Source organism: Kluyvera sp. NPDC087067, assembly GCF_044745165.1.
GTDB lineage: Bacteria > Pseudomonadota > Gammaproteobacteria > Enterobacterales > Enterobacteriaceae > Kluyvera.
The window spans coordinates 403701-519043 of record NZ_JBIUZS010000002.1 but is presented as its reverse complement, the minus strand read 5'-3'; the positions used below and the strand labels follow the sequence as shown (position 1 = coordinate 519043).

Sequence of the window (115343 nt, the reverse complement as noted above, 5' to 3'; positions counted from 1 at the left end):
GAGCGCCTTGCGCTACATGAATTCACGGAAAACGCCTACTTAAACTATTCCATGTACGTCATCATGGACAGGGCGTTGCCGTTTATTGGCGATGGTTTAAAGCCGGTACAGCGCCGCATCGTGTATGCGATGTCAGAGCTGGGGCTGAACGCCAGTGCTAAATTTAAAAAATCCGCCCGTACCGTCGGCGACGTATTGGGTAAGTACCACCCGCACGGCGATAGCGCCTGTTATGAAGCGATGGTACTGATGGCGCAGCCGTTCTCCTACCGTTATCCACTGGTGGATGGCCAGGGGAACTGGGGGGCGCCGGACGATCCGAAGTCATTCGCCGCAATGCGTTATACCGAATCGCGTCTGTCAAAGTACGCTGAACTGCTGTTAAGCGAATTGGGTCAGGGCACCGCCGATTGGGCGCCAAACTTCGATGGTACGCTGCAGGAGCCGAAGATGCTGCCTGCGCGTCTGCCGAACATCCTGCTGAACGGCACCACCGGGATTGCCGTAGGTATGGCGACGGACATTCCGCCACACAACCTGCGCGAAGTGGCGAAAGCGGCAATTACGCTGATTGAAAAACCGCAGACGACTCTCGATGACCTGTTGGATATCGTGCAGGGGCCGGACTACCCGACCGAAGCGGAAATCATCACTCCTCGCGCGGAAATCCGCAAAATTTACCAGAACGGCCGCGGCTCCGTGCGTATGCGCGCGGTGTGGCATAAAGAAGACGGCGCGGTGGTGATTACCGCGCTGCCGCATCAGGTTTCCGGTGCCAAGGTGCTGGAACAGATTGCGGCGCAGATGCGCAATAAAAAGCTGCCGATGGTTGACGACCTGCGCGACGAGTCGGACCACGAGAACCCGACGCGTCTGGTGATCGTGCCGCGTTCTAATCGAGTGGATATGGAACCGGTGATGAACCACCTGTTCGTCACCACCGACTTAGAAAAAAGCTATCGCATTAACCTGAACATGATCGGTCTTGATGGTCGTCCGGCGGTGAAAAATCTGCTGGAGATCCTCACTGAATGGCTGGCATTCCGCCGTGACACGGTGCGTCGTCGCCTGAACTACCGTCTGGAAAAAGTGCTCAAACGCCTGCATATCCTCGAAGGTTTGCTGGTGGCGTTCCTCAACATTGATGAAGTGATTGAGATAATCCGCAGCGAAGATGAGCCGAAGCCCGCGCTGATGTCGCGTTTTGGTATCAGCGAAACGCAGGCGGAAGCAATCCTTGAGCTGAAATTACGCCACCTCGCCAAGCTCGAAGAAGTGAAGATCCGCGGTGAGCAGGATGAGTTAGCCAAAGAGCGCGATCGCCTGCAAGCGATCCTCGCCTCTGAACGCAAAATGAGTAACCTGCTGAAGAAAGAGCTGCAGGCTGATTCTGATGCGTTCGGCGATGATCGTCGTTCGCCGCTGCGTGAGCGTGAAGAAGCGAAAGCCATGAGCGATCACGACATGCTGCCGTCTGAGCCGGTGACTATAGTGCTGTCGCAGATGGGCTGGGTGCGTAGCGCGAAAGGCCATGATATTGACGCCCAGGGCTTAAGCTACAAATCGGGCGATAGCTGGAAGGCGTCGGTGAAAGGCAAGAGCAATCAGCCGGTGGTGTTTGTCGACACAACCGGACGCAGCTATGCCATCGACCCAATTACGTTGCCTTCCGCACGCGGGCAGGGCGAGCCGTTAACCGGCAAGCTGACGCTGCCGCCGGGTGCGACGGTTGAGCATATGCTGATGGAAAGCGACGACCAGAAATTGCTGCTGGCCTCCGATGCGGGTTACGGTTTCCTGTGTACCTTCAACGATTTGGTCGCGCGCAACCGTGCGGGCAAGGCGCTGATTTCGCTACCTGAGAATGCCAACGTGATGCCGCCGCTGGTGGTTGAAGACGAATCTGATATGCTGCTGGCGATAACCCAGGCGGGTCGGATGTTGATGTTCCCGCTGAGTGATTTACCGCAGCTGTCGAAAGGCAAAGGGAATAAGATTATCAACATTCCATCGGCGGAAGCCGCAAGCGGTGTTGATAGCCTGGCGCACCTCTATATTCTCCCGCCACAAAGCACGCTAACCTTCCACGTCGGTAAACGTAAGATTAAACTGCGTCCGGAAGAGTTGCAGAAAGTGACGGGTGAGCGGGGTCGCCGCGGTACGCTGATGCGCGGTCTGCAAAAAATTGACCGCGTTGAGATTGATTCGCCGAAGCGCGCCCACACGGGCGACAGCGAAGAGTAATCTTTCGCCCCCGCCGTCAGGCGGGGGAAATAAATGGAGTCGATAAAACCGTTGTTAATTCGGCGATTGCGATTAACAATACCCTTTTGCAGGGGTCTGCAAGTAACAAAGCCCTATCCGGTCTCTATATGCCCCGTTTGTCGTCTATGGTAAGGATGCGTATCGCGCGTTCGTCATCGCCATCGCAACGGGTACAATTCTAAGCGGTACAGGGTTCAGAGGACGCTATGCTATCAATTTTACGTATAATCATTGTTGTCATTTATTGCATTCTGGTATGCATTTTTGGCTGTATCTATTGCCTGTTCAGCCCGCGCAATCCAAAACATGTTTCTACCTTTGGCCGTATGTTTGGCCGGATGGCACCCATTTTTGGCCTAAAGGTCGAAACCCGCAAGCCGGCGGATGCCGAAAGCTACGGCAATGCCATCTACATTGCGAACCACCAGAATAACTACGACATGGTGACCGCTGCCAATATCGTGCAGCCGCCAACGGTCACGGTCGGTAAAAAGAGCCTGGTGTGGATCCCATTCTTCGGTCAGATTTACTGGCTAACCGGCAACCTGCTTATTGACCGTAACAACCGAGCGGCCGCCCATAGCACTATCGCCCAGGTCGTTAAATCGTTTAAGACTCGCAAGATCTCATTCTGGATGTTCCCGGAAGGGACGCGAAGCCGCGGTCGTGGGCTACTGCCGTTTAAAACCGGTGCGTTTCATGCGGCCATTGCGGCGGGCGTGCCGATTATTCCGGTCTGTGTTTCAAACACCTCGAATAAGATCAAACTCAACCGCTGGAATAACGGTCTGGTGATTGTAGAAATGCTGCCACCGATTGATACCAGCGCCTGGAGCAAAGATCAGGTCCGTGATTTAGCGAAGCACTGTCGTGAAGTCATGAAGGATAAAATCGCCGAACTGGATCAGGAAGTGGCCCAGCGAGAGTCTGCCGGTAAAGTGTAAAAACGCCCCGCGACGTGGGCTGTACCTGCGTCGTATGCTGTTTTGCTGTTGGGAAAGTGATTTCCCCTTTTGATTTGTCAGTTTTGATGGAGCTTATATGTCACTCAGTCGGCGTCAGTTTATTCAGGCTTCGGGCGTTGCGCTTTGCGCAGGTTCTGTGCCGCTGAGCGCTCGGGCCGCCGGCAAACAGCCCGTGCTGCCGGTGCCTCCGCTGCTGGAGTCTCGCCGTGGACAGCCGCTTTTCTTGACGATGCAGCGGGCGCACTGGTCCTTTACAGAAGGTACCCGCGCGAACGTCTGGGGTATCAACGGCCGCTATCTGGGGCCGACTATCCGCGTCTGGAAAGGTGATGACGTTAAGCTCATCTACAGCAATCGACTGACTGAAAATGTCGCCATGACCATACGCGGCTTGCAGGTGCCTGGCCCACTGATTGGGGGCGCGGCGCGCATGATGTCGCCGAACGCCGACTGGGCGCCGGTGTTACCGATTCGCCAGAGCGCCTCAACGCTTTGGTATCAGGCCAATACGCCAAACCATATGGCGCAGCAGGTTTATAACGGCCTGGCGGGCATGTGGTTAATTGAAGATGAAGTAAGTAAGTCCTTACCCTTCCCAAATCATTACGGCGTCGATGACTTCCCGGTGATTATCCAGGATAAGCGTCTGGATAACTTCGGCACGCCGGTATACGACGAACCGGGCAGCGGCGGTTTTGTTGGCGACACGCTGCTGGTCAACGGCGTTCAGGGGCCATATGTCGAAGTCTCGCGCGGTTGGGTGCGCTTGCGTCTGCTCAATGCCTCCAACTCGCGGCGGTATTTACTGCAAATGAGTGATGGGCGCGCGCTGCACGTTATCTCAAGCGATCAGGGTTTACTGCCAGCGCCCGTTTCGGCCACGCAGATCTCACTGGCGCCGGGCGAGCGCCGGGAAGTGCTGGTGGATATGACCAACGGCGATGAGGTGTCGATAACCTGCGGGGAGTCGGCAAGCATCATGGAACGTATACGTGGATTCTTCGAGCCCTCAAGTATTCTTATCTCGACGCTGGTGCTGACACTGCGTCCGACGGGGCTGCTGCCGCTGGTGACCGATAACTTACCGATGCGCATATTGCCGGCTGAAATTCTCGGCGGCACGCCAATTCGCAGCCGCGATATCATGCTGGGCGACGACCCGGGCATTAACGGTCAGCTGTGGGATCCGCAGCGTATTGATATCACCGCCCAGCAGGGAACCTGGGAGCGCTGGACGGTTCGTGCCGATGCGCCGCAGTCATTCCACATTGAAGGGGTGATGTTCCAGGTTCGCAACGTGAATGGCGCAACGCCAATGCCGGAAGACCGGGGCTGGAAAGATACGGTGTGGGTAGACGGTCAGGTCGAGCTGCTGGTGTATTACGCTCAGCCATCCTGGCCACACTTCCCGTTCCAGTACTCCAGCCAGACGCTGGAGCTGGCCGACCGGGGTTCTATCGGGCAGATTCTGGTGAACCCCGCGCCGTAATTGATAACTTCCCGGCGTCGCTACGCTTGGCCGGGGTACGAATATAACGGTAGCCCGGCCAAGCGCAGCGACGCCGGGACTCACTCCGCGTTAAAAATTCCCACTTCATTAGTCAGGCGAACGGGCTTATAATCCCCGACCTTTGATTATTTTTTTACCATTTTTTTGGAAGCATAATGAGCGCTATCTCCCTGATCCAACCGGATCGCGACCTTTTCTCCTGGCCGCAATATTGGGCCGCCTGCTTTGGGCCGGCACCGTTTTTGCCGATGTCACGCGAAGAGATGGATCAACTTGGCTGGGATAGCTGCGATATTATTCTGGTGACGGGCGACGCCTACGTCGACCACCCAAGTTTTGGCATGGCGATTTGTGGTCGTATGCTGGAAGCGCAGGGCTTCCGCGTGGGGATCATCGCGCAGCCTGACTGGAACAGCAAAGATGATTTTATGCGTCTGGGCAAACCGAATCTGTTCTTCGGCGTCACCGCTGGCAACATGGACTCGATGATTAACCGTTATACCGCAGACCGCAAGCTGCGCCATGACGATGCTTACACCCCGGATAACGTCGCGGGCAAACGCCCGGATCGCGCCACGCTGGTTTACACCCAACGCTGTAAAGAGGCATGGAAAGATGTGCCGGTTATTCTCGGCGGTATTGAAGCCAGTCTGCGCCGTACCGCGCACTACGACTACTGGTCTGATACCGTGCGCCGCTCGGTACTGGTGGACTCCAAGGCTGATATGCTGATGTTCGGTAACGGCGAGCGTCCGCTTGTCGAGGTCGCCCACCGTCTGGCTGCCGGTGAACCTATCGGCCACATCCGCGACGTGCGTAACACCGCCATCATGGTGAAAGAAGCGCTGCCGGGCTGGAGCGGGGTGGATTCCACCCGCCTCGATACACCGGGCAAAATCGACCCCATTCCGCATCCTTACGGCGACGATCTGCCGTGCGCCGATAACAAAACCGTTGCGCCGCCAAAACAAGAAGCCAAGCGCGTGACCGTCCAGCCAGCGCGTCCGAAGCCGTGGGAAAAAACCTACGTCCTGCTGCCGTCTTTTGAGAAAGTCAAAGGCGACAAAGTCCTTTATGCCCATGCGTCGCGTATTCTGCACCATGAAACCAACCCAGGCTGTGCGCGTGCGCTGATGCAAAAACACGGTGAGCGCTATATCTGGGTCAATCCACCGGCTATTCCGCTGTCGACCGAAGAGATGGATAGCGTGTTCGCTCTGCCGTACAAGCGTATTCCGCATCCATCCTACGGCAATGCCCGCATCCCGGCTTACGAGATGATCCGCTTCTCGATTAACATCATGCGCGGCTGCTTTGGCGGGTGTTCTTTCTGTTCGATTACCGAGCATGAAGGACGCATTATTCAGAGTCGTTCAGAAGATTCGATCGTCAATGAAATCGAAGCGATTCGCGACACGGTTCCCGGCTTTACCGGCATTATCTCCGATCTTGGCGGCCCAACCGCCAACATGTATATGCTGCGCTGTAAGTCTCCGCGCGCGGAGCAAACCTGTCGTCGTCTGTCCTGTGTCTATCCGAGTATTTGCGAGCATATGGACACCAACCACGAACCGACGATCAATCTCTATCGCCGCGCTCGTGACCTGAAAGGGATTAAAAAGATCCTTATCGCTTCCGGCGTACGTTATGACATTGCCGTAGAAGATCCGCGCTATATCAAAGAGCTGGCGACGCACCACGTCGGCGGCTATCTGAAGATCGCCCCGGAACATACCGAGGCTGGGCCATTGTCGAAGATGATGAAGCCGGGAATGGGCAGCTATGATCGCTTCAAAGAACTGTTTGATACCTACTCAAAGCAGGCGGGTAAAGAGCAGTATCTGATCCCGTACTTTATCTCGGCTCACCCGGGGACGCGTGATGAAGATATGGTGAATCTGGCGCTGTGGCTGAAACAGCGTCGTTTCCGCCTGGATCAGGTGCAGAACTTCTATCCGTCGCCGCTGGCGAACTCAACCACCATGTATTACACCGGCAAGAACCCGCTGAGTAAGATTAGCTATAAGAGTGAAGATGTGGTGATCCCGAAAGGTGATAAGCAGCGTCGTCTGCACAAAGCGTTGCTGCGCTACCACGATCCGGCTAACTGGCCGCTGATTCGCCAGGCGCTGGAAAACATGGGTAAAAAGCACTTGATCGGCAGCCGTCGCGATTGTCTGGTCCCGGCACCGACGATTGAGGAAATGCGTGAAGCGCGTCGCCAGAATCGTCATACGCGTCCGGCGCTGACCAAGCACACGCCGGTAGAACATCAGCGCCAGACGCCGAAAGCTCCGGCGAAAAAACGCGTGAAAACCGCGTCACACTAATCGGCTCGTTGCTGAAAAAAGGGAGTGGAGCCTGAGCGGCTGCCGCTCCTTTTTTATTTCTGAGATAGCCACATCCCCACTGGGTTAGAGGCTACACCAGCAATCCAGATACTCATTCACATCAAGACGATAGTTGGCGCGGTTGGCGTCCGCTTTCGCCTTTTGAACTTCCGGCTGCAGAACCCTGAGGTCTTGTCGTAGCCGCTCGGCCCTTATTTTTAGCGCGCTGATATCGGCTGAAAGTTTATCGATTTGCTGCTTCTCGAGTGAATTATTGTTTGCGCAGCCTGCGAGCAGTGTCAGCATCGCAAGACTCATGATTAGCCGTTTCTTCATTTGTTTCCTTTCTCCATTTTTGCCGTTGTAGCACGCATCTGCGCGAGCAGGCTGCCACTGGGCAAACGAATAATGTCAGCGACCATCCAGTCGCCGTCGACGCGCTGTAGCTTAATCTCCTGGGCGAGTGACGCCTCTTTCGCGTCCTCTCCGAGTGTGAGCTGAACATGAATCCGTGCGCTATTGGGTGTGCTTGCAATTAAACGCAGTTCGTCAAGCCTGACAAATTGCGTTTCAGTACAGTTGCACAGAGGATTGGCATAGAGGAAAAGCCCGTCATGGCTTCTGTCCGCGCCCATTTGTGAAACCGCTTGTTTGTAGCCCTCAATGGCCTGGCGATAGTCGGGGGCAAGCACCCATGTCCATGGCCAGGTGTTATCGCTAAGGTGCTCAAACAGCGCGCGGACGTAATCTTGCGGCAACTCTCTTTGTAATGCGGCAAGCGTGGCGAGCTTTTGCTGGTTATCGCCATTGAGCATTTGGTACAGACTGTTCCGTCCGTTGAGAATGTCGTCAATGACCCAGTGATTATCCTCAACAATCAGATTGAGCGTCTGAGTGACGCTATCGCTGTTGGCTTTAAACGGCCGAAAACGGACGGTGGCGTCGACGTGCTCGGCGTCTTTTGGCGTGAGGGTGATTTTTTCCAGCACCAGATTGTCAAAGTCCTGACAGTTGCAGATAGGATCGTAATCCAGCGACCCCACATCGCCCGGGAGAGCGAGCTGTTCATCGAGCTTAATGGCCTGATTCATCCGAGCAGAGACCTGAGTACCGCCAAACATGACGGGGGTGCTGCGATCGCTATAGGGCTGATAAATCTGCCTGATGGTCTGTTCGGGTGAGAGCGGCGGCGTGCCTGCTTGAGCCGCCGTCGCGGTCAGAAGAGCGAAAATAAGCAGCAACGGCCATGTCGCCAGTGATTTCATAGGGGCATCCCTGATGGTGAAAAGTCAGCCAGCAGGTTAGCAACGGCGAGCGCAGGAAGGGTATTGATGATTTCTGAAAAAGCCCGGCAAGTGCCGGGCTTATGGGATTAACCGCCGAATTGATCCGGATCCGGGCCTAAACGTTTGCCCTTGTCGAGGGCGGTGAGGTCAGCCAACTCGTCTTTATCCAGACGGAAGTTCCAGACATCAAAGTTTTCGGCAATACGCGATGGCGTGACCGATTTTGGAATCACCACCAGACCGTTGTCGAGGTGCCAGCGAATAACAATCTGCGCCGGGGTTTTACCGTATTTTTCCGCCAGTTTATGAATAATCTTCTGGTCGAAAACGCCTTCGCCGCCCTGTGCCAGCGGACTCCAGGATTCGGTCTGAATCTTGTGCGTGGCGTTCCAGGCATGCAACTGACGTTGCTGCATCAGCGGATGAAGCTCAATCTGGTTAATCACCGGCGCGACGCCAGTCTCATCAATCAGCCGCTGCAGATGCGGTATCTGGAAGTTACACACGCCGATGCTCTTCACCAGCCCCTGCTTTTGCAGCTCGATAAGCCCTTTCCAGGCTTCGACATAATGATCGATTGCCGGGACGGGCCAATGGATTAAATAGAGATCAAGATAGTCGAGCTTAAGCTGTTCCAGACTCTCCTGAAGCGCCTCGGCAGGGCGCAGATGCGCATCATTCCAGAGCTTGGAGGTGATGAACAGATCTTCACGGGGGATGCCCGCGGTGCTGATAGCTTGACCGACTCCCGACTCGTTTTTGTATGCGGCGGCGGTATCAATAGACCGGTAGCCCACCTCGACAGCCTTATGGACTGCGGTGATGACCTCTTCGTTGCTAGCCTGCCATACGCCCAGGCCTAACTGCGGCATTACATTGCCATCGTGCAGCTTAATCACGGTTGGATGTGTCATGCATTTCTCCTTTTCACGAGCTTCCCGGCGCTGGCGCCGGGAAGGTTTGTCGGATCAAGTTTGGTCCAAATATGCAAAAACGAAAAGTTTAGCGGATAAGGATTAACGTGCTGCTTCGTAAATACGACGGCTGACGTCGAGGGTAATATCCTGATTTTCACCCAGTTTAGTCATACCGTGTTCTTCGAGTTTTTTCAGCAGTGCCGGGATTGAGCTGCCGTCCAGACCGTAGTCAGACAAGCGAGTCGGTACGCCCATTTTTTCGAAGAAGCTGCGGGTTGCGGCGATAGCAGCATCGATACGCGCATCGTCAGAACCTTCGGTAATGTTCCACACGCGTTCGGCGTATTGCAGTAGCTTAGCGCGCTTGGTATCACGTTTTTCATTCCACAGAGAAGGCAGAACGATAGCCAGCGTTTGGGCGTGATCCAGACCGTGCATCGCGGTCAGTTCGTGGCCCAGCATATGGGTCGCCCAGTCTTGCGGAACGCCTGCGCCAATCAGACCGTTCAGCGCTTGAGTGGCTGCCCACATGATGTTAGCGCGCACGGCGTAGTTTTCGGGCTCCTGCAGCGCTTTCGGGCCGTCTTCAATCAGCGTCAGCAGAATGCCTTCCGCAAAGCGATCCTGAATTTTGCCATCGACTGGATAGGTGACGTACTGTTCAACGGTGTGAACAAAGGCGTCAACCACGCCGTTCGCCACCTGGCGCGGAGGCAGAGTGTAGGTGTAAACCGGGTCAAGAATGGCGAATACTGGCTGCACATGCGGTGACATAAACGCACGTTTGTCACCGGTGGTTTTGCGTGAAACCACGGCACCTTTGTTGGATTCGGAACCGGTCGCTGGCAGCGTCAGCACTGAGCCCATTGGGATCGCGCTGGTGACATTGCTGCCGTAGGTTTCCAGAATTTCCCACGGGTCGACGTTGACGTCGTAGTGCGCTGCTGCCGCGATAAATTTGGTCCCGTCAAGTACCGAACCGCCGCCGACGGCGAGCAGGAAGGTCACTTTCTGTTCGCGGGCAATTTTCACCGCGTTCATCAGCGTCTCATAGGATGGGTTCGGCTCGATGCCGCCAAACTCCAGCACGTCCAGGCCTTTTAAAGCCTCCAGTACCTGGTCCAGCACGCCGGTTTTTTTCACGCTGCCGCCGCCGTAGGTGACCAGAACGCGGGCGTCAGCCGGGATTTGCGCGCGCAGATTTTCGATGGCGCCTTTGCCGAACAGAATGCGGGTTGGGGTGTGAAGATCAAAATTGAACATGGCTCGTTCCCTTATTGGTGGGTAAAACGTAGGCGGTGAGATGTCCCGCCGAATGACATCATTGTGGTCTTAGCGGGTGCAGCTCTCAATGCACATTTCTGCGTTTGTCTTGCCTATTTCTCCATAGGGCTGGAGAAATACGTTAATCACAGCCAGAATGTCAGCGTCGTAAAAGGTCACTGGAGCGTTCGTTGATGAATCGCGAAGATATCTGTGCACTGCTCACAGAAAAAATTAAGCAGTTGAAAAATAAAGAACAAAGTATCAATTCCCTGCTGCCGGATATCCAGCTTCTTTACGGTACACAGCCCTATGGGCGCACGCCGGTGATGTACCGGCCAGGCATCGTGTTTCTCTTTTCAGGCTATAAAATCGGTTATATCAACGAGCGCACCTTCCGCTACGATGCGAATGAATATCTGTTGCTCACCGTACCTTTACCCTTCGAATGTGAAACTTTTGCGACCGAGGATGCGCCGTTGGCCGGATTACGGGTTGATGTCGATATTTTGCAGTTGCAGGAACTGTTGATGGATATCGGCGAAGATCCGCTGTTTCGTCCGGGGATGGCGGAAAGCGGCATCAACTCCGCCACGCTGTCAGAGGAAATTCTCTGTGCCGCTGAACGGTTGCTGGATGTCATGGAGCGGCCGCTGGATGCGCGTATTCTGGGTAAACAGATTGTGCGTGAGATGCTCTACCATGTGCTGATTGGCCCGCGCGGCGGAGCGTTGATGGCGCTGGTTAGCCGTCAAACGCATTTCAGCCAAATCAGCCGGGTGCTAAAGCGTATTGAGGGGCAGTACACCGAGGCGTTGAGCGTTGACCAACTGGCCGCCGAGGCGAATATGAGTTTGTCGGCGTTCCACCATAATTTTAAAGCGGTGACCAGCACCTCGCCGCTGCAGTATCTGAAAGCCTATCGCCTGCATAAAGCCAGAATGATGATGGTGCATGATGGTCTAAAGGCCAGCGCGGCGGCGATGCAAGTGGGGTATGAAAGCGCCTCACAGTTTAGCCGTGAGTTTAAGCGCTATTTCGGCATAACGCCGGGGGAAGATGCGGCAAGATTGCGCGGGATATAAGGTGGGAGCTAACCCCGGCGTCGCTGCGCTCGGCCGGGCTACCGATTAGTGTAGGCCGGATAAGGCAAAGCCGCCATCCGGCAATGTGCGCGGTTATGCCTGATGGCGGCTTTGCCTTATCAGGCCTACGTGTTGTCAATGCCCACAGTATCTACAACGTCAGGCTCAACGACGCCATCACGCGTCGCAGTATTTCTTCTTAATCACCACAAAGAGCGTTCCCAAAAGCCCCGCAACCAGCAGAACAATCGGCAGAATCATCAGACAGGTCATCACCTGGTCTTCGTGGCGTTTCACAAACGGAATCATGCTCAGCGCATAGCCCAGACCCGTCACCACCGCGACCCACAGCAGCGCGCTCAGCCAGTTGAACAACTGGAAGCGGCGATTCGGCAGCCCGGAAATGCCTGCCATGGTTGGCAGCAGCGTGCGAACAAACGCCAGGAAACGTCCCGCCAGCAGCGCCAGCAACCCGTGACGGTCAAACATACAGGTTGCGCGCTGAAGATATTTATCCGGCAGCTGCGACATCCAGCCCTTAACGACACGGGTATTGCCCAGCCAGCGTCCTTGAAGATAGCTTAGCCAGCAGCCAAGGCTCGCGGCGGCCGTCAGAATAATCAGCGTCGGCACGTAACCCATCACGCCCTTTGCAATAAGCGCCCCCGCCAGCAGCAGCAGGCTATCACCGGGTAAAAAGGACGCGGGAAGCAGGCCGTTTTCCAGAAACAGTGTGGCAAACATGACCAGATAAACGATCCCCACGACGTGCGGATTCGCCAGAGCAGCAAAATCGTGCTGCCAAAGCGCGGCGACAATATCTTGAATTACGACCATGAACATTCCTGTGGAACAGCATTTTCGCCCATTGTACGCGCGAAAGATGAAGAACACCTTGATCGTGTGCGCAACAAATGAAGCGACGTTGTTCTGATTTACTGACAACAATGCGGGATTGGTTTACACCCGGCGCCAGGCGACGCCGGGCTATAGGTTATGTTACACGATGCGTGAAAAGCCTGCTGATAAATCCGCAATCAGATCGTCAACGTTTTCTAAACCGATATGAACGCGAATTAGGGTGCCGGTGAAATCAATTTTGCCGTCGGGGCGAATGCTCTGCAGCTCTTCTGGCTGATTAGCCAGGATCAGCGACTCGAAGCCGCCCCACGAGTAAGCCATGCTGAACAAGGTGAAGTTGTCGAGGTAAGCGGCCAGTTCATCCTGGGTTAAATGCTTTTTGAGCACGAACGAGAATAGGCCGCTGCTGCCCGTAAAATCACGTTTCCAGAATTCATGCCCTTTACTGCCCGCAAGGGCGGGGTGGTTGACGCGTTCAACCTGCGGCTGTTGCGCGAGCCATTCGGCGATTTTCAAGCTGCTCTCATGATGCTGGCGTAGGCGCACACCCAGCGTGCGCAGGCCACGGCTGGTCATGTAGGCGGTATCGGCGTCCAGCATCTGACCCATCAGGTAGGCGTTCTCACGCAGCTGCGCCCAGCACCGTTCGTTAGACACCGCGGTACCGACCATCGCGTCAGAATGACCAATCAGGTACTTGGTGCCCGCCTGAATGGAGATATCGATGCCAAATTCCAGCGCTTTAAACAAAATACCCGCCGCCCACGTATTATCGATCATGATGATGGCGTCGGGGGCAACGCGACGCACGGCTGCAACGATCGCCGGAACGTCGTGCACTTCCATCGTGATAGAACCGGGTGATTCGAGGAACACCACTTTGGTATTGGGCTGAACCAGGGCGGCAATCTCGTCGCCAATCAGAGGATCGAACCAGCTGGTGGTCACGCCGAGTTTGCCGAGGATTTTGCTACAGAAATCCTGGGTCGGTTCGTAGGCGGTATTGGTCACCAGAATATGGTCGCCCTGCTCGATAAACGCCAGAATCGTATTTGCTACCGCCGCCGCTCCGCAGGGAAACAGCGCGCAGCCTGCGCCGCCTTCCAGCTCGCACATCGCCTCTTGCAAAGAGAAATGGGTCAGCGTACCGCGGCGGCCGTAAAACAGCTCGCCGTTCGCGCGGTTGTGCGTGGCATGCTTCTTGGCAGCCACCGTGTCAAAGACCAGCGATGAGGCACGCTGAATCACGCTGTTCACCGATCCTTGAGTAAATTTTTTGCTGCGTCCGGCGTTAACCAACGCGGTATCGAGGTGCTTATCTGCCATGTTTGTCATACCTGTTTTTATACGTCTGGACGTCTAAATTATCACGATTGCTGAGAGGGTGTACCCTTTCCCATGCATACAGTAGAAAATTTTGCTTTAACGCACGCAGAAAACTTTTTTACTGCGTAAGCGCAAGGAAAATAAGTGTGATTTAGGTCAATATGCAAATACTAATGAGAACTACTATCAATTCGAGGTTTTTTTGATATTATTGTGTTCAGATTTTGTGATTTATGTCCTGGAGATACACAGTGGGTAATAATTTGATGCAGGCGGATCTCTCCGTTTGGGGTATGTATCAACATGCCGACATCGTGGTTAAAGTGGTCATGATCGGCCTGATTCTGGCATCCGTCGTCACCTGGGCGATTTTCTTCAGTAAAGGTGCAGAACTTCTCGCCCATAAGCGCCGCCTCAAGCGCGAACAAAAACTGTTAGGTGATGTGCGCTCCCTCAACCAGGCGAGCGAAGTAGCGAATGCGTTTGACGCTCGCAGCCTGAGCAGCCAGCTCATCAGTGAAGCGCAGAACGAGCTGGAGCTCTCTGCGGGTTCGGAAGACAACGAAGGCATTAAAGAGCGTACCGGTTTCCGTCTTGAGCGTCGTGTGGCGGCGGTTGGGCGTCACATGGGACGCGGTAATGGCTTCCTGGCGACTATCGGTGCTATCTCCCCGTTCGTCGGTCTGTTTGGTACCGTCTGGGGCATCATGAACAGCTTTATCGGTATTGCTCAGACGCAAACCACTAACCTGGCGGTGGTTGCGCCGGGGATTGCAGAAGCGCTGCTGGCAACGGCAATTGGCCTGTTTGCTGCGATTCCTGCGGTCGTTATCTATAACATCTTCGCGCGTCTTATCGGCAGCTTTAAAGCGAACCTCAGCGATGTTGCAGCCCAGGTATTACTGCTGCAAAGCCGCGATCTGGATCTCAGCGCCAGCGGCGTGCATCCGGTTCGTACCGCCCAGAAATTACGAGTAGGTTAATGCCCCATGGCTATGCGTCTTAATGAAAATCTGGACGATACCGGCGAAATGCATGACATCAACGTAACGCCGTTTATTGACGTTATGTTGGTTCTGCTGATTATCTTCATGGTGGCCGCGCCGTTGGCTACCGTGGACGTTAAAGTGAATCTGCCGGCTTCCTCTAGCCAACCGCAGCCGCGCCCGGAAAAACCGATCTATCTGTCGGTGAAAGCGGATAAATCGATGTTCCTCGGCAATGAACCGATCACCGATGACAGCATGGTTGCATCGCTGGATGCGCTGACGGAAGGCAAGAAAGATACCACCGTCTTCTTCCGTGCTGATAAAACGGTAGATTACGAAACGATGATGAAGGTGATGGATACCCTGCATCAGGCGGGCTATCTGAAGATTGGCCTCGTCGGCGAAGAAACCGTCGCCAAAAAATAAGTCTCCCGAATGGCGCATTACGCGCCATTCTTTTTTCTGCCCGGCTGTTAAATATTTCCCTTAAGTCTTATTATTTCGCGGTACTAAAAGTATTGGTTAAATATTATTTATCCGGACTTCATTTAATTAATATATTTCAATCTTAAAGTGGCTAGCTATAAATAACCTTCCTACGCTTAAATCTCAACGCTAACAATAATATAAAGTACCTGCGGCGGACGGAAGATTTTATGACGATAACGGCATTACAGGACGTCGATGAATTGCATCGCGACCAATTTTCATTATCCTCGATTCGACAAAGAGCGGATCGACTATTGCTGGTATTAACCTGGGTGATGTGGGCCGTGTCGTTAGGGGTGGGCGCCATGAATGGCAACCTCACTCTGGCGCTAATCGTGGCGAGCCTGCTATCGGTGCTGGCGACGATTATCACCTTCCTCTTTGCCGGTAAATTGTTCACCCGGATGATGTACGCTGTTATTTTAATGGCCTTCTCCGCGCTGCTTATTCAGCTTGGCGAGGGCGAAACCGAATACCATTTCTCTGTTTTTGTCCTGCTTTCAGCGCTGCTGGCGTGGCGTGATTGGCGTCCCTTAATAATGGGGGCGGGAGTGATTGCCATCCATCATCTGACGTTTAATTATTTACAGGAATACGGCCTGTTCAATATTACCGTTTTTATGCACACCGGCCTGCATATGGTGATTATGCATGGGTTATATGTGGTGGCGCAGACGGTATTTTTAGTTTTCCTCGCCGTACGCATGGAACAGGATGCCCGCTCGGCCAGCGAAGTCGCGAAGCTCGCGGCCGTTATCAACCGGGAATCCGGCTACCTGACGCTGGCGCACGATGCCAGAACCAGCCGCTCTCCCTTTGCCCGCACCTTTAGCCTGACGCTCGACGCAATGCGCACAACGCTTGAGCAGGTGAGCGGGAATGTCTCACAGCTGCTGGAGGCTTCACAAACGCTGCTTCAACGTAATACCGCGCTGTCGGAACGCACCGATAATCAGGCGCGCTCATTAGCGGTGACCGCCAGCGCGATGGAGCAATTAGCCGCCGCGGCTTCGCTCACCCGTGACAAGGCCAGCGAAGCGCGCACCCTGGCGATGCAGGCCAGCGACGTTGCCCGGCAAGGTGGGGAGAATATTCGTTCGGCCATGACCTCAATGACTCATATCCGCGAGGAGTCGTTAAAAATAAACGGCATTCTGGAGCTGATTGACGGTATTGCTTTCCAGACCAATATTTTGTCGCTGAACGCTTCCGTAGAAGCGGCTCGGGCCGGGGCTCACGGTAAAGGCTTTGCGGTTGTCGCGGCGGAGGTGCGAACGTTGGCGCTACGCTGTGAGGGGGCAGCCCGGGATATTCGCCAACTGATTGCGACCTCGGTAGAACGGACGCATCAGGGGGCCAGCGAGGTTGAACAGGCGGGGGAAACCATGGCGGCGATTATTCACAACATTGACCACTTACAGTCCTGCGTCGACGTGCTGTCCTCGATGAGCGAGCAGCAGCGTACCAGCGTTGTGCAAATGAAAGGCAGCATCGCGCACATTGATGCCAGCGTGCAGGAGAACGTACAGCACGTGGCGCAGACCATTCAGGTGGCGCATCAGCAACAGCAGCATACCGGCGAGCTTAAGTCTGCTATCTCGGTCTTCCGCCTGGTGTGAGGTCACAAAACGGGAAGATGTATGACAAATCGTCCAGTTATGTGACAACTTACGCAGTTGTCAGAAAACATAATGCCAGTACGAAAAATGACAATAGGATTGTGATTTTCATCCTCCTACATTGAAGCTTCTTCAATTCGGGAGGAATGATTCGTGGCAAATGACACTAAATTGTCGATCACAGAAAAACTGGGATACGGCATGGGCGATGCTGCTTGCGGCATCGTCTACTCTTCGGTAACGATGTTTTTGACCTGGTTCTACACCGATATTTACGGCCTCTCCGCAGCGGCGGTGGGGGTGATGTTCCTCGTGACTCGCGTGCTGGATGCGATAACCGATCCGCTCACCGGGATCGTTGCCGACCGGGTAAAAACCCGCTGGGGGCACTTCCGTCCCTGGCTTATCTGGTTTGCGATCCCCTATGCTGTGCTGGCGGTGATGACCTTTACCACCCCTGCCTTTAGTGAGTCTGGCAAGCTGGTTTATGCCTATCTGACCTACACCTTGCTGATGCTGTGTTACACCTTTATCAATATTCCTTACTGCGCGCTGGGCGGGGTGATCACCCGTGATGAAAAAGATCGTCTCTCCGCGCAGTCCTACCGTTTTACCATCTCGTCCGTGGCAGGGCTTATGGTCTCCGTTGCCACGCTATTCCTGGTGGATTATCTGGGCAAAGAAGATAAGCAGTTCGGCTTCCAGGCCACGATGGGCATTATGGGTGCTATCGCGATAGTGATGCTGGTGTTCTGCTTCTTCTCCACCAAAGAGCGCGTAGCTCCGGCGGTGGAGCAACAAAGCAGCATTCGGGAAGATTTACGCTCATTGCTGGCAAACGATCAGTGGCGGATCGTGGCTATCATTACCTTCTTCTCCAGCATGGCTGGCGTCATGCGCGGTGCCGCAACGCTGTATTACGCCACCTATTTAATGATGGGCGGCGTCGAGTCGGCGGCAGGCACGGCGATGAAATCAGCGTTTATCTCCACCAGCGTGGTCGGCACCATCATCGGGAGTATTGCCGCTGGATGGCTGGCAAAACGTTATCGCGCGGTATCGCTGTTTAAAAATATCAACCTGCTGCTGGTGGCGGTGGGCGTGATTATGTTCTTCGTGCCGCCAACCTGGCTGCCGGTCGTTTTCCCGCTGTATTTCCTGGTTGGTTTCTTCCATCAGATGTATCAACCGTTTAAGTGGAACATGATGGCGAATGCCGCCGACTACGGTGAGTGGAAATTTGGCCGTCGCATCACGGGCTTATCTTACTCTGGCAACCTGTTCGCGCTGAAAATGGGCATGGCGGTGGCGGGGGCCGTGGTGGGCTTCTCGCTGGGACTGTTTGGCTATCAGGCCGGGGTTTCGGTACAAACGCCATTGGCTACGATGGGCATCGTTGGATTACTGACGCTGGGGCCATCGCTGTCCTATCTGGTGCTGTGGTGGTTGTCGCGCTTCTACACGCTGGACGACAAGGCAATGGCCACGATTCAACGTGATTTATCCGCTCGCCAGCAGGCGAATGCCACCATCGTAAGCGCCGAACCAGAAAGCGTGGCGGGCGTGTTACATAAAGCCTAAGGAGGGCGCGATGTCATCGAACCATTATCATAACCCTATCTTGTGCGCTGACTATTCAGACCCGGACATCGTACGCGTGGGCGACGACTTCTTTATGGTGTCGTCGAGCTTTAACCATATGCCGGCGCTGCCGATTCTGCACTCGACCGATCTGGTTAACTGGACAATCATCAACCACGTTTTCAAAGCATTGCCGCTGGCGGGGTTTGATGAGTATCAACCCGGCAAAGGGGTATGGGCGCCGTCTATTCGCTGGCATAACGAAAAGCTGTGGGTATTTTTCAGTACCCCTGACGAAGGGATTTTCATGTGCCAAACCGACGACGCGTGGGGCGAGTGGAGCGCACCGCACTGCGTGCAGCCGGCAAAAGGCTGGATAGATCCGTGCCCATTCTGGGACGACAACGGTGACGCCTGGCTGGTACATGCGTTTGCCCACAGCCGCAGCGGAATAAAACATCAGCTTCAGCTTTGTGCCATGTCGCCGGACGGCACCTCGCTGCTGGGGGAAGGGCGCATTATCTATGACGGTAGCGTCGACCAGCCGACGCTCGAGGGGCCAAAGGTCTATAAACGGGGAGAGTGGTACTACATCTTTGCACCGGCGGGCAGCGTGGAAACCGGCTGGGAAACGGTGCTGCGAGCCAAAAGTATGACCGGCCCGTGGGAGGCGAAAAACGTGTTATTCCAGGGCAATACGCCGGTCAATGGCCCGCATCAAGGCGGCTGGGTTGCGCTGGATGACGGCGAGTGCTGGTTTGTCCATTTCCAGGATGCGCATCTGTACGGTCGAGTGGTTCATCTGCAACCGATGCGCTGGGAGGCCGATGGCTGGCCGCGCATTGGAGAGCAAATCGGTCACGAAGGTGTAGGGCAACCGGTCATGCATTGGCCGCGTCCGGCAAGCCTGACGCCATCGAATCCCGCGTCACCACAAACCCATGATGATTTTGCCGACGGTAAACCCGGTCTGCAATGGCAGTGGCAGGCCAACCCCAATCCGGCGTGGCTGTTGCCGGGTCACGGGCAGCTTCATCTTCGTTGCTGCGGATTACCGCAGGCGCAGGAGAAGCGCAATTTCTACTGGCTGCCTAATCTGCTGCTGCAAAAATTCCCGGCATGGCAGTTCACCGCGCAAACGTGTTTGACGCTTAATGCTGACGTAGCCGGTGATGCCGGAGGTTTAATTGTCTATGGCGAGCGTTATGCCGCGCTGTTACTGGAAAACTGCGGCGACAGGCAGCGGCTGTTGTGGGTCACGGGCTGGATGAGCGATGCTGGCGTGGTGCACGAAAGTCGTCAGGCGCTGGCGCATGTCGATGCCGCACGCTGCGAGCTGAAGGTGGTGGTTTCTCTTGGGGGAATTTGCCGCTTTGCCTGGCGTCAGGGGGACGCTGACTGGCAGCCGGTTTGCCAACCTTTCGCCGCCGGAAAAGGCAAATGGGTGGGGGCTAAAGTGGGGCTTGTCGCATTATCGCTGGAGCAAGCCGCATCGCAAGGCTCCTGTGCGTTCGATCATTTTGCTCTGGAAATTAACGGCTGATCCGCACCTTTTTCCTCGTCTTTATCGAGGTTTAGGATAACGTTTGCCGTCTTGAAATCACCGTCGGCCAGGCCGCGACTGATCGTTAGCGTCGCGGCTTCCCGATTCAGGACATGCTGATAGCAGGATTCCGTATGCGCCAGAATCTTATCGCGCAGATGCGGGTAACGTTCCATCACTTCACACAATGCGGAACCCAGGATCTCTTCTTTCACTTGATAAGCGTAGATTTCGCGGCGATTTTGCCATTTCATCTTGACCAGCGTGGCGGGAATGGGCGCTTGCGGGCTGGAGATTTGACGGCCCTGGGCACTTTTGTCGTCACGCAGCGACTGGAGATTGCGGGCAAGAACAGTGTCATCACTTATCTGCGGGCTTAATGCGATATTCGCCTCGGTAACATCGACAAGTTTCATGCTACTTATCCGTCAGATTATAAAACAAAGGAGTCGCTCTCTCTTGAGTCATTAAATTAAGCCAGATCTTATTACCGTCTTCATTTATCTCCTGGGTTTTTAACTCGATAATTTCACTTAATTCCAGTGCGGAAATCTCTCCCTGAACAACCAGATTATTTAGCATAAGGACAAAAGCTTCAATTTTAGCCACGCGATATAATCGGTCTTTAATATGACGATCGTGCTCTTCGAGTAAGGGGTTACGCGACTGACCGGCGCTAAGCAATATCTCATCCTGCCAATCTGCCAGTGTTTTTTTCGTCGGCTCTGCTTGTTGGGTTGCTTTCATATCAGGGTTCTCAGCGTCAATGGCCGAGATACAAAAGCGGGCTGGGATAAGAGTTTCAGCGATCATAGCGTTATCATCATTTGATTGGCTAGGGAGCGGTTTTAATAATATTGAGGTTCGTTGACATTATCATGAGGCACTTTTAAAATCAAAAAAAGTGGAGAAAACCATGAGCGTTATTATTTATTTTGTAATGGTATTATTGTTGCTCACCGCCATTATTTTATTTTTCATGTATGGTCAAAATAACGAAAAACCGGATAGCGAAAATGAATCTGCTGCCGCAACGGTGGCCACCCCGCTGACCAAAGATGAAGGTGAGAACCATTTTGCTGGCTTGATGAGTACCATTACGCCGCCCTGGTATTGGCGTATTAATCATGAGTATATCGATTTTATCCAGTCCACCATTAAGCGTATGTCGACTGACGAATTAAAAGACATTCCCGGGCTGTTTGACGCGCAGGAACGCTGTCGCAGCCTCAACGGTGCCGTTTACGAGTATTACGACGAAATTAAACGCCGCTGCCTGAAAGGGGAACAGGTGACGCTGGGCGACCCGGTGGTCACTACGCTTCAACAGTGCTATCAGGAATTTGCGAAAGAAGCCTATCCAGAGCTGGTTGCGCTGCTGTGGCCCGACTACCAGCGGCCCTTTATCCGCCCTCATGATGTGTAGTTTTAGCTGTTGATAAAGTGTTGCAACATTGGGCTATAATGGCGCTAATTTGACTGACTCACAGGACATTATGGAACGCTTTCTTGAAAATCTGATGTATGCATCGCGCTGGATCCTGGCCCCGGTTTATTTTGGCCTTTCGCTGGCTTTGCTGGCGTTAGCGATTAAATTCTTTCAGGAGATCTTTCATATTCTGCCGCACATTTTCAGCCTTGCAGAATCCGATCTGATCCTTACCTTGCTGTCGCTGGTGGATATGACGCTGGTTGGCGGGCTGCTGGTGATGGTGATGTTTTCGGGCTATGAAAACTTTGTCTCACAGCTCAATATCAGTGAGGACAAAGAGAAGCTGAACTGGCTGGGCAAGATGGATGCGACCTCACTGAAGAACAAAGTGGCTGCCTCCATTGTGGCTATCTCCTCAATTCACCTGCTGCGCGTGTTTATGGATGCCAAAAACGTCCCGGACAACAAGCTGATGTGGTACGTGATTATTCACCTGACCTTCGTGTTGTCCGCCTTTGTGATGGGCTACCTTGATAGCCTGACGCGCGCGAAAAAAGCTTGATGCATTAATGAATGACCGCACGATTCAGTTCCCTCGCCCCTTTGGGGAGAGGGCTAGGGTGAGGGGAAAGGTGCGGTGCATAAACCTCACCCCAACCCTCTCCCTTTATAAGGGAGAGGGGGCATATCGTGCCTATCATCACTAAACTTACTTATCCGACGACGCCTGCCACAGATTCAACTGCCCGTCCGCGACATGCTTATCAATCTGCGCTAACTCTTCGCTTGAGAAATGCAGATTGCCCAGCGCCTTCACGTTCTCCTCAATCTGTTCCGGGCGGCTTGCGCCAATCAGCACTGAGGTTACGCGGTTATCTTTGAGTAGCCAGCTCAGCGCCATCTGCGCCATCGACTGGCCGCGCTGCTGCGCCATTTCGTTAAGCAACCGCAGGCTGCTTAAGTTGCTTTCGCTCAACATATTCTCCGTCAAACCGCGCGCTTTTTTGCCTTCCGTTTGCATACGCGAACCGTCGGGAATGCCGTTTAAGTATTTGCCGGTCAGCAGCCCCTGCGCCAGCGGGGTAAAGGCAATGCAGCCTACGCCGTTGTGCTCCAGGGTATCCAGCAGCCCACTCTTATCGACCCAGCGGTTTAACAGGTTATAAGAAGGCTGGTGGATGAGCAGCGGAATTTTCCACTCGCGCAGCAGCTCGACCATAGCCTGGGTGCGCTCGGTTGAATAAGACGAGATCCCGACATAGAGCGCCTTACCGCTTTGCACCGCCTGTGCCAGCGCGCTGGCGGTCTCTTCCATCGGCGTGCGTTCATCCACCCGATGAGAGTAGAAAATATCGACGTAATCCAGCCCCATACGTTGCAGGCTCTGATCGAGACTTGCCAGCAGATACTTACGTGAACCGCCGGAACCGTAAGGCCCCGCCCACATATCGTAGCCCGCTTTAGTGGAGATAATCAGCTCGTCGCGATAGGACGCAAAATCTTCCCGCAGCAAGCGACCAAAATTCTCCTCGGCGCTTCCCGGCGGGGGGCCATAGTTGTTCGCAAGGTCAAAGTGGGTAATCCCGCAGTCGAAGGCTTTGCGTAACAACGCACGCTGAGCGTCGAGGGCGTGAATATGGCCAAAGTTGTGCCATAGGCCGAGGGACAGCGCAGGGAGCTGTAAACCGCTGCGACCGCAGTAGCGATACTGCATCTCTTCATAACGGGCTGGGTTTGCTTGCCAGGCCATAACGTCTCCTTTTCTTTTTTTAAAACGCTGTTCCTACCATACGTGGTTTCTACGACGATGCCCGTATGGTCGATCACACGCAGAGAAAAACATGCCATAACCGCTTGCCTTTAAATAGCACTAGCCAGCGTTCAAAAAATCGCTATATAATTTTGTATATAACGATTTGGGAGGGGATGATGGATAACCATTTTGGTAAAGGGCTCATTGCGGGAATGAAGGCGCCTTATGCGGATAGCGCGCAGAAGGTTCTCGGTTTTTGCACTGACTATAAGCGCGGCTTCGTGCTGGGATTTTCACACCGCATGTTCGAAAAAACCGGTGACCGGCAGCTGAGCGCCTGGGAAGCGGGGATTTTGACGCGGCGCTACGGGCTGGATAAAGAGATGGTAATGGACTTCTTTAAGGAGCACGACTCGAGTACCACCGTCCGCTACTTCATGGCGGGATACCGGCTAGAAGGGCAGTAAATCCGGGTGCGGGGCACCCGGCTGTATACGATTACGCCTGACGTTTATCTTCGGTATGGGTATCAAAATCGCTGGCGGCGTGACGTTCGTGTAGCTGCTGATCCAGCGGGCCGTTAGTGCGGTTGACGATACGACCGCGCTTCACGCCTGGGCGGCTGGCAATATCCTGCGCCCAACGCACCACGTTCTTGTAGCTTTGCGCATCAAGGAATTCAGCCGCGCCGTACACATCGCCCAGCACCACGTTGCCGTACCAGGGCCAGATAGCCATATCGGCAATGGTGTACTCCTCGCCCGCCACGTAGCGGTGACGCGCCAGTTGTTTATCCAGCACGTCGAGCTGGCGTTTCGCTTCCATAGTAAAGCGGTTAATCGCGTACTCGATTTTCACCGGCGCATAGTTATAGAAGTGGCCAAAGCCGCCGCCGAGGAACGGTGCAGAACCCTGAAGCCAGAATAGCCAGTTCAGCGTTTCGGTGCGTCCGGCCGGATCTTTTGGCAGGAAGTGACCGAATTTTTCCGCCAGATACAGCAGAATGCTGCCTGATTCAAATACGCGCGTCGGCGGGGTGGTTGAGTGGTCGCTCAGCGCCGGAATTTTCGAGTTTGGATTCACTTCCACAAAGCCGCTGGAGAACTGATCGCCCTCGCCAATACGAATCAGCCAGGCATCGTACTCCGCTTCGCTCACGCCAAGCGCCAGCAGTTCTTCCAGCATAATCGTCACTTTCTGACCGTTCGGCGTCCCCTGCGAATAAAGCTGGAGCGGATGATGGCCGACGGGCAGCTCTTTTTCATGCGTCGCGCCGGAAATCGGACGGTTGATATTGGCGAATGCGCCGCCGCTGCTTTGCGTCCACTCCCAGACTTTGGGAGGCTGATAGGTGTTCTCTGACATAATCGCTCGCCTTATTTTGCTGATGTGTTGAGGTAGTGAAGTGTAGCAGTCCTGGGTAAAAATCCGCACGGTCTGCGCGCTAACGCCACTTTGTGGCTTTGCTATCTGCGAACATAAATGCCACGGTTGCGCCTGTAAATACCTGCGGGCTCCTGCTGACATCATGGTGCATTTTTCAGAGGATTATTTTTCCCGTTAATAGGTCATCCTCGCATACACGGGTGTATGATTAATCCACTTTTGTGGAATTAATTTCAACGTACGGGTGAGAAAACCGCACGGTATGTTTGAGGAAGATTCATGAGCACGGGAAGTAGCAATAATGACGCCCCCTTTGGCACGTTGTTGGGGTATGCGCCGGGTGGCGTAGCAATTTACTCTTCAAATTACAGTAGCTTAAAGCCAGGCGAAATGCCTGATGACGCATCGTTTCGTAGCTATATCGACAACGAATACATGGGCCATAAGTGGCAATGCGTCGAGTTTGCCCGCCGTTTCTTATTCATCACCTACGGATTTGTCTTCACCGACGTTGGCATGGCCTACGAGATCTTTTCGCTGCGCTACCTGCGGCAGGTTGTGAACGACGCCATTCTCCCGCTTCAGGCATTTGCCAACGGCTCCCGTCGTCCACCGCTCGTCGGCTCGCTGCTTATCTGGCAGAAGGGCGGGGAGTTTAACGAAACCGGTCACGTCGCGGTCATCACCCAACTGCTTGGCAACAAAGTGCGCATCGCGGAACAAAACGTTCTGCACTCGCCGCTGCCCGCAGGCCAACAGTGGACGCGCGAGCTAACGCTTGAGGTCAAAGACGGTCACTATATTCTGCATGACACCTTTGATGACACCACCATTCTTGGCTGGATGATCCAGACCGACGATGCCCGCTACAGCCTGCCGCAGCCGGCCATTGCCGGTGAAGCGCTCAAGCTCAACGGCGCTCGTCTGGATAATCAGGGGCAGTTCGACGGTAAATGGCTGGATGAGCGCGATTCGCTGCAAAAAGCGTATGTTGACGCCAACGGTCACGTGATAAATCGCGACCCGTATCAGTATTTCACCATGACCGAAAGCGCTGAGCAGGAGCTGATTAAGGCGACCAACGAGATGCATCTGATGTATCTCCATGCCACCGATAAAGTGATGCGCGACGACAATTTGCTGGCGCTGTTCGACATCCCAAAAATCCTCTGGCCGCGTTTACGCTTGTCCTGGCAGCGTCGTCGCCACGACATGATTACCGGGCGTATGGATTTTTGTATGGATGAGCGCGGGCTCAAAGTTTATGAGTACAACGCCGACTCCGCTTCGTGTCATACGGAAGGGGGCTTGATCCTTGAACAGTGGCTCAAGACCGGCTATCACGGCAACGGTCACAATCCGGCAGAGGACTTACTGAGCGAGCTGGTGGGGGCGTGGAAACACAGTCTGGCAAGACCGTTTGTGCACATCATGCAGGACAAGGATCTTGAGGAAAATTACCACTCGCAATTTATGCAGCGCGCGCTGACCGAGGCGGGCTTTGAGAGCAAAATCCTTTATGGCCTGGATGAGCTGCGCTGGGATTCAGCCGGTCAGCTGATTGATGGCGACGGGCGTCTGGTGAACTGCGTGTGGAAAACCTGGGCGTGGGAAACGGCCATTGAACAGGTTCGTGAGGTTAACGAAGACGAGTACGCGGCGGTGCCAATTCGTACCGGTCACCCGGATAACGAAGTGCGGCTGATTGACGTGCTGCTGCGCCCTGAGGTGATGGTCTTTGAACCGCTATGGACGGTGATCCCGGGCAACAAAGCGATTCTGCCGGTACTGTGGTCGTTGTTCCCGAACCATCCGTACCTGCTCGATACCGACTTTGAGGTTAGCGAGCATCTGGCAAAAACAGGCTACGCCGTTAAGCCCATTTCCGGGCGTTGTGGTAGCAATATCGATCTGGTGAGCGGACACGATGGGTTGCTGACGCAAACCAGCGGCAAGTTTGTCGACAGAAAAAATATTTACCAGCAACTTTGGTGCTTGCCAAACGTGGCCGGAAAATATATTCAGGTATGTACATTTACCGTTGGCGGTAACTATGGCGGCACCTGCCTGCGGGGCGATGACTCTCTGGTGATTAAAAAAGAGAGCGATATCGAACCGCTGATCGTCATAAAAGATAAGCAATAACCGTTGTAGGCCGGATAAGGCGAAGCCGCCATCCGGCAATGTGCGTGGTCCCGCCGGATAACGGTTTCGCCTTATCCGGCCTACGTAAAATATGCAGTCTGCAACAAACACAACAATGAGACAGAAAAGGAAAATACCATGCACGACAGGCGACTTGCCGTCCGCGCGGGCGAACTTAAGCCCTCCGCTGTTCGCGAACTTCTAAAGCACAGTAAACTGCCCGGCGTGATTTCTCTGGGAGGCGGTATCCCGGCCCCGGAACTTTTTGATACCGAAGGGCTGGCGCTGGCGGTGCAGAAGGTCATGAGCGAGCGTTTCAACGACGCGTTCCAGTACGGTTTGACCGAAGGCTACCCGGCGCTGCGTCAGGCCGTCAGTGAACTGTGTCAGGCGCGCGGTGTTGCTTGTCAGGCAGGCGATGTGTACATCACCTCAGGTTCTCAACAGTCGCTGGATATCGTGGCGCGCACGCTACTCGATCCGGGCGATGCGATTGTGGTTGAGCGTCCGACCTATCTGGCTGCATTGCAGGTTTTCCAGTTGGCGCAGGCGAATATTCTAAGCGTCGATACCGATGAGCATGGCATGCTGGTGGAACAGCTTGCCGAGCTGCTGACAACGACAAGCGTCAAAGCCGTTTACCTGGTGCCAACCTTTGGCAACCCGGGCGGGAAAATCCTCAGTGACGATCGCCGTCGCCGCCTGGTTGAACTGGCGAAGCAGCACGATTTTGTGATCATTGAAGATGATCCGTACGGTGAAATCAGCTTTACCGACGATGTACAGCGTCCGCTGTATCAGCACGCCGTTGAGCTGGGCTGTGAAGATCAGGTGGTCTACACCTCAACCTTCTCGAAAATCCTCGCGCCGGGGATGCGCATTGGCTGGATTGTGATGCCGGACTGGCTGGCGCAGCAGACAGTGATCGTCAAGCAAGCCGCCGATCTGCATACCAACATGCTCTCGCAGGTGATCACCGCGGAATATCTGGGGATGAATCGTCTGGAGAACCAGATTGCGCTTATCCGCGAAGATTATCGCAAGAAGTGCAATGCGTTGGCCGATGCGCTGGAAAGCCGTTTGGGTGAGCATCTGGAATTCAGTCGTCCAAAAGGCGGGATGTTCCTGTGGGCGCGTTTCCGCTATCCGTTCGATACCATGAAATGGCTGGAAAAAACGCTGGAGAATGGCGTGGTGTACGTGCCGGGCGAAGCGTTTTATAACGATAACCCGGATACCCGCACGCTGCGTTTATCCTACTCTACCGTATCGCAAGAAGGGTTAATGACCGCCGTGGAACGTCTGGCGAAGTCACTGTAATCTCTCATGTTCCGCGCCATTTCACGGCGCGGAACGCTATCGGGTACTACTCCGGCTCAGCAATTCTATCGTCAAGCCACACAAACATCAGCGACGCCAGAAAGACGGCGGCGAGGGTGCCAATAAATAACCACATAAGAAATTCCTCAGCTTATTCTTCTTATTATTGTGCTGTTCACTAACGTGTTCGATTTTTTCATCGTCGACATCACAGGGCCCAGTTAAAAATCAGACACGAAAATAAAAGTTTGTGGCCGTCAGTTCAACCCCAATTTTTTTGTGGAGGCGTCTCGCCTATGCCACCAGTAGGGCGCTATTGCCTAACCCGTTGAGCGTAGAAACCGCGTACCTCGTGAAGGGGAAATCATTAGGTTCGGGAAATTGCTACCGTATTCACCATTGAAATGGCGTACAGAATAAGCGGCAAAAATGAATAATGGTGTTCCGGGTATAAGCGGTTATCAAGGCCCTGCGGGTGGATGGGGTGCAGTCAAAGCGGTGACCGCATCGGTATTTTCACAAAAGGCCGTTGCGCGCGATATTATCGCCATGTTCAGGATGAACCAGGTCAAAGGCTTTGACTGCCCAGGCTGCGCGTGGCCTGACCCCAGTCATCGTTCTCCCATGGAGCTGTGTGAAAACGGCGTAAAAGCCGTGTCCTGGGAAACCACCAGCAAGAAAGCTTCACCGGCATTTTTCCGCCAGCATACGGTGGCTGAGCTGTGGAATTACAGTGATTATGAGCTGGAAAACATTGGCCGTCTGACGCATCCCATGAAGTATGACCGGGCGAGCGATACCTGGCAGGCCGTAGAATGGTCGGTCGCCTTTGCGGAAATCGGCGAGCGCTTGCGCAGCTATGATTCCCCGGAACGAGTAGAGTTTTATACCTCCGGTCGTACCTCCAATGAAGCCGCGTTTCTTAATCAGCTGTTTGCCCGTGAATATGGCAGCAGCAACTTTCCCGACTGCTCCAATATGTGTCATGGGCCAACTAGCGCCGGGCTGACTCAGTCTATTGGCATGGGCAAAGGTACCGTTGAATTAGAAGATTTTGAGCATTGCGATCTGGTGATTTGCATTGGGCACAACCCCGGTACTAACCATCCTCGTATGTTGACCACGCTGCGTGAAGTAGCGCAGCGCGGGGCGCGCATCATCTCTATCAACCCGCTGGCGGAAAGGGGGCTTGAACGCTTTAGTTTCCCACAAAGCCCGACCGATATGCTGAAAGGACAGTCCACCGTACTTAGCAATGACTATTATCAGGTCAAAATGGGCGGCGATGCTTCATTGCTAAAAGGGGTGATGAAAGCGCTGATTGAGATGGACGAAGCGAGAATATTGCTTGGCCAGGAACCGTGCCTCGACCGCGCGTTTCTGGCTGAGCACACTCATGGCTATCAGGAGCTGTATGACTCTCTGCATCAATGCCGCTGGGCGGATCTGGAACAGGATTCCGGCCTGACGCGGAGTCAAATGGAAGATTTGGCGTACCGTTACGATAAATCCACATCCACCATCATTTGTTATGGCCTAGGGATCACCCAGCATAAAAATGGCACCGAGAACGTTCAGCAACTGGTGAACCTGCTGCTGTTGAAAGGCAATATGGGCAAGCGCGGAGCGGGTATTTGTCCGCTACGAGGCCACTCTAACGTGCAGGGTGACCGCTCGGTCGGCATTAACGAAGCCGCGTCGGAAGAGTTTCTACTGCGTCTTGAAGCCCGCTTTAATATCCGCGTGTCGCGCAAACATGGGCGCTCAAGTGTTGAAAGCATTCGCGCCATTGAACGGGGAGACGCAAAAGCACTTATCTGTATGGGCGGTAATCTGGCGGTCGCCATGCCGCAGCCGCAGCGCACGTTTGCCGCGATGAAAAAGCTGGATTTGCAGGTGCACGTCGCCACCAAGCTTAACCGCTCGCATTTGCTCATGGCGGAACACAATTACCTGCTGCCAGCGCTGGGCCGCACCGAACGTGATATGCAGGCGACGGGCATTCAATCGGTGACCGTTGAAGATTCTATGTCGATGGTACACGCCTCGTGTGGCGCGCTGAAACCGGCATCGAAATGGCTTAAGTCTGAACCGTCGATTGTTGCCGAACTGGCGCGCGCGACCCTGCCTGACTCCCCGGTGAACTGGGAAATGATGTCTGCCAACTACGATTTAATTCGTGAGGCGATTGCCGATGTGGTGCCCGCGTTTGCCCATTACAACGCACGCATTGCAAACCCCGGCGGTTTCCGTATGGATACGCCAGCATCACGTCGGGAATGGCATACCACGACCGGTAAAGCGAACTTTGTGGTGAGCCATCAGCACGCCGTTGAACGTGATAAACAGCCTGAAGATGCGCTGGTACTGGCCACGCTGCGCAGCCATGATCAGTACAACACCACGATCTATGGTATGAACGATCGCTATCGCGGAATTACCGGACGTCGTGATGTGGTATTCCTGAGCCAGGCGGAAACCAAAGCCCGCGGCCTGGCTGAAGGGGATGTCATTAACATTCAGGCGCTGGATGATGATGGTCAGCCAAGCGCGACGCGCGCCATGTATGGACTGACGGTCGTGGTCTACAGCATGGCGGCAGGTTCAATTGGCGCCTATCTGCCGGAAGCGAATGTACTGCTGTCTCTGGATGCGGTAGACACGCAAAGCCTCACGCCTGCCTATAAAAGCGTACCGGTGGTCATCCGCAAAGCCTGAAGCCCTCCTATCACCTGCGGGTGGATCCTGAAAATGGCTCCATCCGTAGCGCCTATCTTTGTATTCTTCCACATAACCGGAATACTTCGCCTGCGAGGTATTCTCATGCCTTTTTTGCCTGTTGCCGAATGACAGGCGAGAAACGTTCTGTCTCCTCTATTAAGTCTCAATCCTAATATTTCTTTGCCATCAATGAGTTATTTATTAATAGCCATTTCTGCAAGATCAACTTTGCGTATTTTTATATTATGAGCCTAAATTGATGTAGATCAATTTGATTAAATGTGAAAAATAAGTTAAATAATGAAATTAAGCATGATCTTTACGAAAATTTACAAAAAGTAATTGAACTTTAGCAATACGACGAATTTATTATTTTTAGAATAATCCTAAAAACTGATTGTCTATTTCCTTGATCTATCTGTTTTTAATAATCAATTGATCGATCAAGGCGATCTATATTCACAAAACTAATAGATGATAACTATCAATAGTAATTAATTGATCGTTTTTGACGATATATATCGGCTGCGTATATAATTAAACCGAATTGAGGGAGAGGGTTTTTAACATAAGGGAACATGGCAATTAGATAAAGAAAACCGAACCAGGACGTTGGGGTAATATATGAGGAAGTGTATTATCTCGGATAACAGTTTTTTTCTGTTGGCATTACAAGATGATGAAGTTATTCAGGAAAGGAATGTAGCAACAATCCATTCCTGGCAATTGCAGTCAAAGTGCTACTTACGAACATATGTCAGCGATGTGATCGTTCTTTATATTTCTGATGTTGTCGAGAGGCACCGGATACTCAGTTTGTTAGCTTCACCAGATTCTCACTGCCGAATTATACTGTTATACAAGATGGAAGTATCTTCTGGATATGCTTTTGAAGGACCTTTTCCATGGCTTGTTCATGAAAAGATAGGCTTTACTGAGTTGTACGCCTGCCTGAGAAAGGCCAGTAAATCTATTTTTAATCAGCGAGAGTTCTCCGACCGGGAGCTCACCGTCTTTCGCTATCTTTGCGAGGGATACTCTGTATCACAAATAAATGAAATGGCAGGGTTCAACGAAAAGCATATTTATTATTTAATGCAAAAAAACAAAAAGATGTTTGGCTTGCGGGGAAATAACGCGGTCGCAATGTCTTTTTATCAGGATATTTCCAGATTAAGTCGGAGATGGTGATGGCTATTGTCTGATGCCCCGGAAAATATCCCTCAGTAGTTTTTGTGTTTTGTAGCAACTCATCAAGTTCACCAGAAAATCATCTGGTGGCTGAGATTAATATCGTTTTTAACAAGGTGAGAATAATTTCTCAATTAATAAGGAGTGAGTTTTATGGGAATTAATAAAGTTGCGTTAATCGTTATTTCTGCACTGTCCATGTCATCTGCGGCAGCGCTGGCGGCTGATACCACCACGGTTAACGGCGGTACTGTTCATTTTAAAGGTGAAGTTGTGAACGCCGCCTGTGCGGTTGACGCAGGTTCAGTAGAGCACACCGTGCAGATGGGTCAGGTTCGTTCAGCAAAACTGGCAACTGCGGGTAGCACCAGCTCAAACGTTGGTTTCAACATTCAGCTGAATGATTGTGATACCACCGTGGCAACCAAAGCGTCTGTTGCGTTCTCCGGTACCGCAATTGATACCACCAACAACACCGTGCTGGCACTGCAAAGCTCTGCTGCTGGTAGCGCAACCAACGTTGGTGTGCAGATCCTCGATAACAAAGGGACTCCGCTGGCACTTGATGGCGCAACCTTCAGCGCAGCAACGACTCTGAACGATGGCACCAACATCATTCCATTCCAGGCTCGTTACTATGCAACTGGCGCAGCAACTGCAGGTAATGCAAACGCTGACGCGACCTTTAAAGTTCAGTACGAATAATAAAGCGGGCAAGGACGCCGCATGAGCCAGGACGGCTCGTTATCCGCGATGGAACTGAGGTGATAACAATGCAAAAGGTCGCACCTGGACTGATGTTGCTACTACCGACAATCGCGCTGGCGGGGAATCACTGGAATGTCACTACGCCTGGCGGAAATATGCGTTTTCAGGGCGAGGTGATTGCCGAGGCCTGTAGTGTCGATGCAGGCGATCGTCTGATGACGGTCAATATGGGGCAAATCAGCAGCCACAGATTTCATGCAGCAGGAGAAGATTCCAGCCCGGTGGCTTTTACGATCCATCTCCTGGACTGCGATACCACGGTCAGTGAACGCGTGGGCGTGACCTTTAACGGCGTGACCGACGGGAAAGATCCTGACGTCCTCTCCGTGGGGGAAGGGGCAGGGATCGCTACGGGGATTGGCGTTGCACTGTTTAATAGCGATGGCAGCCAAATCCCTTTAAATCGCGAGCCGGTGAGCTGGACGAAACTTTACGACGGTTCTACCGCGCTGCATTTTGTCGCGAAATACCGCTCCACTGACCGACAGGTCACCGGCGGTACGGCCAACGCTCAGGCGTGGTTTTCGTTGACCTATCTCTAAGTAATACATCCGTAGACAGACCGAATACAGGATATGACGGTGAGTACAACAAGGGCAAACATGAACAATACACGGACAATAATGCGCGGCTTGCTGGCCTGCGTTCTGATGATTGCGGCGATTGGCATGGTGCCTGCTGCGCAAGCAGGTGTTGCGCTGGGCGCGACTCGCGTTATTTATCCTGAAGGGCAAAAACAGGTGCAGTTGGGCGTCACCAACAACGACGACGCCGGCACTTATCTTATTCAGTCATGGGTAGAAAACGCCGATGGCGTCAAAGACGGTCGCTTCGTGGTAACGCCGCCGCTTTTTGCGATGCAGGGTAAAAAAGAGAATACCTTGCGCATTCTGGATGCAACCAATAACCAGCTGCCGAAAGACCGGGAAAGCCTGTTCTGGATGAACGTAAAAGCGATTCCCTCTATGGATAAAGCGAAGCTCGGCGAGAACACATTACAGCTGGCGATTATCAGCCGTATCAAGCTGTATTACCGTCCGGCAAAGCTGGCGCTGCCTCCCGATCAGGCCGCTGAAAAACTGACGTTTCGCCGTGGCGCGGGCACCTTAACGCTCGTTAACCCAACGCCTTACTACCTGACCGTGACCGAACTCAATGCCGGTACGCGCGTGCTGGAAAATGCGCTGGTTCCGCCAATGGGCGAGGTTAACGTCAAATTACCTGCCGATGCGGGAAGCGATATCACCTACAAAACCATCAATGATTATGGTGCGCTCACCCCTCGCATGAAAGGCAAAGTGCAGTAAGGAACGGGGAAGCCAGCGCACCCCTGGATAAAATAAGAACTGACAGCCGGGCGATGTCGAACCGGAGGGACTATGTCATATCTGAAATTGGGACTCGACCGTTTGGAGTCCCTACATATGCGGCACAAAGCAACACGTTTGACGGGCGTATTTTCGCCCGTCCTGCTTGCCTGTTTGCTGGCGCCATCCACATTCCCTGTACACGCCGAGCTCTATTTTAACCCCCGCTTCCTGGCTGATGATCCCGCCGCGGTGGCGGATCTTTCTGGTTTTGAAAAGGGCCAGGAGCTGCCGCCGGGCACTTATCGGGTGGATATCTACCTGAATGACGGCTACATCACCACCCGCGATGTCACCTTCAGCGCAGGCGAAAACGGACAAGGGTTGATGCCGTGTCTGACGCGTGGACAGCTTGCCAGTATGGGGCTTAACACCGCTGCCATCGCTGGCATGAACGCGCTGGCGTCGGACACCTGCGTTCCGATTCTGGAGATGATCAAAGACGCCACCCTCCGCCTGGACGTGGGTCAGCAGCGGCTGTATATGACGATCCCGCAGGCATTTATGGGCAATCAGGCGCGTGGCTATATACCGCCTGAAATGTGGGATCACGGCATTAACGCAGGCCTTTTGAACTACAACTTCACCGGTAATAACGTACAAAACAGCACCGGTGGCAGTAGCCAATATGCCTATCTGAACCTGCAAAGCGGGCTGAATCTGGGCGCGTGGCGTTTACGCGACAACACCACCTGGAGCTACAGCAGCGGCGGCGGTTCCTCCAGCAATGAGAACAAATGGCAGCACGTTAACACCTGGCTTGAGCGTGATATCACGCCATTACGCTCGCGCCTGACGCTTGGCGACAGCTATACCAACGGCGACATTTTTGACGGCATTAACTTCCGTGGCGCCCAGCTTGCTTCCGACGACAATATGCTGCCGGACAGCCAGAAAGGCTTTGCGCCCGTGATCCACGGTATCGCCAAAGGGACGGCGCAGGTATCGGTCAAACAAAACGGCTATGAGATCTATCACAGCACGGTGCCGCCGGGCCCGTTCACCATTAACGATCTCTATTCCGCGGGCAACGGCGGCGACCTCCAGGTGACCATCAAGGAAGTGGACGGCAGCAGCCAGAACTTCACCGTGCCTTATTCCTCGGTGCCGGTGCTGCAACGTGAGGGCCATACGCGCTATGCGCTGACCGCCGGTGAATACCGCAGCGGGAACGATCAGCAAGACGAGCCGTCATTCTTCCAGAGCACTTTGCTTCACGGGCTTCCCGCGGGCTGGACGCTGTACGGCGGTACGCAGCTGGCGGATCGTTATCGCGCCTTCAACATGGGCGTGGGGAAAAATATGGGCGATCTGGGCGCACTTTCCGTCGACGTGACCCAGGCCAATGCCACGCTGCCAGATGATAGTAAGCATCAGGGGCAATCGGTGCGTTTTCTGTATAACAAATCGCTGAGTGAGTTGGGTACCAACATCCAGTTAGTGGGCTATCGCTACTCTACGCGCGGCTATTTCAGCTTTGCCGATACCACCTACAGCCGCATGAGCGGCTACAACGTGGAAACCCAGGATGGCGTTATTCAGGTGGAGCCGAAATTCACCGACTACTACAACCTGGCTTACAACAAGCGCGGCAGAATGCAGGTCAGCGTGACGCAACAGCTCGGCCGTACCGCCACGCTGTATGTTAGCGGCAGCCACCAGACCTACTGGAACAGCGGCAGCGCCGATGAACAACTTCAGGTTGGGCTGAACACGGCGGTTGATGATATCAACTGGACGGTGAGCTACAGCCTGACCAAAAACGCCTGGCAGGAAGGGCGCGATCAGATGCTGGCAGTGAACGTGAACATTCCGTTTAGCCACTGGCTGCGCTCCGATAACACCTCAGTGTGGCGTCATGCGAGCGCCAGCTACAGCGCCTCCAACGATCTTAAAGGACGCATGACCAACCTCGCGGGGCTGTACGGCACGTTGCTCGATGACAACAACCTCAGCTACAGCGTACAGACCGGTTATGCGGGCGGCGGGGAAGGAAATAACGGCGGTACGGGCTACGCCGCACTCAACTACCGCGGCGACTACGGCAATGCCAACGTCGGTTACAGCCACAGCGACAGTATGAAGCAATTCTACTATGGCATGAGCGGCGGCGTTCTGGCCCATGCCAACGGTATTACGTTGGGGCAACCGCTTAATGACACGGTGGTACTGGTGAAAGCGCCGGGGGCAGAAGGCACCAAAGTCGAAAACCAAACCGGCGTGCGTACCGATTGGCGCGGGTATGCCGTGCTGCCATACGCCACGGAATATCGGGAAAACCGCGTGGCGCTGGATACCAACTCGCTGGCGGACAACGTCGATCTGGATGATGCCGTGGTCAGCGTTGTGCCAACCCATGGGGCGATTGTGCGCGCGGAATTTAAAGCCCATGTCGGGATGAAATTATTGATGACGCTCACCCACAATGGCAAACCGGTGCCGTTCGGCGCGATGGTCACCTCTGACGATAACCAGAACGGCAGTATCGTGGCGGATAACGGCCAGGTTTACCTAAGCGGCATGCCGCTTTCAGGCTCCGTGCGGGTGAAATGGGGAGAGGGCGAGAACGCCAGCTGTACGGCAAACTACCGCTTGCCTGAAGAGAACGCACAACAGCTGCTGACCCAGCTATCGGCCGTGTGCCGCTAAGGATTAAGAATGATGAAACTCTTTTATCTGCTGGTGGCCATTTTTGCGCTGGCGGCGGCGAATGCTTCGGCTGCGGATAGCACCATCACGATAAGCGGCTATGTCCGGGACAACGGTTGTGCCGTGGCGGGGGAATCGAAAGATTTCACCGTTGATCTGATGGATAACGCCTCCAAACAGTTCAGTAGCATTGGGGCGACAACGCCTTCGGTTCCGTTCCGTATTGTCCTTTCGCCGTGCGGCGGTTCGGTCACGGCGGTGAAGGTGGGCTTTGTCGGTGTCGGCAACAGCGATAACACCAGTTTGTTAAAGCTTGATAGCGGCGTTTCGGCGGCAGATGGCATGGGGATCCAGATCCTGAACGACCAGCAGACCTCGCTGCCGCTGAACGCCATATCGTCAGCCATACCCTGGACTACGCTGACTCCCGGCCAGACCAACGTGCTGAATTTTTATGCCCGCATGATGGCGACAAAGGTTCCGGTCACCCCGGGCCATGTCCGGGCAACGGCAACATTTACCCTTGAATTTCAGTAACCGGAGGCTCTGATGAAACCGAACTGCACCGGCTGGCTACTGGCGATCGCGCTGGCCTTCGCTTCTCCCGCGCTACAGGCTGCGGATGTGACCATTACCGTCAACGGAAAAGTGGTGGCCAAACCCTGTACGGTCTCCACCGTTAACGCGGCCGTAGAGCTGGGCGATCTCTACACCTTCAGCATGATCGCCGCCGGATCGTCATCGGCATGGCATACCGTTGGGCTCGATCTGACGAATTGCCCGGTGGGCACCTCCCGAGTGGTCGCCAGTTTTAGCGGTACGTCTGACAGCACCGGTTATTACAAAAATCAGGGCACCGCTAAAAATATCCAGCTTGAGCTTCAGGATGACAGCGGCAACACCCTCAACACCGGCAGTTCAACGGCGGTGGCGGTTGATGAAGCCTCGCAGGCTGCCCATTTTCCATTGCAGGTCAGAGCCTTGTCGGTAAACGGCGGCGCGACCCAGGGAACCATTCAGGCGGTGATTAACGTCACCTATACCTACGCCTGACCAGGAGAGAATGTTAATGAAAAAAGTAATAACCCTGCTGGCCACGCTGCTGCTGATGGGCTGGTCAGTTAACGTCTGGGCCTTTGCCTGTAAAACGGCGGCGGGAGTCACCATCCCGATCGGCGGGGGGAGTGCGAATGTGTTCGTTGACCTTGCACCGGAGGTTCAGGTAGGCCAAAATCTGGTCGTGGACCTCTCAACGCAAATTTTTTGTCATAACGACTACCCGGATACCATCACCGACTATGTAACCCTTCAGCGCGGTTCTGCTTATGGGGGTATTTTGTCGAGCTTTACCGGGACGGTAAAATATAACGGCTCCAGCTACCCCTTCCCAACGACCGCGGAAACGGCGCGCATAGTCTACAACTCAAAGGTGGATAAACCCTGGCCAACGGCGCTGTACCTGACACCGATTAGCTCGGCGGGCGGCGTGACCATTACCGCCGGAACGCTTATCGCCGTTCTGATCCTGCGCCAGACCAACAGTAAAGACAGCGATGATTTCCAGTTTATCTGGAATATTTACGCCAATAATAACGTGGTGGTGCCAACCGGCGGCTGCGATGTTTCCGCGCGTAATGTGACGGTGACGCTCCCGGATTACCCCGGCTCCACGGCGGTTCCTCTGTCGGTCTACTGCGCACAGAGCCAGAAGCTTGCTTATTATCTTTCCGGGACGACGGCAGATTCAGCAAACTCAATCTTTACCAACACCGCATCGACCTCTCCGGCGAAAGGGGTTGGCGTACAGATGACGCGCAATGGCACCATTATGCCAGCCAACAGCACGGTGTCGCTGGGGGCGGTGGGGACCTCAGCCGTCAGCCTGGGGTTAACGGCGAACTATGCCCGAACGCAGGGGCAGGTGACGGCGGGGAATGTGCAGTCGATTATTGGGGTGACGTTTGTTTATCAGTGATGAGAACCTTTAACGCTGTTCTTTTACGAGGCTAACTCCTGAAAAAATCGCTTTAGGGTGTTTCCTGAAAGCGGCTTGATGTGCGCTAATATTTGTGATGTTTTCTCCCGGCCCTTATAAAATCAGGTGCCGGGATGAGCATCCTAATCCTCTCTTATTGGAGACGTAGTGTGTTTTGGCGCTAAATCCCATAGACTCAAGATCCTGTGGAACGTTACGGTAAGCAGTGTCTTGCGCCATATCTCAGCTCTGAGCTTGCTGTTGTTGAATTGAGTACACTTACTGTTGCGGCTCGACGTGGTGCAGACTACGTTTATACTCATCGTATATTATGATGGTGTCATCATAGACCGTTAATCTTGCCGAATAATCTTTGTTATTTTTGTATTTTGTTTTCATTGTAGATAATTCTGTTTCAATATCTGAGCAATTTTCTTTAATAACACCCTCAATGCTGTAAGTTGTTTTATCTAAGCGTGGATCAAAGTTACTTATCCAACCCTCGCAAGCTTCAGCAGTCTCAAAAAAGTCCTGAAGATCTTGCGGTATTTTTTCTAAAATGACTTTATCCGCCGCAAATAATAAACTGGAGTTTAAGGTAAACAATACCATTAAAATAATTCTGAATGTATACTTGTTCTTCATGGCATCATCCTAGATGGTGTTTTTAATCCATTGTATTTGTGATAGGTTCATATTTGTTTTACAGTATAGTGACGAAATGGAGGAGCGATAGCCTGGAAGTGCCCCGTCACTTTGTGAAGCGTATTTACATTGCTTTTCGCGGTAAAGAATAAATGAGCGATGCAGTTCCGGGAATGTTATTCTTGCTATATGAATATAAGGTTCGTAATCGATAGAGCCATCTTCATTGAGTCCTCTCGCTCCTTCAGTATCATATTTATTCAGTCTTTTTTCTGCACTAGTCTCCTCTTTTTTCAACGCCAGTACGCTCTGCTGATATTTGTCCATAAGACACCAGTAAACTCTATCTTGTTGTATTAGTTGGTCGTAGGAACATTCAGATATTTTTATATCATGCGCGTTGGCAGCGTTGCATATAAATAAAATGAATAGAAGTTTTTTTATGTTCATTGATTCATATCCTTAAAAAACTATTTCCTTAATTCGAAATAATAATGATAAATGTAAGAATAATTATTTATTATATTAGGCCTTTCTGATAATTAATCATTGATTTTTATTCTTAAGTACTGATGTGAATAAAATATATACACAAGATGATTTTTTTCTGCATACTTAGAATTATCGCCATTATTAGAATCTCTATTGGATGTTCAGGGTATCCCATTATTAAAATCTCCGTTGTAGTGCTGGCTTACAGATATTTCAGTAGTATATCGAGGTATGGAAATTACTTTCAATTATTTTGAGTAATTATCTGTCATTATTTTACCCATTCAGAATATATTTTAGCTGTATCATTGGCCATGGAAAGTAGTTGAGTCATTTTTTCATCGTTTTTAAATTTTAATTTTACCTGTTCAATGTGTTTTCTTAAAAAGGAACATTCCTCGTTAATTATGCTATATGATTTTTCTTCTGATAGAGAATAGCTATTACCAAGATAGAGAGATGACATGTATATGTTACATGTTCTGGCATAAAAATTAATCTTTCTAATATCTTCAGGGATTTCTATGGATAAGTAATATAATTCATTGCTCTTGTATACGTGCTCATTATTAAAATCATCTGCCAGAGTGGTATGGCAGTATAAGGAAAAAATACAAAACATTAAAGTTGGATATATTATACGCATTTATTAATAACCATCGGCTGTGAAATCGGCTATATTCGCATTATTTAACTGTTCGGCGCGTTGCCTGTTTAGAAATGCTTCACAGGAATAAACTCTCGTAGAACTTGCCATCCCGCCACCACCTCCCCATATCTGGGCAAATGAGCATTGTGCAAAACGATAACGGATAAAAGTTTCGTTAGACATTTCGAGTCGTTTCAATGCAATATCAACGGATGTCTCAAGACGTTCATCTTTCATCTCTTGCCATTTCTTTATGCGCATAGTGATATTCTTTTCTGCTTTTTTTAATTCGACGGCGCTCATAAGTGAATCATTTACGTAACAGTCGGCAACCTGACTTCCTTCACCACTGGCACAGAGACTATTCAAATAATATTTATCTGTTGACATGACAACTTCACTATAGAAAAGAAATACGAAAGTTGAAATAATAATTATGAGGTATCTCATTATCTTTAGCTCGCTTTTCTTATAATAATGGAATAAGAGTACTTGATTTTCTCTATATACTGAGAATCGCCACCTCCATTATAAGCTAATGCTATTCTTTGCGCATTTATTGGAAGGTTCCATCCTGTGATTGCTCGTTTTTTCTCTGCTGGGACATATTTTAATACATCACCATCATGAAGGTAGCGTGGAATATTATTCATCTCTCTTAGAGTCTCTTCTGTCGTATGTTTCTTCATTATTATATCGTTTAATGTAGATAACCCTTCTTTTCGTGAAATAGTTACTGATGATGTGGCCAGGTAGGGTTTCTTCACGGAGCGAATTTCGGATATTGATAATCTACTCATCAAATATATGATTGCTGCTCTGAAATTCATTTCGGGAATCGTTTTAATTTTTTCTTTTTTTAGATTTTGCCATGCGTATATAGGAGGGGTAATAAGTTTCGTCATTTCATTATCTCTATCTGTAACCGCGAGTATTCCCGGGTCACTACTAACACCTATCTGCATGACATTTGAGTTCCACTGCCTATCGCCGGCTCCGGTTTCAGTCCAGGCCATCGCTTTTATCCATCGCCAGTCAATTGTTAGATAATGCGGCGTGGTCCGCCCCAAATGGTTGTTCATTTCATAAATCAATTTCCTTATTAATAGATCGTATTTATCCCATTCGAGTAAACCGGATAAAGCAGCGATTCTTCTTGTTTCACACCAATTGAAAAAAGTTTGGTTTTCCTGCTGTTCCTTCGTAACAAATTCATTGCGTAGTGTGAATGGGAATCTTTTCTTTGCTAATTTATCTTCATCTTTATATTTAAGTAAAGGTTTTTCTGTGACAGGAATCCCATTTGATTTTTCTATGCTGCTCATATGGAACTTCATTTCATAAAGAAAATTTAAAAATACGTTCATCTCATAAACTGTAAGCATTTGTCCCAGCAATGCAGTGCTCCCAGTTAATTTGTTCATATATAAAACAATACTTTATTAGTATTGAGTTTTACTATTAATTATTACATGTGCAACAGCATTAACCTCTTCAATAATAGTCATTTGTTCACTAATTGTTTTTATTTTCTATTTTCATCTTTTTATACTGTTCATATATTATGATAGTGTCATCATAAACAGTTAGCCTTGCAGAATAGTCATTATTATTTTTGTATTTGGTTTTCATCGAAAGTAACTTATTTTCAATGTTTGCGCAGTCTCTTTTAATCGAATCCTCAACAAACTGATAAGTTGATTTTTCTTGATGAACATTAGAATCCCTTATCCATCCTTCACAGGAATCAGCGGTTTCAAAAAAAACCTGCAAGTCTTGCGGCATATTATAAATAACGATATGGTTTATACTTTCTGCAAATAAATAGTTACAGTGAAAAAATGCTATAATAAAATTAATTATAATAAAGAACTTTTTGCACATAATAATCTCTAAATGTAATCGTTAAGCCATTTTATTTGTGAAATATTCATCTCGGTTTTACAATATAATGATGATATTGGAACTCTATAACCGGAAAGTGAGCCAATACTAAGGGATGAATAGCCACATTGTTTTTCCCTATAAATGATAAAATAACGATGAAGTTCTGGGAAGGTTATTCTTGCAAGGTGAATGTTGGAATCGTATGCAAGGGTCCCATTTTCATTAAGACCTCTTTTCTTTCCTTCATTATTATCGAATCTTTCCAGCCTTTTTTGAGCACTAGTTTCTTCTTTTTTTAAAGCGATAACACTTTGCTGGTATTTGTCCATAAGGCACCAGTAGACGTCAGCCTGTTCTATCTCATTATTGCATTTCGCAGGATCGATGTTATGCGCATTGGCTGCACCACATATAAGGAAAAAGCATAGACACTTTATATTCATTGATTATTCCTTGTAAATGTTATTTTCTCTCATCTGCAACAATGAGATCGTATGTGAATCTGATTTTATCCGCATAGGTGTTATCCGCTCATCTCCTGTGTTTCCTATCTATATTGGTCTGGTTTTCCATGCTACTACCCTTGCACCTGTGCCAGTCCATATTATTTCCTTAATCAATCCCCAGTCCAGCGGCTTATATTTTTCGACGTTTTTAGATGTTGATAAATGCTGATTTATCTCAGATACAAATGTCCTGATTGTATTATTATAAATATATCAGTTAGGGCTGCCAATCGCTTTTTTCCGGCCTGCTTTCCATTCATCAAGAGGACTCATTTTTTTGACGGTTGTCCAGATGCTTCCCTGGTGCCGGAGTATTTATCTGGGTTATTTTTCTCGAGTTTTCTGTTGTTGGAATTCCTTGTTAGCCACTGCTGTGCGCTTTATCATGTGAAGATTTGTGAGAGTAAGGTTTTGTCGTTCTTTTTTGATTTCATTAACTACTATCTCCATTAATTCATAGTCATGAAGTTACTAATTGATTTTATTTTCCATCCATGTCTTTTTATACTCACCATAGGTTATGATAGTATCATCATAGACCATTAATCTTGCCGAATAATCTTTGTTATTTTTGTATTTTGTTTTCATTGTAGATAATTTTTTCAATATCTGAGCAATTCTCCTTAATAATACTCTCAACAATGCTGTAAGTTGTTTTATCTAAGCGTGGATCAAAGTTACTTATCCAACCCTCGCAAGCTTCAGCAGTTTCAAAAACGTCCTGAAGATCTTGTGGCATTTTTTCTATAATGACTTTATCCGCCGCAAATAATGAACTGGAGTTTAAGGTAAATAATACCATTAAAATAATTCTGAATATATACTTGTTTTTCATGACATCCATCCTGGATGGTGTTTTTAATCCATTGTATTTGTGATAGATTCATATTGGTTTTACAATATAGTGACGAAATTGAGGAGCGATAGCCTGGAAGCGCCCCATCACGTTGTGAGGCATATTTACATTGTTTTTCTCGATAAAGAATAAAGGAAAGATGTAGTTCGGGGAATGTTATCCCTGCTATATGAATATAAGGTTCGTAATCGATCGAGCCATCTTCATTGAGCCCTCTCGCTCCTTCAGTATCATATTGCTTCAGTCTTTTTTCTGCGCTGTCTTCCTCATGTTTTAACGCCAGAACGCTCTGCTGATATTTGTCCATAAGACACCAATAAACTCTATCTTGTTGTATTAACTGGTCGTATGAACATTCAGATAATTTTATTTCGTGCGCGCTGGCAGCGTTGCATATAAATAAAATGAATAGAAGATTTTTTATGTTCACTGATTCATATCCTTAAAAATTATTTCCTTCATTCGGAATAATGATAATATATGTAAGTATTATAGTTTATTATAATTTCCTTTATGAGATGATTTGTTAAAGTAATATCGGACAGTCGCTCTCCGGCAACCTTATGCCCTATTTAACAGTTTTATCTTCATAGTCATGATAAAGAAAAATAGCATCATCTGTCATAGTCAACATTAGTAAGACCTCATGGTTATTAGTATACTTTATCTTCAGTTTACTGTTCCATGTGTCTAAGTTTGCACAGTATTTATGTATGTTTTCTACAGTATCATCCATATCTGATTTTTTTGTTAATGAAAAGGATAGGTAAATAATACAATAATCAGTATATAAGCTTACTTGACGAACTTCTTTTGGTATTTTAGAAGACAAATAATAATATTCTCCTGGAGTATATGTTTTGGGATATTCAGATTCATCGCTTGAATATGATAAGTTTCATATAAAAAGTAAAAAGCATAGCAGTAAACGGATCATGGTTATTTTATATCCTCTGTATAATCTGGAATGTTAGCATGTATTAACTGTTCGGCTCTTTGCCTGTTTAGTTCAGCCATACAGGAATATATGCGAGTAAAACTACCCACACCATTTCCCCATGATTCCGCAAACGAGCACTGAGCAAGACGATAACGAATAAACTCTTGATTAGATTTATCCAGCCTGTAAAGTGCAATCGGGATAGCATCATCCAGTGCTGCACTTTTGACTTCAGACCATTTGTGTATACGCAATCTGATATTATCTTCGGCCTTTCTCAGCGTTATAGTGCTTTCAATGACTTCATTTCTCAGGCAGTCGACAAGTTCTGCCTCTTCCCCTGATTCACAATTGTTCTTACTGAGATAATAAACATTATTTGCATTTGCTCTATGGATTAAGGAAATGCTAATTATCAACGTGGCTAATATTATAAAAATTCGTGCAATACTAATCATTGATTTTTATTTCCTGTTGCAGAGGTAAATAATGCATATACATAAGACAATTTTTCTGCATACTTAGAATCTCCTCCACCATTATAACCTTTTGCAATAACGTTAGCCGTTATTGGCGATATCCATCCTATAATAGCTCTTTGCATGCTACCCTTGCGGTATCGTAATTCTTGGCCATCATGAACTTTACTGGGGTTCACACCAGGATTTTCCCTTATTAAAATATCCATTGTGGTGCCTATTTGATTTGTGTCTTTGACTATATCGGAAAATGTGCCATGACCTTTAATAGCAGATACTTTTACAGTATGAGGGGCTTTGTCGTTTGAATCATCTACAGAAATAATATCCGATTTTGATAACCTATTCATTAAGTATACAATTGCAGCTCTGATATTCATATGTGGATCTGCTATCAGATTACTTGACGTGATACCTTGCCATGTTGAGCCAGAAGGAATAACCAATTTCACCGCCTCCGATCCATTTATTACAACTGGAGCAGCTTTATCCCCCGGAACACCAATGCGTAATGGTTTGTGTTCCCATTCATATTTATGCCCATCTGCATCACCTTCTGTCCATAACATCGCCTTTATCCATAGCCAGTCCAGACGAGTATATGAAGGATATTTTGATAAATATCCGTTCATTTCAGACATTGCTTGGGAAATAAACTTATCATATATATTCCAATTTTCTTTCTTTTCCTTGTAGGCATCTGCTCTTATTTTTTTCCATATATTGAGTTTATCAGTATCAGTTAATGATTTCCTTTCAGGTGCATTAGTATTCAGCTTATCCCTCTGAGTTCGCTCAGTTTCAGGAATGCCTTTGTGAATAGAGCCATTTAACGGGCTTTTATTCCTTAATGTCATAAGTGCTCCTTGTGAAAAAATTTCATTAAAAGACCCTCTCATCCCATAAACTGTATGCACTTGTCCCGGCAGTGCAGTGCTCCCAGTTGATTGATTCATATATAAAAGAAATACTTTCTTGAGGTTGTGCTTCACTATCAATTATTACATGCGCAACAGAAAGGTTAATATCACTTATTCTGGCGTTTTTTAATTCCAGCTTGTAAAATTTTTCATTAATACCAAATCTATTAGTTCGATAAAAATCAAAAGTGCAGGTCAATATCTCATTGTCATTTATGGCCTTTCCCAGCAAAGGAGAAGATTTGTCGACAGGTTTTTTTATCGTAACTGAATGATGATTGACATTCTGGTCTCGACTTAACCCATGATTCAGTTCATATACCATAATATTATCAAGGTGCTGTAACTGTGCTTTATTACCGATAGAGTCAAGTGAACAGCAACCTGCTGAAATCAATCCTTGCTTTTCACCGTTCAGTGTTAAATAGATTAAGTTAGCCATATAAATCTCCTTGAATTAACTATTGTTTTGGGGCTTGCCATTAATTACCGACTCAGGTACCACATTGTTTTTCAGCAGTAGCCAACGGCTTAATACGCCATTCAGTTGTTCATTGATCTGTTTTTCCAGGGCTTCCGTGTTCAGTCCCTGGGCCCTGGCATCCTGATATTGTGTCAGCAGGGATTCCAGTGGCGTTTCCTGATTCAGCAGTCGTTCCGCCTGCCAGGTAACGGTTTTGATATAGGAAAGGGTAAAGCCCTGTTTCTCTGTTTCCCGCTTCATCATCAGGTCGGCAAAGTCGCGCAAATTCTGGCGTGCCTGCTGCAGGCCACGCATTTGTGGGCTGTTTTGTGCGCGGGTTTTCAGGATTTCATTCCACTGCGCTGTTGCCTGCTGCTGTTGGAGACTCTCCGGCCAGCGGCTGTCTGCGGTTCGCACCATCTGCATACCTGTTTCCAGTAGTTGCAGTGGTGAAGTGTCAGGAAGCGGTTGTAGTCGTTGCCCGTAAGTGTCCAGCTCTGGCGAAGCCAGCCAGACTGTTGCTGCGCCCTGCGCCGAATCTCTGACCTGAGCTAATTGTTGTTGCATCGGGTATACCTGCCACCACCAGAGGACGGCAGCGACTACCGCCGTACAGGCAGTTCCCGCCATAAAACTTATGGCGTTCCGACCTGACGTGGCGCTGGCTACGGCTACCGTATTCTCCGGGGTGCCGTGGTGGACTTCCACCTTCATTTCTGGCAGGTCGGGGAGAGGCGGGAAGTTTTCCTCCTTGACGGGCTTTGTGCTTTCAGGGGCATAGATCAACGTTCTGATACTGGCCAGTGACGAAGAATCTGCGCTGCTTTTCGGCTGTGGCTCAAGCCGTTTACGCGTGTTCAGCACAAAATAAAGCAGGTTTTCTACATGGGGCTGGCGTTTAAGTTCCACCTGCTGGAGTTTGTCGCAAATCAATTGCAATGCGCGCTCAGTCCGATACAACAACGGCAGGTCAGTGTCTGAAAAGGAAAGCTGTTGGCGCAAGATATTACCGGTTCGGGTATTGAGCCAATCAAGCATCCCGATACGAGCGGGTTCATCCTGGGGCCAGAATTTATCCCACTCGTGACTTATCATTGCCGCCAGCAGCTCCACGCCTTCGCAAAATCCGGCTAGCCCGTGTGTGCGTGTGCGCGCGAGGGTGTAATAAGTCGCCGTGTGCAGATCCACTCCGTTGGCTTTAAAAATCACCAGCGCCAGCGATTCCACCAGTTTCCAGTTCAACTCTGGCTGCGACGGGTGAGAGGATTTGTTGATCTCTTCCCGCAGGGCGCTAAATTCCGGCAGGCCACGCGGATCGCTGCCGGTAATAATTGTTTGTGTGAGTATGTCCTTGCTCATTTTGGCCTCCTCAGTACAGGGTATCCGGTAGCCGGAACTGGCTGAATAGCCCGCCGGTGAACGGGTTATCTTCCGTGTCTGTATGTACCCGATACACCATTGCGCCACCGTCCACGTTAAAGCGAACGCTGAAAGTACCATCCTGTACGCCGGTGAGTTGTCCTGCGCCAAACAGTCTGAACTGCGCCCATGGTCCACTGAAACTGATGCTGCGCGGTGCGTTACCGCCGGTGCCAATCAGCGTCAACTTACTTTCATTGCCCTCACGCATGTTATTAGGCCATACCAGATGCGCGGTATAATTGCGGCCCTGGCTGTAGTCCACTAACTGACCGTCAAGATTGAGTACGCTGCGCCGTTTATTGCCGGAGAGCGATACGGTTTCCACGGCGAACTGGGCACCAAGCCCATTTTGGCGGCTGAAGAATGCCTCTCGAATCTCCTGTGCGGTTTCCAGTTGTCTGCGGACATCCTCGCGAATGATGACGCTATTGTCTCCGTCCCCGAGGCTCAGGTCGTTCTCTATAAACAGACGCAGATTCTGCTGATAAAAGGTATCCAGCATGCCGTTAGGTTTAAAGAAGCGTTCAAATGCATCCAATGACGCATCCTGAGATGAGCGCGGATTAAACGGATAGTTGTTGGCGAGTTGTTCATTAAAGGGTTTGACCACGTTGTCGCGCCAGTCCACTTCCATGTAGTGTACCGCTTCTACCATCACAACATGCCAGGCCTGGTCGGCCAGCTTTCCTACCCAACGGTTAAGCGGAGCAGGTAATGTTTTTGCCATCTGACGGGTGGCGAAGATGGGATCGCTGCTATTTTGATCCAGTCGAAGCTGCACAGCTTTCAACGCTGATTTTCCCGGTAGTGGTGCGTTCTGGATCGCCAGCAGGTAACGATGCAGTTCAGTCAGTTGTTGATAGACTGACTGCATAGTGTTTTCTTTATCTTTCTGTACTGCCAGCGTACTGTTTTCTGGCGCAAACTCATGCCCCAGGCGCGTCAGTAACTGATAATCGGGCTGTGCTATGGCTTCCTGGAGCGCTTTGTCATCCAGCTTTTCAGACAGTACGGTAGGCCGTGTATTGTCGCGCAGTGCCGTCAGCGCCCGCTGGAGTGGCTGATCGCCGCTGATAATTTGCTCCAGGGCGCCGGTCAGTTCAGCAATGGATTTGTAGCTGCGCACGTTCAGATTATCCATCCCGGCACGCCAGGTGGCGGTGTAGTCGCTGAGATACTGTTCGGTGAGCTGACGCTGGATTTCCGCCCGGTCAGCCTCGCTGTATTTCACACTATGGGTAAGGTTGAGTACCCAGGAATCCATTGCCGTCAGTTCGACCAGCGCATCGCGTTGTTTGACAAAATAACTCTGCAAGCCGTAACGGGTGAGGAACTGCGGAACAATCAGTTTATTATCATCCCCGGAGGTAAACACCTGATCAAACGTGGCGCCTACCTGGTCACGTAGGTTCAGATCGGCAGGCAGCACGCCAAGCGCACGCGTTTTCAGACTCTGATAAACACGCTGGTAGACAGGGAGCTTGCTGAGTTCTTTCTGGGCTGCCAGCACCGGGGCGTCATACGGCGTCCAGCGACTAATGGCGTCGGCGTCGCCTGCCTGACGTTCTGCGTGCCAGTCAGTATGTTGCAGGGCATAGTTCAGGTGAGACATAAGTTGCGCCTGGAGGTCACGCTGGCCATGGAACTTATCGCTCCAGCGTTTTGCCATATACTGCTTCACCACTTCGTTGCTGCGTCCGCTTTTATCCTCCAGCATTCTGATGACGCGCACTACCGCAAGCTTTTCCTCGCTCTCCGCTGGCGCAGCATTCATCTCTTTGACCAGGCCATTAAAAAGCGCCGGAAGATAACGCTGTTCCAGTAGTTGCAGATAGGTCTGCTCCACATAAGGGCCTATACGTCTACCCTGATACAATCCCAGATCGGCTAGGCTGCTGCGATCGTCCCAGTCGCCGTAAGCCAGCGTGGCATCACGCACTGGGTTGAGCAACGGCAGTTGCAGGTTGCCGTAATCGTCCATCCCCTGTGGTGGCGGTACGGACATAAAAGCTTTTGCCTGTTCCAGCACGGTGATACCGGATTGCCAGTTATTATAATAATAGTGATGCCAGCCCATAATCAGCAGCAGCGCGGCGATGCCGCCGGTGACAGAAAACACGGATAACCGTCGGCGGGATTGCATCAGCCAGACGCGGCTTTCACCTGCGAGGTTAGGCTCTGCCAGTAAGGTCTGAGGGAACAGGTTGCGGGTAAAATAGGGGGCCGTATCCACCAGAGGCCAGGCGGTCATCGGGCTATTGCCCAGGTGGAACTGACGGGCGGCAGACTGCATAAAGATATCGTCGATCTGGCCGCGTTGCAGTGAGGAGGTGAAGTACACGCCGCGCAGCATGACGTTCATATTTTCACCGTCCAACAGGCCATTAAGCAGCGACACCAGAGGCTCGCGACTTCCCTGTATCTGGCGGACAAAGCTGAAAAGGGAGCTGCGTGAACCTGGAGTTAACATCCGCTCCGGTAGAGCGTTATTGAGCTGTTCGCCCCAGGTCTGCCAGAACGCATCCAGTTCCACACGCCAGTTGTCATTTTCATGGGCATGGCGGGTAAAGGTGACACCGAGAACGGCATCACGATCGTTCCTGTCCAGAGACTGAAATAGCGCGGCGAAACCGTGCAGTAAATCCAGCCGGGTCAGCACTACATACACAGGTAACTGGCAGTGAAGGTGCTGACGTATATCCTGCAAACGTCCACGCAGTATTTGCAACAGGTGCTCCCGGCGGCGTTTGTCGGCGGTCAGCAGGTCGGGCAGATCCAGTGTCAGTATCAGACCGTTCAGCGGCTGTCGGGATCGTTTTTGTACCAGCCAGTCGAGCATGGTTGTCCACAGACGGCGGTGCAGCACATCCGCCTCCTGCTGCTCAAAGAGGATACCGTCTGCATCAAAAATGACGGCCTGTTTTCCCACGTAGGGGATAACATACCGGCGCATCTCCACGCCGCGCACAGCCTCTGGGGCGTAAATGATGTCGGATGGAAAACCTTCGCGCAGCAGCGATGTTTTGCCGCTCCCGGATGGACCAATCACCATATACCACGGCAGTTGCCACAGGTAGCGACGATTGTCGAGATGACGTTGCAGACGCAGCAACCAGTGATCAAGATAACGTTGCTGGGCCGTCAGCTCTATGGTCAGCGGATCTTTTCCTTCTTCACGCTGTTGTTTTTGCTGCTTTTCCAGCTGTTGCAGGCGCTTCATTACCCTGACTGTCAGCCATACCAGCACCGTGAGCGCCCAGGCTGCCGTCGCGAGCCAGCGGTTCGTAAGCGGTTTAAGCCACTGCTCGTTGTATAATGACCATGTCGGGCCTTTCCACCATATCCATACCAGCAGCACAATCCACGCCAATGCCAGAAGCCAGGCGGCGGAAACCTTAAAGCGGGGCATCGCCGGGGCGAGGGCGGATCGCAGATTGCTGAAAAGTCGAGGTGTTGATAATCTGAACACAGTAACTCCTTGTTACTTTATAATTTTTCTGCCATGAATTTTTGTTTTAGTTGCTCCAGCAGTGACGGCTCCCAATCAGCCAGCATCATATGTAGCCCTGCTTCAAACAACATCCGGTACTGCTGCTGTGCAAGCAGCGCCATCCCGGCTTCTTCCATTAGTTGTGCGCTAAGATACTGTCGATGAAACAGATCGCGCGGATCGCCTTCCGGCAGCTTTTCCAGGTATTGCAATGCGGCTTCCAGCCCTTTTTCGCTGAAAAGCTCATGGACGGCCTCTGTATCTTCATCGGTCCGCATATTTGAGGCTCTCTGACCGCCCGGAGACGTTGCTAACCACTGTTTTGTCTGCTCGCTCATAAATGGCGTGCGGTCATTAAACAGCTGGGTGGCAAGTTGCGGCAGGCGAGCGAGAAAACGAGAAACTTCATCCCGGATGGCTTCTGCTACACAGGTGTTCCCCAGGCGCTGAGCAACCTGCGCCGAAAGATAATGACCATCGAGCCAGTACGGGGCCAGAACCAGGCTCTTTTCCACCTGCTGCCAGAGCGCGAGGTCGGCATTGTTCAGGCGGGTCTGGTAATCGGCGGTCATATCAGCGGGTACCGCCGCCAGCGGTGTCCGCCCGTCGCTTTCAGCTTGAGGTAAGGATGTAATGGCCTGCCATAATGCATGGCGGCGCAGGCGATAGCCCTGCGGCGAATCCGGTTGGCGCTCGCACAGGATGGCGGCGACTTTCAGCAGCGTGTCGCGCCAGGCCTTGTCATCATGGCTTTCAATATCGACGGTTGGGACAGCGGCGAGGCTGGATGTCGTCGCCGATACCTGAGAGGGCATTGGGGCTGTGAGCGCAGGTGCATTGGCAGACTGCGGTGCTGGCTGCATAGGCTGGGCTGCGTGAAATGCCCGGCGATACAGCGATGAGAGGTCGTCTACAGCCTGTGCCAGTGCAGGGACATTAAGCTCCTGCCAGCGCAGTGCTAGTTTTGCCAGTTCCGCCAACAGACCGTCGCGCTGTGTGGTATCTGCATTTTCTGCGAAGCTTTCCACTCCGGCTTCAAAGCGTTTAATAACCTGAGCGGCAAAACGTTGTTTATGTACGGCATTTTGTGGTGCGGCCTGCGCCCAGAAATGCTCCACGTACAGCACCAGCAAACGCAGCGCCAGCAAGGGATCGCCCGCATGTTGCAGGGTACGCAACAGATGCGCCAGCAGGCGAAAATCTTTGCTTTCCGTGGCCAGGAGTACCAACCCCCGGTGTTGAATGTCCGGGATATTTAACTGACTATGAGCCAGCGAGCCGAGCTTAAGCATTTCACCGTCAATATATTCCCAGTCAGGATTATTGTCTTTAAGCGCGGAGGCCTGTTTGTCCTCAGGTAGATTTTCCAGCAGATGAGAAATCCAGATATCCGGGTCACGTAAGTCCATAGTTTTACTCTCCCGCCCAGTGGCAGGCGTCGCGGAGCGGCGCGATGATTTCTGCCAAGCCGTCAATGTTAAATGTCAGCTTCCCGGCAGCATTTTCCTTACCGGTATCGATGGTCAGAGTCTTTGCGTCGAAAAGCTGTTTGATTTCGTCAATGCCGGATAAGCCCCGGCTGGATTCGAGCAGCGTTCCGTTCTCACGGATGAACCATCGTGTCTGAATTCGCCGGGTATCCGTTGTTAGCGTTACAGCGATATCAGAGGGAGTCATGGCGTGGGTCAGCGCCACCTGCATTCGTGTGATGTTATCTACGCAGCTGAACATCAGCACCGGACGAGGTGGTACGTTGCCGATAGCGGGTGTCGTGATAATTACCGTTGGCCGCTCTCCGCCGCTCTGCGTCATCATTAGCGTGGTGGAGTTGTCTGGACGCTGTTTCTCCTGAGTAAAGGCTCGCTTCCAGGCTTCACCTTCATAACGGGCCTTTACCAATGCACCATCAAAGCCTGGCTGCTCCGGTGCCAGAATATGGTCATAGCAGTCAAGTCGTTCCAGAGCAGCTGGCTCCTGGCGACAGGCCATCATGGCGCTGAGTGTTGTTTGCGCGTTTGCTTTGTGCACCGCTATCCCAGGCAGTACGGCAGCCGCTTGTTTTGCTGATGTTTCTGCCTGTACTGCGCCGGGGAAGATTCCCGGCAGCAGTATCATGATCAGGAGCGCCCGCATTCTGCTCATAGAACTGTTTCGTCCTCTGCTTCCGGTTCAGGCTGAATGTTGTCTGCCTGACTGCGATCCGGTGCATCTGTGATGTCAGCAGTAAATGCCCCATCTTTCACGCCCAGTACGATGCGGGCAATTGCTGTGTTCGCCGCCATTTTCTGCAGTAGCAGCAGGGACAGTGGTGGCAACATCTCACCATCGATAACCGATTCCAGCATTCGCGCACCGTTTTCAGCGCGGGTAACGCGTTGCATGATTTCATCGGTCACTTCCGGCTCAATCACCACCTCAGTGCTGAAGCGGGTGCGTAGGACGTTATCGAGTCGCGCCAGCTTCCCGGCGATAATGACGGAGAGTGTTTCACGAGACAGCGGCAGATAAGGCACCACTTCCATACGTGCCAGCAGCGCAGGTTTGAAGAAATCAGCCAGTACCGGGTACAACGCGTCATGCATGGTTTCCGGGCTATCGGCATGTTCGACAATCACCTGATAACCGAGGTTGGAGGTGAGGAAAAAGACGATGTTTTTACAGTCAATCAGACGTCCTTCGCCATCGGCCATCTCACCTTTGTCAAAGGCCTGGTAAAACAGGTTAAGCACGTCTGGATGCGCTTTTTCAACTTCATCGAGCAGCACCACGGAGTAGGGCTTCTGACGGATGGCTTCGGTCAGCACGCCCCCTTCGCCATAGCCGACATAGCCCGGAGGGGAACCAATCAGGCGCGAGACGGTATGTTTCTCCTGGAACTCCGACATATTGATAGTGGTGAGGTACTGGCGACCGCCATAGAGCAGTTCTGCCAGTTGCAGCACGGTTTCGGTTTTACCGACACCACTAGGGCCAGCCAGCAAGAATGCGCCGAGCGGCCGCCCCGGACGGCGCAGATCGGCGCGTGCGGTAAGCAGGTGTTTATGTAGATGGTTGATCGCCAAATCTTGGCCTTTGATGGTGTCGCCCAACCACTGTGGTAGATCGGTGATAACCGACATTTCGTTTTGCGACAGGCGGTTAAGAGGCACACCTGTCCATTCGGCAATGACGGCGGCGATTTGCTTTTTATCGACGTGGGGGGAAACCAGTAGCTGTGTATCGTGCAGAGTCTCGAGTGCAGCGGTTAACTGTGCCAGACGCGTTGCTGGGGAGATTTCTGGTTCCGGCTGCGCGACTACCGACTCATCCATAGCCACGGCATCTTCGTTGGATGGCTCATTCACTGAAACCGCAATATCGTCGGACGCCGCCGCTTTCGGCGCGATGTTTTCTTCTTTGTCGTTTGCTTCCGATTCGTTCAGTAGCCGCTTACGCAGCGCGATAATTTCCTGTACCACCGCTTGCTGCTGATGCCACGCCGCTTCCAGCTCATCGAGTTTGGTCAGCGTTTCGTCATACTGAACACACACTTCGGTCAACCTTGAGGTGTCTGAGCGCAAACCGATGCGGATCTCACGTTCAAGCAGTTGCATCTCCGCTTTGCACTGGTGGAGCAAGGTGGTCAGCGCGGAAATCTGCTTCGGTGGAGAGGAGAGGTTTATCGCTACCCGCGCGCAGGCGGTATCCAGTACATCGATGGCTTTATCTGGCAACTGGCGTCCAGAAAGGTAACGCTCGCTCAACGTTGCCGCTGCCTGTAACGCTTCATCGTCGATCAGTACGCCGTGGGACTGTTCATATACAGCCGAAAGGCCACGCAGAATAATGGTGGCTTCGGCAGCATTAGGTTCACTTACTTTGACCAACTGGAAACGACGCGATAAGGCGGCGTCTTTCTCGAAGTATTTTTTATATTCGCTCCAGGTGGTGGCAGCAATGGTTTTCAGCTCGCCGCGCGCCAGCGCAGGTTTTAGCAGGTTAGATATATCCAGCCCGCCCTGCTGGTTGCCCGCACCAATCAGCGTGTGCGCCTCATCGATAAACAGAATAATGGGTTTTGGCGACTGAGTGACATCCGCCATTAGCCCCTTAAACCGCTTCTCAAACTCGCCTTTCACGGATGCGCCGGCCTGCAGTGCGCCAAGATCCAGGGTCATAATATCGGTGTCACGTAGCTTGTCCGGTACCTGGCCTGCGACAATGCGCAGCGCAAGCCCTTCTATTAGCGCGCTTTTACCGACGCCAGCCTCACCGACCACCACCGGGTTGTTTTTACGGCGGCGGCAGAGAATATCTATCATCAGGTCGATTTCATGATCGCGACACAAAACCGGATCGAGTTTGCCATTGCGAGCATCATCGGTCATGTTCCTGGCGTAGCGGGCAAGTAGGCTGTCGCCGGTATCGGCTACGGCGCTTATGGTCTGTCCGTCTTCACTTTGCATAACCGACTCGGCGGACGTTTTCGTCCATCCGGCAAAATCCTGCTGTAGCTGGTCACGGTTGATGGCGGTGAGCAGTCGAGCGGCTGCAGGCAGCACGTAGCGCAGCGGTGAGTGGAGCAGAGCGAGCAGCAGGGTGCCGCCGCGCAACTCTGTTTGCTGCATTTCAGCTGACGCCAGCAGCCAGGCCTCTTTCAGCCATTCAACCAGCATCGGGGAAAACGATGGATAGCTATCTACTGAGCGGGTCGTGGCGTAATTTTCCACGGTCAGCGCCTGGCGTAAATCATCGGTATCGATCCCGGCGCGTTCAGTAACTACCCGTAAGTCGCTGCGCAGGATAGCCAGCATCTGGATCAGTACGTGGCTGACAGTAATTTCTGCCGCTTGCTGGCTCATGCATTCTGAGGCAGCGGCTTCCAAAGCCTGTTTCGCAAAGGGGTTAAGCCGTTTTACCAGTGTGGCCAAATCAATCTGGATCATATGTGTCCTTACCTGGCGAGCAGCCGGTTTAACTGATGAAGAATGTCCTGCGTCTGGCTATCCAGGCGCAGCAGATAGAACAGATAAAACATCACCAGCACGACGATGCCGCCGGTTAACACATGCCGGATAGTCAGTCGTTTAATGAGCTGGTAGCGTCCGCCCTGAGTTTTTTTATCCTGATGCAGCAGCGGAAAGGGCGCATCGCCGCGCAGTTTATGTAATACGTGGTACAGACGGCGGTATATCTGCTCAAACTCCCCCTGATCCTGAGGCGCGACTTTATAACGCCCGCGAAAGCCCAGCGAAAAGCAGACATACAAAAACTCCAGAAGATCCTGGTAGCGTTTTGGCTCGCGCATCAGGCGCTCCAGCAGAATAAAGACCTTTTCACCGCCCCAGGCTTCATTGTGGAAATGCACCAGTAACGACTGTTTGATCCATTCATTCTTGTTGGACCAGCCATTTCCCAATGCCGCTTCATCAATAAAGGTGCACAGGATGTAACGAAACGAGATGATTACGCCTGGTTCATAGCCCTGCTCCTGGAGTAGCTGCTCTACTGCCTGCACATCGGTCACCACCTGAGTGAACAGATGTTCGGGCATAGCATTGCTGTTCATCCCTGCAACACGCATCACCATTCCCAGCAGCGGCGTGGCAGCGTCGATCATCGGGTTCAGACTGTTGCCGCGAAGCGAAAGCTGGTACTGGCGGGGGCCTTCGCTTTCGTGTCCGAGTAGAGGGGACTGGGACAGTGATAGCTCATCCATCGTCTTATCCTCTTATCGCCCACAGTTGCATATTCAGGTCCGGGAACGAACCGGACACATGCAGGGCAACGGCACCTGTGGCCGCCACATCCGCCCAGGCTGCACCGCTCTTGTCCAGTTCGAAATAGCTGAAACCGGCATGGTACGGAAGCTGGCGTGGGGCCACCATCAGCGTATGCAACGGGATACCGGGGATTTGCACGCTGACCATATTGCGAATTTTTTCCGGTGAGGAAATTTTTGATTGCTGAATAAACTGGCGCTGAAGCTGAAGCGTCTCCATTTTTGCTGCCACTGCCAGCACGAAGGTGGCTGACTGTAGCAGGGTTGAGTCATGTACATCAGCCTGCCAGATGCCATCGCGCAAATGCAGCGGCAGGTTAACAGCTCTAGGAGACAGGACGGTATGCAGTGCCCGCTTCACTTCCGGCAAGAGTGTTTTGAATGTGTCCGTCAGATTACGGTGATCATAGACATCCAGTGGGCAGGGCAGGTGTGATGGTTCGGTGAATGTCATAAGCTCGCCCAGCAGCCCGGCAAGATCGAGATAAAACGCTTCTGGATGAAGCTGTGGCCTGCGGGCGCGATGGGTGAATCGTGTCTGGTTACGGTTGAGCAGTTGCAGCATCATAAATTCCGCCACATCGGCAATGCCACTTTGCGCCGGCGAACCAATACGGTTAGCCAGGTCATTGGCCCGACCGCCGACCGCTTCTTGTACTTCGCGAAGAAATTCACGCAGCCGTGCGCTGACATGGATGTTCTGACAGGACGGGATAAAGCTTTCATCCAGCATCAAAGAACCGTCTGCACGCCTATCCTTGATACGACACAGTGGCAGCGTGACATACGCACTCATATCATCCGCCCCGCTCATGATGCGAGGGGTTAACTGGCCTACCGTCAGTGCTCGTGCATCACCATTCTCCGAATGCAGATCCCGGACATCCGCATCGTTTAGTCGGTAACGCCCGATCTGTTGCCCGTAGCTGACTTCGCTTCTGACATCGCTGGCGACGGGTAAGGCAAGATAGACATTACGGCTTTCTTCATCGGGAAAACTGTCAGGATGCAGGGGATCGGGTAGCGCATCCTGATCTGGAAGGGAGAACACGGTGCCATCCGGCATTGTGCCCGATGCGCTATCGAGCATGATTTTACCCTGTGCGAGCAACTCGATATTGATGGACAACTCCGTAAACCCCCACGATAAATCATGAACGGCACGGAATCGCAGATTATTCACATAATCATTATAACGTTGCTGCTGCTGGAGATGGTGCGGGCGCATCAGCGTCCCTTCCCGCCACATCACCTTGTTTCGCGTGGTTGCCATCGTTAATCATCCTCCTTTTTGATTTCAATACTGCTCTGCCGGATATGAACCAGCAGGCGGTAGTGGTGTCCTGTCCCTTCCACCGGTACGATTTGTTTCCACTGTGTGGTTTGATCGTCGGAGAAGTAGGCAATCACGCCGATAAACTGCGTTTTCTCATCCATCTTCACCGATGGCAGGGTTTTTATTGTGTCGGGCAGCAGGCTGAAATCCTGGTGATCGATATAGTTCTTCCCAAGCGCTTCCGGTAAGGCGGTGCTGGCGAGTTGGTCATAATCCGCAGCTTGTAATTTCGAATCATCACTCAGGTAAACCAATTGCATGTCCACCGCCGCTGCTTCACCGTCTGCATTGATGTTGGCATCAGGCTCGGTCAGTAACGTAATCGTCACTTGTGACGATTGGTCAGCAAGTTTGCCGACCTGAATGTCCGGGTTTTTGATAACCTGACCGAGTTTTTTGGCGGTTTCACAGCCAGTTAAAGCGACGGTAAGTAATGCCACTGCCATCCAGGCACGGCACAAGCGTCTGCTCATGCTTCCGGCTCCCGCTGCTTCTCACGAAGTACCCGGTCATAGACCTGGGCATACACTTCGTTAAACAGCATCTCAAAGCCCTGCTGTCGACTGGAGGCCAGCTCATCATAATAATCGCAGTACATCTGCCAGGCTCCGGCATCATCCAGCGGCTTGCGTAGTTCATGGCTGCGGCGGTACTGCACAAAGCGGCGCAGCAGGCTCTGTGGTGAGAAGGCGTCCAGCAGAACGCGCAGCGATTCCACGATGGCGGCACGGTTTGCTTCTTCATGATGGCGGATATTGCGAAGGCTTTCGCTGACGGCGGCAGGGGCGGCGAGATGTACCGGGCTTCTTCCCTCGGCAAACAACACGCCCAGTGCAGTGGTATAGTCCATATTTAGGCGCAGCGGATTATCTTCCAGCGGGCGCAGATGTTTATCAGATAGACTGTTGCGGTGCTGCTGTAGCTCAAGCAACCCTTTAACAGCAGCCTGCAATGTTCTTCCTGCTTCTTCCAGAAAATCATCGGCATCCGCCGTATTATGGACGGCAAGCGTTCCGCCCAGGCCACGTAGCAACGGGGTGATGGCAAGATGGCGCTGCGCGGCCTCTGCCGATGAAATCGCGTCATCATAGCCGTCCTGCGGATCGGCATACATAGACGGTAGATCCATAAACGGTGTATTGATCCCACCATGGCTGACCGGATCGGACATCGGGGCGGATGAGCGGACTGGTGTGATTGCCGCAAGAGGATCATCCCTCATCGTTAGACTTTCGGTACGCAGTGCCTGCAATGGATCGGTGGAAAAGCCATTAACAATGGTATCTGCCAGCTGGTGGCGCGATGGCATCCCAGGATATTCCGGTGTACCGTCAGTGGACAGCAGCGTGTCTGAAAGAACGTCGTGGTTAGAAACAATGGTTTCAGGGGTGGCCATCTCTTCGTCGTAATTGCGCATCCCGTCCCGGTTCAGATAAACCCGGAGTATCAGATACCCCGTCTGAATCTCATCGCCCTGGCGTAATTGCACCAGATCCGAGGCTGCCGTGACCTTGGCCTGGTTTAGCCAGAGTGGTGCGGCCAGCGGATGCAGGCAGAATGTGCCATCATGAAGGCTGATGGTGAACGCTTTCGCCGGAATATCCTGATGCCTGTCCTGAACTGACCAGTGACACTCACTACTGTGGCCCACATCCCCGCCTTGAGTGAACACACAACGGGCTGCGCGCCCACTTTCCAGTTCACTGCCGTTAACGACATGCAGTGAAAGCGTCTGCTGCCGGGCTTTTCCTTCTGCCATATCATGCTCCATAATAGTTATGTTTTACTCCCTGACCTGGATGGCGACTGAGGGATGTTCTCCCGGCTCGCCGAGAAAAGACGTCCAGCCCAGCAGTGCGCTCTTGGTATCGCCCAGCCGCATAGTGCTCACCTGTTCCGGCGCCAGTCCCAGGTGTAAATCCCAGGCAAGCTGATCGCGCAGGACAAAGGAGACAAACATCGCCAGCGGCAGAAAGTTTTCTCCAGACGGCAAGAACGAGAGAAACTGCTTACGACTTAACTTATTAATGCTTAACTGAAATTTACCACTGAGATCGGGAACACTCGTCCCGAGTACAAAATTGCCTAGCACCGATCGACAGGCCAGTTTTTCGCCGTTTTTAATCGTGTAACATCCAAGACTGTTCTGCTGATCCGGCTCTATTTCCACCATCCGCCACTGCCAGTTTTGCAGCGTTACGTCAGCTAAATTTAAATCGAAACAGTGCGCGACCAGCGAGCAGACGATTTCCGGCGAACGTCCTGGATTCGCCAGTATTCCTGCATAAGCCAACATTTTGCTGTGATTGATTGCTAGCCGATCACGCAGCTGCCGGTGGCCCAGCCCAACCAGGGAATACATCCGCTGTGAGAACGCATCTACGCCGCCATTCCGGAAACTGACGTGGTAGCGGTACTTACGCCAGATATGCCAGACAAATTGCGTCAGTCGATGGTTGAACATATCCAGAAAATCGCTAACCGGACTTTGCTCGTGCACGGATTTCCAAGCCAGATGATCGAGGTAATAACCGGGCAAGGGAGACTGACTGCCCTGTAGTCCCATAAAGGTCGTGGTCATTCGAAACTGCCCGGACGTATCCTGCTCCAGCGCGCTGACATCACTTACCGGAAACCCCAGGCTGGCATCAGCCAGAAAGCGAATGCTTTCCTGGGCCGGAGGCGTATCCAGCGATAATTCAGGTGTTTCGCTATCTTCTGATGCCAGCCGGTGCAGCAGTTCTGAGAGTGCGAAAAAATTACAGGCGCAGGCATCCTGAAGAAAACTCTCCCGTAATGTGTTTTGGTCATCCTGTGCCGGAGTATTATCCGGACTCAGATGAGCGGGTGTTGCCCGGTTCTTTCCGCCCATTTCCATGACTCCTGGCTTTCCGCGTTGACAACGGTAAGCATGTGGAATGAATTGACGCTGGCATACAGCGACAGGAAGTGCGACAAAACTGCGCCCAGCAGGTACATCTCTCCTTCACAAACAAACGGTCCCGGATGGATATACAGAGTGGATGCTAGACCGCGTACCGGTATTCCGGTAAATAGGCGATCAACAGGTTTGGTTTCCAGCCGTTCTATGGCGTCAAGCTTCTGCTGTGAAAGACGAGCCATCTGTGGATGGTGAATGGCGTGGCGATCAAAATTGGCTATCACCTGTTTGAGCGCGGCAGTATCCAGCAGTGAAAGATAATTCAGGTTCATGGCAGAAAGCAGCGACCAGTGCAGGCTGCCATCTATAACCGGCCAGAGTGGTGGCGTGGGGCGCGTGATATTGCGAAATGACGCCACGGCCGCGTTTTTACCTGTTGTACTTGTGATATCGCCAGGCAAGAGCTGTACCGGTAATTCACGATTGGTACAGGTCAGCGATACTGAGACCACTTCATTATTGAGCAGTGAAGAATCCGGGTGGCTACCATCGGCATGGATAAAAGCCAGAGTATGTTCAAAGCCCCGGTGAAACAGCGAGGTCTTTGTTCGATGCTGCCAGTAGACGACTTCTCGTTTACGGCTGTATTCCATCTGATGGCTGAAGCTTTCAAAGGCAGGCCACTGACGTACAGAGGGAGTGGTAACGGGTTGCCCAAACTCTTTTTTTCTAAATATATCCTGGGTCTGGCTCACCACCGCGTTAACCGAAAAAATGTCGTAATGATCCGGATAATGGCGGCTGGGTATCAGCGGATAATCTGCCCGCTGGTGATCCAGCGTGATCGCTTCGGCATGATGGAAAAAAAGATTAATGGCGGGCGCACAGTACAAACGTAGGGAGCCGCGATGTAACTGGAGATCCACGGGTAAGGGGCGTGAAAAACGCAGCCGTAGAGTGAAACGGTTCTCCTGCAAACTGGCTGGTAGTGCTGGAATGCCACGCACATCAAAAAAGAGAAAACTGTCGGCGTAACAGAAAAATTCCTGGAGAACGCGGTAGCCGCTGTGGACGTTACCTGGCCAAGGCAGCATAGCATCCTCAGACTCAAATCCGACGGCTTTCAGCATAAATTCAGGCATCGGGATTGACTGTTCGCCCGTAATTAACTCTGCGCCCTGTAAATACTCGCAAAACCACAGATACAGCTGGTAACGGGTGTAGTTGTCATCATTGCCCAACCAGAAGCGCAGTCTGTTCAGATCCAGGGTAGTTAAATCCGTACCCGGTGCGACGGCAAATGTAATATCAATGATGCCATGGCGTGGCGTACTGCGATCCTCAACCTGATTCAGTTGAACGGGCAATAGCCAGATATCCCGGCAGAGAGTGAAGGTACAGGGCGGGGCAACATCTTGCTCATTGTCGGAGTACGCAGACAATACCTGGTTCGCTTCAGTCCCTTTAGCCCCGGTTGTGAATTGTTCGTTACGGGGGATGCATACCGGCACGGAGGTTTTATCCATATCCGGGCTGTATTCAATTAGCGTCATCGATGGCACCGGACGCAGATAATTGGGCCACAGCATTTTGATCAGGCCATGTGTCAGCTCAGGAAACTCATCCTCAATTTTCTGGCGCAGATTGCCCGTCAGAAAAGCCACGCCTTCCAGCAGACGCTCGATATCCGGGTCGGCTCCTTTTTCAGCCAGAAACCGTGCAAGATGTGGTTTTTCGGTCGCCAGCTGCTTGCTTAACTGCCGAAGGTAATTCAGTTCCTGCCTGTAATAGCGTTCTTCGAATTCCATTTTGCTACTCCACCCGATAATGCTGACTGCCGTCTGGTGCCATATCAAATTCAAGCACATCGTCGATGCCGTTAAATGTCACCCAAGCTGTGATATGGAAAGTGATTTCATGAGGGCTTGCCGCCTGAGGAAGTTCCGCCAGAACTTCAGCATGTGAGATTCGGGGTTCATAACACTCAATGCACTGCACGATGGCCCGGCTCATGGCGATGCGGTAATTATCAGACCCTTCCGGCTCTTCGATGCCCAGTTCCGGGGTGCCCCGACAACTGCCGGAGCGGGTGTTCAGGATATTACGCAGGCTTTGGCGAATTGACTGTCTGAAAGCATCAATATTACTGCCCCCCCGCCAGTTTCTGGCAGGAGGGTTTTCCAGACGCTCAAACAGCGATCCGGCAGGCCTTTCGCGCTCCGGTATCACTTGTCTAATCGCCCGACTAAGGACAATTCAAATGACGCACCCATGTATTTAAAGTGAGGTCGTGCGGAAATAGCCACCTGATACCAGCCAGGCTCGCCGTCCACATCCAGTACCTCAACTTTAGCGCCACGCAGGGGCTTACGGCTGCGGACATCAGCTGGTGGGTTTTCCTGGTCAGCAACATACTGGCGGACCCAAATATTAAGTTCCCGCTCCAGGTCGCTTCTTTCTTTCCAGGATCCCAGCTGCTCGCGTTGCAGAACTTTAATATAGTGTGCAAGTCGGTTGATAATGAACAGGTAAGGTAACTGTGTACCCAGCTTGTAGTTGGTTTCTGCATCTTTGCCCGGAAAATGCTTAGGTTTCTGAACTGAATTAGCGGAGAAAAATGCCGCGTTATCGCTGCCCTTGCGCATAGTCAGGGTGATGAATCCCTCTTCAGCCAGCTCAAATTCACGGCGGTCAGTGATAAGCACTTCTGTCGGGATCTTGGCCTGAATCTGCCCCATTGATTCATACAGATGTACCGGCAGATCTTTTACTGCGCCGCCGCTCTGTGGACCAATAATATTGGGGGCCCATCTGTATTTCGCGAACGAGTCAGCTACATTACTCGCCAGCATCCAGGCGGTATTGCCCCACAGGTAATGTTCATGGCTGTGGCTGACATTTTCGGCGTAGTTGAAACTCCTGATTGGATTTTCGGTGGCAGAATACGGCTGGCGGAGCAGGAAACGCGGAGCGGTAAGCCCCAGGTAGCGAGAGTCTTCAGAATCGCGCAGGGCGCGCCATTTTGTGTAGGCCGGGCTTTCAAAGATGGCATAAAGATCTTTGATATTCGGCAACTCAGTCCAGGAGTTTAGCCCCATAAATTCCGGCGATATGGAAGACAGGAAAGGAGCATGAGCCATAGCGCCGACGGCGCTAACATAGTTCAGCAACTTCATGTCCGGCGTGGTGTTTTTGAACTCATATGCGCCTAATACGGCGGCAATAGGTTCACCGCCGAACTGGCCGAATCCGCTGGAATAAACATGCTTATAGAAACCTGACTGAGTAATTTCTGGCGCGAACTCGAAATCGTCTAGCAGTTCTTCTTTGGTTACATGCAGGATATTAACTTTAATATTTTCACGAAAATCAACGCGATCCACCAGGGCTTTCATTGAACGCCAGAATGACTCTAATTGCTGAAACTGAGGGGCGTGAATAATCGCATCCATCTGGCGGCTGATACGGGCATCAATGTCCGCAATCATACTATCTACGGCCAGTTTATTTACCGGTTCTGCTGGTGAGCTTGATTGCAGGAGGCTGGCAACGAAAGCTGTTACGCCCTGACGGGCAATATCATAACCGTCAGCGCCGGGCTGGATACGGGTTTGTGCCATGATTTCATCAAGCAGCGACGGAGCATGGCTTCCCTGTTCAGTGCGGGCGGAAACAAGTTCTTCTTCCTGTAAAGACATACTGAAAATCCTTGTGTTGATCTGTATTTCTGGTGCCAGGTTTCACTGTCAGTAGAACATCTTCCGCCAGTGTGGCTTCATCTGCTGGTACCCGTTGGTATGGATGATTTCATCCATCAGACATCCAATCTTCTGGTAAAGAGCCGCTGTCAATACACTCCGTGATGCTGCCGCTTGTTCCGCTGATACCTAACCGGTATTACTGCCTGCGTTATTGCGTCATCGGTTCTGGCTGTATCTTTCCGCAAGTCCATACCAGGATAATCTTCCTGAAAACAGTGGTTACTGGTTTTCTGCCTGGCTGATTTCACGTAATAACTGTTCGCGGGATTCTTCATTTTCCAGCAATGCCTGAAGCTGGGCACGAAATGCAGGTAAATTACCCAGCGGCCCTTTTAATGCTGTCAGTGCTTCGCGTAGCTCCAGCAATTTGTTCATCTCCGGCACCTGTTTTGCCACGCTGTCGGGTGAAAAATCGTTGAGAGATTTGATTTCCAGCGAGACGTTCATCTCATCGTCATCTTTTGCGTCATCTTTCAACACTGCCGGAACTGCAAAATTCAGGCTAATAGCTGCTTCTGCCATTACTGAATTGAATGAGTGTTTGTCGATTGAAACCATTTGGCGTTCATCAAGTGGCGCTGTTTCCTGTGAGTTACCTGTATCACCCACTATTAACATATTGAGGGGTAATTCCACCTCAGAAGGCTCACCGTCAGTTTTAGGAACGTAAGAAATATTAATGCGTTCTTTAGGTGCCACGCTGCCGTTATAATTTTTGCTCATAGAAATCATCCATCAGATTACGTTATATTTTCTGCATCTCCATACAGGCCATGAAACAATGGAATGCCGTGCGATTAAAAACTCTGGTAATCATTTTACGCATAGATTTTTTTTTGAGAAGCACTTTTTTCAAATTAAATACAGGAGTATTCTTCTGCTTTGTTATTTTATTTCAGGAAGTCTCAATATAATAAGAAATGACTCAAAAGAAGTTTGTTAGATTGGTTTTATTTTCTAAGTTTTTGTTTTTAATGGTATTTTTTATTTGTTTTTGTAGGGATGTCTTGAACCCATTCATACAAAAACGTTATTTTCATGTGGTAAGAAGACTGGTGAATGATATCTTTCTATAAGATGATAAAAATTAATTGATATTATATATATCCATGGGTAAATATTGTGGTTATTTTATATGCGTCTACTTCGATATGTGTTGTGGATATATAAGTGTGTTATTTAATTATTGCGTGAATATTTTACCTTTACTAGTTGTTCGGTTTAGCTTCTATATGAAGCAAGCTAAAGTTATAGAACTTGACATATAGTTTACTTATTTTATCTGTCGAAATTATTTCGGCGGATGTATGTAAGAAGTCGTTAATCACTAACAAGGAGTTTATAAATGCCTACACCGTGTTACATCTCAATTACGGGGCAAACCCAGGGAAATATTACCGCTGGTGCATTCACCGCAGATTCAGTCGGCAATATCTATGTGCAGGGTCATGAAGATGAAATGCTGGTACAAGAATTCCAGCACAACGTGACTGTACCAACCGATCCGCAATCCGGGCAACCGAGTGGTCAGCGTTCGCATAAGCCTTTCATTTTTACTGTAGCGCTGAACAAAGCTGTGCCTCTACTGTACAACGCGCTGGCTTCCGGTGAAATGCTGCCAAAAACCGAACTGCACTGGTGGCGTACCTCTGTTGAAGGCAAACAGGAACATTATTTCACCACTCGCCTCACGGATTCGACAATTGTGGATATGAAACTTCATATGCCGCACTGTCAGGATCCAGAAAAGCGTGAGTTCACGCAGTTGCTCGAAGTTTCACTGGCTTACCGCAAAATTGAGTGGGAGCATGTCAAGTCAGGTACTTCCGGTGCTGACGACTGGCGTGCACCGCTGGAAGCGTAAGAATCAACAGCATCCCGCTTTTGCGGGATGCTGTTTTTTTTTGCGCTAGCAACAAAAAAACAGTGCCAGTAAGGGGTTACGTTTTTTACGGGAGATGGTGGACGCCGGAAAATGCGGTGATAACGTGCCTGAAAGTAAGCGTAACACTGTACTGTCATTCGCCGCTGTCAGATAAAAGCGATTTTATTTCCCTGTTAATTCATGAGGTTATTAATGTCTACAGGATTACGTTTCACACTGGAGGTGGACGGCCTGCCGTCGGACGCGCTGGTCGTGACGTCCTTTCATCTGAGTCAGTCCTTCTCCGAACTTTTCTCCCTCGATATTTCGCTGGCAAGCCAGCAACTTCTCAGCATCGATTTCTCTCAGGTACTGGAAAAACCAGCGCACCTCAAAATCTGGCAGGGCACGGAGATTCAGCGCCGGGTGAACGGCATTGTGACCTGGTTTGAGCAGGGGGAAAACGACGGGCACCAGATGCTGTACAACATGAGAGTCCGTCCGCCGCTGTGGCGTGCCGCGCTGCGCCATAACTCCCGAATTTTCCAGAATGAGGACATTAAAAGCATCCTCGGGACGATACTTCAGGAAAACGGGGTCACGGACTGGAGTCCGTTGTTCAGCGAGGCGCATCCGGCAAGGGAATTCTGCGTGCAGTACGGTGAAACGGATTATGACTTTCTGGCGCGGATGGCCGCGGAGGAAGGGCTGTTCTTTTACGAAGAGCACTCACCGGACAGCGATGACCAGAGCCTGGTGCTGTGCGACACGGTGCGCTTTCTGCCGAAGGCGTTTGACATCCCGTGGAACCCTAATACCCGCAGCGAAGTGAGCACGCCGTGCATCAGCCAGTTCCGGCACAGCGCACAGATACGCCCTTCTTCCGTTATCGGCAAGGACTACACCTTCAAACGTCCGGGCTGGGCGGGCCGCTTTGAGCACCAGGGTGAACATCAGGATTACCAGCGCACGCAGTACGAGGTGTTTGACTATCCGGGACGCTTCAAGGATGCACACGGGCAGAACTTCACCCGCTGGCAGATGGAGGGATGGCGCAATAATGCCGAAGAAGCCCAGGGGAAAAGCCGTTCCCCGGCAATATGGCCGGGACGGCGTATCACGCTGACGGAACATCCGCAGGTGAGTCTGAACCGGGAATGGCAGGTGGTGAGCAGTGATTTGCAAGGAAGCCAGCCGCAGGCAGTGGCAGGACGTTCCGGCGCAGGCACCACCCTTGAGAATGATTTTACGGTGATCCCGGCAGACAGGACCTGGCGGCCGGTACCCCAGCCCAAGCCGTCGGTGGATGGCCCGCAGTCAGCGGTGGTCACTGGCCCGGAAGGCGAGGAAATTTTCTGCGACGAGCACGGTCGCGTACGGGTGAAATTCAGCTGGGACCGCTATAACCCACCAGACCAGGACAGTTCGTGCTGGATCCGGGTAGCGCAGGCATGGGCAGGTGCCGGATTTGGCAATCTGGCTATCCCGCGTGTGGGGCAAGAGGTAATAGTGGACTTTCTGAACGGCGACCCGGATCAGCCGATCATCATGGGTCGAACCTATCACGCCCAAAATACCCCGCCGGGTGGCCTGCCGAGGACGAAGACGCAGATGACGATACGGTCGAAGTCGTATAAGGGCAGCGGCTATAACGAATTGCGCTTTGAAGATGCTACCAATAATGAAGAGATTTTTCTGCATGCTCAGAAAAATATGCAGGTGAAAATACTCAATAGTAAGGATGTGCGGGTAAATTATGATCGCACAGTGAGTATTGGCCATGATGAATCCCTCGCTGTGGCAAATGATCGAAAAGTGACGGTGGAGGGGAAACAGGATCATAAAACAACTAAGGACCATGTGAGCCTGGTGGAAGGCAATCATGGTTTAGAAGTGAAAGGTGATTTGGCCCAAAAAGTGGCTGGTACGCTGGGTATCAATGTTCAGGGAGATATTGTTCTTCAGAGTGACAGCAAAATCAGCCTTCGTGTAGGCGGTTCTTTTATTGTGGTACATGCAGGCGGCATCGATGTCAGGGGGCCGAAGATAAACCTTAATGGAAGTGGTAGCCCGGGAGAAGTCATTCTGCCCATGCGTCCGGCCATTCTGAAGGCAGCAGCAGGAGAAGGTACCATGTTTGTGGCTCATTGCCCGATGGATAAGGAATAAAAATGCTCCCTATTCGCTACGCTATTATTGATGGTGCTGTCATGAAAGATCTTATGGATTTTCTTTCCGCACACAATCCACCACATGCCTGTTTGTATTCAGAACCGCTTCAGCCTGAATTAGTGGAGCTTGCACCTTATTTGCTCGAAGTAACACCAGCAGTTGAGAAGTGGCTACAGTGGAATACTAGTCCATGGGGTATATATCTGACAGCAAAAACGACGATGCGTGTATTGCGACAACATCTCAGAAAGTACTTGCAAGTTATTCTTCCAAATGAAACGAAGCCTGTGATATTTCGTTTTTATGATCCACGCAATATTTGGGATTTTCTGAGTGTATTGTCTGATTGGGAGAAACATCTTTTCCTCGGCGATATTAGTCGAATAGAAACAAGTTATCGGCTACAACAAGATGTCTCTTTTAAAGCTCTTCACGAAAGGTATCCTGCAACGCAAACCATAAAATCGAAGTTAATGTCTATTAGCAAAGAACAATATTCGTTATTAGAAATTATCTTTGAACGCCGATATGTAAGAGAGTTGGCTGAAACAATGAGAGCAGTATCCTTGCCTATGAATAAAGTTTCTATTGAATGGGCGAGTGAGTTGTTTAATTACCTTCGTAATTTAGGAATCACAGACCGAAGAAGTATAGATGAAATAGCAAAATTATTTACCAGAGAGAATATTTTTAAATTGAGTGATATACCTCACCAGTATGCGATTGTTTTGGAAGGGACTACGCACCCAGGGCATTATCGGGCAGAGCAATTACTACTAAATATTAACGGTGTAATACCAGCATGGGAAAGGAGTTTTTTATAATGCCAATAAGCCTTACAGCGGGTTCACCAAAATGTAACTGTAACAATCCTGATACTTGTACGCATGCCCTTAAAATTATAACAACAGTCCCGGAAGAAACGTACGAATATAAACAAGGTGAATCTTTACCTGTTATCTATCTCCACGATAGAGACGCAGAGGGCGTTGATATTACAACAACACTTACAGGAAAAACATGTGTTAGTAGCAATCCAGATTGTCCATCAGGCGTAATATATAATGAATACTATCTAAGTCAGCTTAAAAAAGGCCGAAATGATAATAAATTGAAATATTTGAGTTACGCAGAGAAACTCAAATTAACAATGGAAGGTAACAGTAACGTTAACATAAAAACACCTGGATCTGGATATATTTATGAAACATTAGAATATCTCGATATAGTCAAATTTTTGACTGATGTTGTTTTTGAAGGTATCGAAAAAATAGATAGAACTGAATATTCATTGCAAGTTGGGGAATGCCTCGGTCAACCTATCCAGGAAATGATTTTTCCTCTTAAAACGACGGCGAATGATAGAGCGAAATATCCTATATTTACCACTGTAGATACTCGTATAATCGTTTATCCAAAACTCGTTTGGGAAGTCGATGTTAATATTGCTGCTTCTGAAAATGACGGCACTAAAGAACTGACTGACGATGAACGATATGATATTGTTCAGGGCAGATCTCAAAATGACCAAATGAGTGTCGGGAAATATGCCATCACACGGGGTGTTAACATTGACGGAAGCGCTTCAATTACGGTAGGAAGCGCTAGTAAAGATTATAAAAAGACGATAGAGAAAGAGTTTACGCGTTATAAGGATAAATTATCCTTGTTGAGAAATGCAGAAAAGACAATTGATACAGTCACTGATCTTTTTAGAGCGGATGATAAGAAAATACAATTGCTCACTGTTGATATAAAATATCCATCGCTTAATATTAAAGGCAGTGGTGAACTATTGCTCAGAAAAGACAATAAACCATATGTTAAATGCGGTGTGGATGTTAATCTGGCTCCATTGATTCAGTTTACTATCACTCTTGATTTGATTCAGGAATTTGCTGCGTATTTTCATCAGGAGAGAAATATTGCCAGAATCAGAGAAAAAGCACAGTCACAGGAAGATGATGTTAAAAGTGGAGAAAATGGTGTTTATGCCAAAGCTGTTTTGAATATTATTGTCACCGGGGAGGTTAATCTATCCTATCGCTATGCCTCTGATGAAGATAATGAATTTCACTCTGAACTGGGTGACAAAAATGAAGGCAGGCTCAGTTTGTCTCTTGAGTCGAAAGTTGAAGCGGGACTTAGGGTTGTTGTGGTCGAAGCATTTTTTAGCGCGGAAGCGAATATATCAGCTGAGTGTTGCTTTGCATTGGATGAGAAACAAAAGAAAGACTTAGAGCTTACCTTTTATCACAATGGGGTTGTAATGTATGCGAAATATAAAATTAAAGTGAATATTGGGGACTCCAATGAGGATCAAAGTGCTGAGGCAGATAAAACAAATATCGGAAATAATGATTATTGGGAGGAAGGGGAAGGTGAATGGGTTTTATGTAAGCCATTAACTAAAGATGTGTCACCCTATAAAATTAATTTTTAAGGTTTTATATGAGAAAATTACTAGTAGTTGTCTTTTTATTTTTTTCACTAAATTATTTTGGTGGTGATGATATGAATGATGTAAGATATACAGCATATTTTAATACTAAAAACAGTAATTGTATTTTATCTGTAAATGGTTTGGATTATCTCAGTACTTTAAAAGGATCAAGATCAATAAGTACAGGTAGTGATGTTACTGATGCGTTGGAAAACAATGCTGAAAATAATATTGGGCTAATATTTTTCCCTTCTGAACCCGAGGTGAAAAGTGATGAGTATTACTGTGAGGTGAAGTTAGTTAGATCTGTAAATAATAATCGGGATGATATGGTGACATATTTTAAAGTGATTTTTGATGGTAAGGGAAATAGATCATATAGAGATTCGAATGGATATTCCATTCAAGATATTAATGACAAAACAGGTAATGCTATTATAAGAGGGATATCTAACAGGATAAAGTTTAAAGGTGATGAAAAACCTGAAAACTGGTTAACTGCGTATCGCAAATTTACAGTTTCAGGTATACCAGAATGGAAGTGGACTAAAGCTTCCCCACAAATAAATGATTTAACATTACGTAGTAGATTAATAGATTCATATAAAGAATTAATAAATGATCTCAAGATCGGCGATCTCACAACTATTAAGAAAAAATACTCTCTCGCCTTAGATGAGTATGCTAAAACAGATTTGACCAATGATACTGATCTGTTTTTTAATTCAATCGGGATTGTTAACGCTGTACAAAAAGGAAAAGTTAATTTAAATCCTGACTGGGATACTTTTAAAGTATTGACCTATCAGAATGATAGAATGTTTTGCTTAGGGATTGGTGGTGCGAGTAGAATGTCTCCTATTCAATTTTTTAATGCTGATGGGAAGCGCATATTTTCGTGGAACCCATTCTTTGCTGTCATCGATAACAAGGTAGTGCTGGTTCGTTGAGTACCAAACCGGTAATAGCCTTTTATTTCTTGTTCTGAATTTAATATGCAGGGGTAATAATTTCTATAGATTATCCCTGACAAATAGAAAATTCATAGGTGTGTTGTCCCAGGAGCAAATATGCCCTTAGCCGCAAAACTTAACGATAAAGGTACTCAGCATGATGGGTACCATGAAACAGTAATCACAGCGGGTTCTCCAACAGTCTTTATTGATGGTATGCCCTCCGCCCGTTTGGGTGATCCCTTGACGCCCCATAGTAAGCTAAAGCATCCAGCACATCCTCGAAAAATCGCCAGTGGTTCTTCAACGGTATTTATCGATGGGTTACCCGCAGCCAGAACAGGTGATGCTGTAGATTGTGGTGGTGTGATAATCGGCAGCGGAACGGTAAATATTGGATAGAAATTTGTCTGTAATTTCTGATAAATATATATTTTACAATTTTAATTTTTCCGTCATTTTATCCTAATGATTGCCGGGACTTCTACGGCAGCGTAGTTGACATATGAGCCAGCAATGGTGGACGCGGAGGGGAAGGGGGAGACGATGATGCTCTCGCGGTTCGAATACACGTCACGTGGGGAACTGCTGGCGGTGTTCAACCATGCTGGCATTCAGGTACGCGACTTCCTGTATTATCCGTATCATTCGGTATGGAAGATGGGCCATCGGTATGCGGATAGGCCGCAGATGCGCTGCTGTGTCATAGGGCAGTTAAATCCGATGACCGCTACGAGTACGAGAAGAGCCGCCTCAAATTGAATTGTGGTACCCATGGAAGTGAGAACCGTAATGATCTCCGGTAATCCTTTCTGGGATTATGAGGGAGTGAGTAAGCCTATCGGCGCGGTAGCGCTTTGGACACATCAGAAGCGATGCTGTTTGCCTTCTCCTGACCGGACAAAACCCGGATGTTGCCTTGCTGCCATGAATCTACCAGGCAGGCATACGCGTTGGAAATAGTGTTGATTGGCAATTTGAAGACTGGCAGACCTCTGCTCAGTGATCGGAAGAGTAGGGAGTTGCTAGAGGGAAATGCTCAGACTGGATGGTAGAAGCCAGGCTGTGGCAAGAAGCCAAAGCGACCAGAAATCTACAGTAACTCTGAAAAGCAAAAAACCAGCCCTTAGGCTGGTTTTTTTAAATTTTGGTGCCCGGACTCGGAATCGAACCAAGGACACGGGGATTTTCAATCCCCTGCTCTACCGACTGAGCTATCCGGGCAACGGGGCGCATTAAACCGTAATCGCCGCGCCTCGTCAATGAAATTTATGAAATTTGCGGCGAGTTGCACAATCTATCACCACTTCCCGCATTGTGCACGTCAGTTCAGGCAAAAAATGCCGTCCAGGCTGCCGATAGCGGCATTGCCAGCAGCAGCGCGGGTAGCATATTGACCACCGCAAACATCTTGATTCCACAGATGCGCAGGCCGGTTGCCAGCAGCAGCAGGCCACCCACGGCGGTAAAATCAGCCATCATCGCGGGCGTGGTGAGCGGGAGAATCAAAAAAGCGCAGAATGCCAGCGACAGCTGGATAACCAGCATGGGAATGCTGATAGCGCAGACCGCAAAACCCAGCGAGCAGGCAAAAATCATGGCGGTAAAGAAATCGAGAAACGACTTGGCAATAAGAATCGTCGGGTCACCGGTCATTCCTTCATGCATTGAACCGAAAATACCGGTGCCGCTGGCGCAAAACAGAACGATGATGGCGACAAAGCTCTGAATAAAGTTCTCGTGCTGATTGCTTTTGCCGGGCTTGAGCATCCGTTTTTGTACGCGGGAGACCGCGCTATTGATACCTTTTTCCAGGAAACAGACTTCACCTATCAGCGCCCCAACCAGCGTGGCGAGAACCATCACCGGCATGTTGGCGCACTTGATCACCAGCAGCAGGCCAATACCCAACGAGGCGAGACCAAAAATTGAGGTCATCGACACGCGAATACGCTCCGGTAAACGCTGGCTAAGTAGCGCACCGATCAAACCGCCGAACAGTACCGCACCGGCATTAATAAAAGGCCCAATGACCACATTCACTCCTGTTAATTATTTCGGGATCCTGCATTATTATGGACTGATTAACCGCTTCAGTGCTTGCTTTTCCGTGATATGGGTGCATAAAGATTTCGTCTTGCGCCCTCTGAATAAAGGTGCAATGATTGCGCGAAATTTCTCCTTCCTGATGGGGCTGCCTGCAATGACATTCTTGCCATTACATTGCCACTTTGCTTTTTGGCGAAGGCCTGCCCGTTCACCATTCACCATGCGGTGAAGACGACGCACGCTCACTGCAGGACAACAGTAAGATTAGACGCTGTCTGCTTTTACTGATGTCTGGCATTCGGAGCTGTAACCCAGCGATACCCAGACGCTTCGTGGGGCAAGGCTAACGCTTTGTCCGGGATTTTACTTTCTCAGGCGGGTCGTTACGCTTATGAAATCAATGAACATTGCTGCCAGTCGTGAACTGGTCTCTCGTCTATCTACCCATCGCGGCGTGGTGGCGCTGGACAGTACCGACTTTACCGATGTTGCAGCAGTCGTCATCACGGTGGCGGACAGCCACAGCGGCATTCTGGCCTTGCTCAAGCGTACCGGTTTTAATCTGCCGGTGTTCATACTGACGTCGGACGATATCATTGCGCCCGAAGGCGTTAACGCGGTGATTGCGGGCAAAGAGCAGGAGTGGCTGGAGCTGGAAGCCGCGGCCTGTCGCTATGAAGATAAGCTCCTGCCGCCGTTTTTTGACACCATGACCCAGTACGTTGAGATGGGCAACAGCACCTTTGCCTGCCCGGGGCATCAGCACGGCGCATTTTTCAAAAAGCACCCGGCCGGTCGCCAGTTTTATGACTTTTTCGGCGAGAACGTCTTTCGTGCCGATATGTGCAACGCCGACGTTAAGCTTGGCGATTTACTGATCCATGAAGGTTCGGCCAAACACGCGCAGAAGTTCGCGGCGAAAGTGTTCAATGCCGACAAAACCTACTTTGTGCTCAATGGCACCTCGGCGGCTAACAAGGTGGTGACCAACGCGCTGCTCACCCGTGGCGATCTGGTGCTGTTCGACCGCAATAACCACAAATCAAACCACCACGGCGCGCTTATCCAGGCGGGGGCCACGCCGGTCTATCTGGAAGCGGCGCGCAACCCGTTTGGTTTTATTGGCGGGATTGATGAGCACTGTTTTAATGATGCCTACCTGCGCGAGCTAATCCGCGAAGTGGATCCGCAGAAAGCCGAGGCCGCGCGTCCGTTCCGTCTGGCGATTATCCAGTTGGGCACCTACGACGGCACGATTTACAACGCTCGCCAGGTGGTGGATAAAATCGGCCACCTGTGCGACTACATCCTGTTTGACTCCGCGTGGGTCGGCTACGAGCAGTTTATCGATATGATGGCCGACACCTCGCCGCTACTGCTGGATCTTAACGAAAACGATCCGGGCATTTTTGTTACGCAGTCGGTGCACAAACAGCAGGCCGGGTTCTCGCAAACCTCGCAGATCCACAAAAAAGACAACCACATTCGCGGTCAGGCGCGCTTTTGCCCGCATAAGCGTTTGAATAACGCGTTTATGCTGCATGCTTCAACCAGCCCGTTTTACCCGCTGTTTGCGGCGCTGGATATCAACGCCAAAATCCACGAAGGGGAGAGCGGACGCCGCCTGTGGGCAGAATGCGTGACGTTAGGCATTGAAGCGCGCAAAGCCATTCTGGCGACCTGCAAAATGATCCAGCCGTTTATTCCGCCGGTCGTAGAGGGTCGTTTATGGCAGGATCACCCGACCGAAACCATCGCCAGTGAGCGTCGTTTCTTTAGCTTTGCGCCGGGCGAGCGTTGGCACGGTTTTGACGGTTACGCACAGGATCAATACTTCGTCGATCCCTGCAAATTGCTGCTGACCACGCCGGGGATCGACGCGGAAACCGGACGCTATAGCGATTTTGGTATCCCGGCGACCATTCTGGCTCACTATCTGCGTGAGAACGGCATTGTGCCGGAGAAGTGCGACCTCAACTCGATCCTCTTCCTGCTCACGCCAGCAGAATCGCCGGAAAAGCTGGCGCAACTGGTGGCGATGCTCGAACAGTTTGAGCAGCACATCGAAGACGACACGCCACTGGCTGACGTGTTGCCGACCATCTACAACAAATACCCGGTACGCTATCGTGATTACACGCTGCGTGAACTATGCCAGGAGATGCACGACCTGTACGTCAGCTTTGACGTGAAGGATCTGCAAAAGGCGATGTTCCGCAAAGAGAGCCTGCCCGCGGTAGTGATGAACCCGCAGGATGCCAATAGCGAATTTATTCGCGGCAACGTTGAGCTGGTGCGCATCAGTGAGGCACAAGGGCGGATTGCCGCCGAAGGTGCGCTGCCGTATCCGCCGGGCGTGCTGTGCGTGGTACCGGGGGAAGTGTGGGGTGGCGCGGTACAGCGCTATTTCCTGGCGCTGGAAGAGGGCGTCAACCTGCTGCCCGGCTTCTCGCCGGAGCTACAGGGGGTATACAGCGAAAAGGATGCCGACGGTATTATGCGACTGTATGGCTACGTGCTGAAGTAGTCTGCGGGTTCCCCTCATCTTGCCAGGATGGGGGGATTATGCGGCGCTGCGGCGATACATCCGCCGCGGATGACCAATCTTACCGTACAGCATCTCCACGCTTAAAAAACCGGCCTCCACGCAGTGCTCCAGATAGCGCCGGGTGGTTGTTTTGCTAAGGCCCGTTTCGCTCACCACTTCATCGACCGAAAAACAGTGTGCGGCCTGGTCGTTAAACAGCTTTTGCACCCGCGCCAGCGTATTCTCCTCAATCCCTTTGCTGCCGTTATCCTGACGGTAGTTCTTCGCCTGTAGCTGGTAAAGGGAATCGACGTTCTGCTGGTCGACGATTTTCCACACCCGCTGCTGCTCGGCGAATTGCACGAAGCGTTCCAGCGACTGGCTCAGCCGCTTCCATGACACCGGCTTAAGAATGTAATCAAACGCGCCATTGCGAATGGCCAGGCTACAGGTGTCCATGTCGCTGGCGGCGGTGATAAAAATGGCCGAACAGTTGGCGCGCGTGAGCATCGGATCGTTAATGAGCGTGATGCCTTTGCCGTCCGGCAGATAGTTATCCAGCAGCATCAGCTGCGGCCGCTTGCTTTCAAGCTGAGCCTGCGCGTCAGCCAGCGACGAGGCAATGCCCACCAGGCGCAGGCGCGGGTGTTTGCCGATAAGCTCCGCGTGCAGTTGCGCCAGTTCGTGTTCATCTTCAACAATCAGTACATCGATAAGTTCATGTTGCATAGTCGATATCTTCCAGTTCCTGTGAGGTACACCGGGTGTCTCCCGTGACGGGAATAAACAGCGAGAAAATGGTCCCGCGCGGGTCGTTATCGGCAATTTCTATCAGACCGCCCGCCTGCGTGACGTAGCTTTCGATAAGATAAAGGCCGATGCCGTGATCGCCGCGCGTTTTAGTGGTGATCCCTCGCTCAAATATTCGTTCGCGGATCTCCGGTTTAATGCCGATCCCCTGATCGGCCACCTCGATGATCAACTCCCGGTCGTTAAGCAGGATCAACACCTCTACCGGCTCGTGCGGCAGCGGTGCGCGTTGGGTCGCTTCGATGGCGTTATCCAGCAGGTTGCCGATGATAGAAATCAATTCAGATTCAGCCAGCGGCGCAAATGGTTGGCTCATTAAACAGGCTGGATCAAAGCGTAGCGCCACCCCTTTTTCTCGGGCGCGAGCGGCTTTCCCCAGCAGCAGTCCGCAAAGCGTTGGCGAGCTAAAGCGCGAGGAGATAAAGTCCAGCAGTTCCTGGGCGTGTTCAGACTGCGCCTGAATATAGCGAATAGCTTCGTCATAGCGGCCCATATGCAAAAGCCCGGAGAGGGTGGTCATGCGGTTTAGCTGCTCGTGACGCATGATGCGCAGGTTATCGACATAGCGCTTAACCTGGCTTAGCTGGGCGCTCAGTGAGTCGATTTCATTGCGATCGCGGAAGGTGATCACCCAGCCCTGAAGCGAATCCTCCAGCATGATCCGCACCCGGCTGGCGATCACTGTGAGATCGTTAAAGTGGCAGATCTCATCGTGAGTATCTTGTCTGAGCATCGTTTCACGGGTGAAAAAAGGCATCGGCGCGATCACTTCATCAATCAACTGTCCACGTAGTTCACGTGCGGGCAGGCTTAGCCCAAGCAGCTTTCTTGCCGCCTGGTTAATCACTTCAATGCGCAGGTTGCTGTCGATGGCAATCACCCCTTCGTAAATCGACTCCATCATCGCTTTTTGCTGACGCACCAGCAGGCCAATTTCACGCGGCTCGAGCGAGAAAATCTGCTTTTTGATACTGCGGGTGAAAAACCAGGAGAAGATAAATAACGCCAGCAGCAACAGCACCGCCGCAATCAGGATGTTGACCACTTTGTTGACGGTAATACTGTCAAGATAGCTGGTAAGATAGCCGACCGACACAATACCGATAACCTGGCCATTTTCGTTGAAGATGGGCGCTTTGCTGCGCAGTGAAATGCCAAGACCGCCCTGACGAATGGTGGTGGTGCTTTTACCCCGCAGCACTTCTTCGTTATCGCCGCCTACCAGCGTTTTGCCGACCCGGTCGTTGAATACCGAATGGTATAAATGCAGACCTTTATTATCGCCAATGACGATAAAGCTGGCATCGCTACGGGCGACTAATTTCTGCATGAAATCATGGATAGCTGGAATGTTTTTATCCGCTACCTGTTTACGCAGATCGGGAATGATGGCAATTTCTTCCGCCTGTATTTTTGCCCGCACGCTCATCTCTTGATATAGCTGCCGACCGACGTCAATATAATAATAGCTACCGAGCAGTGCAAACAGCACCGAAAAAAAGGCAACCAGTGAAATAAAAAGTTTTATCTGAAATGATACTTTCATTACTCTCACGCGCGGTATCGTCGGAAGTTGTCAATATATCATCTTTTTGCGTGGCGCTAGCGGCTTTGCCAGAAACTTGTGATCCCTTGCACAGCCTGCTGTGAAAAGAGAATTCTCCGAAAATAGCGGCGGATTAAGGTTAAATTAATAAATGTTATTTATTTGTTCAATTTAGAAAAGAAACCATAAAAACCACGCTTATAAATAAGCAGTTAATCACATTAAATAAAAGAAACCATTAAAACCATAGGCGCCATTAAAACTTCGGTTTTAATATGCTTTCACTCACATAAAGTAAGCCTTTAGGCCCTTAAGCTAAAAGTACAAAATAACCAAAGGGCTTCATTATGAGCACGACTGATGATTCATTCTCTGTTACCCACGACCCGATAGAAATTCAACGCCCGGCACTTAAAGAGCGCTGGTGGCATATTATGGATACCTGGAAAGTCGGCATTATTCCTTTACCGCTGTTTGTGTTAGCCGGGGTGCTTATCGCCATTGATTGTCTGGGCGGCAAGCTGCCGAGCGACATCGTGGTGATGGTGGCGACGCTGGCCTTTTTTGGTTTTGCCTGCGGTGAGTTTGGCAAGCGTCTGCCGATTGTCGGCAAACTGGGCGCGGCGGCCATTTGCGCCACCTTTATCCCTTCCGCGATGGTCTATTACGGCCTGTTGCCGGACGTGGTGGTAGAGTCGACCACCAAATTCTACAAATCCACCAACATTCTCTATCTCTATATCTGCTGCATTATCGTCGGCAGCATTATGAGTATGAACCGTACCGTGCTGATTCAAGGCTTCCTGCGCATCTTCTTCCCGATGCTGTGCGGTGAGATTGTCGGCATGGTTGTCGGGATGGGCGTGGGTATGGCTCTCGGTCTGGAACCGTTCCAGATCTTCTTCTTTATCATTCTGCCGATCATGGCCGGTGGCGTCGGTGAAGGGGCGATCCCGCTGTCTATCGGCTACGCGACGATCCTGCATATGGATCAGGGCGTGGCATTGGGTCGCGTCCTGCCGATGGTGATGCTCGGCGGCTTAACCGCCATCATTATCTCCGGCTGCCTGAACCAGCTTGGCAAGCGCTTCCCGCATCTGACCGGCGAAGGCCAGCTCATGCCAAACCGCGCTAACGCCGAAACCCAAAACTCCCAGCCTGCATTCTCTGGTAAGACCGACGTCACCACTATTGCCTCCGGCGCGCTGCTGGCGGTACTGCTCTATATGCTGGGCATGCTGGGTCACAAACTGATTGGCCTGCCAGCGCCGGTTGGCATGCTGTTTATGGCCGTGCTGGTGAAACTGTGTAACGGCGCTTCTCCACGCCTGCTGGAAGGTTCTCAGGTGGTGTACAAATTCTTCCAGACCTCGGTGACCTATCCGATTCTGTTTGCCGTTGGCGTGGCGATTACGCCGTGGCAGGAACTGGTCAACGCCTTCACCGTCAGCAACCTGCTGGTTATCGTCAGCACCGTTTCAGCACTGGTGGCTACCGGCTTCTTCGTTGGCAAAAAAATCGGTATGCACCCGATTGATGTCGCCATCGTCTCCTGCTGCCAGAGCGGCCAGGGCGGTACCGGTGATGTGGCGATTCTGACCGCGGGTAACCGCATGAGTCTGATGCCGTTCGCGCAGATTGCTACTCGTATCGGTGGGGCGATTAACGTCGCCGTCTCACTGCTGGTACTGGGCAACTTCCTCGTCTAATCAGGACTGAACAATGAAACTCGCAAGCTTTATCTACCAGGGCGTTCGCAGCTACGGCATCGTGAATGCACAAGGAATGATTGATTTAGGTCGCCGTCTTGGCGACCGCTACGGCGACCTTAAAGCGCTGTTACAGGGCAACGGGCTGGCGGATGCCACCCGCTACATCAACGACGCGGTCGATGTGCCGATGGATGCGGTCACCTTCCTGCCGGTGATTGAACACCCGGAAAAAATCCTCTGCGTGGGCATGAACTACGCCGAAAAACGCAAAGAGTTCGACCAGCACAACCCGGCGCCGACGCTGTTTGTCCGCTTCCCGGACTCGCAAACGGCGCATAACGCGCCGGTGCTCAAACCTCGGCACTCCCGTGAATTCGACTATGAAGGCGAGCTGGCGGTGATTATCGGTAAAGGCGGCGAGAACATCAGCCGTGAAGATGCGCTGCGCCACGTGGCCGGCTACAGCTGCTATATGGACGGTTCCGCCCGCGACTGGCAGCACACGTGGTTTACCGCTGGGAAAAACTGGCGTCAGACCGGGGCATTTGGCCCGTGGATGGCGACGGCGGACGAAATTCCCGATCCGCATCAGCTGGCGATCCGCACGTGGCTCAATGGCCGCATGGTGCAGGACGACAACACCAGCAGCATGATCCACAAAGTGGCGGAGCTGATTGAGTACATCAGCACCTTCACCCGCCTGAGTCCGGGCGACGTGATCATCACCGGTTCCCCGGGCGGCGTGGGTAAAAAACGCAACCCGCCGCTGTTTATGCAAGAGGGCGATCGGATCGAGGTGGAAATTGAGCATATCGGCCATCTCAGCAACATCATCATGGAAGCGCCAGCGAACACGCTGACGGCGGCGCACTAAGTAAGGCGGCACGATGCACACGCAACCCCCCATCGATTTTCGGGTCACGCAAGTGGCGAACCACCCGCAACGTTTACAGCCGATTCGAACGCTGCTGGTAGATAGCGGCCTTGGGCTTGATAGCGATATTACGCTGTTCGTTGAGGCCTGGTGTGGGACGACGCTGGTGGGCTGCGCGGGGCTTGCGGCAAACGTCATTAAGTGCGTGGCGGTGAACGAAGGTGCGCGTGGGGGGAACCTCAGCGCGCGCCTGCTGGCTGAGGTAGAAAACGTCGCGCTGGCGCAGGGCTATTTTCATCTTTTCCTGTGCACGCGCCCGTGTAACAAGGAACGTTTCGCCCGCAGCGGCTTCTGGCCGATTGCGCAAAGCGGCAATAACGCGGTGTTGATGGAGAACACGCCGCAGGGTATCGAGCGCTATTGCCGCATGCTGAGCCACAAGCGCCAGCCGGGGGAGAAGGTTGGGGCGATTGTGATGAACGCCAACCCGTTCACGTTAGGACATCGTCACCTGGTGGAACAGGCGGCAAGACAGTGCGACTGGCTGCACCTTTTCGTGGTGCGCGAAGACGCGTCGTTTTTCCCGTTTCGCGCACGCCTGGAGATGGTTCGCGCGGGCGTGGCGCATCTGCGCAACGTCACCGTGCATGAAGGTTCGCAGTACATCATTTCCCGCGCCACCTTCCCGACCTATTTCCTTAAGGAATCCGGCAAAGTGCAGCAGGCATGGAGCGAAATTGACGTGCTCATTTTTGCTCAGCACATCGCCCCAGCGCTTGGCATTACGCACCGTTTTATTGGTTCAGAGCCGTTTTGCGCGGTCACTCACCAGTACAACCAGACGCTGCATTCGCTGCTTGCCGGGCAGGTTGAGGTGGTTGAAATTCCGCGTATTAAAGCAGCAGGCAATGCCATTTCGGCCTCGGAAGTACGCCGTTTACTTAAAACACAGCAGTTTTCTCGTATTCGGGACATTGTCCCGGCATCCACTTTCGCGCATCTCGAAGCACATTACAGCGCGGAAGTGGCATAACAATCAGGACATTATCATGAAAATCGTAAGGGAGGCGCTGGCCGGAACGCAAGAGTCCAGCGACCTGATGGTGAAAATCGCCCCCGCCGACGGCGAGCTGGAGATTGTCATCCACAGTGAAGTGATTAAGCAGTTTGGCGAGCAAATCCGCCAGGTGGTTGAAGAGACGCTGCGCGCCATGGATGTGCGGCAGGGGCTGATTATCGTGGAAGACAAAGGTGCGCTGGATTGTGTTATCCGCGCTCGTCTGCAAAGCGCGGTACTGCGCGCGACGGACACGCAGCAAATTGCGTGGGAGGCACTGCAATGAGTCGTTTACGCCGTAGCATGCTGTTCCTGCCGGGCGCTAACGCCGCCATGCTCTCAACCGCGTTTATCTATCGCCCGGACTCAATTATGTTCGACCTTGAAGATGCGGTGGCGCTGCGTGAGAAAGATACCGCGCGCCTGCTGGTCTTCCATGCCTTGCAGCACCCGATGTATCAGGACATTGAAACGGTAGTGCGTATCAACCCGCTGAGCACGCCGTTTGGCCTGCTCGATCTGGAAGCCGCGGTGCGCGGCGGCGTGGATGTGATCCGTCTGCCGAAAACCGACACCCCGGAAGATATTTTCGAGCTCGAAGGCCATCTTGAGCGCATTGAACGCGAATGCGGCCGGGAAGTGGGTTCAACCCGCGTGATGGCGGCCATCGAGTCGGCGATTGGCGTGATTAACGCCGTGGCGATTGCCCGCAGCTCGCCGCGCCTTATCGGTATTGCGCTGGCGGCATTTGATTACGTGATGGATATGCAGACCGAGCGCGGTGACGGCACCGAGCTGTTTTACGCTCGCTGCGCCGTGCTGCACGCCGCTCGCGCTGCCGGTATCGATGCCTTTGACGTGGTGTGGTCAGATGTGAATGACGAAGCGGGCTTCCTGCGCGAAGTTGAGCTGATTCGCAAGATGGGCTTTAACGGTAAATCGCTGATTAACCCGCGCCAGATTGACCTCTTACATAACGCGTACGCGCCAACCCAGCAGGAAGTTGACCACGCGCAGCGCGTGATTGAGGCGGCAGAAGAGGGCGAGCGTAACGGGCTGGGCGTGGTGTCGCTCAACGGAAAAATGGTGGACGCGCCGATTATCGACCATGCGCAACGCGTGCTCGAACGTGCGGCGGCTTCCGGCGTGCGTCGTTAAGGAATAAATAATGAATCAGACAGAACTTCTTCACGAGAATTTTCCCCATCTTAGGGATTTAAAACCGTTCACCGGCGCGCACAGCGCAACGCCGTGGCTGGCCGATATGGACGCCAAACATCATCGTAAACTGTGCCAGTCGCTGGAGCAGGCCGTTCAACGCAGCGGCCTGAAAGATGGCATGACCATTTCGTTCCATCACGCCTTTCGCGAAGGCGACCGGGTCATTAATAACGTGGTGGCGACCCTTGCGCGGATGGGCTTTAAAAATCTGACGCTGGCTTCCAGTTCGCTGATGACCTGCAACGACGCGTTAATCGAGCATATCGAAAGCGGCGTTATCACCCGTATCTACACCTCCGGCATGCGCGGTAAGCTGGCGGATGCCATCTCCCACGGGCTGATGGATGAACCGGTACAAATCCACTCCCACGGCGGTCGCGTGAAGCTGTTGCAGGATGGTGAACTGAATATCGACGTGGCGTTCCTCGGCGTGCCGTGCAGCGATGAGTTTGGCAACGCCAACGGCACTCACGGTAAGTCCTGCTGCGGCTCGCTGGGCTATGCGATGGTCGACGCTCACTTTGCGCATAAAGTGGTGCTGCTGACCGAAGAACTGGTGCCGTTCCCCAATATGCCCGCCAGCCTGGTGCAGGATCAGGTGGATTACATTGTGCAGGTGGAGAGTGTTGGCGACCCAGCGAAAATCAGCGTCGGCGCTGCGCGCGTCACCAGCAACCCGCGTGAACTGATGATTGCCCGCTACGCGGCGGACGTTATCGAACACTCCGGCTACTTCACACAAGGCTTCTCCATGCAGACCGGTTCAGGTGCTGCGGCAACGGCCTGCACCCGTTTTATGGAAGAGAAGATGGAGCGCAGCGGCATTACGGCTCGCTTTGCGCTGGGCGGCATTACCGGCGGTCTGGTGGACTTGCATGAAAAAGGGCTGATTGAAAAGCTGCTGGATACCCAATGCTTTGACGGGCAGGCGGCGGCCTCGCTGGCGCGTAACCCGAATCATGTGGAAATCTCCACCAACGTCTACGCCAACCCGGCCAGCAAAGCGGCGAGCTGCGACCAGCTTGACGTGGTGATCCTGAGCGCGCTGGAGATTGATGTCGATTTTAACGTCAACGTTATCACCGGTTCCGACGGCGTGATGCGCGGAGCGTCCGGCGGTCACTGCGACGTGGCGGCCGCCGCCAATCTGACCATCGTGGTGGCACCATTGCTGCGTAGCCGTATCCCGACGGTGGTGAAGCGCGTGACCACGCGCCTGACGCCGGGGGAAAGCATCGACGTGCTGGTGACCGACCACGGTATTGCGGTCAACCCGGCGCGCCCGGAAATTCGCGAACGTCTGCTGGCGGCAGGGCTGAAAGTCGTCGATATCGACGAACTTTATGCCCGTGCGGTCTCGCTGACCGGTCTGCCAAAACCGATTGAATTCACGGATAAAATTGTCGGCGTGATCCGCTATCGTGACGGCAGCGTTATCGACACCGTTCGTCAGGTGAAGGAGTAAACGTATGACCACAATGACGCCCGTGCGAGCGGGTGTCAGCCTTGAGGCGCTGCTGGCGGCGAAAGAGAACCGCGCGGCGCGCCAGGCTGACTGGTTAACCCACTATCAACAGCCGATTATCTCCCTCACGCTGGTCACACCGGGCGCGGTTAAAAACAGCCAGCGCTATCGCAACACCATGGGCGTGGCGCTGCAAATGTGCGATCAGCTGCTGTGGCAAAACGGCTGGCAGGTTCTTGATCGCCAGGTCTTGTGGCTGCCTACCGGGCCGGAAGCAATGTGGTGCGTGGCGCACCAGGCGCCGGAGATTAAAGCGCACTGTGCGGCGCTTGAGCAGACTCATCCGCTTGGGCGTCTGTGGGATCTGGACGTTATCTGCCCGCAGGCCGGCCACGTTGGACGGTTATCATTAGGGCGGCATATGCGCCGCTGTTTGATTTGCGATGAGCCCGCGCATGCCTGTTCCCGCTCGCGTAAACATCCGATAGATGAAGTGGTGGCCTGCGTGGAGAAGATGATTGATGACTGGTTCCATCGCGACTAAACCACGCGTCGTTGACGTGCCTTTCCTTGCCGAAGAGGCGCTGTGGCAGGAGCTGGCGTTGACGCCAAAGCCCGGGCTTGTAGACCGGCGTAACAGCGGGGCGCATCGGGATATGGATCATGCGCTGTTTGTGCGCAGCATAACGGCGATTGCCCCATGGTTTTCGCGTTTTGCGGAGCTGGGAGACTCCTGGTCGCACCTGCCCGCGCGCGAACAGCTGCGGCTTATTCGGCCCATGGGCATCGCCTGTGAACAGGCGATGTATGCGGCAACGGGCGGGGTGAACACCCATAAGGGTGGCATTTTCTCCCTAGGTTTACTGTGCTTTGCTGCCGGGCGGCTGGGCGAGGTCAGCCGGGCGAGCTTATGTCGTGAGGTCAGCGCCATTTGCCAGGGGCTGGTGGCCCGTGAACTCGGGGGGCGCACGACGCCTGCCACCGCCGGTGAGCGGCAGTTTCATCAGTTCGGCCTGACCGGAGCGCGCGGTGAGGTTGAGAGCGGATTCGCCACGGTGCGCCGGGCGTTGGACGGCTGGGATGGCGCTCATCTTGCGGCATTGCTGCTGCGCCTGATGGCGACCAATCAGGACAGTAATCTGGTGTCACGCGGGGGAATGAGCGGGCTGCGGTATGTACAAGAATATGCACAGCGTCTGCTGGACGAGGGCTGGGATGCGCAAGCGTTAGCGGCGATGGATGAGGCGCTGATTGCGCGAAATTTAAGTCCAGGGGGCAGTGCGGATTTGCTGTCGGTGGGATGGGTGTTGTCTGGGGTTACCCCTTCTCACCAAAGGTGAGAGCGGACGTAGGCCTGATAAGGCGAAGCCGCCATCAGGCAAAACGGAGCAGATTGCCGGATGGCGGCTTCGCCTTATCCGGCCTACTTTTCGGAATGCTATCCCGGCGTCGCAATGCTCGGCCGGGCGACTTTTTTATTAATGTACTATCGGTTGTACGCCCGTTACCGGACGCTCATGCTTGTACTTAAACAACCCAACAAACGCCACCGCCAGCACCAATGAGTATCCGGCGAAAATCAGCCACACGCTCTGCCAGTCGGTAATGCCGTTCACGGTGTACATCTCAACCACTTTACCGCTCGCCATCCCGCCCAGAATACAGCCGAAGCCGTTGGTCATCATCAAGAACATGCCCTGCGCGCTGGCGCGGATCTCAGGCTTAACTTCTTTCTCAACAAACACCGAACCGGAAATGTTGAAGAAGTCGAAGGCGCAGCCGTAAACAATCATCGACAGCACTAACAGTACGGTGCCGAAGGCCGATGGGTCACCGTAGGCGAACAGACCAAAGCGCAGCATCCACGCGAAAATACTGATCAACATGACGTTCTTAATACCGTAGCGGCTTAAGAAGAACGGAATGGTCAGAATGAACAGGGTTTCAGAGATCTGCGAAATCGACATCATCACCGACGCGTGCTGCACGATAAAGCTGGTGGCAAACAGCGGATCTTTATCGAAGCTGTGCAGGAAGGTGTTGCCGAACATATTAGTGATTTGCAGTTCCGCACCCAGCATCATGGAGAAGATAAAGAAGATCGCCATACGCTGATTTTTAAACAGCGCGAAGGCATCAAGCCCCAGCATGCTGCTCCAGCTCTGTTTCTGCTGTTGATTAGAGACCGGAATATGCGGCAGCGTCAGGGTAAACAGTGCCAGCACAACCGACAGCGCGGCGCCGATATAAAGCTGCATGTGGCTTAGTTCGAATCCGGCAAAACTCACCGCCCACATCGCCAGAATAAAGCCGATGGTGCCCCAGATACGGATTGGCGGGAAGTCGGTCACAATGTCCATACCGGCCGTTTTCAGGCGGTAGTAGGAGATGGTGTTAATCAGCCCAAGCGTTGGCATATAGGCCAGCGAGTTCAGGAGAATAACGATAAACATCGCGCTTGGCGTGGTCACCTCGGCGGCCATAAACAGCGTACCGGCTCCTACCAGATGACAGATAGCGTAGACCCATTTGGCGCTGATCCACTTATCCGCCACGATGCCCAACAGCGTCGGCATAAAGACGGCGGCAATCCCCAGCGAGCTATAAACCGCGCCGATAGAAGCACCGTCGAACTTGAGCGTCACAAACATGTATGAGCCCAGCGTGGTCAGCCAGCTCCCCCAAAGGCAGAACTGCAGAAACGACAGTATCTTAAGCTGCAGCTTCAAATTCATGTTATTTTCCTCACAAAATTAGCCGTGTAATGTATAGCGAGTCACATTAAAGGATGATATTTGCGATGATTCTATCAATGGCGTGGATGAAACATTGTTAAGCGCCGCATAAAATTGCAATTATTTTTACTTTGCATAACGAATTAGTGACAAAACTAACATTTTTGTGCGGCGAAGGAAGAGAAGAACCACCTTATCCCAGAGATACGTGAATAAGGTGGTCTGCTTTTGTGAGAATGATTACTTGCGGCGATAGCCCTTCTGGGCGGAGTTAACCTTATAAAGATAACGGCGCGATTCCGCCGACGGATGGCGCGTGGTCAAGGTCTGGTAAACGTCACCCGGTGACATATTGTTGATGAGATTAGCCGCCTGCACCTTATCGTTTGAGAAGACGCGCAGCACGCTGCCCGCGCCGCCGTTATAGGCGGTAATCACCGCATAACGTCGCGATGTCGGGTTAGTAATGCCGCCAAGATAAACGTTATTCAGAATGGCCAGATAGGCGGTGCCTGTATCGATATTGCTGGCGGGATCAAACAGGAAGCTGCGGCTCGGCGTGCCGGATTTTCCCTGTGAACGGAACACATCTTTCCCGGCGGTATGCTGAACGACCTGCATCAGCCCCATCGCATCGGAACGACTCACCGCATACGGGTTAAAGGAGGATTCAGTCTGCATAATCGCCAGAATCAGCGACTCGTCAATTCCATACTTGCGTGACGCCTGACGCACCATGCCCAAATATTTATGTGCACGTTTGTCGAGGTGGTTTGGCACCAGATTAATGGTGATGCTGTAGATAATATGCAGGCCGCTGCTACGTTTTTTCATCCGCGTTTGCAGTAGATAGTCCGCGAAACGTTCCGCGCGCCACTGCCAGCGAATCGCCTCGCCGTTGTTATCCACCACCTGACCATACAGGAACGGTTCTTTGGAGATCTGGATATCGTCGGCATCGGAGTAGAGGTCAACCGAACCCGGATCGTCACCCATCAATAAGGTGGTGATGATTGCCTGACGCAGTCGGGCGGCGGGATCGGTGCCAGCGATGGTTTCAACGGTAATGGTACCGTTGTCGAAGTTGATGTGGCTACGCGTCTGGTAGCCATCGGTATACTTAACGTAGTCTTTCGGCCCGGCAATCAGGACCTCGTTAAAGCCCCAAATGTTCTCAATGTTGTGGGCAAACTGCCCCATCAAAATATCAAAACCGTTGGTGTCTTTTACCCACGCCTCGTTATAGGTATCGCTTTTTTTATTCGAGGAGCAGGAGACTAGCAGGGGCGCGATTAACGCCAGAGCATAGAGTTTTTTCATCATTTTGGGAGCGCGTGTTGTTGTGTTGTCCTAAAGGGCGGTGATTCCCTTACTGCTTTTCAGGCGGCGTGTAGCCTTCAATGTGCACATCTTTACCTTCAAACAGGAAATTGATCATTTCCTCTTCCAGTAATTTGCGATGCTCCAGATTCATCATATTGAGTTTCTTTTCATTGATGAGCATGGTCTGCTTGTGCTGCCACTGTTTCCAGGCTTCTTTGGAGATCTCGTTATAGATGCGTTTGCCCAGCTCGCCTGGGTACAGCTGAAAATCCTGCCCTTCGGCTTCTTGTTGCAGGAAGGTACAAAAAATCGTTCTGCTCATAATAAATCCTCTTATGTCGCCGAATACTAAATGGGTGAATCGGCGCGTAACTGCTGCAACAGGCGCTCAACCGGTGCGGCCAGCCCGACTGTGGGCGGCTGGGCTAAGTTATACCAGAGAGCGTTGCCTTCATCCATGCATGACGTGAATGAGGACACAGTAAGCCACATTGGCACAATGTCCAGATGGAAATGGCTGAAAGTATGACGAAACGCGGTGTGCTGGGTCAGCGTATCGGCGGGGATCTGCCGCTCGGCGAGCCAGTCACGCAGCGCGTCTTCATCAGCAAACTGCGGGAAACAGTATAGACCGCCCCACAGCCCACTCGGCGGACGCTGCTGTAAAAAGACTTCACGATCGTGCTGCATCATCAGGAAATAGCCGGTGCGTTCCGGTATGGTTTGCTTGGGTTTTTTACCCGGATACTGCGCCCAGCTACCGTTAGCCGAAGCGATGCAGCCGTTATCCAGCGGGCATAGCGAACACTTAGGCTTTGATCGAGTACAGACCATCGCGCCTAAATCCATCATCGCCTGATTAAAGCGCGACACGCCTTCGGCGGGCGTCACTTTTTCGCTGATATCCCAAAGCTGTTTTTCAACCTCTTTCTTACCCGGCCAGCCCTCTACCGCGTAGCAGCGTGCCAGTACGCGCTTTACGTTGCCGTCGAGAATCGGGAAATGTTTGCCGAGCGATAAAGATAAAATCGCGCCCGCGGTCGAGCGGCCGACGCCGGGCAGCGCGACCACTTCATCAAAGGTTTCCGGGAAACGTCCGTGATGGAGCGTCGCGACCTGCTGTGCCGCTTTATGCAAGTTGCGCGCGCGGGCGTAGTAGCCGAGCCCCGTCCACAGATGCAGCACATCGTCCAACGGTGCGTTAGCCAGATCGGTAACCGTGGGAAAGCGTGACATAAAGCGTTCAAAATAGGAGATAACGGTGGCAACCTGCGTTTGTTGCAACATCACCTCAGACAGCCATACTTTGTAGGGCGTCTTTTCAATTTGCCAGGGGAGGGTTTTACGCCCGTATTTGTCGTACCAGTCCAGCACCTGGGCTGAAAATTGTGACGCTTGCATGGTCAAAGCAGGGATTCCAATATCGCGCAAATAAGGGGCCAAATTGCAGCACAGAGGCACTATGCTGTAAACAGGAACTTTCCGGTGCTTGCATCCGGCAACTAACTTTGGATAATGCCCGTTTCCCGAACACTCTCACAAGCAGACTTAATTTTTATGAAGAACGACGTCATTTCACCGGAATTTGATGAGAACGGCCGCCCACAGCGCCGTATTCGTAGTTTTGTTCGTCGCCAGGGGCGACTGACCAAAGGGCAGGAGCACGCGCTGGAAAACTACTGGCCGGTGATGGGCGTTGAGTTCAGCGAAGAGCCTGTCGACTTTGCCGCGCTGTTTGGTCGCGAAGCGCCAACCACGCTGGAAATCGGTTTTGGCATGGGCGCTTCGCTGGTGGCAATGGCCAAAGCGCGCCCGGATCACAACTTCCTCGGCATTGAAGTGCACTCTCCGGGCGTTGGCGCCTGCCTGGCATCGGCCCATGAAGAGGGTGTCGATAACCTGCGCGTGATGTGCCACGATGCGGTTGAAGTGCTGATGAAAATGATCCCCGATAATTCCCTGAACATGGTTCAGCTCTTTTTCCCTGACCCGTGGCACAAAGCGCGTCATAATAAGCGTCGTATCGTTCAGGTTCCGTTTGCCGATCTGGTGAAAAGCAAACTGAAGCTGGGCGGCGTGTTCCATATGGCAACCGACTGGCAGCCGTATGCTGAACACATGCTGGAAGTCATGTCTTCTATGGACGGATATCTGAATCTGTCTGAAAGCAAAGATTATGTACCGCGCCCGGAATCACGCCCGGTAACCAAATTTGAACAACGTGGTCATCGTCTTGGCCACGGCGTATGGGACTTAATGTTCGAGAGGGTGAAATAAATGGCAAAGAATCGTAGCCGTCGTTTGCGTAAAAAAATGCACATCGATGAATTCCAGGAAGTGGGTTTCTCTGTAGCATGGCGTTTCCCGGAAGGGACGAGCGCTGAGCAGATCGACCAGTACGTCGATCAGTTTATCGATGAAGTTATCGAGCCGAACAAGCTGGCGTTTGATGGCAGCGGCTATCTGGCGTGGGAAGGTCTGATTTGCACTCAGGAAATTGGTAAGTGCACTGAAGATCATCAGGCTCAGGTTCGTAAATGGCTTGAAGACCGCAAATTCGAAGAAGTGCGCACCAGCGAACTTTTCGACGTTTGGTGGGACTAATATCCTATACGGGGCCAGCATTTGCTGGCCCGATTTGTCTAAAGGGAAAGTTATGATGCGCAAAACGCTGCTGGCGACAGTTCTCACGTTCTCGGCGATGTCCGCCCACGCTGACTATGAATGCAGCGTCACCCCCCGCGATGATGTCGTTATCAGCCCGCAAACCGTGCAGGTTAAAGGCGAGAACGGCAATCTGGTGATCACCCCAAGCGGTGACGTCACCTTTAACGGTAAAGCCTATACGCTCACTGCCGCTCAGCGCGAGCAGGCAAAAGATTATCAGACCGAGCTGCGCAGCGCGCTGCCGTGGATTGATGAAGGCGCGCTCGCACGCGTTGAGAAAGGCCGCGTGGCGCTGGATAAAATCATCGCCAAAGAAGTGGGTGAAAGCAGCAATATGCGCGGTCGCCTGACCAAGCTTGATGCCCAGCTTAAAGAGCAGATGAACCGGATTATTGAGCATCGCAGCGATGGCTTAACCTTCCACTATAAAGCTATCGATCAGGTTCGCGCCGACGGTCAGCAACTGGTGAATCAGGCCATGGGCGGGATCCTCCAGGACAGTATCAATGAGATGGGCGCTAAAGCCGTTCTCAAAGGCGGCGGCAACCCGCTGCAAGGCGTGCTGGGCAGTTTAGGCGGCCTGCAAACCTCAATTCAGAATGAGTGGAAAAACCAGGAAGCCGATTTCAAAGCTTTCGGTAAAGATGTGTGCAGCCGCGTGGTGTCGCTTGAGGACAACCGTAAAGCGCTGGTGAGTACGCTCAAGTAAGCGCGTATCGGCTACCTGTTCCCTACAGGTAGCCAGAATCAGATTTCGTTTATCCTTCTCCTATTTGCAAATTCCGTATGATGACGCCTCACTCATAAAAGGAATTGCCGATGAAACTCGCCTGGAAATATGGAGTGCTCTTACTGAGCTGCGTTGCCCTTCATGCCCTAGCCGCCGAAAATACCCCCACAGATGATGTTATTAAGCAGCAGTTTGCCAGGCAGTCTGGTGGCCTGATGCAGATGGATAATCTTAAACTTCAACCGATTAGTGCCGTAGGGAATCAGGCCACCTATACGGTGGAAGGGGATATGACATCCACTGATAACCTTTATAGCCTTGTCGGTGCTGCCGGGGATTATCTTTTCTATGAGCGCACCTGGACCAAAGGCCATCCGGTAAAATTTTCCGCAATGATGACCGCGGTAGGCACTCAAGCCTCTGGCTGGCGAACCGAGTTTTTCTCGATGCAAATGGCGGCGAAAAATGCGGGAAGACCGTTTAGTGGCAAAGAAGATCTCAGTAAAGCCCTCATTGTTAACGACAGCGGTTTTATGGCGCAGTTTGCGAAACTGGACGCCCAATTTGCGCAGAGCAAAGTCACCGTAGAGAAGCAAAAAGTGCAGCAGGCTGAGTTGGTTAAAGAGATTGCAAAATTAGACGAGCAAATTAAAGATTCCTGGGGCAAGGATGCGAACGGTAAGCCGCTCGATCGCAGCGCGGTGCAGCAGGCGCTCAATGCACAACTGTATGAAGTTGACCGCAAAAACGATATGAACAGATTTGCCAACCACTACTACGTTACCGTGTTTGAACCTGCGCTGGTGGCGTGTCAGAAAAAAGCGGTCTGCGATGATAAACCGATACGCGCTGCGAGCGATAAGGCACTTGAGGAACAAAAACAGGAATACTATCGCCAGCACAATCTGATGGAAGAAAAGAACAAAGCCGTCATGGCGGAAAAAGATAAAAAAGTGGCACCGTTGCTGAAAAAACGCGAGGAGTTACAGGGGCAGATGGTGGTACTGGATTCCAGTAACTATGAGCTTAAAAGCGATTATACCCAGTGGATTGAAGGGGTTGAAAGAATGCGCAAAGAGGGCGTGATTCAGTAATCGCGTCTTCCCGGCGGCGCTGCGCTTGGCCGGGCTACTGGTCCGTACCTGGTCATATTTAGACCTGAAAGCAGCGCGCTATCAGGCAACATCGCGCAGATTGCCGGATGGCGGCTACGCCTTATCCGGCCTACACAAATCAGTAGCCCTGGTGAGGAATTGACGCCGCCCCCAGGATTATTCGCCGAGGAACAACTCCAGTGCGTAGCCCGGGCGAGGCGTTTTCGCCGACCCCGGGATTATTCGCCGAGGAATAACTCCAGCAGCGAATTTAAAAACAGCTTCCCGTGCTCGGTAATCTGCCAGTACTGCTCACATTCGGTCAGGTAATTTTGCGCCAGCGCTTCATCAAGCTGCGCGCGAATCACGCTTTCATCAAGCCCCGTGTAGGCGCTAAATTCTGCGCGAGGCGCGGGCTCCAGCAGGCGGAAGCGGTTCATAAAGAACTCAAACGGCTTATCGCTATTTTCCACATCGTGCTGGCGTTCCAGATAACGCCCTTCCATATAGCCACGCGGGTGGCGGGTTTTTGCCGTGCGCAGAATTCGCCCGTCCGGGAACGTCACCTTACCGTGCGCGCCACAGCCAATACCGAGGTAATCGCCAAAACGCCAGTAGTTAAGATTGTGCTGACACTGATAGCCAGGCTTTGCGTAGGCCGAGGTTTCATATTGCTGGTAGCCTGCGGCGGTCAGCAGTTGATGACCCTGCTCGAAGATATCCCACAGGTCATCGTCGTCCGGTAAAACCGGCGGACGCGAACCAAACAGCGTATTAGGCTCAATGGTCAACTGATACCAGGAAAGATGCGGCGGTGCCAGTTCTATCGCCTGACGCAGATCGTCCAGCGCTTCTTCCAGCGACTGATCCGGCAGACCGTGCATCAAATCGAGGTTAAAGCTGCGCAGCCCTAAACCGGTCGCCAGATGGGCTGCGCGCTTGGCTTCTTCCGGGCCGTGGATACGTCCCAGACGCTTGAGCTTGGTCTCGCTAAAGCTCTGCACGCCGATGGAGATGCGGTTGACGCCCGCGCGCTGATATTCGACGAAACGGTCGGCTTCCACCGTGCCCGGGTTCGCTTCCATGGTAATTTCGGCATCAACGGCCAGCGTCAAACGCGCCCGCACGCCGTCCAGCAGCGTTTGCATCGCCGGGCCTGACAGCAGGCTTGGTGTACCGCCGCCGATGAAAATGGTTTTGACTTCACGCCCCTGCGCATAGGCCAGGTCTGCGTCTAAATCGCTCAGCAAATGCTGTACATAATCATCGTGCGGAACTTCGCCCTTCAACGCGTGCGAGTTGAAGTCGCAGTACGGGCATTTTTGCACGCACCACGGAATATGAATGTAGAGACTCAGCGGCGGCAGCTTAACCATTACGCAGCGCTTCCAGCAGCAGCTTCAACGCCTGACCGCGGTGGGAAATGGCAATCTTCTCTTCACGCGTCAATTCGGCAGCCGTTTTGCCTTCAGAAGGCACGAAGAAGATGGGATCGTAGCCAAAGCCACCGGCACCCGCAGGTTGGCGAGCGATCGCGCCCGGCCAGCGACCGTGGCATACCAGCGGCGTCGGATCTTCTGCGTGACGCATATATACCAGCACACAGTGGAACTGCGCCTGACGCTTATCGTCGGGGACGTCTTTCAGGGTTTCCAGCAGCTTTTCAAGATTCTGCTGGTCGGTGGCATCCTCGCCGGAGTAACGAGCGGAATAGATGCCCGGCGCGCCGCCAAGCACATCGACGGCTAAACCAGAGTCGTCGGCAATAGCCGGCAGACCGGTGATTTGAGCGGCGTGGCGTGCCTTTAAAATCGCGTTTTCGATAAAGGTCAGGCCGGTCTCCTCGGCTGACTCAACGCCAAGCTCGGTCTGGGCGACAATATCCAGACCAAAATCGGCGAGCAGCGAGGCGAGCTCGCGCACTTTACCGGCGTTACCGGTAGCGAGAACAACTTTTTGCATGGGAAATCCTAATTTATCAGGGCGTCGACACCCGAAGGGATCTGTTGCGGATGAATAATTTTAACCTGTTTATGCCGCCCCAGTTCACCTTTCTCGATGACAACCTGGCTTTTGGCGACCTTAAACTGTTTGGCGAGATACTTCACCAGATGGGCATTGGCTTGCCCGTCTACAGGCGGGGCGGTGATGGCGACTTTTAACTCGTCGCCATGCTCACCGACAATCGCGTCACGGCTGGCTTTGGGCTGGATATACAGCCGCAAAACCAGCCCATCATCACAAGGTGTGACGGCACTCATAGCGCCATCCACAGCCCCGGCAGCAGGACATTACCGGTTGCCTGGAGTAACTCGGCAATGCCGATGTTAACCACGTACAGCAGCAGAACCAGCACCATCGGTGAGAAATCGATCCCGCCCATCGACGGCAGCAGACGACGGATAGGGCGCAGCAGCGGCTCGGCCAGCTGCATCAGCACGAATTCAACCGGGCTACGGCCCTGGCTTACCCAGCTCATGATAGCCATCAGCAGCAGTACCCAGAAGATCAGCAGACCAATGGTTTTTAGCAGGATGAGGACCGCGGCAATCCAGATAATCGGCTGGAAGGTGATGACCATAAACAGCACGATGGCTTTCAGGACACACAGCACAAAGGCCAGCAGTAATGATGAGCTGTCCAGCGGCCCCATCGGTGGAATAACACGGCGCAGCGGGCCCACAATTGGCTGAGTAATCTTCACCACAAACTGGGAGAACGGGTTGTAAAAATCACAGCGCGCCCACTGCATCCAGACGCGCAGCAGTAACACCATTGTGTACAGTTCAATGACTGTGGAGAGCAGGAAGGTCAACGTCTTCATGGCGTTTCTTGAGGTTCCTTATTTTTTTGTGTAATCACGCGCACCGAAAATCGCGGTGCCGATGCGTACCATTGTACTACCTGCCGCGATGGCGGCTTCCATATCATCGGACATACCCAGAGATAATGTGTCTACGGTCGGATAAACCGCTTTGAGCCGCTCAAATGCTACCGCCATTTGACTGGCGACGGCAAACTGCCGGTCATAGTCGTGCTCCGGCGCGGGGATAGCCATCAGCCCGCGCAGGCAAAGATTTGGCAATGCGGCAATCTCGGCTGCCAGCGCATCAACTGCCTCGGGCGCAATACCGGACTTACTCTGTTCATCACTGATATTAATTTGAATCAGTACGTTAAGCGGTGGCATCTCTTTTGGACGCTGCTCGCTTAAGCGAACCGCAATTTTCAGCCGGTCGACGGTATGGCACCAGTCAAAATGTTCGGCGACAAGGCGGCTTTTATTGGACTGCAGCGGGCCAATAAAGTGCCACTGCAATGCTTTCTCGCCTTTTTCGCGGAAGTGGCAGATTTTCTCCACCCCTTCCTGAACATAGTTTTCACCAAATGCCGTTTGGCCTGCGGCAATCGCTTCTTCGACGGCGCTCGCAGGTTTGGTTTTACTGACTGCAAGCAAGGTCACTTCTTCTGAATCCCGGCCGCAACGCGCTGCTGCCGTTGAGATTTTCTCCCTGACCTGTGCCAGGTTATGCGCAATATCGTTCATATGTTCTGGTGGGTCTATGGATATACAAGAAATCGTGGCGCTTAGTGTAAAGCATAATGTCTCCGATCTACACCTGTGTAGCGGCGGTATGGCACGTTGGCGCAGGGCTGGAAGGCTGGAAAAGGCACCCTTTAACGCGCCGTCACCGGAAGCGTTGTTATCGCAATGGTTAAGTGACGCGCAAAATGCGGAGTGGAGACATCGCAGGCAGCTTGATTTCGCGCTGGCGCTAGAGGGATGCCCACGGCTGCGCGCCAGCGCCTTTATGCAAAACGGCGGCGTTTCGCTAGTTCTGCGCCTGCTCCCCACGCGTTGCCCAACGCTTGACGAGTTACATACGCCCGTGGCGTTGGCGGAGCTGTTACATGAAGACAGTGGCCTGATTCTGGTGACCGGGGCAACGGGGAGCGGCAAATCGACCACGCTTGCCGCGATGGTGGACTATCTTAACCATCATCTTGCAGGCCATATTCTGACGCTGGAAGACCCGCTTGAGTTTTTGCATACCAGCGATCGCTGCCTGATTTCACAACGTGAGGTTGGCTTACATGCGCCTTCATTTGCCGAGGCGCTGCGGGTGGCTTTGCGCCAGGATCCCAACGTTATCTTGCTGGGGGAGCTGCGAGACAGCGAAACCATTCGGCTGGCATTAACCGCCGCGGAAACCGGACATCTTGTGCTGGCGACCTTACATACCCGCGGGGCTGCCGAGGCTATTGAACGACTTCTTGATGTGTTCCCGGCGGCCGAGAAAGAGCCGGTGCGCTGTCAGCTTGCCAGCAGCCTGTGTGCCGTGCTGGCGCAAAAATTACAGGCCAATGGCGCTGGCGGACGCGTGGCCTTGTTTGAACTGTTGGTCAACACCTCTGCCGTCGGCAATCTTATCCGTGAAGGTAAAACCCACCAACTTGCTGGGGTGATGCAGACCAGCCTGCAGTCAGGAATGCAGACATTTAGTCAAAGTTATCAGCAAAGGCTTAAGGCTGGTATGCTGCAAAAGGCGGAAGATATATCGTTTCCTCTCAGCCCATTTGTTTGATTCATCATTCATATTATTATTCAGAAACAAATTCTGCGCTATCACATTGCTTATATGGGTAATGTGATGCGCGCAGGGTTTTTTAAATTAATATCCTGCTAATAACTCAATTAATGTCCATATTTGTAAACTGTCTTTTTGTCACTGTTGCATTAATGTTCTTTTTTGTGATTTTGGCGTGAGTTTTTATCGGGCGGAAATAAAACTTCCTACGACGTTTATTCTAATAGATTTATAGGGAGTAAGCCGCAGGGATGAGAATAATGTAATTGGCGGATTACATTATGTTGCGTAGACTTACAAAAAAAGGTTGATATTGTTTTGACACTTCTAAGGTCTTCGTTCTATGCTATTTGTGTAATTAGGACTAATCTTATGAAATAGAATTTCACATTTGACACCGTCCTTATTATTAATGGTATTAGGTTTGCCTTTGCTTTGAGTTATTTAAACACCATGATGGTGGACATAAACTATGGAGAGTTTCAAAATGTTTGAAGTGACAGAGAGTGTATCTAATTCCCGCAAGCTTATCCTTATCACCCATCCGTCAGTACAAGCAAATGCGTTTGCAAACTATCTTACTGAATTACTATCAGTTTCTGTAGATGTTCATAACATCAACAAACCGCTGACGCACCGCCATAACAAGGGCGTCGTGGTCCTGTTTGATATCGCTGTCTCTAACAAGAAGCTGAACGGTATCTGGCGAGATATTATCCGTACCCAGTTTGATTGTCCGCGCCTGCTGATTATTAATAGCGCGCAGAAGTATGAATTATACGAAATGGCACAGTGGCCAGCATTGTACGGCGTTTTCCGTCATGACGACGAGGAATCGCGCTTAATTGAGGGCGTCAAAGCGGTCTTAAACGGCGAGCAGACGGCTGAATTGAGCGTGATGCACCCGGCGATGTATGCAGTAGAACAGACTCCCGAAACGCATGACAGCGTGCCGTTGACTGAACGTGAGTGCGAAATTCTCAACGAATTACGCCACGGCGCAACCAATATGGATATTGCACGCGCTTTGTTCATCAGTGAAAATACCGTGCGTACTCACCTGTATAATGTATTCCGCAAATTAAGCGTGAAAAACAGAACGCAGGCAGTCAGCTGGGCGAATGAAAATCTGCGCCACTAATCTAAATTAGCCGCATATTCTGGTGAGTTCCCGGGATGTTTTCCCGGGAGCCGTCAGTCTAGAAGCCTTGATCAAAATAACTTTCCAGAATCACTACCGCAGACGCGGAGTCGACGCTGCCTTTATTCAGGGCACGAAATCCACCGTGCTCAAATAATCCGGCGCGAGCCTCCACGGTACTTAGCCGCTCGTCATGCAAGGTAATCGACACCCCAAAACGACCGTGAATTTTATTGGCAAAATTACGCGCGCGCGCGGTGAGCGGTTGTTCGCTACCGTCCATATTCAGCGGTAAACCAACCACCACCGTCTCCGGTTGCCACTCTTTAAGCAGGCGAGCAATGATGTTCCAGTCCGGCGTGCCATCCTGCGCTTTTATTGCGGTTAAGGGGCGAGCGGTGCCGGTAATTCGCTGACCAATGGCAACGCCAATGCTGCGAGTTCCAAAATCAAAAGCCAGCAGTGTTCCACTCATTATGCATGCCCCGCAGCGCCTGACATGGTCAGGATGTTGATACCAATGAGTTTAGCTGCATCTTTCCAGCGTTCGCTAATCGGCGTTTTAAACAGGATATTTAAATCAGCGGGCGCGGTGAGCCAGGCATTATCAAGGATCTCTTGCTCAAGCTGCCCTTTTTCCCATGAAGCGTAACCCAGTGCGACCAACACGTCAGTAGGCTGGCGCTCGGTGCCCAGCGTCTCCAGCACGTCACGGGAAGTGGTGACAATGGTGTTATCGGAGATACGGATGCTTGATGAAAACGATGCCGGTGGCGTATGGACGATAAAGCCACGATCCTCAGCCAGCGGGCCGCCCAGCATGACCGGTTTATCCAGACGAATGGCAGGATCGCGCGGATCGGGCGTTATCTTGAGCTTTTCAAGAATGCCTTCGATCTGTAGGTTTTCGAGCGGTTTATTAATAATGATCCCCATCGCGCCGTCGTCGTTATATTCGCAGATATAGACCACGGAACGGCGGAAGATAGGATCCTGAAGGGATGGCATAGCAATGAGGAAATGATGCTGTAAATTCATTATCAGAGATTCTTGTCCTGTTTCAAAAAGCAGCAGCGCTCAGTATGAGGGGAAAGTGTACTGCTGTCACCAGGCTTGCCCGCGTACATCTGGGTCATCAAGCCTGGCTGGCGGCGGGTTCCCTCCCGCCGTTTAAAGGCAACGTCTTATTTTTGCAAACGTTTTTCGATAGCGTCCATCAGCATGCCGGTAATCGAAATCGGATATTCCGCTTCGATTTCACGCACGCAGGTTGGGCTCGTCACGTTAATTTCCGTCAGGCGATCGCCGATAATATCGAGGCCGACAAAGATAAGCCCTTTGGCTTTCAGCGTCGGACCGACTTTACGCGCGATAGCCCAGTCGCTTTCGCTCAACGGACGCGGTTCACCACGACCGCCAGCGGCCAGATTACCACGGGTTTCGCCGCCTTGTGGAATACGCGCCAGACAGTAAGGCACCGGCTCACCGTCAATGACCAGTACGCGCTTGTCGCCGTCTTTGATTGCAGGCAGGTAGTTCTGCGCCATGCAGTAGCGGCTGCCCAGTTCGGTCAGGGTTTCGGCAATCACGCCAATATTCGGATCGCCTTCCTTCACGCGGAAGATAGACGCGCCGCCCATGCCGTCGAGCGGCTTCATGATGATGTCGCCGTGCTGTTGCCAGAATGCTTTCAACTGGGCCTTATTACGCGTCACCAGCGTTTCAGGCGTGAGGTCGGAGAACCAGGCGGTAAATAACTTCTCGTTACAATCGCGCAGGCTCTGCGGCTTGTTAACGATAAGCGTACCTTTCTCTTCGGCGCGCTCAAGAATATAGGTGGCGTAGATAAACTCAGTATCAAACGGTGGATCTTTACGCATCAAAATGACGTCGAGATCGGCCAGTTTGATCTCCTGCTCGCTGCCGAATTCGTACCATTTGTCGTAGTTCTGCTCAACGCTCAGCAGACGCGTGCGCGCATGTGATTCGCCGTTTAGCAGATACAGATCGTTCATCTCCATATAATGGAGTTCATAACCGCGACGTTGTGCTTCCAGCAGCATAGCGAAGCTGGTGTCTTTCTTGATGTTGATGCTTGCGATGGGATCCATCACGATGCCGAGCTTGATCATTATTGTTCTCCTTTAACCCAGGTCGCCAAAGCGCACCTGCAGTGCGGTGATGGCGGTGAGTGCGGTAGTCTCTGTGCGCAAAACGCGAGGCCCCAACAGAATATCAGTAAACTGGTAGCGTGCGGTCATGGCAATTTCATCCGCTGACAGGCCGCCTTCCGGGCCAATCAGTAAACGCACGCGTTCGACCGGCTGTGGCAACGTGTTGATGCTGGCGCTGGCGCGCGGATGCAGGTTGAGCTTAAGCGCATCGTCCTGCTCGGCACACCAGTCTTCAACGTCCATCGCCGGGCGAATTTCCGGCACAACGTTACGACCGCACTGCTCGCAGGCGGCAATAGCGATTTTCTGCCACTGCTGAAGCTTCTTATTCAGACGCTCGGCATCCAGTTTAACCCCGCAGCGCTCAGAAAAAAGTGGCGTAATGAGGCTTACCCCCAGTTCTATCGATTTCTGGATAGTGAATTCCATTTTATCGCCCCGCGACATCACCTGACCAAGGTGAATATGAACCGGCGATTCGCGGCAGTCCATCTCGCCGCGCTGGATCTCGACCACCACACTCTTTTTATTCGCCTCGGTGATAACCGCATCAAAAACCTGATTGCTGCCATCGAACAGCTGAATTTCCTGGCCCTTGCCCATGCGCAGGACGCGGCCAACGTGGTTTGCGGCATCTTCGCACAGCGCGATTTGTGTGCCGACGGTGATCGGTTCCGGGTGATAAATGCGGGGGATACGCATAGTCTGACTTCCATCTGTGGCTATGCCCTCGCAATTTGAGGAGGGCAGGGGAAATGAATGATTGCCGCTAGTGTAGGTTAGCTCTTTTGTGCCTGGCAAGCCTGCAACACATATGGATTATGATTGCCCTGAACTTTGGCAATACGGATATCGCGCTGACACTCCCACTCACTGACCGGATACATTTTATCCCAGGCGTTAAATAGCTGGGTTTGCTGACGAGATAAGGTCAGGTTGTAGCGATCGCGCATATAGAAGTAGATGCGGGCGATGGCGCCGCGAGAGCGCGCCGGTGGCTCAGCCACTTTGCCTTTGAAGTCTACCTTCATGCCGCACTGGCCGTACTGACCCTCGCCGCCATTCCACTGGCTGTACATAAAGTTGCCGCGGTCGCCGTTTACCTCGCCAACGGCGGGTTGCAGGTTATGCATATCGCTTTCCATTTTGCGATATTCCGGGTCTTTGGCGCAGTTTTTTCTGCCGCCATCCTGCCAGCACTGGCGCTGATGGCCAAACTGCCAGGCAGGAACCACATGCTCCCACTCCACGCGGCTCGCACGGTTTTCATTCTTACGCACTTTATAGCCGCACGATTCCAGATCTATAACGCCCTTCTTGCCCTGCCAGTTGATTTTACAGCCGCAGTAGAAGTCGCCGGGCACGTCATTGTTGATCTTTACCCCGGCGGTTTTGGCCTGAGAAAAACTGTGGATACCTTCGGCCAACGCCTGACCTGAGAGTGCCGTCGCCAGAAACGCGGCGGCAAAAGACAAATTACGGTACATCACGAACTCCATCGTAAAACGAGCCCGCAACGTAACGAATGTGGTTGTCATATGCAATCAGTTAGAGCGGAAAACTTCCTGATATTTCCAATGGTTATATTTCTGCAACCAACGGCTCGCCGCAGTGGACGCAGCGGTAGGTGGCTTCGCCGCGCAGCACGCGATTATGGCGGCGCACGGTGAGCTGGTGTTGCTGGCAACGGCAACGATAGGGATAGGTTTGACGCTGGATGGAGTTAAGTTCGAATTGATGCGTACGACGCGCCGGAACGCCAAGCACGCTCTCCATCATCCATTTCCACTCTTTGCCGTGCGGCGCGACACGGCCAAAGTGTTTCCACACCAGCAGGTGAGCCAGTTCGTGCGGGACGACTTCGTCAATAAAGGCTTGCTGGTTTTCCTGTAACAGTACCGGGTTCAGGCGAATTTCATACTTTTGCAGCCATGCCGTACCGGCGGACGTTCCGCGCTGCTGGTAAACCAGCTTTGGCTCAGGGTAATCGCGACCCAGCGCCAGGTTGGCCTGAGCGAGTTTCTCCCGCAGGCTGCGCATGACGTTTTGCTGAATGGCGATAGGAATACGAGGGGTTTTCATAACGGCTGAGGATAGAGCGAGACGTACACAGGCGCAAGAGGAAGCTTCCAGACAACGGTATCAGTCGTGGATTCCCGGAGTCGGCTTACGCCTCGTCCGGGCCACAAATTTTGCGTAGGCCGGATAAGGCGTAGCCGCCATCCGGCGTCATTCAGGTTAGTCGCGAGAACCAATTTCGCGCAGCGGACGGCCTTGCATCAGGTTACGTTCAATGTGTTCCAGAGAGACGTTTTTGGTTTCTGGAATCAGCCACAAGGTCAGGAAGATGAACAGCACGTTCAGGCCGCCGTATACCCAGAAGGTGTTGGCGCTGCCCAGCGAGTTCAGCATGGTCAGGAAGGTTGCCCCGACGATCATGTTCGCAATCCAGTTAGTGGCCGTAGAACAGGTGATACCAAAATCGCGGCCTTTCAGCGGCTGGATTTCAGAACACAGTACCCAAATCAGCGGGCCGGCGCTCATGGCGAAGCCAACGATGAACATCAGCAGCATCAGTACCGCGGTGTACTGAGCCGTGGCGGAGTGGATGCCGACGTGCATCATTGAACCCAGTACGCCCATACCAACCGCCATCACGATAAAGCCGAGAATAAGCGTAGGTTTACGGCCCCAGCGGTCAACCAGGCCGATAGCGATAAAGGTGGCCAGTACGTTGGTCAGACCCACGATGACGGTGCCCCACATCTGTTCGGTGGTGTTGGTGTAGCCCGCCAGTTCAAAAATCTTCGGCGCGTAGTACATGATGACGTTCATACCGGTGAACTGTTGCATCACCTGCAGCAGGACGCCAAGGAACACCGCGCGACGGAAGTTGCTGTTTTCTTTAAACAGCGCCCAGCCGCTTTGTTTCACCTTCAGGCTTTCGCGAATTTCATCCAGCTCGCGTTTGGCTTCAGCGCTGGTATCACGCAGACGCAGCAGCACGCGTTCGGCATCGTTAAAGCGACGTTTCGCCGCAAACCAGCGCGGGCTGTCCGGCAGGAAGATAACGCCAATCAGCAGTAGAACCGCTGGAATGATGATAACGCCCAGCATCCAGCGCCATGCGCCGCTGTAGCTAAAGGCGGTATCGGAAAGATACGCTCCCAGAATCCCGATAGTAATCATCAACTGGTACATCGAAATCATACTGCCGCGGATTTTTTCCGGCGCGATTTCTGACAGGTACAGCGGTGCGGTGTAAGACGCCACGCCCACTGCCAGGCCGAGCAGCACGCGAGAAATCAGCAGCACTTCAACGTTTGGCGCAGCCGCAGAGAACAGGGAACCGGCAACGAACAGGATAGCGCCGATCATCAGGCTTTTCTTACGGCCTAATTTGAACGATAGCCAGCCGCTGCCGACGGCACCGACGGCGGCCCCGAACATCATTGAGCTGACCACCCACTCTTGCGTATGGGAGCTAAGCTGGAAATCGGTAGTAATGAAGGGTAGAGCACCGGCAATAACGCCGATATCAAGGCCGAACAGCAGTCCGGCCAGAGCGGCTAAGAAACAGACAAAAAAGGTCATTGTCTTGTTAGAGCGACCCTGTTTTTTATTGTTAGGCATTATGCCCTCCAGTTGAGTCATTGATTTTGTAGATGCTTAGGGTAGGAGACTATGCGGTAAAAAAATGTGATAACAATCACGACTGTGTAATCGGTTACACTGAGGTTTAAGTTGATTAAAAGTTAAATGTTATATTAATCATTAATTTAATGGAGTTTCAGATAAAGTAAAAAGCGTAATTATGAGACTTTACTGAAACACAACGCATTAATATGAAAAGCTGTTTCATGGTGTCGCATCAGGGCTTATGCGGTGAGGAAGTGTCAATGTAATCGCTTTCACATAATTGTATGGAATTGTAACTTGTTACGTAAAAGATATGAATGCTATGGCATTGATATTTCCCCGGCGTCGCTGCGCTCGGCCGGGCTACCGATTGATGTAGGCCGGATAAGGCATAGCCGCCATCCGGCAATGTGCGCGGTTATGCCTGATGGCGCGTAGCTTATCAGGCCTACATGTTGTCAATGCCCACAGTATCTACGGGATAGCATCGCTCGGCCGAGCAACGCGACGCTGGGAACAGCGCCCATAAAAAAAGCCAGCACAAGGCTGGCTTTCATCAAAACGGGTAAACCTTATTTCAGGCCAGCCGCTTCGCGCAGCAGGGCTGCTTTGTCGGTTTTTTCCCATGGGAAATGTTCGCGACCGAAGTGACCGTAAGCTGCCGTCTCTTTGTAGATTGGGTGCAGCAGGTCCAGCATCTGAATCAGGCCGTATGGACGCAGGTCGAAGAACTCGCGTACCAGCAGGGTCAGCTGTTCAGTTGGCACTTTCTCGGTACCGAAGGTTTCCACCATGATGGAGGTCGGTTCTGCTACGCCGATTGCGTAGGAAACCTGAATCTCACAGCGATCAGCCAGACCGGCAGCTACGATGTTTTTTGCAACATAACGCGCAGCGTAGGCGGCAGAACGGTCAACTTTTGATGGATCTTTACCGGAGAATGCACCGCCGCCGTGGCGAGCCATGCCGCCGTAGGTATCCACGATGATTTTACGACCGGTCAAGCCGCAGTCGCCCATTGGGCCGCCGATAACGAAACGACCGGTTGGGTTGATGAAGAATTTGGTGGATGCGTTCAGCCATTCAGTTGGCAGTACCGGCTTGATGATCTCTTCCATCACCGCTTCTTGCAGTGATTTCTGGTCGATGCTTTCTGCGTGCTGAGTGGACAGGACGACTGCATCAATACCCACGATTTTGCCATCGTCGTACTGGAAGGTGACCTGGCTTTTTGCATCCGGGCGCAGCCACGGCAGGGTGCCGTTTTTACGCACTTCAGCCTGACGCTGCACCAGACGGTGAGCGTAGGTGATTGGCGCTGGCATCAGCACGTCGGTTTCGTTGGTTGCATAACCGAACATCAGACCCTGGTCGCCTGCGCCCTGTTCCAGCGGGTCGGTGCGGTCTACGCCCTGATTGATGTCTGGAGACTGTTTACCAATTGCGCTCAGTACTGCACAGGAGTTGGCATCAAAGCCCATATCCGAATGCACATAGCCAATATCGCGAACGGTCTGACGGGTGATCTCTTCGATATCAACCCATGCGCTGGTGGTGATTTCACCGCCAACCAGCACCATACCGGTTTTGACGTAGGTTTCACACGCTACGCGGGCTTTTGGATCCTGCTCGAGGATCGCATCCAGCACGGCGTCAGAAATTTGGTCCGCAATTTTGTCAGGATGCCCTTCGGATACAGACTCGGACGTAAAAAGGTGTTTTGCCATATTTAATATCACCCAATAGGAATTTGGTTAGCTCAAACTGTCGTGCCGTTTCGTCACGATGGAGGATTCTACCATGGACTAACGGACTGTTGTCACTGGAAGTCTGAGTGTTAATCGGTATAGATGGATTAACATCTGGATGGCTATTTTAGGTCACTTGTTCATCGTATTGCCAGTTTTTTTTGAGGTTGCTCTCATTCTGCCAGGTTATGACATGGCAATTTTTCCTGACACCGTTGGCAATGCGCGTATTTATCTTTTGCATTTTTATCGTCTTATCGGTATAAAACGCCGCGCGCGGCTCATACCAAAAGCACACATTATTTTCGACGTGTTGCCACTTCCAGCCGGGCTAAACTATTACGTTGGCTTGTGGGTCGTCTTTCGGGGCGGTCGTGGAGGTGATTCAAGATAATGAACCGTTGTATTGCACCGATTCTGTTGCGCCATTCAGGCGCGGACACATCCCCCATTTCTGCTTTTTATACCAGCCGATGTTCTACCCATTTCGGCGCTTCTCAAGACTCCAGAGCCGGTCGGTAACGGACGAATGAACAAGGGCGCTCTTGCTCCGGCAAGGGTTTTCTCGTGGTTTCGCTGAACCGTGACTGCAGGTTCAGGTGCGTGTTTTACTATGATATGAATAAGAAACCGGTCGCACAGTCGGTGCGCCAGCATGTTGTGCTGGCTAATCAGGCTGCTTATGGGTTGTTATCGCAACGTTACGCTGCGATAGTAGTTAACTGTTTTACACTTGTTATAAATAATTGAGGTTCGCTATGTCTGACGACATTTCATTGGATTCGCTTTCGTCAGCAGGCGAACGCGGTGTACTACGTTCCATGCAGGAGGTTGCGATGAGCTCCCAGGAAGCCAGCAAAATGCTACGCACATACAACATTGCCTGGTGGGGCAATAACTACTACGACGTCAACGAGCTTGGCCACATCAGCGTCTGCCCAGACCCCGATGTCCCCGAAGCCCAGGTTGACTTAGCCGAGCTGGTTAAGGCCCGTGAAGCACAGGGGCAACGCTTGCCTGCGCTATTCTGCTTCCCGCAGATCCTGCAGCATCGCCTGCGCTCGATTAACGCGGCGTTCAAACGCGCGCGTGAATCCTATGGCTACAAAGGCGACTATTTCCTGGTTTACCCGATTAAGGTTAACCAACATCGTCGCGTCATTGAGTCGCTCATCCATTCCGGCGAACCGCTGGGGCTGGAAGCCGGTTCAAAAGCGGAACTGATGGCGGTACTGGCACATGCGGGCATGACCCGTAGCGTGATCGTCTGTAACGGCTATAAAGACCGTGAATATATTCGTATGGCGCTGGTGGGCGAGAAGATGGGCCACAAGGTCTATCTGGTCATCGAGAAGATGTCTGAAATCGCCATTGTGCTGGAAGAAGCTGAACGCCTGAACGTAGTACCACGCCTCGGCGTACGTGCGCGCCTGGCCTCTCAGGGTTCCGGTAAATGGCAGTCCTCCGGCGGTGAAAAATCCAAGTTCGGCCTGGCGGCAAACCAGGTGCTGCAACTGGTGGAAATTCTGCGTGAACGTGGTCGTCTGGACAGCATTCAACTGCTGCACTTCCACCTGGGTTCACAGATGGCGAACATTCGCGATATCGCCACCGGCGTGCGCGAATCAGCCCGTTTCTACGTTGAACTGCATAAGCTCGGCGTCAATATTCAGTGCTTCGACGTTGGCGGCGGTTTGGGCGTGGACTATGAAGGCACCCGCTCACAGTCCGACTGCTCCGTGAACTACGGTTTGAACGAGTACGCTAACAACATCATCTGGGCGATTGGCGATGCCTGTGAAGAGCACGGCCTGCCGCACCCGACGGTGATCACGGAATCAGGTCGTGCAGTTACGGCGCACCATACGGTGCTGGTGTCTAATATCATCGGCGTGGAGCGTAGCGAACACACCGAAGCCACGCCTCCGGCTGACGATGCGCCGCGCGCGCTGCAAAGCATGTGGGAAACCTGGCAGGAGATGCACGAGCCGGGCACCCGCCGCTCGCTGCGTGAATGGCTGCATGACAGCCAGATGGATCTGCATGATATTCACGTCGGCTACTCCTCAGGCACCTTTAGCCTGCATGAGCGCGCGTGGGCAGAACAGCTGTATCTGAATATGTGTCATGAAGTGCAAAAGCAGCTCGACCCGAGCAACCGTGCGCATCGCCCGATTATTGACGAGTTGCAGGAGCGCATGGCGGACAAGATTTACGTCAACTTCTCCTTGTTCCAGTCCATGCCGGATGCGTGGGGTATCGATCAGCTGTTCCCGGTAATGCCGCTGGAAGGTCTGAATCAGGTGCCAGAGCGTCGCGCGGTGCTGCTGGATATCACCTGTGACTCTGACGGGGCTATCGACCATTACGTCGACGGTGATGGCATTGCCACCACAATGCCAATGCCGGAATACGACCCGGAGAACCCGCCGATGCTGGGCTTCTTCATGGTGGGTGCGTATCAGGAGATTCTGGGTAACATGCACAACCTGTTCGGCGATACCGAAGCGGTTGACGTGTTCGTCTTCCCTGACGGCAGCGTGGAGGTTGAGCTGTCTGATGAAGGTGATACCGTGGCGGACATGCTGCAATACGTGCAGCTGGACCCGAATACTCTGCTGACGCAGTTCCGTGACCAGGTTAAGAACACCGATCTGGACGAGGCGCTGCAACAGCAGTTCCTGGAAGAGTTTGAGGCTGGGTTATACGGCTATACTTATCTGGAAGACGAGTAAGTTACGGGGCCCCTCACCCTAACCCTCTCCCCAAAGGGGCGAGGGGACTGAGCGGTGCGGTCTGTTTTTTTCGCGCTCAAAAGGTCGGCCGCTTTTCTCCCTCTCCCTCAGGGAGAGGGCCGGGGTGAGGGGACAAGCCGCACGAGAGTCGACAGGCTTGAATCCGTACAAATTAACGACGATAATCCGTCGCAAATATGCAGCTATCTAATCAATCCCTTCCTCGTCGGGCCTAACGACGCGGAGGGGATTTTTTTTACCGTGATTTTATAAGAGGTCAGCACATGAGCACCTTGGGTCATCAATACGACAACTCCCTGGTTTCCAACGCATTTGGTTTTCTTCGTCTGCCGATGAACTTCATGCCGTACGATAGCGATGCGGATTGGGTGATTACCGGCGTCCCGTTTGATATGGCGACCTCCGGTCGTGCCGGCGGTCGTCACGGCCCGGCGGCGATTCGTCAGGTTTCCACTAACCTGGCCTGGGAACACAACCGCTTCCCGTGGAACTTCGATATGCGCGAGCGCCTGAACGTGGTGGACTGCGGTGACCTGGTTTACGCCTTCGGTGATGCCCGTGAAATGAGCGAAAAGCTGCAGGCGCATGCGGAAAAACTGCTGGCCGCCGGTAAGCGCATGCTCTCTTTCGGTGGTGACCACTTCGTGACCCTGCCGCTGCTGCGCGCGCACGCAAAACATTTCGGTAAAATGGCGCTGGTGCATTTTGATGCCCACACCGATACCTACGCTAACGGTTGCGAGTTTGACCACGGCACCATGTTCTTCACCGCACCGAACGAGGGGCTCATCGACCCGAACCATTCTGTGCAGATTGGTATCCGTACCGAATTCGACAAAGACAACGGTTTCACCGTGCTGGATGCCGGTCAGGTGAACGATCGTACCGTGGACGATATCATCGCCCAGGTGAAACAGATCGTTGGCGATATGCCGGTTTATCTGACGTTTGATATCGACTGCCTGGATCCAGCATTTGCGCCGGGTACCGGTACGCCGGTGATTGGTGGTCTGACGTCTGACCGTGCAATTAAACTGGTTCGCGGTCTGAAAGACCTGAACATCGTGGGTATGGACGTGGTGGAAGTGGCACCAGCTTACGATCAGTCTGAAATCACCGCTCTGGCGGCGGCGACGCTGGCGCTGGAAATGCTCTACATCCAGGCGGCGAAGAAGGGCGAGTAAGCCTTTACAGGGTTTCCCGGCGGCGCTGCGCTTGGCCGGGCTACCACACGCACGTAGGCCTGATAAGCTACGCGCCATCAGGCATAACCGCGCAGATTGCCGGATGGCGGCTACGCCTTATCCGGCCTGTGCCAAACGGTAGCCCGGCCGAGGCGTTTACGCCGACGCCGGGAAACCCTGCTCAATATTAAAACGCGTTAAACGGATACTCGACGTAAACGCGTACTTCATTACCGCTCACGTTATAGTCGCTGGCGTTGCTCGACACGCGCAGCACCGAGTAGCGCACTTTAAACTTCAGATCTTTTGCCACGCCGTCCTGAACCTGGTATTGCACCTGGTTGAACCACTCATGCTCTTTACCGTTACTGGTTTCTGCCGTCTTGATGTTGTCACCACGCACGTAAGCGGTGGTCCAGCTCAGTCCCGGCAAGCCCAGGCCGCCGAAGTCCAGCGCATAGGACGCCTGCCATGAACGCTCATCTTCGCCATTAAAATCAGACCAGTAGGAGTTCGCAAGCCAGATGGTGTTGCCGCCATCACCGACGCCACCCTGATTCTGATAGCTGCCGTAATGATAGCCGGTGCTACCGCTACTTTGCTGATAGGCAATCTTGAAGGTATGAATATCCCAGATATAGCTGGTCGCCAGGCTCCAGATAGAGTTGCTGCGCCCGGTATCCAGCGAGTCTGCGTACTCGCTGTCAAGGCGAGAGTTATAGCCGTTAAAGTCGAACACCAGCTTCTGTTCAGCCGCCAGCGGCTGCGCGTAGTTCAGGCCGAGGTACTGCTTGTTCAGTACGTCTTCTACGTGGGAGGCGTAGAGCGCGCCGCTCAACTGGTCGTTGAACTGATAGCTAGCGCCGCCAAAGGTGATGCTTTTCAGGCCGCTGTTGTGGCTGTCGTCGCTTTTACGCTGTTGGTCGGTAAGATAGCCGGCGCTAACATCCAGGCCGGTAATTTCTTTAGAGTTCAGCATGGCACCAGTGTAGCTTTCGTACAGCATGCGCGATTCGTCGGCGGTGATGATAGGCAGCGCCGGACGCTGGCTGCCGTAGCTTAATACGGTGTTAGAGAAGCGCATTTTGGCCGTTGCGCCAAATTTCGCGAGATCGGATTTCGCGCGACCGTCGTTATCCTGGGCAAAGAAATCGATGCCGCCCGCGCCGCTGTTACCGCGGCCTCCGTCAAGACGCACGGCATACTGTGCAATACCATCTACGCCAAAGCCAATTGGGCCTTGAGTAAAACCTGATTCAAAGGTCGCAATAATGCCCTGACCCCATTCGCTTTTATCATGCAAACCGTCGCGATAATCGCGTTTGATATAAGCGTTGCGTAAAAACAGATCCAGATGGCTGTCATCAACAAATCCCTGGCTATCAGATTGCTGGCTGGCAAATGCGGGCGCAGAGGCAATAATACTCAAGGCAACTAAGGTTAATTTATTTTTCACGGAGGGAACTTCTCTATTTATATAACGGTCGAATTATGTTGTTTCAAATTCGATATTCGCCTGAAAAAATGTCAAAAGCAATCATTCTATGAATAGATGTTTCGCCGTAACGCCGTTTCAAGGGATGGTTGACTCCGCGCGGGCTGCGCAGTTATAGACTATTTAAAATTCCGGCAAGTGAGCGGTGGGAAAGAGAAAAAACAGCGCTTTATATTAATGTGCAGGATAAATGATTGGGCCTCGCCGTGACGGCTTATATATTTCTCTGAACTTGCATCTGCGTATATTTAACGGTTTGTGCGCTTAAATTATCAATTGATGCCGTTTAGCCTGATGAATATTTTTTCTTATTACGGTAGGTGAGGGGGTAATATTGCCCCCTCAATGGACTACTTAATTCCGTCCGCGCTCAAGCGTTCGCGGATGTGCTGCGCGCGTTCTTGTGAACCGGGGTGATCGTCAAACATGGAGCTTTGACGACCATCTTCGAGTTTGGCCAGTTTCTCGAAGCTTGTCGCCAGCCCGGTTGGATTGATGCCACGCTGGCGCAGCAGATCGTAGGAATAGTCGTCCGCTTCCGCTTCCTGACGCTGGGAGAACTGGGAGTTGACCAGCTTCTCACCCAAATCGCCCAACTGCGACTGGGAGAGGTTACCGACGATCCCGCCAGCTGATGCCGCTGCCGCGCGCAGGGCGTTGGTGCCCATAGCGACCTGCATCCCTTTTTTCACATGGCCCAGCGCAACGTGGCCCATCTCGTGACCGACAACTGCTTCGACTTCATTATCATTCATCATGTCCATCAGGCCGCTATAAACGCGAATACAGCCGTTGGCCATGGCAAAGGCGTTAACGTCTTTGGCGACGTAGACTTTATAGTTCACCGGCTGACCATTGATATTGTCGCCGAGCGCGCCGGCAATCTTATTCAGGCGCTTCACATAGTCGCTGCCAGCGGGGGCAATGGTAGCCTTACTGTCCATATCCTTACAGGCCTGATCGCTTAGGGCAATCACCTGCTCATCGCTTAAGGAGAAAGCCTGAAGGGCGCCAGTGCCCGAGTTCATTAAGCCGTTTGAGTCCATATTCTGACAGCCGCTCAGCAGCAACGTCGCACCGAGAGCCAATACCATCGCCCGTTTTTTCATGAGATTGCTTCCAAAGTCGTTTATCTGAAAGTGCCCTGGATTCATATCGCCAGAGTTTTGCTAAGTATAAAGAATATCGCGAGTTGCGGGCGAGTGGATTACATCTTGTTAACCTCTGTTCCAGAGATTTCTGAATACGCAAAAGGATGCTCCATGTACATGCTTTGTCGCATAGGTTACATTGTTGGCACTTTTTTCTGGCATTAACCGTAACGTCTGCGCCTCGTGATGTTACGGTAGCCTTCAACAGTCCGAACTGGAGTCAAAATGTCCTCACGTAAAGAGCTTGCTAATGCTATTCGTGCGCTGAGCATGGACGCAGTACAGAAAGCCAAATCCGGTCACCCGGGTGCCCCGATGGGTATGGCTGACATTGCCGAAGTCCTGTGGCGTGATTTTATGAACCATAACCCACAAAATCCGTCCTGGGCTGACCGTGACCGCTTTGTGCTGTCTAACGGCCACGGCTCCATGCTGATTTATAGCCTGCTGCACCTCACCGGCTACGACCTGCCGATGTCTGAGCTGAAGAACTTCCGTCAGCTGCACTCTAAAACCCCAGGTCACCCGGAAGTGGGTTACACCGCGGGTGTTGAAACCACCACCGGCCCGCTGGGTCAGGGTATTGCTAACGCAGTGGGTATGGCGATTGCGGAGAAAACGCTGGCGGCGCAGTTTAACCGTCCGGGCCACGACATCGTTGACCACTTCACCTACGCATTCATGGGCGACGGCTGCATGATGGAAGGCATTTCTCACGAAGTGTGCTCCCTGGCTGGTACCCTGAAACTGGGTAAACTGATCGCATTCTATGATGACAACGGTATCTCCATCGATGGTCACGTTGAAGGCTGGTTCACCGATGACACCGCGAAGCGTTTTGAAGCCTACAACTGGCACGTTATCCGCGGTATCGACGGTCACGATGCAGACGCTATCAAATGTGCAGTAGAAGAAGCTCGCGCGGTTACCGATAAGCCATCCCTGCTGATGTGCAAAACTGTGATTGGTTTTGGTTCACCAAACAAGCAAGGTACTCACG

105 protein-coding genes and 1 tRNA gene (2 of these 106 cut by a window edge) are annotated in these 115343 nt (G+C 52.0%); 50 read left to right on the top strand and 56 right to left on the bottom strand.

Annotated elements, in window-relative coordinates:
* From parC to ACIPDS_RS07765, 4 genes are all read left to right on the top strand, one after another.
* Positions 1-2244: the 3' portion of a DNA topoisomerase IV subunit A gene (parC, locus tag ACIPDS_RS07780; RefSeq protein ID WP_166516913.1), read on the top strand. 15 nt of this gene lie to the left of the window's left edge; only the last 2244 of its 2259 coding nucleotides appear in the window; its start codon lies beyond the left edge, outside the window; its stop codon occupies positions 2242-2244.
* Positions 2245-2471: 227 nt separating this feature from the next.
* A complete protein-coding gene (gene plsC, locus ACIPDS_RS07775) occupies positions 2472-3209 on the top strand; it encodes a 1-acylglycerol-3-phosphate O-acyltransferase (protein WP_400734392.1) in 738 nt (245 codons plus the stop codon).
* Between the two features lie 97 nt (positions 3210-3306).
* The gene (gene ftsP, locus ACIPDS_RS07770) at positions 3307-4719 is read left to right on the top strand and encodes a cell division protein FtsP (protein ID WP_166516915.1); all 1413 of its coding nucleotides are present in this window, start codon (positions 3307-3309) and stop codon (positions 4717-4719) included.
* A gap of 176 nt (positions 4720-4895) precedes the next feature.
* Positions 4896-7070: a YgiQ family radical SAM protein gene (locus tag ACIPDS_RS07765; RefSeq protein WP_400734390.1), complete on the top strand. Its 2175-nt coding sequence runs from the start codon at positions 4896-4898 to the stop codon at positions 7068-7070.
* A gap of 84 nt (positions 7071-7154) precedes the next feature.
* Here the strand turns inward: ACIPDS_RS07765 and ACIPDS_RS07760 are convergent, their stop codons facing one another.
* The 4 genes from ACIPDS_RS07760 to yqhD form a co-directional block, all read right to left on the bottom strand.
* Complete coding sequence (locus ACIPDS_RS07760; protein WP_400734388.1) at positions 7155-7406, bottom strand: LPP leucine zipper domain-containing protein; 252 nt, start codon at positions 7404-7406, stop codon at positions 7155-7157.
* Positions 7403-8335 (bottom strand): DUF3828 domain-containing protein, encoded by a 933-nt coding sequence (locus ACIPDS_RS07755; RefSeq protein WP_400734386.1) that lies wholly within the window; start codon positions 8333-8335, stop codon positions 7403-7405. Before ACIPDS_RS07755 ends, ACIPDS_RS07760 begins: the two co-directional genes overlap by 4 nt.
* Positions 8336-8442: 107 nt before the next feature.
* Positions 8443-9270, bottom strand: a complete 828-nt coding sequence (gene dkgA / locus ACIPDS_RS07750) for a 2,5-didehydrogluconate reductase DkgA (RefSeq protein ID WP_400734384.1) — start codon at positions 9268-9270, stop codon at positions 8443-8445.
* A gap of 102 nt (positions 9271-9372) precedes the next feature.
* Entirely contained in the window at positions 9373-10536 is a 1164-nt protein-coding gene (gene yqhD, locus ACIPDS_RS07745) for an alcohol dehydrogenase (RefSeq protein WP_166516920.1), read from the bottom strand.
* Between the two features lie 194 nt (positions 10537-10730).
* On the opposite strand from yqhD, the gene ACIPDS_RS07740 reads away from it, so the two are divergent.
* Positions 10731-11621, top strand: coding sequence for an AraC family transcriptional regulator (locus tag ACIPDS_RS07740; RefSeq protein ID WP_166516921.1), 891 nt, complete (start codon positions 10731-10733; stop codon positions 11619-11621).
* Positions 11622-11798: 177 nt separating this feature from the next.
* On the opposite strand, the gene yghB is transcribed toward ACIPDS_RS07740, so the two are convergent.
* Complete coding sequence (yghB, locus tag ACIPDS_RS07735) at positions 11799-12458, bottom strand: DedA family general envelope maintenance protein YghB (RefSeq protein WP_166516922.1); 660 nt, start codon at positions 12456-12458, stop codon at positions 11799-11801.
* Between the two features lie 162 nt (positions 12459-12620).
* Positions 12621-13808, bottom strand: a complete 1188-nt coding sequence (gene metC / locus ACIPDS_RS07730; protein ID WP_400734380.1) for a cystathionine beta-lyase — start codon at positions 13806-13808, stop codon at positions 12621-12623.
* A 251-nt stretch (positions 13809-14059) separates the two neighbouring features.
* Here metC and exbB point away from each other — a divergent pair, with 251 nt between their 5' ends.
* The 5 genes from exbB to ACIPDS_RS07705 all read left to right on the top strand — a co-directional run bounded on the left by exbB (position 14060) and on the right by ACIPDS_RS07705 (position 20029).
* Positions 14060-14791, top strand: coding sequence for a tol-pal system-associated acyl-CoA thioesterase (exbB, locus tag ACIPDS_RS07725; protein WP_400734378.1), 732 nt, complete (start codon positions 14060-14062; stop codon positions 14789-14791).
* Between the two features lie 6 nt (positions 14792-14797).
* The gene (gene exbD / locus ACIPDS_RS07720; protein ID WP_400734376.1) at positions 14798-15223 is read left to right on the top strand and encodes a TonB system transport protein ExbD; all 426 of its coding nucleotides are present in this window, start codon (positions 14798-14800) and stop codon (positions 15221-15223) included.
* A gap of 230 nt (positions 15224-15453) precedes the next feature.
* Positions 15454-16905 carry a methyl-accepting chemotaxis protein gene (locus ACIPDS_RS07715; protein WP_400734374.1) on the top strand — a complete coding sequence of 484 codons (1452 nt, stop codon included), beginning with the start codon at positions 15454-15456 and terminating at the stop codon, positions 16903-16905.
* Positions 16906-17058: 153 nt separating this feature from the next.
* Positions 17059-18486: a glycoside-pentoside-hexuronide (GPH):cation symporter gene (locus ACIPDS_RS07710; protein WP_400734372.1), complete on the top strand. Its 1428-nt coding sequence runs from the start codon at positions 17059-17061 to the stop codon at positions 18484-18486.
* A gap of 10 nt (positions 18487-18496) precedes the next feature.
* On the top strand, positions 18497-20029 hold the full coding sequence (locus tag ACIPDS_RS07705) for a glycoside hydrolase 43 family protein (RefSeq protein WP_400734370.1): 1533 nt from the start codon (positions 18497-18499) through the stop codon (positions 20027-20029).
* On the opposite strand, the gene ACIPDS_RS07700 is transcribed toward ACIPDS_RS07705, so the two are convergent.
* Both ACIPDS_RS07700 and ACIPDS_RS07695 read right to left on the bottom strand, forming a co-directional pair.
* Positions 20002-20445, bottom strand: a complete 444-nt coding sequence (locus ACIPDS_RS07700; protein WP_400734368.1) for a cytoplasmic protein — start codon at positions 20443-20445, stop codon at positions 20002-20004. The genes ACIPDS_RS07705 and ACIPDS_RS07700 overlap by 28 nt on opposite strands.
* A 1-nt stretch (position 20446) precedes the next feature.
* On the bottom strand, positions 20447-20842 hold the full coding sequence (locus tag ACIPDS_RS07695) for a hypothetical protein (protein ID WP_400734366.1): 396 nt from the start codon (positions 20840-20842) through the stop codon (positions 20447-20449).
* A gap of 103 nt (positions 20843-20945) precedes the next feature.
* Between ACIPDS_RS07695 and ACIPDS_RS07690 the strand changes: the two genes are divergently transcribed.
* Together ACIPDS_RS07690 and ACIPDS_RS07685 are read left to right on the top strand one after the other, a co-directional pair.
* Entirely contained in the window at positions 20946-21455 is a 510-nt protein-coding gene (locus ACIPDS_RS07690; RefSeq protein WP_400734364.1) for an ESA_00282 family adhesion-associated protein, read from the top strand.
* Positions 21456-21525: 70 nt separating this feature from the next.
* On the top strand, positions 21526-22023 hold the full coding sequence (locus ACIPDS_RS07685) for a TIGR00645 family protein (protein ID WP_400734362.1): 498 nt from the start codon (positions 21526-21528) through the stop codon (positions 22021-22023).
* Positions 22024-22170: 147 nt separating this feature from the next.
* Here the strand turns inward: ACIPDS_RS07685 and ACIPDS_RS07680 are convergent, their stop codons facing one another.
* Entirely contained in the window at positions 22171-23211 is a 1041-nt protein-coding gene (locus tag ACIPDS_RS07680) for an aldo/keto reductase (RefSeq protein ID WP_400734360.1), read from the bottom strand.
* Between the two features lie 179 nt (positions 23212-23390).
* Here ACIPDS_RS07680 and ACIPDS_RS07675 point away from each other — a divergent pair, with 179 nt between their 5' ends.
* The gene (locus ACIPDS_RS07675; protein ID WP_166516952.1) at positions 23391-23681 is read left to right on the top strand and encodes a DUF2623 domain-containing protein; all 291 of its coding nucleotides are present in this window, start codon (positions 23391-23393) and stop codon (positions 23679-23681) included.
* 31 nt (positions 23682-23712) lie between these two features.
* Here the strand turns inward: ACIPDS_RS07675 and yghU are convergent, their stop codons facing one another.
* The gene (yghU, locus tag ACIPDS_RS07670; RefSeq protein ID WP_400734358.1) at positions 23713-24579 is read right to left on the bottom strand and encodes a glutathione-dependent disulfide-bond oxidoreductase; all 867 of its coding nucleotides are present in this window, start codon (positions 24577-24579) and stop codon (positions 23713-23715) included.
* 300 nt (positions 24580-24879) lie between these two features.
* Here yghU and gss point away from each other — a divergent pair, with 300 nt between their 5' ends.
* The 11 genes from gss to ACIPDS_RS07615 all read left to right on the top strand — a co-directional run bounded on the left by gss (position 24880) and on the right by ACIPDS_RS07615 (position 38736).
* Positions 24880-26745, top strand: a complete 1866-nt coding sequence (gss, locus tag ACIPDS_RS07665) for a bifunctional glutathionylspermidine amidase/synthase (RefSeq protein ID WP_400734356.1) — start codon at positions 24880-24882, stop codon at positions 26743-26745.
* Positions 26746-26883: 138 nt separating this feature from the next.
* Positions 26884-28065: a PLP-dependent aminotransferase family protein gene (locus ACIPDS_RS07660; RefSeq protein ID WP_400734354.1), complete on the top strand. Its 1182-nt coding sequence runs from the start codon at positions 26884-26886 to the stop codon at positions 28063-28065.
* A 429-nt stretch (positions 28066-28494) separates the two neighbouring features.
* Positions 28495-30783: an FdhF/YdeP family oxidoreductase gene (locus ACIPDS_RS07655; protein WP_400734352.1), complete on the top strand. Its 2289-nt coding sequence runs from the start codon at positions 28495-28497 to the stop codon at positions 30781-30783.
* Between the two features lie 867 nt (positions 30784-31650).
* The gene (locus ACIPDS_RS07650; RefSeq protein ID WP_166516937.1) at positions 31651-31977 is read left to right on the top strand and encodes a response regulator transcription factor; all 327 of its coding nucleotides are present in this window, start codon (positions 31651-31653) and stop codon (positions 31975-31977) included.
* A gap of 153 nt (positions 31978-32130) precedes the next feature.
* Positions 32131-32682, top strand: coding sequence for a type 1 fimbrial major subunit FimA (gene fimA, locus ACIPDS_RS07645; protein WP_166516938.1), 552 nt, complete (start codon positions 32131-32133; stop codon positions 32680-32682).
* 68 nt (positions 32683-32750) lie between these two features.
* Positions 32751-33287: a fimbrial protein gene (locus ACIPDS_RS07640; protein WP_166516939.1), complete on the top strand. Its 537-nt coding sequence runs from the start codon at positions 32751-32753 to the stop codon at positions 33285-33287.
* A gap of 60 nt (positions 33288-33347) precedes the next feature.
* Entirely contained in the window at positions 33348-34052 is a 705-nt protein-coding gene (locus tag ACIPDS_RS07635) for a fimbria/pilus periplasmic chaperone (protein WP_400734716.1), read from the top strand.
* 72 nt (positions 34053-34124) lie between these two features.
* The gene (locus tag ACIPDS_RS07630) at positions 34125-36761 is read left to right on the top strand and encodes a fimbrial biogenesis usher protein (RefSeq protein ID WP_166516941.1); all 2637 of its coding nucleotides are present in this window, start codon (positions 34125-34127) and stop codon (positions 36759-36761) included.
* Between the two features lie 9 nt (positions 36762-36770).
* Positions 36771-37298, top strand: a complete 528-nt coding sequence (locus ACIPDS_RS07625; protein WP_400734348.1) for a fimbrial protein — start codon at positions 36771-36773, stop codon at positions 37296-37298.
* A gap of 12 nt (positions 37299-37310) precedes the next feature.
* Positions 37311-37814, top strand: coding sequence for a fimbrial protein (locus tag ACIPDS_RS07620; protein ID WP_400734346.1), 504 nt, complete (start codon positions 37311-37313; stop codon positions 37812-37814).
* A gap of 16 nt (positions 37815-37830) precedes the next feature.
* Complete coding sequence (locus ACIPDS_RS07615) at positions 37831-38736, top strand: fimbrial protein (RefSeq protein WP_400734344.1); 906 nt, start codon at positions 37831-37833, stop codon at positions 38734-38736.
* A 279-nt stretch (positions 38737-39015) separates the two neighbouring features.
* On the opposite strand, the gene ACIPDS_RS07610 is transcribed toward ACIPDS_RS07615, so the two are convergent.
* The 23 genes from ACIPDS_RS07610 to tssB all read right to left on the bottom strand — a co-directional run bounded on the left by ACIPDS_RS07610 (position 39016) and on the right by tssB (position 65947).
* Positions 39016-39381: a hypothetical protein gene (locus ACIPDS_RS07610; protein WP_400734342.1), complete on the bottom strand. Its 366-nt coding sequence runs from the start codon at positions 39379-39381 to the stop codon at positions 39016-39018.
* 9 nt (positions 39382-39390) lie between these two features.
* Positions 39391-39831 (bottom strand): hypothetical protein, encoded by a 441-nt coding sequence (locus ACIPDS_RS07605; RefSeq protein WP_400734340.1) that lies wholly within the window; start codon positions 39829-39831, stop codon positions 39391-39393.
* Between the two features lie 691 nt (positions 39832-40522).
* A complete protein-coding gene (locus tag ACIPDS_RS07600; protein WP_400734338.1) occupies positions 40523-40912 on the bottom strand; it encodes a lysozyme inhibitor LprI family protein in 390 nt (129 codons plus the stop codon).
* Between the two features lie 65 nt (positions 40913-40977).
* Positions 40978-41946, bottom strand: coding sequence for a hypothetical protein (locus tag ACIPDS_RS07595; RefSeq protein ID WP_400734336.1), 969 nt, complete (start codon positions 41944-41946; stop codon positions 40978-40980).
* Between the two features lie 468 nt (positions 41947-42414).
* A complete protein-coding gene (locus ACIPDS_RS07590; RefSeq protein WP_400734334.1) occupies positions 42415-42852 on the bottom strand; it encodes a hypothetical protein in 438 nt (145 codons plus the stop codon).
* Positions 42853-43480: 628 nt separating this feature from the next.
* Positions 43481-43750 (bottom strand): hypothetical protein, encoded by a 270-nt coding sequence (locus tag ACIPDS_RS07585; RefSeq protein ID WP_400734332.1) that lies wholly within the window; start codon positions 43748-43750, stop codon positions 43481-43483.
* Between the two features lie 960 nt (positions 43751-44710).
* Positions 44711-45169, bottom strand: a complete 459-nt coding sequence (locus ACIPDS_RS07580) for a lysozyme inhibitor LprI family protein (protein WP_400734330.1) — start codon at positions 45167-45169, stop codon at positions 44711-44713.
* Positions 45166-46047, bottom strand: a complete 882-nt coding sequence (locus tag ACIPDS_RS07575; RefSeq protein ID WP_400734328.1) for a hypothetical protein — start codon at positions 46045-46047, stop codon at positions 45166-45168. Before ACIPDS_RS07575 ends, ACIPDS_RS07580 begins: the two co-directional genes overlap by 4 nt.
* A gap of 25 nt (positions 46048-46072) precedes the next feature.
* Positions 46073-46552 (bottom strand): Hcp family type VI secretion system effector, encoded by a 480-nt coding sequence (locus tag ACIPDS_RS07570; RefSeq protein WP_400734326.1) that lies wholly within the window; start codon positions 46550-46552, stop codon positions 46073-46075.
* A gap of 15 nt (positions 46553-46567) precedes the next feature.
* A complete protein-coding gene (locus tag ACIPDS_RS07565) occupies positions 46568-47932 on the bottom strand; it encodes a VasL domain-containing protein (RefSeq protein WP_400734324.1) in 1365 nt (454 codons plus the stop codon).
* Positions 47933-47942: 10 nt separating this feature from the next.
* Positions 47943-51464, bottom strand: coding sequence for a type VI secretion system membrane subunit TssM (gene tssM / locus ACIPDS_RS07560; RefSeq protein ID WP_400734322.1), 3522 nt, complete (start codon positions 51462-51464; stop codon positions 47943-47945).
* A gap of 17 nt (positions 51465-51481) precedes the next feature.
* A complete protein-coding gene (gene tssA, locus ACIPDS_RS07555) occupies positions 51482-52894 on the bottom strand; it encodes a type VI secretion system protein TssA (RefSeq protein WP_400734320.1) in 1413 nt (470 codons plus the stop codon).
* 4 nt (positions 52895-52898) lie between these two features.
* Positions 52899-53627 carry a type VI secretion system-associated protein VasI gene (gene vasI / locus ACIPDS_RS07550; protein WP_400734317.1) on the bottom strand — a complete coding sequence of 243 codons (729 nt, stop codon included), beginning with the start codon at positions 53625-53627 and terminating at the stop codon, positions 52899-52901.
* Positions 53624-56410: a type VI secretion system ATPase TssH gene (gene tssH, locus ACIPDS_RS07545; RefSeq protein WP_400734315.1), complete on the bottom strand. Its 2787-nt coding sequence runs from the start codon at positions 56408-56410 to the stop codon at positions 53624-53626. The genes vasI and tssH overlap by 4 nt, the downstream gene beginning before the upstream one ends.
* Before the next feature lie 8 nt (positions 56411-56418).
* Positions 56419-57183 carry a type IVB secretion system protein IcmH/DotU gene (icmH, locus tag ACIPDS_RS07540; RefSeq protein WP_400734313.1) on the bottom strand — a complete coding sequence of 255 codons (765 nt, stop codon included), beginning with the start codon at positions 57181-57183 and terminating at the stop codon, positions 56419-56421.
* Positions 57184-57187: 4 nt separating this feature from the next.
* Complete coding sequence (tssK, locus tag ACIPDS_RS07535) at positions 57188-58519, bottom strand: type VI secretion system baseplate subunit TssK (RefSeq protein WP_400734311.1); 1332 nt, start codon at positions 58517-58519, stop codon at positions 57188-57190.
* Positions 58520-58521: 2 nt separating this feature from the next.
* Positions 58522-59028, bottom strand: a complete 507-nt coding sequence (tssJ, locus tag ACIPDS_RS07530; protein ID WP_400734714.1) for a type VI secretion system lipoprotein TssJ — start codon at positions 59026-59028, stop codon at positions 58522-58524.
* Between the two features lie 23 nt (positions 59029-59051).
* A complete protein-coding gene (gene tagH / locus ACIPDS_RS07525) occupies positions 59052-60341 on the bottom strand; it encodes a type VI secretion system-associated FHA domain protein TagH (protein WP_400734309.1) in 1290 nt (429 codons plus the stop codon).
* A gap of 24 nt (positions 60342-60365) precedes the next feature.
* Positions 60366-61454, bottom strand: coding sequence for a type VI secretion system baseplate subunit TssG (gene tssG / locus ACIPDS_RS07520; protein ID WP_400734307.1), 1089 nt, complete (start codon positions 61452-61454; stop codon positions 60366-60368).
* A complete protein-coding gene (tssF, locus tag ACIPDS_RS07515) occupies positions 61418-63271 on the bottom strand; it encodes a type VI secretion system baseplate subunit TssF (RefSeq protein ID WP_400734305.1) in 1854 nt (617 codons plus the stop codon). Before tssF ends, tssG begins: the two co-directional genes overlap by 37 nt.
* A gap of 4 nt (positions 63272-63275) precedes the next feature.
* Entirely contained in the window at positions 63276-63692 is a 417-nt protein-coding gene (gene tssE, locus ACIPDS_RS07510; protein ID WP_400734303.1) for a type VI secretion system baseplate subunit TssE, read from the bottom strand.
* Entirely contained in the window at positions 63689-65161 is a 1473-nt protein-coding gene (gene tssC / locus ACIPDS_RS07505; RefSeq protein WP_400734301.1) for a type VI secretion system contractile sheath large subunit, read from the bottom strand. Before tssC ends, tssE begins: the two co-directional genes overlap by 4 nt.
* 282 nt (positions 65162-65443) lie before the next feature.
* Positions 65444-65947: a type VI secretion system contractile sheath small subunit gene (gene tssB / locus ACIPDS_RS07500; protein WP_400734299.1), complete on the bottom strand. Its 504-nt coding sequence runs from the start codon at positions 65945-65947 to the stop codon at positions 65444-65446.
* A gap of 622 nt (positions 65948-66569) precedes the next feature.
* Between tssB and ACIPDS_RS07495 the strand changes: the two genes are divergently transcribed.
* The 6 genes from ACIPDS_RS07495 to ACIPDS_RS07470 all read left to right on the top strand — a co-directional run bounded on the left by ACIPDS_RS07495 (position 66570) and on the right by ACIPDS_RS07470 (position 73058).
* Complete coding sequence (locus tag ACIPDS_RS07495; protein ID WP_400734297.1) at positions 66570-67088, top strand: Hcp family type VI secretion system effector; 519 nt, start codon at positions 66570-66572, stop codon at positions 67086-67088.
* A 213-nt stretch (positions 67089-67301) separates the two neighbouring features.
* A complete protein-coding gene (gene tssI / locus ACIPDS_RS07490; RefSeq protein ID WP_400734295.1) occupies positions 67302-69257 on the top strand; it encodes a type VI secretion system tip protein TssI/VgrG in 1956 nt (651 codons plus the stop codon).
* Positions 69258-69259: 2 nt separating this feature from the next.
* Positions 69260-70084 (top strand): DUF4123 domain-containing protein, encoded by an 825-nt coding sequence (locus tag ACIPDS_RS07485; protein WP_400734293.1) that lies wholly within the window; start codon positions 69260-69262, stop codon positions 70082-70084.
* Positions 70063-71703 carry a hypothetical protein gene (locus ACIPDS_RS07480; protein ID WP_400734290.1) on the top strand — a complete coding sequence of 547 codons (1641 nt, stop codon included), beginning with the start codon at positions 70063-70065 and terminating at the stop codon, positions 71701-71703. The genes ACIPDS_RS07485 and ACIPDS_RS07480 overlap by 22 nt, the downstream gene beginning before the upstream one ends.
* Positions 71704-71711: 8 nt before the next feature.
* Entirely contained in the window at positions 71712-72653 is a 942-nt protein-coding gene (locus ACIPDS_RS07475; RefSeq protein ID WP_400734288.1) for a hypothetical protein, read from the top strand.
* Positions 72654-72773: 120 nt separating this feature from the next.
* A complete protein-coding gene (locus tag ACIPDS_RS07470) occupies positions 72774-73058 on the top strand; it encodes a type VI secretion system PAAR protein (RefSeq protein ID WP_400734285.1) in 285 nt (94 codons plus the stop codon).
* Positions 73059-73804: 746 nt separating this feature from the next.
* Here the strand turns inward: ACIPDS_RS07470 and ACIPDS_RS07465 are convergent.
* Positions 73805-73880: transfer RNA gene (locus ACIPDS_RS07465), tRNA-Phe, on the bottom strand.
* Positions 73881-73985: 105 nt separating this feature from the next.
* Positions 73986-74693 carry a DUF554 domain-containing protein gene (locus ACIPDS_RS07460; RefSeq protein ID WP_400734282.1) on the bottom strand — a complete coding sequence of 236 codons (708 nt, stop codon included), beginning with the start codon at positions 74691-74693 and terminating at the stop codon, positions 73986-73988.
* 403 nt (positions 74694-75096) lie between these two features.
* On the opposite strand from ACIPDS_RS07460, the gene ACIPDS_RS07455 reads away from it, so the two are divergent.
* On the top strand, positions 75097-77232 hold the full coding sequence (locus tag ACIPDS_RS07455) for an ornithine decarboxylase (RefSeq protein ID WP_400734280.1): 2136 nt from the start codon (positions 75097-75099) through the stop codon (positions 77230-77232).
* A 36-nt stretch (positions 77233-77268) separates the two neighbouring features.
* Here the strand turns inward: ACIPDS_RS07455 and ACIPDS_RS07450 are convergent, their stop codons facing one another.
* Positions 77269-77961, bottom strand: a complete 693-nt coding sequence (locus ACIPDS_RS07450) for a response regulator (protein ID WP_400734278.1) — start codon at positions 77959-77961, stop codon at positions 77269-77271.
* Entirely contained in the window at positions 77951-79588 is a 1638-nt protein-coding gene (locus ACIPDS_RS07445) for an ATP-binding protein (protein WP_400734276.1), read from the bottom strand. Before ACIPDS_RS07445 ends, ACIPDS_RS07450 begins: the two co-directional genes overlap by 11 nt.
* A 347-nt stretch (positions 79589-79935) precedes the next feature.
* On the opposite strand from ACIPDS_RS07445, the gene ACIPDS_RS07440 reads away from it, so the two are divergent.
* The 8 genes from ACIPDS_RS07440 to citG are packed head-to-tail and all read left to right on the top strand — an operon-like array spanning position 79936 to position 87257.
* Positions 79936-81297, top strand: coding sequence for a 2-hydroxycarboxylate transporter family protein (locus ACIPDS_RS07440; RefSeq protein ID WP_166515541.1), 1362 nt, complete (start codon positions 79936-79938; stop codon positions 81295-81297).
* A gap of 13 nt (positions 81298-81310) precedes the next feature.
* Positions 81311-82174 (top strand): fumarylacetoacetate hydrolase family protein, encoded by an 864-nt coding sequence (locus tag ACIPDS_RS07435; RefSeq protein WP_166515542.1) that lies wholly within the window; start codon positions 81311-81313, stop codon positions 82172-82174.
* Between the two features lie 13 nt (positions 82175-82187).
* On the top strand, positions 82188-83207 hold the full coding sequence (gene citC, locus ACIPDS_RS07430) for a [citrate (pro-3S)-lyase] ligase (RefSeq protein WP_400734271.1): 1020 nt from the start codon (positions 82188-82190) through the stop codon (positions 83205-83207).
* A gap of 16 nt (positions 83208-83223) precedes the next feature.
* A complete protein-coding gene (gene citD, locus ACIPDS_RS07425; RefSeq protein ID WP_166515544.1) occupies positions 83224-83517 on the top strand; it encodes a citrate lyase acyl carrier protein in 294 nt (97 codons plus the stop codon).
* Positions 83514-84389, top strand: coding sequence for a citrate (pro-3S)-lyase subunit beta (gene citE, locus ACIPDS_RS07420; RefSeq protein ID WP_166515545.1), 876 nt, complete (start codon positions 83514-83516; stop codon positions 84387-84389). Before citD ends, citE begins: the two co-directional genes overlap by 4 nt.
* 10 nt (positions 84390-84399) lie before the next feature.
* A complete protein-coding gene (gene citF / locus ACIPDS_RS07415) occupies positions 84400-85917 on the top strand; it encodes a citrate lyase subunit alpha (protein ID WP_400734267.1) in 1518 nt (505 codons plus the stop codon).
* 4 nt (positions 85918-85921) lie between these two features.
* Positions 85922-86461: a citrate lyase holo-[acyl-carrier protein] synthase gene (citX, locus tag ACIPDS_RS07410; RefSeq protein ID WP_400734264.1), complete on the top strand. Its 540-nt coding sequence runs from the start codon at positions 85922-85924 to the stop codon at positions 86459-86461.
* The gene (citG, locus tag ACIPDS_RS07405) at positions 86439-87257 is read left to right on the top strand and encodes a triphosphoribosyl-dephospho-CoA synthase CitG (protein WP_400734262.1); all 819 of its coding nucleotides are present in this window, start codon (positions 86439-86441) and stop codon (positions 87255-87257) included. The genes citX and citG overlap by 23 nt, the downstream gene beginning before the upstream one ends.
* A gap of 138 nt (positions 87258-87395) precedes the next feature.
* On the opposite strand, the gene ACIPDS_RS07400 is transcribed toward citG, so the two are convergent.
* From ACIPDS_RS07400 to mutY, 4 genes are all read right to left on the bottom strand, one after another.
* Positions 87396-88652 (bottom strand): nucleoside permease, encoded by a 1257-nt coding sequence (locus ACIPDS_RS07400; protein WP_400734260.1) that lies wholly within the window; start codon positions 88650-88652, stop codon positions 87396-87398.
* 240 nt (positions 88653-88892) lie between these two features.
* Positions 88893-89972, bottom strand: coding sequence for a membrane-bound lytic murein transglycosylase MltC (mltC, locus tag ACIPDS_RS07395; protein WP_400734712.1), 1080 nt, complete (start codon positions 89970-89972; stop codon positions 88893-88895).
* A 49-nt stretch (positions 89973-90021) separates the two neighbouring features.
* The gene (locus ACIPDS_RS07390) at positions 90022-90297 is read right to left on the bottom strand and encodes an oxidative damage protection protein (RefSeq protein ID WP_166515550.1); all 276 of its coding nucleotides are present in this window, start codon (positions 90295-90297) and stop codon (positions 90022-90024) included.
* A 26-nt stretch (positions 90298-90323) separates the two neighbouring features.
* Positions 90324-91376, bottom strand: a complete 1053-nt coding sequence (gene mutY / locus ACIPDS_RS07385; protein ID WP_400734257.1) for an A/G-specific adenine glycosylase — start codon at positions 91374-91376, stop codon at positions 90324-90326.
* A 156-nt stretch (positions 91377-91532) separates the two neighbouring features.
* Here mutY and trmB point away from each other — a divergent pair, with 156 nt between their 5' ends.
* The 4 genes from trmB (at position 91533) to ACIPDS_RS07365 (ending at position 94466) form a co-directional block, all read left to right on the top strand.
* Positions 91533-92252, top strand: a complete 720-nt coding sequence (gene trmB, locus ACIPDS_RS07380) for a tRNA (guanosine(46)-N7)-methyltransferase TrmB (RefSeq protein ID WP_166515552.1) — start codon at positions 91533-91535, stop codon at positions 92250-92252.
* Positions 92253-92579, top strand: coding sequence for a YggL family protein (locus ACIPDS_RS07375; RefSeq protein ID WP_062772883.1), 327 nt, complete (start codon positions 92253-92255; stop codon positions 92577-92579).
* Between the two features lie 52 nt (positions 92580-92631).
* A complete protein-coding gene (locus ACIPDS_RS07370; protein ID WP_166515553.1) occupies positions 92632-93351 on the top strand; it encodes a DUF2884 domain-containing protein in 720 nt (239 codons plus the stop codon).
* Positions 93352-93461: 110 nt separating this feature from the next.
* Positions 93462-94466, top strand: coding sequence for a DUF1202 family protein (locus ACIPDS_RS07365; protein WP_400734253.1), 1005 nt, complete (start codon positions 93462-93464; stop codon positions 94464-94466).
* 239 nt (positions 94467-94705) lie between these two features.
* Here ACIPDS_RS07365 and hemW read toward each other — a convergent pair whose 3' ends face one another.
* From hemW to ACIPDS_RS07340, 5 genes are read right to left on the bottom strand one after another with little or no spacing between them, the layout of a single operon-like run.
* Positions 94706-95842 (bottom strand): radical SAM family heme chaperone HemW, encoded by a 1137-nt coding sequence (gene hemW, locus ACIPDS_RS07360; RefSeq protein ID WP_400734251.1) that lies wholly within the window; start codon positions 95840-95842, stop codon positions 94706-94708.
* Complete coding sequence (locus ACIPDS_RS07355; protein ID WP_400734249.1) at positions 95835-96428, bottom strand: XTP/dITP diphosphatase; 594 nt, start codon at positions 96426-96428, stop codon at positions 95835-95837. The genes hemW and ACIPDS_RS07355 overlap by 8 nt, the downstream gene beginning before the upstream one ends.
* Positions 96429-96436: 8 nt before the next feature.
* Positions 96437-96727, bottom strand: a complete 291-nt coding sequence (yggU, locus tag ACIPDS_RS07350; RefSeq protein WP_166515557.1) for a DUF167 family protein YggU — start codon at positions 96725-96727, stop codon at positions 96437-96439.
* On the bottom strand, positions 96724-97290 hold the full coding sequence (locus tag ACIPDS_RS07345) for a YggT family protein (RefSeq protein WP_400734247.1): 567 nt from the start codon (positions 97288-97290) through the stop codon (positions 96724-96726). Before ACIPDS_RS07345 ends, yggU begins: the two co-directional genes overlap by 4 nt.
* Positions 97291-97308: 18 nt before the next feature.
* A complete protein-coding gene (locus tag ACIPDS_RS07340; protein WP_400734244.1) occupies positions 97309-98013 on the bottom strand; it encodes a YggS family pyridoxal phosphate-dependent enzyme in 705 nt (234 codons plus the stop codon).
* Positions 98014-98029: 16 nt separating this feature from the next.
* Here ACIPDS_RS07340 and ACIPDS_RS07335 point away from each other — a divergent pair, with 16 nt between their 5' ends.
* Complete coding sequence (locus ACIPDS_RS07335; RefSeq protein WP_400734241.1) at positions 98030-99052, top strand: type IV pilus twitching motility protein PilT; 1023 nt, start codon at positions 98030-98032, stop codon at positions 99050-99052.
* 490 nt (positions 99053-99542) lie between these two features.
* The gene (locus ACIPDS_RS07330; protein ID WP_166515561.1) at positions 99543-100196 is read left to right on the top strand and encodes a LuxR C-terminal-related transcriptional regulator; all 654 of its coding nucleotides are present in this window, start codon (positions 99543-99545) and stop codon (positions 100194-100196) included.
* Positions 100197-100254: 58 nt separating this feature from the next.
* Here ACIPDS_RS07330 and ruvX read toward each other — a convergent pair whose 3' ends face one another.
* The 8 genes from ruvX to metK form a co-directional block, all read right to left on the bottom strand.
* The gene (gene ruvX, locus ACIPDS_RS07325) at positions 100255-100671 is read right to left on the bottom strand and encodes a Holliday junction resolvase RuvX (RefSeq protein WP_166515562.1); all 417 of its coding nucleotides are present in this window, start codon (positions 100669-100671) and stop codon (positions 100255-100257) included.
* Complete coding sequence (locus ACIPDS_RS07320; protein WP_166515563.1) at positions 100671-101234, bottom strand: YqgE/AlgH family protein; 564 nt, start codon at positions 101232-101234, stop codon at positions 100671-100673. The genes ruvX and ACIPDS_RS07320 overlap by 1 nt, the downstream gene beginning before the upstream one ends.
* Positions 101235-101380: 146 nt before the next feature.
* Positions 101381-102328, bottom strand: a complete 948-nt coding sequence (gshB, locus tag ACIPDS_RS07315) for a glutathione synthase (RefSeq protein WP_166515564.1) — start codon at positions 102326-102328, stop codon at positions 101381-101383.
* Positions 102329-102340: 12 nt separating this feature from the next.
* Positions 102341-103072, bottom strand: coding sequence for a 16S rRNA (uracil(1498)-N(3))-methyltransferase (gene rsmE, locus ACIPDS_RS07310; protein ID WP_400734237.1), 732 nt, complete (start codon positions 103070-103072; stop codon positions 102341-102343).
* 77 nt (positions 103073-103149) lie between these two features.
* Positions 103150-103857 (bottom strand): deoxyribonuclease I, encoded by a 708-nt coding sequence (gene endA / locus ACIPDS_RS07305; protein WP_166515566.1) that lies wholly within the window; start codon positions 103855-103857, stop codon positions 103150-103152.
* A 94-nt stretch (positions 103858-103951) separates the two neighbouring features.
* The gene (locus ACIPDS_RS07300; RefSeq protein ID WP_400734233.1) at positions 103952-104452 is read right to left on the bottom strand and encodes a SprT family zinc-dependent metalloprotease; all 501 of its coding nucleotides are present in this window, start codon (positions 104450-104452) and stop codon (positions 103952-103954) included.
* 156 nt (positions 104453-104608) lie between these two features.
* Positions 104609-106003 carry a sugar porter family MFS transporter gene (locus tag ACIPDS_RS07295; protein ID WP_166515568.1) on the bottom strand — a complete coding sequence of 465 codons (1395 nt, stop codon included), beginning with the start codon at positions 106001-106003 and terminating at the stop codon, positions 104609-104611.
* Between the two features lie 578 nt (positions 106004-106581).
* Positions 106582-107736 (bottom strand): methionine adenosyltransferase, encoded by a 1155-nt coding sequence (gene metK, locus ACIPDS_RS07290; protein ID WP_166515569.1) that lies wholly within the window; start codon positions 107734-107736, stop codon positions 106582-106584.
* A gap of 139 nt (positions 107737-107875) precedes the next feature.
* Here metK and ACIPDS_RS07285 point away from each other — a divergent pair, with 139 nt between their 5' ends.
* From ACIPDS_RS07285 to speB, 4 genes are all read left to right on the top strand, one after another.
* Complete coding sequence (locus ACIPDS_RS07285; protein WP_400734229.1) at positions 107876-108151, top strand: hypothetical protein; 276 nt, start codon at positions 107876-107878, stop codon at positions 108149-108151.
* Positions 108152-108375: 224 nt separating this feature from the next.
* Entirely contained in the window at positions 108376-108507 is a 132-nt protein-coding gene (yqgB, locus tag ACIPDS_RS07280; protein ID WP_156484201.1) for an acid stress response protein YqgB, read from the top strand.
* Positions 108508-108515: 8 nt separating this feature from the next.
* Complete coding sequence (speA, locus tag ACIPDS_RS07275) at positions 108516-110492, top strand: biosynthetic arginine decarboxylase (protein ID WP_166515571.1); 1977 nt, start codon at positions 108516-108518, stop codon at positions 110490-110492.
* 284 nt (positions 110493-110776) lie between these two features.
* The gene (gene speB / locus ACIPDS_RS07270; protein WP_123652553.1) at positions 110777-111697 is read left to right on the top strand and encodes an agmatinase; all 921 of its coding nucleotides are present in this window, start codon (positions 110777-110779) and stop codon (positions 111695-111697) included.
* A gap of 187 nt (positions 111698-111884) precedes the next feature.
* Here speB and ACIPDS_RS07265 read toward each other — a convergent pair whose 3' ends face one another.
* Positions 111885-113153 carry an OprD family outer membrane porin gene (locus tag ACIPDS_RS07265; RefSeq protein ID WP_400734225.1) on the bottom strand — a complete coding sequence of 423 codons (1269 nt, stop codon included), beginning with the start codon at positions 113151-113153 and terminating at the stop codon, positions 111885-111887.
* 389 nt (positions 113154-113542) lie between these two features.
* A complete protein-coding gene (locus ACIPDS_RS07260) occupies positions 113543-114301 on the bottom strand; it encodes a M48 family metallopeptidase (protein WP_400734222.1) in 759 nt (252 codons plus the stop codon).
* 267 nt (positions 114302-114568) lie between these two features.
* Between ACIPDS_RS07260 and tkt the strand changes: the two genes are divergently transcribed.
* Positions 114569-115343: the beginning of a transketolase gene (tkt, locus tag ACIPDS_RS07255; RefSeq protein WP_400734219.1), read on the top strand. Its footprint extends 1217 nt past the window's final position; only the first 775 of its 1992 coding nucleotides appear in the window; its start codon is at positions 114569-114571; its stop codon lies beyond the right edge, outside the window.

Excerpts from the sequence above, each read along its gene's own strand:
- ACIPDS_RS07375 (WP_062772883.1), top strand. The coding sequence starts at position 92,253 with ATGGCAAAGAATCGTAGCCGTCGTTTGCGTAAAAAAATGCACATCGAT.
- dkgA (WP_400734384.1), bottom strand. The coding sequence starts at position 9,270 with ATGACACATCCAACCGTGATTAAGCTGCACGATGGCAATGTAATGCCG.
- ACIPDS_RS07740 (WP_166516921.1), top strand. The coding sequence starts at position 10,731 with ATGAATCGCGAAGATATCTGTGCACTGCTCACAGAAAAAATTAAGCAG.
- ACIPDS_RS07585 (WP_400734332.1), bottom strand. The coding sequence starts at position 43,750 with ATGAAAAACAAGTATATATTCAGAATTATTTTAATGGTATTATTTACC.
- ACIPDS_RS07480 (WP_400734290.1), top strand. The coding sequence starts at position 70,063 with ATGGGAAAGGAGTTTTTTATAATGCCAATAAGCCTTACAGCGGGTTCA.
- vasI (WP_400734317.1), bottom strand. The coding sequence starts at position 53,627 with ATGAGCAGAATGCGGGCGCTCCTGATCATGATACTGCTGCCGGGAATC.
- tssI (WP_400734295.1), top strand. The coding sequence starts at position 67,302 with ATGTCTACAGGATTACGTTTCACACTGGAGGTGGACGGCCTGCCGTCG.
- ACIPDS_RS07650 (WP_166516937.1), top strand. The coding sequence starts at position 31,651 with ATGGAAGTATCTTCTGGATATGCTTTTGAAGGACCTTTTCCATGGCTT.
- ACIPDS_RS07595 (WP_400734336.1), bottom strand. The coding sequence starts at position 41,946 with ATGAACAAATTAACTGGGAGCACTGCATTGCTGGGACAAATGCTTACA.
- tssA (WP_400734320.1), bottom strand. The coding sequence starts at position 52,894 with ATGGACTTACGTGACCCGGATATCTGGATTTCTCATCTGCTGGAAAAT.
- ACIPDS_RS07390 (WP_166515550.1), bottom strand. The coding sequence starts at position 90,297 with ATGAGCAGAACGATTTTTTGTACCTTCCTGCAACAAGAAGCCGAAGGG.
- ACIPDS_RS07450 (WP_400734278.1), bottom strand. The coding sequence starts at position 77,961 with ATGCAACATGAACTTATCGATGTACTGATTGTTGAAGATGAACACGAA.
- tssJ (WP_400734714.1), bottom strand. The coding sequence starts at position 59,028 with ATGGCAGTGGCATTACTTACCGTCGCTTTAACTGGCTGTGAAACCGCC.
- icmH (WP_400734313.1), bottom strand. The coding sequence starts at position 57,183 with ATGGATGAGCTATCACTGTCCCAGTCCCCTCTACTCGGACACGAAAGC.
- ACIPDS_RS07400 (WP_400734260.1), bottom strand. The coding sequence starts at position 88,652 with ATGAATTTGAAGCTGCAGCTTAAGATACTGTCGTTTCTGCAGTTCTGC.
- rsmE (WP_400734237.1), bottom strand. The coding sequence starts at position 103,072 with ATGCGTATCCCCCGCATTTATCACCCGGAACCGATCACCGTCGGCACA.
- fimA (WP_166516938.1), top strand. The coding sequence starts at position 32,131 with ATGGGAATTAATAAAGTTGCGTTAATCGTTATTTCTGCACTGTCCATG.
- yqgB (WP_156484201.1), top strand. The coding sequence starts at position 108,376 with ATGAATAAGAAACCGGTCGCACAGTCGGTGCGCCAGCATGTTGTGCTG.
- ACIPDS_RS07690 (WP_400734364.1), top strand. The coding sequence starts at position 20,946 with ATGAGCGTTATTATTTATTTTGTAATGGTATTATTGTTGCTCACCGCC.
- ACIPDS_RS07700 (WP_400734368.1), bottom strand. The coding sequence starts at position 20,445 with ATGAAACTTGTCGATGTTACCGAGGCGAATATCGCATTAAGCCCGCAG.
- tssB (WP_400734299.1), bottom strand. The coding sequence starts at position 65,947 with ATGAGCAAAAATTATAACGGCAGCGTGGCACCTAAAGAACGCATTAAT.
- ACIPDS_RS07655 (WP_400734352.1), top strand. The coding sequence starts at position 28,495 with ATGAATAATGGTGTTCCGGGTATAAGCGGTTATCAAGGCCCTGCGGGT.
- ACIPDS_RS07300 (WP_400734233.1), bottom strand. The coding sequence starts at position 104,452 with ATGAAAACCCCTCGTATTCCTATCGCCATTCAGCAAAACGTCATGCGC.
- ACIPDS_RS07575 (WP_400734328.1), bottom strand. The coding sequence starts at position 46,047 with ATGACATTAAGGAATAAAAGCCCGTTAAATGGCTCTATTCACAAAGGC.
- mutY (WP_400734257.1), bottom strand. The coding sequence starts at position 91,376 with ATGCAAGCGTCACAATTTTCAGCCCAGGTGCTGGACTGGTACGACAAA.
- ACIPDS_RS07760 (WP_400734388.1), bottom strand. The coding sequence starts at position 7,406 with ATGAAGAAACGGCTAATCATGAGTCTTGCGATGCTGACACTGCTCGCA.
- citE (WP_166515545.1), top strand. The coding sequence starts at position 83,514 with ATGAGTCGTTTACGCCGTAGCATGCTGTTCCTGCCGGGCGCTAACGCC.
- ACIPDS_RS07365 (WP_400734253.1), top strand. The coding sequence starts at position 93,462 with ATGAAACTCGCCTGGAAATATGGAGTGCTCTTACTGAGCTGCGTTGCC.
- citF (WP_400734267.1), top strand. The coding sequence starts at position 84,400 with ATGAATCAGACAGAACTTCTTCACGAGAATTTTCCCCATCTTAGGGAT.
- endA (WP_166515566.1), bottom strand. The coding sequence starts at position 103,857 with ATGTACCGTAATTTGTCTTTTGCCGCCGCGTTTCTGGCGACGGCACTC.
- ACIPDS_RS07370 (WP_166515553.1), top strand. The coding sequence starts at position 92,632 with ATGATGCGCAAAACGCTGCTGGCGACAGTTCTCACGTTCTCGGCGATG.
- ACIPDS_RS07635 (WP_400734716.1), top strand. The coding sequence starts at position 33,348 with ATGAACAATACACGGACAATAATGCGCGGCTTGCTGGCCTGCGTTCTG.
- ACIPDS_RS07445 (WP_400734276.1), bottom strand. The coding sequence starts at position 79,588 with ATGAAAGTATCATTTCAGATAAAACTTTTTATTTCACTGGTTGCCTTT.
- ruvX (WP_166515562.1), bottom strand. The coding sequence starts at position 100,671 with ATGAGTGGAACACTGCTGGCTTTTGATTTTGGAACTCGCAGCATTGGC.
- hemW (WP_400734251.1), bottom strand. The coding sequence starts at position 95,842 with ATGGTTAAGCTGCCGCCGCTGAGTCTCTACATTCATATTCCGTGGTGC.
- ACIPDS_RS07620 (WP_400734346.1), top strand. The coding sequence starts at position 37,311 with ATGAAACCGAACTGCACCGGCTGGCTACTGGCGATCGCGCTGGCCTTC.
- ACIPDS_RS07345 (WP_400734247.1), bottom strand. The coding sequence starts at position 97,290 with ATGAAGACGTTGACCTTCCTGCTCTCCACAGTCATTGAACTGTACACA.
- ACIPDS_RS07340 (WP_400734244.1), bottom strand. The coding sequence starts at position 98,013 with ATGAACGATATTGCGCATAACCTGGCACAGGTCAGGGAGAAAATCTCA.
- ACIPDS_RS07570 (WP_400734326.1), bottom strand. The coding sequence starts at position 46,552 with ATGGCTAACTTAATCTATTTAACACTGAACGGTGAAAAGCAAGGATTG.
- ACIPDS_RS07755 (WP_400734386.1), bottom strand. The coding sequence starts at position 8,335 with ATGAAATCACTGGCGACATGGCCGTTGCTGCTTATTTTCGCTCTTCTG.
- ACIPDS_RS07485 (WP_400734293.1), top strand. The coding sequence starts at position 69,260 with ATGCTCCCTATTCGCTACGCTATTATTGATGGTGCTGTCATGAAAGAT.
- tagH (WP_400734309.1), bottom strand. The coding sequence starts at position 60,341 with ATGGCAGAAGGAAAAGCCCGGCAGCAGACGCTTTCACTGCATGTCGTT.
- ACIPDS_RS07765 (WP_400734390.1), top strand. The coding sequence starts at position 4,896 with ATGAGCGCTATCTCCCTGATCCAACCGGATCGCGACCTTTTCTCCTGG.
- ACIPDS_RS07605 (WP_400734340.1), bottom strand. The coding sequence starts at position 39,831 with ATGAACATAAAAAAACTTCTATTCATTTTATTTATATGCAACGCTGCC.
- ACIPDS_RS07705 (WP_400734370.1), top strand. The coding sequence starts at position 18,497 with ATGTCATCGAACCATTATCATAACCCTATCTTGTGCGCTGACTATTCA.
- ACIPDS_RS07565 (WP_400734324.1), bottom strand. The coding sequence starts at position 47,932 with ATGAGCAAGGACATACTCACACAAACAATTATTACCGGCAGCGATCCG.
- speB (WP_123652553.1), top strand. The coding sequence starts at position 110,777 with ATGAGCACCTTGGGTCATCAATACGACAACTCCCTGGTTTCCAACGCA.
- citD (WP_166515544.1), top strand. The coding sequence starts at position 83,224 with ATGAAAATCGTAAGGGAGGCGCTGGCCGGAACGCAAGAGTCCAGCGAC.
- ACIPDS_RS07320 (WP_166515563.1), bottom strand. The coding sequence starts at position 101,234 with ATGAATTTACAGCATCATTTCCTCATTGCTATGCCATCCCTTCAGGAT.
- yqhD (WP_166516920.1), bottom strand. The coding sequence starts at position 10,536 with ATGTTCAATTTTGATCTTCACACCCCAACCCGCATTCTGTTCGGCAAA.
- ACIPDS_RS07470 (WP_400734285.1), top strand. The coding sequence starts at position 72,774 with ATGCCCTTAGCCGCAAAACTTAACGATAAAGGTACTCAGCATGATGGG.
- ACIPDS_RS07675 (WP_166516952.1), top strand. The coding sequence starts at position 23,391 with ATGGATAACCATTTTGGTAAAGGGCTCATTGCGGGAATGAAGGCGCCT.
- plsC (WP_400734392.1), top strand. The coding sequence starts at position 2,472 with ATGCTATCAATTTTACGTATAATCATTGTTGTCATTTATTGCATTCTG.
- citC (WP_400734271.1), top strand. The coding sequence starts at position 82,188 with ATGCACACGCAACCCCCCATCGATTTTCGGGTCACGCAAGTGGCGAAC.
- ACIPDS_RS07600 (WP_400734338.1), bottom strand. The coding sequence starts at position 40,912 with ATGTCAACAGATAAATATTATTTGAATAGTCTCTGTGCCAGTGGTGAA.
- ACIPDS_RS07695 (WP_400734366.1), bottom strand. The coding sequence starts at position 20,842 with ATGATCGCTGAAACTCTTATCCCAGCCCGCTTTTGTATCTCGGCCATT.
- ACIPDS_RS07640 (WP_166516939.1), top strand. The coding sequence starts at position 32,751 with ATGCAAAAGGTCGCACCTGGACTGATGTTGCTACTACCGACAATCGCG.
- gshB (WP_166515564.1), bottom strand. The coding sequence starts at position 102,328 with ATGATCAAGCTCGGCATCGTGATGGATCCCATCGCAAGCATCAACATC.
- ACIPDS_RS07475 (WP_400734288.1), top strand. The coding sequence starts at position 71,712 with ATGAGAAAATTACTAGTAGTTGTCTTTTTATTTTTTTCACTAAATTAT.
- trmB (WP_166515552.1), top strand. The coding sequence starts at position 91,533 with ATGAAGAACGACGTCATTTCACCGGAATTTGATGAGAACGGCCGCCCA.
- citG (WP_400734262.1), top strand. The coding sequence starts at position 86,439 with ATGACTGGTTCCATCGCGACTAAACCACGCGTCGTTGACGTGCCTTTC.
- gss (WP_400734356.1), top strand. The coding sequence starts at position 24,880 with ATGAGCACGGGAAGTAGCAATAATGACGCCCCCTTTGGCACGTTGTTG.
- ACIPDS_RS07630 (WP_166516941.1), top strand. The coding sequence starts at position 34,125 with ATGTCATATCTGAAATTGGGACTCGACCGTTTGGAGTCCCTACATATG.
- ACIPDS_RS07330 (WP_166515561.1), top strand. The coding sequence starts at position 99,543 with ATGTTTGAAGTGACAGAGAGTGTATCTAATTCCCGCAAGCTTATCCTT.
- ACIPDS_RS07660 (WP_400734354.1), top strand. The coding sequence starts at position 26,884 with ATGCACGACAGGCGACTTGCCGTCCGCGCGGGCGAACTTAAGCCCTCC.
- tssH (WP_400734315.1), bottom strand. The coding sequence starts at position 56,410 with ATGATCCAGATTGATTTGGCCACACTGGTAAAACGGCTTAACCCCTTT.
- yghB (WP_166516922.1), bottom strand. The coding sequence starts at position 12,458 with ATGGTCGTAATTCAAGATATTGTCGCCGCGCTTTGGCAGCACGATTTT.
- exbD (WP_400734376.1), top strand. The coding sequence starts at position 14,798 with ATGGCTATGCGTCTTAATGAAAATCTGGACGATACCGGCGAAATGCAT.
- ACIPDS_RS07435 (WP_166515542.1), top strand. The coding sequence starts at position 81,311 with ATGAAACTCGCAAGCTTTATCTACCAGGGCGTTCGCAGCTACGGCATC.
- ACIPDS_RS07495 (WP_400734297.1), top strand. The coding sequence starts at position 66,570 with ATGCCTACACCGTGTTACATCTCAATTACGGGGCAAACCCAGGGAAAT.
- speA (WP_166515571.1), top strand. The coding sequence starts at position 108,516 with ATGTCTGACGACATTTCATTGGATTCGCTTTCGTCAGCAGGCGAACGC.
- ACIPDS_RS07715 (WP_400734374.1), top strand. The coding sequence starts at position 15,454 with ATGACGATAACGGCATTACAGGACGTCGATGAATTGCATCGCGACCAA.
- ACIPDS_RS07610 (WP_400734342.1), bottom strand. The coding sequence starts at position 39,381 with ATGAAGAACAAGTATACATTCAGAATTATTTTAATGGTATTGTTTACC.
- ACIPDS_RS07440 (WP_166515541.1), top strand. The coding sequence starts at position 79,936 with ATGAGCACGACTGATGATTCATTCTCTGTTACCCACGACCCGATAGAA.
- ACIPDS_RS07625 (WP_400734348.1), top strand. The coding sequence starts at position 36,771 with ATGATGAAACTCTTTTATCTGCTGGTGGCCATTTTTGCGCTGGCGGCG.
- tssC (WP_400734301.1), bottom strand. The coding sequence starts at position 65,161 with ATGTCTTTACAGGAAGAAGAACTTGTTTCCGCCCGCACTGAACAGGGA.
- ACIPDS_RS07455 (WP_400734280.1), top strand. The coding sequence starts at position 75,097 with ATGAAATCAATGAACATTGCTGCCAGTCGTGAACTGGTCTCTCGTCTA.
- ACIPDS_RS07285 (WP_400734229.1), top strand. The coding sequence starts at position 107,876 with ATGGCTATTTTAGGTCACTTGTTCATCGTATTGCCAGTTTTTTTTGAG.
- ACIPDS_RS07355 (WP_400734249.1), bottom strand. The coding sequence starts at position 96,428 with ATGCAAAAAGTTGTTCTCGCTACCGGTAACGCCGGTAAAGTGCGCGAG.
- metK (WP_166515569.1), bottom strand. The coding sequence starts at position 107,736 with ATGGCAAAACACCTTTTTACGTCCGAGTCTGTATCCGAAGGGCATCCT.
- ACIPDS_RS07680 (WP_400734360.1), bottom strand. The coding sequence starts at position 23,211 with ATGGCCTGGCAAGCAAACCCAGCCCGTTATGAAGAGATGCAGTATCGC.
- yghU (WP_400734358.1), bottom strand. The coding sequence starts at position 24,579 with ATGTCAGAGAACACCTATCAGCCTCCCAAAGTCTGGGAGTGGACGCAA.
- tssF (WP_400734305.1), bottom strand. The coding sequence starts at position 63,271 with ATGGAATTCGAAGAACGCTATTACAGGCAGGAACTGAATTACCTTCGG.
- ACIPDS_RS07685 (WP_400734362.1), top strand. The coding sequence starts at position 21,526 with ATGGAACGCTTTCTTGAAAATCTGATGTATGCATCGCGCTGGATCCTG.
- ACIPDS_RS07295 (WP_166515568.1), bottom strand. The coding sequence starts at position 106,003 with ATGCCTAACAATAAAAAACAGGGTCGCTCTAACAAGACAATGACCTTT.
- ACIPDS_RS07260 (WP_400734222.1), bottom strand. The coding sequence starts at position 114,301 with ATGAAAAAACGGGCGATGGTATTGGCTCTCGGTGCGACGTTGCTGCTG.
- tssK (WP_400734311.1), bottom strand. The coding sequence starts at position 58,519 with ATGGCAACCACGCGAAACAAGGTGATGTGGCGGGAAGGGACGCTGATG.
- ftsP (WP_166516915.1), top strand. The coding sequence starts at position 3,307 with ATGTCACTCAGTCGGCGTCAGTTTATTCAGGCTTCGGGCGTTGCGCTT.
- ACIPDS_RS07580 (WP_400734330.1), bottom strand. The coding sequence starts at position 45,169 with ATGATTAGTATTGCACGAATTTTTATAATATTAGCCACGTTGATAATT.
- metC (WP_400734380.1), bottom strand. The coding sequence starts at position 13,808 with ATGGCAGATAAGCACCTCGATACCGCGTTGGTTAACGCCGGACGCAGC.
- ACIPDS_RS07615 (WP_400734344.1), top strand. The coding sequence starts at position 37,831 with ATGAAAAAAGTAATAACCCTGCTGGCCACGCTGCTGCTGATGGGCTGG.
- tssG (WP_400734307.1), bottom strand. The coding sequence starts at position 61,454 with ATGGGCGGAAAGAACCGGGCAACACCCGCTCATCTGAGTCCGGATAAT.
- ACIPDS_RS07335 (WP_400734241.1), top strand. The coding sequence starts at position 98,030 with ATGGATATACAAGAAATCGTGGCGCTTAGTGTAAAGCATAATGTCTCC.
- mltC (WP_400734712.1), bottom strand. The coding sequence starts at position 89,972 with ATGAAAAAACTCTATGCTCTGGCGTTAATCGCGCCCCTGCTAGTCTCC.
- citX (WP_400734264.1), top strand. The coding sequence starts at position 85,922 with ATGACCACAATGACGCCCGTGCGAGCGGGTGTCAGCCTTGAGGCGCTG.
- yggU (WP_166515557.1), bottom strand. The coding sequence starts at position 96,727 with ATGAGTGCCGTCACACCTTGTGATGATGGGCTGGTTTTGCGGCTGTAT.
- ACIPDS_RS07590 (WP_400734334.1), bottom strand. The coding sequence starts at position 42,852 with ATGAATATAAAGTGTCTATGCTTTTTCCTTATATGTGGTGCAGCCAAT.